This window comes from Mycolicibacillus trivialis (assembly GCF_002102395.1).
Classification (GTDB): Bacteria; Actinomycetota; Actinomycetes; order Mycobacteriales; family Mycobacteriaceae; genus Mycobacterium; species Mycobacterium triviale.
Genome location: NZ_LQPZ01000006.1, coordinates 1 through 110,713 on the forward strand (window position 1 = coordinate 1; position 110,713 = coordinate 110,713).

Annotated in this window: 113 protein-coding genes, 2 tRNA genes, 1 pseudogene and 1 riboswitch; of the genes and pseudogenes, 35 read left to right on the forward strand and 81 right to left on the reverse strand. The window is 71.5% G+C overall.

Annotated elements, in window-relative coordinates:
* Positions 1-171, forward strand: a pseudogene (locus AWC30_RS18340) (HNH endonuclease signature motif containing protein); the annotation flags it as partial.
* 12 nt (positions 172-183) lie between these two features.
* Here AWC30_RS18340 and AWC30_RS00475 read toward each other — a convergent pair.
* The 10 genes from AWC30_RS00475 to dxr all read right to left on the reverse strand — a co-directional run bounded on the left by AWC30_RS00475 (position 184) and on the right by dxr (position 10,986).
* The gene (locus AWC30_RS00475) at positions 184-906 is read right to left on the reverse strand and encodes a gamma-glutamyl-gamma-aminobutyrate hydrolase family protein (protein WP_085107675.1); all 723 of its coding nucleotides are present in this window, start codon (positions 904-906) and stop codon (positions 184-186) included.
* 11 nt (positions 907-917) lie between these two features.
* On the reverse strand, positions 918-1,484 hold the full coding sequence (locus AWC30_RS00480) for an alpha/beta fold hydrolase (RefSeq protein WP_085107331.1): 567 nt from the start codon (positions 1,482-1,484) through the stop codon (positions 918-920).
* Between the two features lie 54 nt (positions 1,485-1,538).
* On the reverse strand, positions 1,539-3,026 hold the full coding sequence (locus AWC30_RS00485) for a cobyric acid synthase (protein ID WP_085107333.1): 1,488 nt from the start codon (positions 3,024-3,026) through the stop codon (positions 1,539-1,541).
* Positions 3,027-3,030: 4 nt separating this feature from the next.
* Positions 3,031-3,888: a type I methionyl aminopeptidase gene (gene map, locus AWC30_RS00490; RefSeq protein WP_085107336.1), complete on the reverse strand. Its 858-nt coding sequence runs from the start codon at positions 3,886-3,888 to the stop codon at positions 3,031-3,033.
* Between the two features lie 13 nt (positions 3,889-3,901).
* Positions 3,902-4,489 (reverse strand): DUF1707 SHOCT-like domain-containing protein, encoded by a 588-nt coding sequence (locus tag AWC30_RS00495; RefSeq protein WP_085107338.1) that lies wholly within the window; start codon positions 4,487-4,489, stop codon positions 3,902-3,904.
* A 99-nt stretch (positions 4,490-4,588) separates the two neighbouring features.
* Positions 4,589-6,394, reverse strand: coding sequence for a penicillin-binding transpeptidase domain-containing protein (locus AWC30_RS00500; protein ID WP_085107341.1), 1,806 nt, complete (start codon positions 6,392-6,394; stop codon positions 4,589-4,591).
* 94 nt (positions 6,395-6,488) lie between these two features.
* On the reverse strand, positions 6,489-7,343 hold the full coding sequence (locus AWC30_RS00505; protein WP_085107343.1) for a GNAT family N-acetyltransferase: 855 nt from the start codon (positions 7,341-7,343) through the stop codon (positions 6,489-6,491).
* Between the two features lie 36 nt (positions 7,344-7,379).
* Positions 7,380-8,558: a flavodoxin-dependent (E)-4-hydroxy-3-methylbut-2-enyl-diphosphate synthase gene (ispG, locus tag AWC30_RS00510; protein ID WP_085107346.1), complete on the reverse strand. Its 1,179-nt coding sequence runs from the start codon at positions 8,556-8,558 to the stop codon at positions 7,380-7,382.
* Between the two features lie 35 nt (positions 8,559-8,593).
* Complete coding sequence (locus tag AWC30_RS00515) at positions 8,594-9,808, reverse strand: M50 family metallopeptidase (RefSeq protein ID WP_085107348.1); 1,215 nt, start codon at positions 9,806-9,808, stop codon at positions 8,594-8,596.
* Positions 9,805-10,986 (reverse strand): 1-deoxy-D-xylulose-5-phosphate reductoisomerase, encoded by a 1,182-nt coding sequence (gene dxr / locus AWC30_RS00520; protein ID WP_085107350.1) that lies wholly within the window; start codon positions 10,984-10,986, stop codon positions 9,805-9,807. The genes AWC30_RS00515 and dxr overlap by 4 nt, the downstream gene beginning before the upstream one ends.
* Positions 10,987-11,161: 175 nt before the next feature.
* On the opposite strand from dxr, the gene AWC30_RS00525 reads away from it, so the two are divergent.
* Both AWC30_RS00525 and AWC30_RS00530 read left to right on the forward strand, forming a co-directional pair.
* On the forward strand, positions 11,162-11,416 hold the full coding sequence (locus AWC30_RS00525; protein ID WP_085107352.1) for a DUF2631 domain-containing protein: 255 nt from the start codon (positions 11,162-11,164) through the stop codon (positions 11,414-11,416).
* A gap of 45 nt (positions 11,417-11,461) precedes the next feature.
* Positions 11,462-13,492, forward strand: a complete 2,031-nt coding sequence (locus tag AWC30_RS00530; RefSeq protein WP_109561866.1) for an MMPL family transporter — start codon at positions 11,462-11,464, stop codon at positions 13,490-13,492.
* Positions 13,493-13,620: 128 nt separating this feature from the next.
* Here the strand turns inward: AWC30_RS00530 and rlmN are convergent, their stop codons facing one another.
* The 5 genes from rlmN to AWC30_RS00555 form a co-directional block, all read right to left on the reverse strand.
* Positions 13,621-14,718: a dual-specificity RNA methyltransferase RlmN gene (gene rlmN, locus AWC30_RS00535; RefSeq protein WP_085107358.1), complete on the reverse strand. Its 1,098-nt coding sequence runs from the start codon at positions 14,716-14,718 to the stop codon at positions 13,621-13,623.
* A 26-nt stretch (positions 14,719-14,744) separates the two neighbouring features.
* Positions 14,745-15,617 (reverse strand): phosphatidate cytidylyltransferase, encoded by an 873-nt coding sequence (locus tag AWC30_RS00540; RefSeq protein ID WP_085107361.1) that lies wholly within the window; start codon positions 15,615-15,617, stop codon positions 14,745-14,747.
* Between the two features lie 21 nt (positions 15,618-15,638).
* Positions 15,639-16,196 (reverse strand): ribosome recycling factor, encoded by a 558-nt coding sequence (gene frr / locus AWC30_RS00545; protein ID WP_085107364.1) that lies wholly within the window; start codon positions 16,194-16,196, stop codon positions 15,639-15,641.
* A gap of 9 nt (positions 16,197-16,205) precedes the next feature.
* The gene (pyrH, locus tag AWC30_RS00550; RefSeq protein ID WP_085107367.1) at positions 16,206-16,964 is read right to left on the reverse strand and encodes a UMP kinase; all 759 of its coding nucleotides are present in this window, start codon (positions 16,962-16,964) and stop codon (positions 16,206-16,208) included.
* Positions 16,965-17,075: 111 nt separating this feature from the next.
* The gene (locus tag AWC30_RS00555; protein ID WP_085107370.1) at positions 17,076-17,768 is read right to left on the reverse strand and encodes a class I SAM-dependent methyltransferase; all 693 of its coding nucleotides are present in this window, start codon (positions 17,766-17,768) and stop codon (positions 17,076-17,078) included.
* A 45-nt stretch (positions 17,769-17,813) separates the two neighbouring features.
* On the opposite strand from AWC30_RS00555, the gene AWC30_RS00560 reads away from it, so the two are divergent.
* Positions 17,814-18,242 carry a MarR family winged helix-turn-helix transcriptional regulator gene (locus tag AWC30_RS00560; protein WP_085107372.1) on the forward strand — a complete coding sequence of 143 codons (429 nt, stop codon included), beginning with the start codon at positions 17,814-17,816 and terminating at the stop codon, positions 18,240-18,242.
* On the opposite strand, the gene AWC30_RS00565 is transcribed toward AWC30_RS00560, so the two are convergent.
* The 3 genes from AWC30_RS00565 to rpsB are packed head-to-tail and all read right to left on the reverse strand — an operon-like array spanning position 18,233 to position 21,351.
* Complete coding sequence (locus tag AWC30_RS00565; protein WP_085107375.1) at positions 18,233-19,639, reverse strand: amidase; 1,407 nt, start codon at positions 19,637-19,639, stop codon at positions 18,233-18,235. The genes AWC30_RS00560 and AWC30_RS00565 overlap by 10 nt on opposite strands.
* A gap of 52 nt (positions 19,640-19,691) precedes the next feature.
* Positions 19,692-20,507, reverse strand: a complete 816-nt coding sequence (gene tsf, locus AWC30_RS00570; protein ID WP_085107378.1) for a translation elongation factor Ts — start codon at positions 20,505-20,507, stop codon at positions 19,692-19,694.
* 1 nt (position 20,508) lies between these two features.
* Positions 20,509-21,351: a 30S ribosomal protein S2 gene (gene rpsB / locus AWC30_RS00575; protein ID WP_085107380.1), complete on the reverse strand. Its 843-nt coding sequence runs from the start codon at positions 21,349-21,351 to the stop codon at positions 20,509-20,511.
* 251 nt (positions 21,352-21,602) lie between these two features.
* Between rpsB and AWC30_RS00580 the strand changes: the two genes are divergently transcribed.
* Complete coding sequence (locus AWC30_RS00580; protein ID WP_109561868.1) at positions 21,603-22,100, forward strand: peptidoglycan DD-metalloendopeptidase family protein; 498 nt, start codon at positions 21,603-21,605, stop codon at positions 22,098-22,100.
* A 319-nt stretch (positions 22,101-22,419) separates the two neighbouring features.
* On the opposite strand, the gene AWC30_RS00585 is transcribed toward AWC30_RS00580, so the two are convergent.
* The 8 genes from AWC30_RS00585 to AWC30_RS00620 form a co-directional block, all read right to left on the reverse strand.
* Positions 22,420-22,950 (reverse strand): hypothetical protein, encoded by a 531-nt coding sequence (locus AWC30_RS00585; protein WP_085107382.1) that lies wholly within the window; start codon positions 22,948-22,950, stop codon positions 22,420-22,422.
* A 67-nt stretch (positions 22,951-23,017) separates the two neighbouring features.
* Entirely contained in the window at positions 23,018-23,893 is an 876-nt protein-coding gene (locus tag AWC30_RS00590) for an alpha/beta fold hydrolase (RefSeq protein ID WP_085107385.1), read from the reverse strand.
* Positions 23,890-24,792, reverse strand: a complete 903-nt coding sequence (locus AWC30_RS00595; RefSeq protein WP_085107387.1) for a tyrosine recombinase XerC — start codon at positions 24,790-24,792, stop codon at positions 23,890-23,892. Before AWC30_RS00595 ends, AWC30_RS00590 begins: the two co-directional genes overlap by 4 nt.
* A gap of 32 nt (positions 24,793-24,824) precedes the next feature.
* Entirely contained in the window at positions 24,825-25,985 is a 1,161-nt protein-coding gene (locus tag AWC30_RS00600) for an alpha-hydroxy-acid oxidizing protein (protein WP_085107390.1), read from the reverse strand.
* Positions 25,986-26,009: 24 nt separating this feature from the next.
* Positions 26,010-26,858, reverse strand: a complete 849-nt coding sequence (locus tag AWC30_RS00605) for a siderophore-interacting protein (protein ID WP_085107393.1) — start codon at positions 26,856-26,858, stop codon at positions 26,010-26,012.
* A gap of 28 nt (positions 26,859-26,886) precedes the next feature.
* Entirely contained in the window at positions 26,887-28,020 is a 1,134-nt protein-coding gene (gene dprA, locus AWC30_RS00610; protein WP_085107396.1) for a DNA-processing protein DprA, read from the reverse strand.
* A complete protein-coding gene (locus tag AWC30_RS00615; RefSeq protein WP_085107400.1) occupies positions 28,017-29,525 on the reverse strand; it encodes a YifB family Mg chelatase-like AAA ATPase in 1,509 nt (502 codons plus the stop codon). Before AWC30_RS00615 ends, dprA begins: the two co-directional genes overlap by 4 nt.
* Entirely contained in the window at positions 29,525-29,893 is a 369-nt protein-coding gene (locus AWC30_RS00620) for a YraN family protein (protein ID WP_085107403.1), read from the reverse strand. The genes AWC30_RS00615 and AWC30_RS00620 overlap by 1 nt, the downstream gene beginning before the upstream one ends.
* Positions 29,894-30,336: 443 nt before the next feature.
* Between AWC30_RS00620 and AWC30_RS17470 the strand changes: the two genes are divergently transcribed.
* Together AWC30_RS17470 and AWC30_RS17475 are read left to right on the forward strand one after the other, a co-directional pair.
* Positions 30,337-30,954, forward strand: coding sequence for a hypothetical protein (locus AWC30_RS17470; RefSeq protein ID WP_133053630.1), 618 nt, complete (start codon positions 30,337-30,339; stop codon positions 30,952-30,954).
* Between the two features lie 18 nt (positions 30,955-30,972).
* Positions 30,973-31,659 carry a hypothetical protein gene (locus AWC30_RS17475; RefSeq protein ID WP_133053631.1) on the forward strand — a complete coding sequence of 229 codons (687 nt, stop codon included), beginning with the start codon at positions 30,973-30,975 and terminating at the stop codon, positions 31,657-31,659.
* 42 nt (positions 31,660-31,701) lie between these two features.
* Here the strand turns inward: AWC30_RS17475 and AWC30_RS00635 are convergent, their stop codons facing one another.
* A complete protein-coding gene (locus tag AWC30_RS00635; protein ID WP_234807884.1) occupies positions 31,702-32,760 on the reverse strand; it encodes a putative PII-like signaling protein in 1,059 nt (352 codons plus the stop codon).
* Positions 32,761-32,846: 86 nt separating this feature from the next.
* A riboswitch (Fluoride riboswitch) is annotated at positions 32,847-32,908 on the forward strand.
* Between the two features lie 151 nt (positions 32,909-33,059).
* On the opposite strand from AWC30_RS00635, the gene AWC30_RS00640 reads away from it, so the two are divergent.
* From AWC30_RS00640 to AWC30_RS17675, 3 genes are read left to right on the forward strand one after another with little or no spacing between them, the layout of a single operon-like run.
* Positions 33,060-33,359, forward strand: a complete 300-nt coding sequence (locus tag AWC30_RS00640; protein WP_085107684.1) for a PE family protein — start codon at positions 33,060-33,062, stop codon at positions 33,357-33,359.
* Positions 33,360-33,371: 12 nt separating this feature from the next.
* Entirely contained in the window at positions 33,372-34,406 is a 1,035-nt protein-coding gene (locus AWC30_RS17670) for a PPE family protein (RefSeq protein ID WP_085107411.1), read from the forward strand.
* 14 nt (positions 34,407-34,420) lie between these two features.
* Positions 34,421-35,473 (forward strand): PPE family protein, encoded by a 1,053-nt coding sequence (locus AWC30_RS17675; RefSeq protein WP_085107414.1) that lies wholly within the window; start codon positions 34,421-34,423, stop codon positions 35,471-35,473.
* Between the two features lie 10 nt (positions 35,474-35,483).
* On the opposite strand, the gene AWC30_RS17940 is transcribed toward AWC30_RS17675, so the two are convergent.
* Positions 35,484-35,723, reverse strand: coding sequence for a hypothetical protein (locus AWC30_RS17940; RefSeq protein ID WP_234807885.1), 240 nt, complete (start codon positions 35,721-35,723; stop codon positions 35,484-35,486).
* A gap of 54 nt (positions 35,724-35,777) precedes the next feature.
* On the opposite strand from AWC30_RS17940, the gene AWC30_RS18260 reads away from it, so the two are divergent.
* Both AWC30_RS18260 and AWC30_RS18265 read left to right on the forward strand, forming a co-directional pair.
* Complete coding sequence (locus tag AWC30_RS18260) at positions 35,778-35,984, forward strand: ArsR/SmtB family transcription factor (RefSeq protein WP_372507267.1); 207 nt, start codon at positions 35,778-35,780, stop codon at positions 35,982-35,984.
* The gene (locus tag AWC30_RS18265) at positions 35,963-36,088 is read left to right on the forward strand and encodes a hypothetical protein (RefSeq protein WP_372507268.1); all 126 of its coding nucleotides are present in this window, start codon (positions 35,963-35,965) and stop codon (positions 36,086-36,088) included. Before AWC30_RS18260 ends, AWC30_RS18265 begins: the two co-directional genes overlap by 22 nt.
* Here AWC30_RS18265 and AWC30_RS00665 read toward each other — a convergent pair.
* Genes AWC30_RS00665 through rplS form a run of 4 tightly spaced genes read right to left on the reverse strand, consistent with a single transcriptional unit; the run spans position 36,085 to position 38,317 of the window.
* A complete protein-coding gene (locus AWC30_RS00665) occupies positions 36,085-36,390 on the reverse strand; it encodes a DUF2469 domain-containing protein (RefSeq protein WP_066854430.1) in 306 nt (101 codons plus the stop codon). The genes AWC30_RS18265 and AWC30_RS00665 overlap by 4 nt on opposite strands.
* A gap of 43 nt (positions 36,391-36,433) precedes the next feature.
* Positions 36,434-37,105, reverse strand: coding sequence for a ribonuclease HII (locus AWC30_RS00670; protein ID WP_085107417.1), 672 nt, complete (start codon positions 37,103-37,105; stop codon positions 36,434-36,436).
* 2 nt (positions 37,106-37,107) lie between these two features.
* The gene (gene lepB, locus AWC30_RS00675) at positions 37,108-38,019 is read right to left on the reverse strand and encodes a signal peptidase I (protein WP_372507269.1); all 912 of its coding nucleotides are present in this window, start codon (positions 38,017-38,019) and stop codon (positions 37,108-37,110) included.
* Positions 37,976-38,317, reverse strand: coding sequence for a 50S ribosomal protein L19 (rplS, locus tag AWC30_RS00680; RefSeq protein ID WP_085107687.1), 342 nt, complete (start codon positions 38,315-38,317; stop codon positions 37,976-37,978). Before rplS ends, lepB begins: the two co-directional genes overlap by 44 nt.
* 303 nt (positions 38,318-38,620) lie before the next feature.
* Here rplS and AWC30_RS00685 point away from each other — a divergent pair, with 303 nt between their 5' ends.
* On the forward strand, positions 38,621-39,541 hold the full coding sequence (locus tag AWC30_RS00685; protein WP_085107422.1) for a serine hydrolase: 921 nt from the start codon (positions 38,621-38,623) through the stop codon (positions 39,539-39,541).
* A 9-nt stretch (positions 39,542-39,550) separates the two neighbouring features.
* On the opposite strand, the gene trmD is transcribed toward AWC30_RS00685, so the two are convergent.
* From trmD to mgtE, 5 genes are all read right to left on the reverse strand, one after another.
* Positions 39,551-40,237, reverse strand: coding sequence for a tRNA (guanosine(37)-N1)-methyltransferase TrmD (gene trmD / locus AWC30_RS00690; RefSeq protein ID WP_085107425.1), 687 nt, complete (start codon positions 40,235-40,237; stop codon positions 39,551-39,553).
* Positions 40,234-40,776, reverse strand: a complete 543-nt coding sequence (gene rimM, locus AWC30_RS00695) for a ribosome maturation factor RimM (RefSeq protein ID WP_085107428.1) — start codon at positions 40,774-40,776, stop codon at positions 40,234-40,236. The genes trmD and rimM overlap by 4 nt, the downstream gene beginning before the upstream one ends.
* 9 nt (positions 40,777-40,785) lie before the next feature.
* Positions 40,786-41,028, reverse strand: a complete 243-nt coding sequence (locus tag AWC30_RS00700; RefSeq protein ID WP_066854419.1) for an RNA-binding protein — start codon at positions 41,026-41,028, stop codon at positions 40,786-40,788.
* A gap of 8 nt (positions 41,029-41,036) precedes the next feature.
* Positions 41,037-41,603 carry a 30S ribosomal protein S16 gene (gene rpsP / locus AWC30_RS00705; RefSeq protein WP_085107431.1) on the reverse strand — a complete coding sequence of 189 codons (567 nt, stop codon included), beginning with the start codon at positions 41,601-41,603 and terminating at the stop codon, positions 41,037-41,039.
* Positions 41,604-41,778: 175 nt separating this feature from the next.
* Entirely contained in the window at positions 41,779-43,128 is a 1,350-nt protein-coding gene (gene mgtE / locus AWC30_RS00710) for a magnesium transporter (protein ID WP_085107433.1), read from the reverse strand.
* Between the two features lie 77 nt (positions 43,129-43,205).
* On the opposite strand from mgtE, the gene AWC30_RS00715 reads away from it, so the two are divergent.
* The gene (locus AWC30_RS00715) at positions 43,206-44,087 is read left to right on the forward strand and encodes a D-alanyl-D-alanine carboxypeptidase family protein (RefSeq protein ID WP_372507270.1); all 882 of its coding nucleotides are present in this window, start codon (positions 43,206-43,208) and stop codon (positions 44,085-44,087) included.
* A 13-nt stretch (positions 44,088-44,100) separates the two neighbouring features.
* On the opposite strand, the gene AWC30_RS00720 is transcribed toward AWC30_RS00715, so the two are convergent.
* The 7 genes from AWC30_RS00720 to AWC30_RS00750 are packed head-to-tail and all read right to left on the reverse strand — an operon-like array spanning position 44,101 to position 52,843.
* Entirely contained in the window at positions 44,101-45,171 is a 1,071-nt protein-coding gene (locus AWC30_RS00720; protein ID WP_085107437.1) for an amidohydrolase family protein, read from the reverse strand.
* A gap of 7 nt (positions 45,172-45,178) precedes the next feature.
* Positions 45,179-46,738 carry a signal recognition particle protein gene (gene ffh, locus AWC30_RS00725; RefSeq protein ID WP_085107439.1) on the reverse strand — a complete coding sequence of 520 codons (1,560 nt, stop codon included), beginning with the start codon at positions 46,736-46,738 and terminating at the stop codon, positions 45,179-45,181.
* A 55-nt stretch (positions 46,739-46,793) separates the two neighbouring features.
* Positions 46,794-47,141, reverse strand: a complete 348-nt coding sequence (locus AWC30_RS00730) for a P-II family nitrogen regulator (protein ID WP_085107442.1) — start codon at positions 47,139-47,141, stop codon at positions 46,794-46,796.
* Positions 47,142-47,187: 46 nt separating this feature from the next.
* Positions 47,188-48,495 (reverse strand): signal recognition particle-docking protein FtsY, encoded by a 1,308-nt coding sequence (ftsY, locus tag AWC30_RS00735; RefSeq protein WP_085107445.1) that lies wholly within the window; start codon positions 48,493-48,495, stop codon positions 47,188-47,190.
* A 57-nt stretch (positions 48,496-48,552) separates the two neighbouring features.
* Positions 48,553-52,140 carry a chromosome segregation protein SMC gene (gene smc, locus AWC30_RS00740; protein ID WP_085107448.1) on the reverse strand — a complete coding sequence of 1,196 codons (3,588 nt, stop codon included), beginning with the start codon at positions 52,138-52,140 and terminating at the stop codon, positions 48,553-48,555.
* A gap of 24 nt (positions 52,141-52,164) precedes the next feature.
* On the reverse strand, positions 52,165-52,440 hold the full coding sequence (locus AWC30_RS00745) for an acylphosphatase (RefSeq protein WP_085107451.1): 276 nt from the start codon (positions 52,438-52,440) through the stop codon (positions 52,165-52,167).
* Positions 52,433-52,843 carry an OsmC family protein gene (locus AWC30_RS00750; protein ID WP_085107454.1) on the reverse strand — a complete coding sequence of 137 codons (411 nt, stop codon included), beginning with the start codon at positions 52,841-52,843 and terminating at the stop codon, positions 52,433-52,435. Before AWC30_RS00750 ends, AWC30_RS00745 begins: the two co-directional genes overlap by 8 nt.
* 57 nt (positions 52,844-52,900) lie before the next feature.
* Here AWC30_RS00750 and AWC30_RS00755 point away from each other — a divergent pair, with 57 nt between their 5' ends.
* Positions 52,901-53,671 carry a PIG-L deacetylase family protein gene (locus tag AWC30_RS00755; RefSeq protein ID WP_085107457.1) on the forward strand — a complete coding sequence of 257 codons (771 nt, stop codon included), beginning with the start codon at positions 52,901-52,903 and terminating at the stop codon, positions 53,669-53,671.
* Between the two features lie 165 nt (positions 53,672-53,836).
* Here AWC30_RS00755 and mutM read toward each other — a convergent pair whose 3' ends face one another.
* The 10 genes from mutM to AWC30_RS00805 form a co-directional block, all read right to left on the reverse strand.
* Complete coding sequence (mutM, locus tag AWC30_RS00760) at positions 53,837-54,691, reverse strand: bifunctional DNA-formamidopyrimidine glycosylase/DNA-(apurinic or apyrimidinic site) lyase (RefSeq protein WP_085107459.1); 855 nt, start codon at positions 54,689-54,691, stop codon at positions 53,837-53,839.
* Positions 54,692-55,396, reverse strand: a complete 705-nt coding sequence (gene rnc, locus AWC30_RS00765; protein WP_085107462.1) for a ribonuclease III — start codon at positions 55,394-55,396, stop codon at positions 54,692-54,694.
* Positions 55,393-55,941: a YceD family protein gene (locus tag AWC30_RS00770; RefSeq protein ID WP_085107465.1), complete on the reverse strand. Its 549-nt coding sequence runs from the start codon at positions 55,939-55,941 to the stop codon at positions 55,393-55,395. The genes rnc and AWC30_RS00770 overlap by 4 nt, the downstream gene beginning before the upstream one ends.
* A gap of 75 nt (positions 55,942-56,016) precedes the next feature.
* Positions 56,017-56,754 (reverse strand): cell division protein SepIVA, encoded by a 738-nt coding sequence (gene sepIVA / locus AWC30_RS00775; protein WP_085107468.1) that lies wholly within the window; start codon positions 56,752-56,754, stop codon positions 56,017-56,019.
* Positions 56,755-56,990: 236 nt separating this feature from the next.
* Positions 56,991-57,470 (reverse strand): pantetheine-phosphate adenylyltransferase, encoded by a 480-nt coding sequence (gene coaD, locus AWC30_RS00780; RefSeq protein ID WP_085107471.1) that lies wholly within the window; start codon positions 57,468-57,470, stop codon positions 56,991-56,993.
* 24 nt (positions 57,471-57,494) lie between these two features.
* The gene (gene rsmD / locus AWC30_RS00785) at positions 57,495-58,049 is read right to left on the reverse strand and encodes a 16S rRNA (guanine(966)-N(2))-methyltransferase RsmD (RefSeq protein WP_085107474.1); all 555 of its coding nucleotides are present in this window, start codon (positions 58,047-58,049) and stop codon (positions 57,495-57,497) included.
* Positions 58,046-61,429, reverse strand: a complete 3,384-nt coding sequence (locus tag AWC30_RS00790) for a pyruvate carboxylase (protein WP_085107477.1) — start codon at positions 61,427-61,429, stop codon at positions 58,046-58,048. Before AWC30_RS00790 ends, rsmD begins: the two co-directional genes overlap by 4 nt.
* 8 nt (positions 61,430-61,437) lie before the next feature.
* Entirely contained in the window at positions 61,438-62,046 is a 609-nt protein-coding gene (locus AWC30_RS00795; RefSeq protein WP_085107479.1) for a vitamin K epoxide reductase family protein, read from the reverse strand.
* Positions 62,043-62,813: a DsbA family protein gene (locus tag AWC30_RS00800; protein ID WP_085107482.1), complete on the reverse strand. Its 771-nt coding sequence runs from the start codon at positions 62,811-62,813 to the stop codon at positions 62,043-62,045. Before AWC30_RS00800 ends, AWC30_RS00795 begins: the two co-directional genes overlap by 4 nt.
* A 62-nt stretch (positions 62,814-62,875) precedes the next feature.
* Positions 62,876-63,958, reverse strand: a complete 1,083-nt coding sequence (locus tag AWC30_RS00805; RefSeq protein WP_085107485.1) for an alpha/beta hydrolase — start codon at positions 63,956-63,958, stop codon at positions 62,876-62,878.
* 111 nt (positions 63,959-64,069) lie between these two features.
* On the opposite strand from AWC30_RS00805, the gene AWC30_RS00810 reads away from it, so the two are divergent.
* Together AWC30_RS00810 and AWC30_RS00815 are read left to right on the forward strand one after the other, a co-directional pair.
* Positions 64,070-64,903, forward strand: coding sequence for an aldo/keto reductase (locus AWC30_RS00810; protein ID WP_109561869.1), 834 nt, complete (start codon positions 64,070-64,072; stop codon positions 64,901-64,903).
* Between the two features lie 7 nt (positions 64,904-64,910).
* Positions 64,911-66,098 (forward strand): trans-sulfuration enzyme family protein, encoded by a 1,188-nt coding sequence (locus AWC30_RS00815; protein ID WP_085107488.1) that lies wholly within the window; start codon positions 64,911-64,913, stop codon positions 66,096-66,098.
* A gap of 4 nt (positions 66,099-66,102) precedes the next feature.
* On the opposite strand, the gene AWC30_RS00820 is transcribed toward AWC30_RS00815, so the two are convergent.
* Genes AWC30_RS00820 through AWC30_RS00830 form a run of 3 tightly spaced genes read right to left on the reverse strand, consistent with a single transcriptional unit; the run spans position 66,103 to position 70,639 of the window.
* A complete protein-coding gene (locus AWC30_RS00820; protein WP_085107491.1) occupies positions 66,103-66,816 on the reverse strand; it encodes an HNH endonuclease family protein in 714 nt (237 codons plus the stop codon).
* Positions 66,813-69,032: an ATP-dependent DNA helicase RecG gene (recG, locus tag AWC30_RS00825; RefSeq protein ID WP_085107494.1), complete on the reverse strand. Its 2,220-nt coding sequence runs from the start codon at positions 69,030-69,032 to the stop codon at positions 66,813-66,815. The genes AWC30_RS00820 and recG overlap by 4 nt, the downstream gene beginning before the upstream one ends.
* Positions 69,032-70,639: a fatty acid kinase ATP-binding subunit FakA gene (locus AWC30_RS00830; RefSeq protein ID WP_085107497.1), complete on the reverse strand. Its 1,608-nt coding sequence runs from the start codon at positions 70,637-70,639 to the stop codon at positions 69,032-69,034. Before AWC30_RS00830 ends, recG begins: the two co-directional genes overlap by 1 nt.
* 221 nt (positions 70,640-70,860) lie before the next feature.
* Here AWC30_RS00830 and rpmB point away from each other — a divergent pair, with 221 nt between their 5' ends.
* The 3 genes from rpmB (at position 70,861) to AWC30_RS00845 (ending at position 72,126) form a co-directional block, all read left to right on the forward strand.
* On the forward strand, positions 70,861-71,055 hold the full coding sequence (gene rpmB / locus AWC30_RS00835; protein ID WP_085107500.1) for a 50S ribosomal protein L28: 195 nt from the start codon (positions 70,861-70,863) through the stop codon (positions 71,053-71,055).
* 100 nt (positions 71,056-71,155) lie between these two features.
* Positions 71,156-71,626, forward strand: a complete 471-nt coding sequence (locus AWC30_RS17945; RefSeq protein ID WP_234807886.1) for a hypothetical protein — start codon at positions 71,156-71,158, stop codon at positions 71,624-71,626.
* A 26-nt stretch (positions 71,627-71,652) separates the two neighbouring features.
* Positions 71,653-72,126 (forward strand): MTB12 C-terminal domain-containing protein, encoded by a 474-nt coding sequence (locus AWC30_RS00845; protein ID WP_085107504.1) that lies wholly within the window; start codon positions 71,653-71,655, stop codon positions 72,124-72,126.
* A gap of 22 nt (positions 72,127-72,148) precedes the next feature.
* Here AWC30_RS00845 and AWC30_RS00850 read toward each other — a convergent pair whose 3' ends face one another.
* The 3 genes from AWC30_RS00850 to AWC30_RS00860 form a co-directional block, all read right to left on the reverse strand.
* Positions 72,149-72,832 carry a uracil-DNA glycosylase gene (locus AWC30_RS00850; RefSeq protein WP_085107507.1) on the reverse strand — a complete coding sequence of 228 codons (684 nt, stop codon included), beginning with the start codon at positions 72,830-72,832 and terminating at the stop codon, positions 72,149-72,151.
* Positions 72,833-72,924: 92 nt separating this feature from the next.
* Positions 72,925-73,353 carry a GNAT family N-acetyltransferase gene (locus AWC30_RS00855; protein WP_207568372.1) on the reverse strand — a complete coding sequence of 143 codons (429 nt, stop codon included), beginning with the start codon at positions 73,351-73,353 and terminating at the stop codon, positions 72,925-72,927.
* Positions 73,354-73,378: 25 nt separating this feature from the next.
* Positions 73,379-74,335, reverse strand: a complete 957-nt coding sequence (locus AWC30_RS00860; protein WP_085107511.1) for a thiamine-phosphate kinase — start codon at positions 74,333-74,335, stop codon at positions 73,379-73,381.
* Between the two features lie 87 nt (positions 74,336-74,422).
* Between AWC30_RS00860 and AWC30_RS00865 the strand changes: the two genes are divergently transcribed.
* Positions 74,423-74,956 carry a DUF3515 domain-containing protein gene (locus AWC30_RS00865; RefSeq protein WP_085107514.1) on the forward strand — a complete coding sequence of 178 codons (534 nt, stop codon included), beginning with the start codon at positions 74,423-74,425 and terminating at the stop codon, positions 74,954-74,956.
* 7 nt (positions 74,957-74,963) lie between these two features.
* Here the strand turns inward: AWC30_RS00865 and AWC30_RS00870 are convergent, their stop codons facing one another.
* Together AWC30_RS00870 and AWC30_RS00875 are read right to left on the reverse strand one after the other, a co-directional pair.
* A complete protein-coding gene (locus tag AWC30_RS00870) occupies positions 74,964-76,067 on the reverse strand; it encodes a D-alanine--D-alanine ligase family protein (protein WP_085107517.1) in 1,104 nt (367 codons plus the stop codon).
* Positions 76,068-76,097: 30 nt separating this feature from the next.
* Positions 76,098-77,075: an NAD(P)H-dependent glycerol-3-phosphate dehydrogenase gene (locus AWC30_RS00875; protein ID WP_085107700.1), complete on the reverse strand. Its 978-nt coding sequence runs from the start codon at positions 77,073-77,075 to the stop codon at positions 76,098-76,100.
* Positions 77,076-77,194: 119 nt separating this feature from the next.
* Between AWC30_RS00875 and cofC the strand changes: the two genes are divergently transcribed.
* From cofC to mutT1, 3 genes are read left to right on the forward strand one after another with little or no spacing between them, the layout of a single operon-like run.
* Positions 77,195-77,857, forward strand: coding sequence for a 2-phospho-L-lactate guanylyltransferase (gene cofC / locus AWC30_RS00880; RefSeq protein WP_085107520.1), 663 nt, complete (start codon positions 77,195-77,197; stop codon positions 77,855-77,857).
* A gap of 12 nt (positions 77,858-77,869) precedes the next feature.
* Positions 77,870-80,038 (forward strand): RNA degradosome polyphosphate kinase, encoded by a 2,169-nt coding sequence (locus tag AWC30_RS00885; RefSeq protein WP_085107523.1) that lies wholly within the window; start codon positions 77,870-77,872, stop codon positions 80,036-80,038.
* Between the two features lie 52 nt (positions 80,039-80,090).
* Positions 80,091-81,023: an 8-oxo-(d)GTP phosphatase MutT1 gene (mutT1, locus tag AWC30_RS00890; protein ID WP_272937742.1), complete on the forward strand. Its 933-nt coding sequence runs from the start codon at positions 80,091-80,093 to the stop codon at positions 81,021-81,023.
* A 68-nt stretch (positions 81,024-81,091) separates the two neighbouring features.
* On the opposite strand, the gene AWC30_RS00895 is transcribed toward mutT1, so the two are convergent.
* The 3 genes from AWC30_RS00895 to leuC all read right to left on the reverse strand — a co-directional run bounded on the left by AWC30_RS00895 (position 81,092) and on the right by leuC (position 84,023).
* Entirely contained in the window at positions 81,092-81,802 is a 711-nt protein-coding gene (locus AWC30_RS00895; protein WP_085107526.1) for an HU family DNA-binding protein, read from the reverse strand.
* A 186-nt stretch (positions 81,803-81,988) separates the two neighbouring features.
* A complete protein-coding gene (gene leuD, locus AWC30_RS00900; RefSeq protein ID WP_085107529.1) occupies positions 81,989-82,585 on the reverse strand; it encodes a 3-isopropylmalate dehydratase small subunit in 597 nt (198 codons plus the stop codon).
* A gap of 25 nt (positions 82,586-82,610) precedes the next feature.
* Positions 82,611-84,023 carry a 3-isopropylmalate dehydratase large subunit gene (leuC, locus tag AWC30_RS00905; protein WP_085107532.1) on the reverse strand — a complete coding sequence of 471 codons (1,413 nt, stop codon included), beginning with the start codon at positions 84,021-84,023 and terminating at the stop codon, positions 82,611-82,613.
* 35 nt (positions 84,024-84,058) lie between these two features.
* Here leuC and AWC30_RS00910 point away from each other — a divergent pair, with 35 nt between their 5' ends.
* Both AWC30_RS00910 and AWC30_RS00915 read left to right on the forward strand, forming a co-directional pair.
* The gene (locus tag AWC30_RS00910) at positions 84,059-84,760 is read left to right on the forward strand and encodes an IclR family transcriptional regulator (protein ID WP_085107535.1); all 702 of its coding nucleotides are present in this window, start codon (positions 84,059-84,061) and stop codon (positions 84,758-84,760) included.
* Positions 84,761-84,780: 20 nt separating this feature from the next.
* A complete protein-coding gene (locus AWC30_RS00915; protein WP_085107537.1) occupies positions 84,781-85,284 on the forward strand; it encodes a pyridoxamine 5'-phosphate oxidase family protein in 504 nt (167 codons plus the stop codon).
* 65 nt (positions 85,285-85,349) lie between these two features.
* Here AWC30_RS00915 and AWC30_RS00920 read toward each other — a convergent pair.
* The 5 genes from AWC30_RS00920 to AWC30_RS00940 all read right to left on the reverse strand — a co-directional run bounded on the left by AWC30_RS00920 (position 85,350) and on the right by AWC30_RS00940 (position 88,588).
* A tRNA-Glu gene (locus AWC30_RS00920) sits at positions 85,350-85,422 on the reverse strand.
* 72 nt (positions 85,423-85,494) lie between these two features.
* Positions 85,495-85,566 (reverse strand) — tRNA-Gln (locus AWC30_RS00925).
* Between the two features lie 106 nt (positions 85,567-85,672).
* Positions 85,673-87,139, reverse strand: a complete 1,467-nt coding sequence (gene gltX / locus AWC30_RS00930) for a glutamate--tRNA ligase (RefSeq protein ID WP_085107540.1) — start codon at positions 87,137-87,139, stop codon at positions 85,673-85,675.
* Complete coding sequence (locus tag AWC30_RS00935) at positions 87,136-87,951, reverse strand: fumarylacetoacetate hydrolase family protein (protein WP_085107543.1); 816 nt, start codon at positions 87,949-87,951, stop codon at positions 87,136-87,138. The genes gltX and AWC30_RS00935 overlap by 4 nt, the downstream gene beginning before the upstream one ends.
* A gap of 19 nt (positions 87,952-87,970) precedes the next feature.
* Positions 87,971-88,588, reverse strand: coding sequence for a TetR/AcrR family transcriptional regulator (locus tag AWC30_RS00940; protein WP_085107706.1), 618 nt, complete (start codon positions 88,586-88,588; stop codon positions 87,971-87,973).
* 84 nt (positions 88,589-88,672) lie between these two features.
* Between AWC30_RS00940 and AWC30_RS00945 the strand changes: the two genes are divergently transcribed.
* Together AWC30_RS00945 and AWC30_RS00950 are read left to right on the forward strand one after the other, a co-directional pair.
* Complete coding sequence (locus tag AWC30_RS00945) at positions 88,673-89,890, forward strand: oxygenase MpaB family protein (protein ID WP_085107545.1); 1,218 nt, start codon at positions 88,673-88,675, stop codon at positions 89,888-89,890.
* A 53-nt stretch (positions 89,891-89,943) separates the two neighbouring features.
* Positions 89,944-91,173, forward strand: coding sequence for an MFS transporter (locus tag AWC30_RS00950; protein ID WP_085107548.1), 1,230 nt, complete (start codon positions 89,944-89,946; stop codon positions 91,171-91,173).
* 10 nt (positions 91,174-91,183) lie between these two features.
* Here the strand turns inward: AWC30_RS00950 and AWC30_RS00955 are convergent, their stop codons facing one another.
* Both AWC30_RS00955 and AWC30_RS17290 read right to left on the reverse strand, forming a co-directional pair.
* On the reverse strand, positions 91,184-91,747 hold the full coding sequence (locus AWC30_RS00955; protein ID WP_085107551.1) for a hypothetical protein: 564 nt from the start codon (positions 91,745-91,747) through the stop codon (positions 91,184-91,186).
* Positions 91,748-91,811: 64 nt separating this feature from the next.
* Positions 91,812-92,513 carry an MmpS family transport accessory protein gene (locus AWC30_RS17290; protein ID WP_109561871.1) on the reverse strand — a complete coding sequence of 234 codons (702 nt, stop codon included), beginning with the start codon at positions 92,511-92,513 and terminating at the stop codon, positions 91,812-91,814.
* 123 nt (positions 92,514-92,636) lie between these two features.
* Here AWC30_RS17290 and AWC30_RS00965 point away from each other — a divergent pair, with 123 nt between their 5' ends.
* Entirely contained in the window at positions 92,637-93,821 is a 1,185-nt protein-coding gene (locus AWC30_RS00965; protein WP_085107556.1) for an MFS transporter, read from the forward strand.
* Positions 93,822-93,903: 82 nt separating this feature from the next.
* Here the strand turns inward: AWC30_RS00965 and AWC30_RS00970 are convergent, their stop codons facing one another.
* The gene (locus tag AWC30_RS00970) at positions 93,904-94,914 is read right to left on the reverse strand and encodes a 3-isopropylmalate dehydrogenase (RefSeq protein WP_085107709.1); all 1,011 of its coding nucleotides are present in this window, start codon (positions 94,912-94,914) and stop codon (positions 93,904-93,906) included.
* 8 nt (positions 94,915-94,922) lie between these two features.
* Positions 94,923-96,509, reverse strand: coding sequence for a phosphoglycerate dehydrogenase (gene serA, locus AWC30_RS00975; protein WP_085107559.1), 1,587 nt, complete (start codon positions 96,507-96,509; stop codon positions 94,923-94,925).
* A gap of 85 nt (positions 96,510-96,594) precedes the next feature.
* On the opposite strand from serA, the gene AWC30_RS00980 reads away from it, so the two are divergent.
* Positions 96,595-98,025, forward strand: a complete 1,431-nt coding sequence (locus tag AWC30_RS00980; RefSeq protein WP_085107561.1) for a phytoene desaturase family protein — start codon at positions 96,595-96,597, stop codon at positions 98,023-98,025.
* Between the two features lie 153 nt (positions 98,026-98,178).
* On the opposite strand, the gene ilvC is transcribed toward AWC30_RS00980, so the two are convergent.
* The 3 genes from ilvC to AWC30_RS00995 are packed head-to-tail and all read right to left on the reverse strand — an operon-like array spanning position 98,179 to position 101,604.
* Positions 98,179-99,180 (reverse strand): ketol-acid reductoisomerase, encoded by a 1,002-nt coding sequence (ilvC, locus tag AWC30_RS00985; protein WP_207568375.1) that lies wholly within the window; start codon positions 99,178-99,180, stop codon positions 98,179-98,181.
* Between the two features lie 49 nt (positions 99,181-99,229).
* Complete coding sequence (gene ilvN / locus AWC30_RS00990; RefSeq protein WP_085107566.1) at positions 99,230-99,754, reverse strand: acetolactate synthase small subunit; 525 nt, start codon at positions 99,752-99,754, stop codon at positions 99,230-99,232.
* Positions 99,754-101,604, reverse strand: coding sequence for an acetolactate synthase large subunit (locus AWC30_RS00995; RefSeq protein ID WP_085107568.1), 1,851 nt, complete (start codon positions 101,602-101,604; stop codon positions 99,754-99,756). Before AWC30_RS00995 ends, ilvN begins: the two co-directional genes overlap by 1 nt.
* 314 nt (positions 101,605-101,918) lie before the next feature.
* On the opposite strand from AWC30_RS00995, the gene AWC30_RS01000 reads away from it, so the two are divergent.
* Positions 101,919-102,257, forward strand: a complete 339-nt coding sequence (locus AWC30_RS01000; protein WP_085107712.1) for a PH domain-containing protein — start codon at positions 101,919-101,921, stop codon at positions 102,255-102,257.
* 1 nt (position 102,258) lies between these two features.
* On the opposite strand, the gene AWC30_RS01005 is transcribed toward AWC30_RS01000, so the two are convergent.
* Positions 102,259-103,104 (reverse strand): DoxX family protein, encoded by an 846-nt coding sequence (locus AWC30_RS01005; RefSeq protein WP_085107571.1) that lies wholly within the window; start codon positions 103,102-103,104, stop codon positions 102,259-102,261.
* Between the two features lie 136 nt (positions 103,105-103,240).
* Between AWC30_RS01005 and AWC30_RS01010 the strand changes: the two genes are divergently transcribed.
* On the forward strand, positions 103,241-104,359 hold the full coding sequence (locus AWC30_RS01010; RefSeq protein ID WP_085107574.1) for a PQQ-dependent sugar dehydrogenase: 1,119 nt from the start codon (positions 103,241-103,243) through the stop codon (positions 104,357-104,359).
* 307 nt (positions 104,360-104,666) lie between these two features.
* Positions 104,667-106,052 carry an HNH endonuclease signature motif containing protein gene (locus AWC30_RS01015; RefSeq protein WP_085107577.1) on the forward strand — a complete coding sequence of 462 codons (1,386 nt, stop codon included), beginning with the start codon at positions 104,667-104,669 and terminating at the stop codon, positions 106,050-106,052.
* 5 nt (positions 106,053-106,057) lie between these two features.
* On the opposite strand, the gene gatB is transcribed toward AWC30_RS01015, so the two are convergent.
* Positions 106,058-107,560, reverse strand: coding sequence for an Asp-tRNA(Asn)/Glu-tRNA(Gln) amidotransferase subunit GatB (gene gatB, locus AWC30_RS01020; RefSeq protein WP_085107580.1), 1,503 nt, complete (start codon positions 107,558-107,560; stop codon positions 106,058-106,060).
* Between the two features lie 78 nt (positions 107,561-107,638).
* Between gatB and AWC30_RS01025 the strand changes: the two genes are divergently transcribed.
* Entirely contained in the window at positions 107,639-108,277 is a 639-nt protein-coding gene (locus tag AWC30_RS01025; RefSeq protein ID WP_085107583.1) for a hypothetical protein, read from the forward strand.
* 7 nt (positions 108,278-108,284) lie between these two features.
* Here AWC30_RS01025 and tenA read toward each other — a convergent pair whose 3' ends face one another.
* The gene (tenA, locus tag AWC30_RS01030) at positions 108,285-108,953 is read right to left on the reverse strand and encodes a thiaminase II (RefSeq protein WP_085107585.1); all 669 of its coding nucleotides are present in this window, start codon (positions 108,951-108,953) and stop codon (positions 108,285-108,287) included.
* A 98-nt stretch (positions 108,954-109,051) separates the two neighbouring features.
* Between tenA and AWC30_RS01035 the strand changes: the two genes are divergently transcribed.
* A complete protein-coding gene (locus AWC30_RS01035) occupies positions 109,052-109,438 on the forward strand; it encodes a DUF2237 family protein (protein WP_085107588.1) in 387 nt (128 codons plus the stop codon).
* Positions 109,439-109,443: 5 nt separating this feature from the next.
* Here AWC30_RS01035 and AWC30_RS01040 read toward each other — a convergent pair whose 3' ends face one another.
* A complete protein-coding gene (locus AWC30_RS01040; RefSeq protein ID WP_085107716.1) occupies positions 109,444-110,475 on the reverse strand; it encodes an ATP-dependent 6-phosphofructokinase in 1,032 nt (343 codons plus the stop codon).
* Between the last annotated feature and the right edge of the window lie 238 nt (positions 110,476-110,713).

A 110,713-nucleotide genomic window follows, 5' to 3' on the forward strand; every position in this document is an offset into this window, starting at 1 on the left:
ACCCGCAAAAACCACCACGGCGAAACCGAAACCATCCCCCCACCCCACCTCGACCACGGCCAACCCCGCACCAACCGCTACCACCACCCCGAAAAACTCCTCCACGAAACCGGCAACACCAACAACGACAACAGCGACGACGACAGCGACGACGACAGCGACGCACCCTGAGCCCGAAGAGCCTCAATGTCCCCGCGCGGCCGCTACCACCGCCGCGAACAGCCGCAAGTCGCCCGGGTCCTCCTCGGGATGCCACTGCACCGCGAGCACGAACCGCTCGCCGGGTGACTCGACCGCCTCGATCACCCCGTCGTCGCCGCGGGCGGCCACCGTCAACCCGGCCCCGAGCTCGGCGATCGCCTGGTGGTGATAGCACGGCACCCGGGCCTGCGGTCCGAGAATCTCGGCCAGTCGGCTGCCGGCGACTGTGGTCACGCTGCGGGTGGTGAACACGGCGTCGCCCGCACAGTGGCCGTCGTGGCCGATCACCTCCGGCAGGTGCTGGTGCAGGGTGCCGCCGCAGGCGACGTTGAGCAGCTGGGCGCCCCGGCAGATGCCCAGCACCGGGCGCTGCAACCGTCGGGCCGCGTCAAGCAGCGCGAACTCCCACCGGTCCCGGTCGGGTTGGAACTCGTCGGTGGCCGGGTGCGCGCGCTGCCGGTAGCCGGCCGGATCCAGATCGCGCCCGCCGGTGAGCACCAACCCGTCCAGGCGGCCCAGCACCGCTTCGGCGACCTCCGCGCCGCCCGGCTGCGGGGGCAGCAGCACCGGCACTCCCCGGGCGGCCACGATCGCGTCGAGATAGGTGGCGGGCAGGAAACCGGCAGGCACATCCCAGATGCCGGCGCGGGCCTGCTCGCGGTAGGTGGTGACGCCCAGCAGCGGGCCGGCAACCGATGCAGCCATGCCGCCCGACGTCACCAGGTGCTGATGCGCAGCACGATCTCGGAGGCCAGTTGTGCGGTGGCCTCCGCCGCGCTGCGTCGGCCGGCCAGATCCACCACCCGAAAGTCGCTGTAGACGTAGGGCTGGCTGGCGTCGGCCACCCGCCGGGTCGCGTTGGTGCTGACCAGCACGGTGGTGTTGATCTCCACCGGCGGGCAGTGTTCGTCGAGCACGACGCCCTCGGTGTTGGGGGCACGGGGGTGACCGCGGTCGATGGCGACCAGGCCGGTGAAGCGGTCCAGTCGGGTCGCGGCCAGTTCCCAGGCGAGTTCCCCGCCGCCGGCGCGGTCGCCGACCACCACACCCCAGCGGATGTCCAGCGAGTCCATGATGCCGACCACCGACTTCGGGCTGAGCCGCGGATCGGGGCCGATGACCACCGTGCGCAGATGCGCAGTGTGCAACCGGCGGCAGACCGCGTCGTAGGCGGCGACCGTGCGCTGCGCCGCGCTGAGCATGACGACCACCGGGCTCCCCTCGGGACCGGCCACGTCGACCGGTATGGGGAACCCGTCGACGGTCGTCATGGTCGAGGGCATTTCCGCAGGCTACCGGCGTCGGGCCCGGTTGGGGGCGTTTTGGTGCGGCTGGGCTTACTCCCGCAATCCTGAGACCAGCGTCGGCCGTGCCGGCGGCCCGTCCGCCAGCAGGCCGACGAGCGCCCCGAGGTCGAGGTGCGCGACGAGCAGGTCGGCGATCCGGTCGAGTTGCGCGTCGCGCCGCGCGGCGACGTCCACATCGTCGGCGACGACGAAGCCGTCCCGGCCCGCGGCCGCCGCGGCCTCGGCTAGCCAGCCCCGGCGGAAGGCGTCGTTGTCGAACAGGCCGTGCCAGTGGGTGCCGTAGACGCCGTCGCGTCGCCAACCCTGCGCGGCGCCGTCGGCGGCGAACCAGGTGTCCGCCGCGCAGCGGCGCAGCCGGCCGTGCCGGATCTCGTAGCCGGTCATCGGGTGCTGCCAGCGGCGCAGCAACTTGACCGGCTCGAACTCGATGTCAGCGTCGAGCAGGCCCAGCCCGGTCATCGCTGTGCCGTCGATGATGGTGCGGGCCAGCATCTGGAATCCGCCGCACAGGCCCAGCACCGGCCGCCCGGCCTCGGCGTGTGCGATCACCGCGTCGGCCAGCCCGCAGGTGCGTAACCAGCCCAGGTCGGCGAGGGTGGACTTGCTGCCCGGCAGCACCAGCACGTCGGTGTCGGCGGCGTCGGCAGGGTCGGTGATCCAACGGACCAACACCCCGGGTTCGCAGGCCAGCGCCTCCACGTCGGTGGAGTTGGAGATCCGCGGCAGCCGGATCGCGCCGATGCGCAGCCACTGGTCACCGCGTGGCGGCCGGGGTGAGCCCAACACCCGGTGCGCCTGCACCGACACCGAGTCCTCGGCGTCGAGCCACAACTCCGGCGCGTAGGGCAGCACCCCGTAGGTCGGCCTTCCGGTGAGCCCGGCGAGTTGGTCCAGCCCCGGTTGCAGCAATCCCGGGTCACCGCGGAACTTGTTGACGACGAACCCGGCGATCAGCGCCTGGTCGGCCGGGTCGAGCACTGCGACGGTGCCGTACAGGTGTGCCAGCAGTCCACCGCGGTCGATGTCGCCGACCACCACGACCGGCAGGCCTGCCGCCCGGGCCAGGCCCATGTTGCTCAGATCTGTTGCGCGTAGGTTGATCTCGGCCGGTGAACCCGCACCTTCACAGATGACCGCGTCGAATTCGGCGCGCAGCCCGGCCAGCTCATCGGCGACCACTCCGGCCAACCGCTCCCGGTGGGTGAAATAGTCTGCGGCGCTGACGGTGTCGACGACGCGGCCACGGACCACCAGCTGTGACGTGGAGTCACTGCCGGGTTTGAGCAGGATCGGGTTGAACCGGACCGACGGCTCCAGCCCGGCGGCGCGGGCCTGCACCGCCTGCGCGCGGCCGATCTCCCCGCCTTCGGCGGTGACCACCGAGTTGTTGGACATGTTCTGTGCCTTGAACGGCGCCACCCGCACGCCGTCGCGGGCCAGCACCCGGCACAGGCCGGCGACCACCAGCGATTTGCCGGCGTCGGAGCTGGTGCCGGCCACCAGCAGCGCGCCGCTCACCGGGTCACGGCAGGGTGAGGATCTCAGCGCCGGTGTCGGTGACCACCAGCGTGTGCTCGAACTGCGCGGTCCACTTGCGGTCCCGGGTCACCACGGTCCAGTCGTCGTCCCAGATCTCGTACTCCAGCGAACCGAGGTTGATCATCGGTTCGATGGTGAAGGTCATGCCGGGTTCGATGACGGTCTGCACGGCCGGCTGGTCATAGTGCAGGACCACCAGACCGTTGTGGAACGTGGTGCCGATGCCGTGGCCGGTGAAGTCGCGGACGACGTTGTAGCCGAACCGGTTCGCGTAGGCCTCGATGACCCGGCCGATCACCGACAACGCCCGACCGGGCTTGACGGCCTTGATGGCGCGCATCATCGCTTCCTCGGTGCGCTCCACCAGCAGCCGGTGCTCCTCGCTGACGTCGCCGGACAGGAAGGTGGCGTTCGTGTCGCCGTGCACACCGTCGATGTAGGCGGTGACGTCGATGTTGACGATGTCGCCGTCGGCGAGCACGGTGGAGTCCGGGATGCCGTGGCAGATCACCTCGTTGACCGAGGTGCAGCAGGATTTCGGGTAGCCCTTGTAACCCAGGGTCGACGGGTAGGCGCCGTGGTCGACCATGTAGTCGTGGGCGATGCGGTCCAGTTCGTCGGTGGTCACCCCGGGCGCGACGGCGGCGCCGGCCTCGGCGAGCGCGCCGGCCGCGATACGCCCGGCGATGCGCATCTTCTCGATCACCTCGGGTGTCTGGACCCAGGGTTCGCTGCCCTCGTCGGCGGTGGGTTTGCCGACGTATTCCGGGCGGGCGATGGACTTGGGCACCGGCAGTGTCGGGGAGACGACGCCGGGGCTCAGTGCGGCACGAACGGACATCAGGCCAGCTTAGTCAGGATCGGTGCCGCCGCAGGAACGACCGTCGCCGCGGCCCGCGGATCTCCACCGAGCCGCAGATCATCCGGCCGGTGAACACCACGTGCGGCACCCCTTCGGCCTGCGGCGCTTTGCGGCGGTCCCGGACGCTGCCGACGAAGGCCTGCACGTCGTCGATCGAGGCGCTCGCGCCTGCGGGCAACCGCACCTGCACCGACCCGAACCGCATGTCGAGCTCGATGATCACCACCGGCCCGGCGAAGCGGGCCCGGGTCAGGTCCAGGTCCACCGAACCCATCCGGCGCACCAGCGCCAGCCGGGTCGGCACCACCCATTCGCCGTGGCGTTTCAGTGAGCCGGCCCAGCCGCGCAGCTCCACCCGGTCGGTGGTGGAGGTGGCGATCGCGCCGGGTCCGGGCAGGTCCTCGACCAGGGCGTCGAGCTCGGGGCGCAGCCGAGCGTGCGACACCGCGACCGAGCGCTGTTCGAATTCGTCGATGTCGATCAGGCCGAGGGCGACCGCGCGGTGCAACCTGCGCAGGGTGCCGTTGCGGTCGGCGTCGGAAATCCGCAGCGCGACGGGGTTCTCACCGATGTCGGTCATGGCTCTTCCTGACGTGCTCGGGGCCGAGCTGGGCGTTCAGCCGCGAGCCTACCCGGACACCACCCCGCGTCGTCCAGACCGGACAGCCGGACCGGCAGGTCAGACCAGGAAGTCGCCGGGTAGGCCCTCGAGCATGGTCTTGGTCATCCGCACCGCGTACTCCGAGCTGCCGCCACCGATGATCAGCGAGGCGAACGCCATGTCGCCGCGGAAACCGGCGAACCAGGAGTGCGAGCCGCCCTGGTACTCCGCTTCCCCGGTCTTGCCGAACACCGGGCCGCAGTCGGCGATCTCGCGGGCGGTGCCGTTGGTGACCGCCAGCCGCATCATCGAGCGCAGCCCCTCGATCATCGCCGGGCTGACCGGGGCGGCCTCGCCGACGGTCTCGGTGGGCCGACCGACGATCAGCTGCGGCACCGGGGTCTTGCCCGCGGCCACGGTGGCGGCCGCCAGCGCCACCCCGAACGGGCTGGCCAGCACCCGGCCCTGACCGAAGCCGTCCTCGGTGCGTTCCACCAGGTCGACGGTGGGCGGCACCGAGCCGGTCACCGTGTTGATCCCGGCGACGTGGTAGTCCAGCCCGATGCCGTAGCGGGCGGCCGCCTGGGTGAGTCCGCGCGGCGGCATCCGGCTGGCCAGTTCGGCGAAGGTGGTGTTGCAGGAGCTGGCGAACGCGCGCGACAGCGGCACCGCGCCGAGGTCGAAGCGGTTGTAGTTCGACACCACCCGATGACCGATGTCGACGGTTCCCGGGCAGCCCAGCAGCGTGTTGGGGGTGGCCAGATCCCGTTCGATCGCCGCGCCCGCGGTGATGATCTTGAACGTCGAACCCGGCGGGTAGAGCCCGGTGGTGGCCACCGGGCCCTCGCGGTCGGCGGCGGCGTTCTGCGCGACGGCCAGGATCTCTCCGGTCGAGGGTTTGATCACCACCATCATCGCCGGCCCGCCGCGCATGTCGACCGCGTTCTGGGCGGCGGTCTGCACGGCGCGGTCCAGGGTGATCGAGACCGACGGGGCCGGGGTCGGCGCCTCCTCGTGCAGCACCGCGACGTCGACGCCGTTCTGGTTGACGGTCACCACCCGCCAGCCCGACTCGCCGTCGAGGTCGTCGACGACGACCTGCTTGACCTGGTTGACCAGGGCGGGCGCGAACTTCTCGTCGGTGGGCATCAGTTCGGCGAGCGGGGTGACGACCACCCCGGGCAGCTCGCCGATGAGCGGGGCGACCCGGTTGTGGTCGTCGCGGCGCAGGGTGATCAGATCCCGCGGCCCGGTCAGCGAGCTGGCCTCCTCGGCCAGCGCCTGCGGGTCGTTGAAGGTCTCGTCGAAGGGGTGCAGCGCGCCGATCACCGCCTGCGCGGTGCGCATCAGCTCGGGTCCGGCGAGCTTGGCGTCCAGGGCGTAGTGGTAGAGGTAGCCGGGCACCAGCACGTTGGTGCCGCTGGCCTCGTTGACCGAGGCGCGCTGCGCCGGGGTGGACTGCAGCGCGAAGGTCTGGTTCTCCCCGAGCTTGGGATGCAGGTCGGTGGCGTTCCAGCGCACCTGCCAACTGCCCTCGTTGCGCACCATCTTCAGCTGCCCGTCGTAGGCCCAGGTGCGGTTCTTCGGCAGGTGCCAGGTGTAGCGGTAGGCGACGGTGCCGGTGTCCTCGGTGTAGCGGGAGCCGAGGATCTGGGCGTCGAGGTGGCTGGCCTGCAGCCCCGCCCAGGCCGTGTTGAGCGCGTCGCGGGCGTCGTCGGGGCTGTCGCTGAGCGCGGCGGCGGCCACCGTGTCGCCGGTGGACAGCGCGGCGAAGAACTGCTCGGCGATCGGCGCCGGGCCGTCGGGGCGCGGGGTGCAGGCGCTGAGCAGTCCGACCGTCAGGGCGACGACCGCCGCCGATGCCAGTGAGGTTTTTGTTGCCATTGAGGCTGATGTTAAAAGCCGGGTGGGGCGAAACGGTGGAGGCGCACCGAAACCGGTCCGTGACCGCGTCGTGTCGCGGCCGTGTCACGACGTGTCAGTCGAGCAGCACGGTCGCGAACGTGCCGACCGTGGCGAACCCCACCCGCTGGTAGGTGGCCAGCGCGACGGTGTTGAAGTCGTTGACGTACAGGCTGGCCACCCGGCCGGTGCCGACGATCACCGCCGCCAGCGCCGCGGTGCCGGCGGCGCCCAGCCCGCGGCCCCGGTGCTCGGGGTGCACCCACACCCCCTGGATCTGGCTGACTGCCGGGGACTGCGCGCCGACCTCGGCCTTGAACACCACCTCGCCGTCCTCGAACCGTGCCCAGGCGCGCCCGGCGGCGATCAACGCGGCCAACCGGCGCCGGTAGCTGCGGCCGCCGTCACCGAGACGCGGGTCGACCCCCACCTCGCCGATGAACATATCGACGGCCGCCACCTGGTAGGCGTCGATCTCCTCGGGGCGCACCTGACGCACCTCGGTGTCCAGCGGACAGCGCGGGAAGGTGTCCAGCGCCATCAGCGGCTGGCACGCCCGCACGTCGCGGGCCGGACCCCAGGTGTGCGACAGCCGTTCCCACATCGGCAGCACCAGCTCGGCGTGACCGACCAGCGAGGAGCAGCGCCGCACGACGCTCATCGCCTTGTCGGCGAAGGCGGCCAGGTCGTCGGGTCCGCCGCGCAGCGGGACGAGGTTGGCCCCGGCGTAACACAGCGATTCGTCCACCCCGCGCCGCGTCCACAGCTCGCCGCCGATGGCGGCCGGGTCCACCCCCTGCTCGGCGACCCGGGCGGCGACCATGCAGGAACCGACCGGGTCCTCGTCGAGCACTCGGCGCACGGCGGCGGCGTCGCGCACCAGTGACACGCGATGCTCGCCGACCAGGCGGAACAGCGGCGGAGCGGACATCGTGACTCTTTTCCGCGGTGGGTTGGGCTCTGGGCTTCAGCCTACGGTGATCGTCGGCGAACCGCTGGTTGTTGCGTCCGGATCCGCGTCCGGGTCGATCTCGTAGCCCTTCTCCGCGGCGATCCGTAGCGCCTCTTCGATCAGGGTCTCGACGATCTGCGCCTCCGGGACGGTCTTGATCACCTCACCCTTGACGAAGATCTGGCCCTTGCCGTTGCCCGACGCCACGCCCAGGTCGGCCTCGCGGGCCTCACCGGGGCCGTTGACCACACAGCCCATCACCGCCACCCGCAGTGGCACGTCGAGGCCCTCCAGCCCGGCGGTGACCTCGTTGGCCAGCGTGTAGACATCGACCTGGGCCCGCCCGCACGACGGGCAGGACACGATCTCCAGACCGCGCGGCCGCAGGTTCAGCGACTCCAGGATCTGGTTGCCGACCTTGACCTCCTCCACCGGCGGCGCCGACAACGACACCCGGATGGTGTCGCCGATGCCCCGGGAGAGCAGCGCACCGAAGGCCACCGCGGATTTGATGGTGCCCTGGAAGGCCGGGCCGGCCTCGGTCACCCCCAGATGCAGCGGGTAGCTGCACTGCTCGGCGAGCTGCTCGTAGGCGGCGACCATCACCACCGGGTCGTTGTGCTTGACGCTGATCTTGAGGTCGGAGAACCCGTGCTCCTCGAAGAGGGAGGCCTCCCACAGGGCCGACTCGACCAGCGCCTCCGGGGTGGCCTTGCCGTACTTGGCCAGCATCCGCGGATCCAGCGAGCCGGCGTTGACCCCGATCCGGATCGGGATGCAGGCGTCACCGGCGGCCTTGGCGACCTCCTTGACCCGGCCGTCGAACTCCTTGATGTTGCCGGGGTTGACCCGCACCGCCGCGCAGCCGGCATCGATCGCGGCGAAGATGTACTTCGGCTGGAAGTGGATGTCGGCGATCACCGGCAGTTGGCTCTTGCGGGCGATCGCGGCCAGCGCGTCGGCGTCCTCCTGGCGCGGGCAGGCCACCCGCACGATGTCACAACCCGCCGCGGTGAGCTCGGCGATCTGCTGCAGGGTGGAGTTGATGTCGTGGGTTTTGGTGGTGCACATCGACTGCACCGAGATCGGGTAGTTGCTGCCCACGCCGACATCGCCGACCATCAGCTGGCGTGTCGGGCGCCGCGGCGCCAGGGTGGGCGCCGGAGTCCCCGGCATCCCCAGGCCGACGGTCATGGCTTCTCTCCTTTGTCGGGTCCTTAGTCGGGTACCTACTGGAATATCTTGATCGGATTGACCACATCGGCGGTCACGGTCAGCAGCATGTAGCCGACCACCAACACCAAGACTACGTAGGTCGCCGGCATCAGCTTGAGGTAGTCGACCGGGGCGCCCGCGACCATCCCGCGCGCCGAGCGGATCATGTTGCGGATCTTCTCGTAGGCGGCGATGGCGATGTGGCCGCCGTCGAACGGCAGCAGCGGCACCAGGTTGATCGCGCCGAGCACGAAGTTCAGCTGGGCCAGGAAGAACCAGAACGCCACCCACAGGCCGCGGTCGACGGTGTCGCCGCCGATGATGCTGGCGCCGACGACGCTGATCGGGGTGTCCAGGCCGCGTTCCCCACCGCCGATGGCGTGCACCAGCGCGCCGACCTTGGTGGGGATCGCGATCAACGCCTTGCCCAGTTCCACGGCCAGCCCGCCGGTGAACGCGAAGGTGCCCGGGACCGCCGAGACCACGTTGTAGTGGGTGGGGCCGGGCACCGCGGCGCCCACCCCGATCGCGCCCACGGTGACCGGGGCGGCCTCGCCGCTGTCGGGGTCGGCGACCCAGCGCTGGGTGGGGGTCACGTCGACGTAGGTGGTCAGGGTTTCGCCGTCGCGTTCGACGACGATCGGGACGATGCCGTGGCTGTCGCGGACCGCGGCGGCCAGCCCGGCGAAGTCCTCGACCGGGGTGTCGCCGACCCGTACGACGGTGTCGCCGGCCCGGATGCCCGCGGCGGCGGCCGGTCCGGGCCCGCTGCACTGGCCCAGTTCGCCCTGGGTGACCTCCGGGGCGACGCAGGCGGTGTCGCCGATGACCGCGGCGGTCGGCGGGTGCAGGCTGGGCAGCCCCCACACGATCGCGATGACGTAGATCAGCACCAGGCCGATGGCGAAGTTCATGGCGGGCCCGGCGGCCAGCACCGCGATCCGCCGCCAGGCGGCCTGCTTGTACATGGCGCGGTCTTCCTCGTCGGGCGCGAGGTCTTCCACGGCGGTCATCCCGGCGATGTCGCAGAACCCGCCGGCCGGGATGGCCTTGAGCCCGTATTCGGTGTCGCCGCGGCGGGTGGACCACAGTGTCGGGCCGAAGCCGACGAAGTAGCGGCGCACCTTCATCCCGGTGGCGCGCGCCACCCACATGTGTCCGCACTCGTGCAGGGCCACCGAGACCAGGATGGCCACGGCGAACAGCACGATGCCCAGGGTGAACATCATCGGGTGGGGACGACCTTCCTGTCCGGGGCGATGGTGGCCTCCACGACGCGCGCGGCCCGGTCCCGGGCCCAGCGCTGCGCGTCGAGCGCCTCCTCCACGGTAGCGGGTTCGGCGCTCCATTGCGCGGCTCCGTCGAGCACCTCGGCGATGGTGTCGACGATCGCGCGGAAGCCGATGCGGCCGGCCAGGAACGCGGCCGCGGCCTCTTCGTTGGCGGCGTTGTAGATCGCCGGCAGGCAGCCGCCGGTCTGCCCGGCCCGTCGGGCCAGTTCCACCGCGGGGAACACCTCGGCGTCCAGTGGTTCGAAATCCCAGCTCGAGGCGGCGGTGAAGTCGCAGGCCGGGGCGGCGGCGGGGATGCGGTCCGGCCAGCCCAGCGCCAGCGCGATCGGCAGCCGCATGTCCGGCGGGCTGGCCTGGGCCAGCGTCGAGCCGTCGGTGAAGGTGACCATCGAGTGCACGATCGACTGCGGGTGCACCACCACGTCGATGTCGTCGTAGGGCACGCCGAAGAGCAGGTGGGTTTCGATCAGCTCCAGGCCCTTGTTGACCAGCGAGGCGGAGTTCAGCGTGTTCATCGGGCCCATCGACCAGGTCGGGTGCGCGGCTGCCTGCTCGGGGGTGACCCCGACGAGGCGGTCGGCCGACCAGCCGCGGAACGGCCCGCCGGAGGCGGTGAGCACGATCTTGGCGACCTCGCCCGCGGCGCCGCCGCGCAGCGCCTGGGCGATCGCGGAGTGCTCGGAGTCCACCGGCACGATCTGGCCGGGCGCGGCGGCCTTGGTGACCAGCGCACCACCGGCGATCAGCGACTCCTTGTTCGCCAGCGCCAGCCGGGCGCCGGTGGCCAGCGCCGCCAGGGTCGGGCGCAGGCCCAGCGCGCCGACCAGCGCGTTGAGCACGATGTCGGCGTCGGTGTCTTCCACCAGTCGGGTGGCGGCGTCCGCGCCGCGGTGGGTCACGTCGCCGACGGCGTCGGCGGCGCGTTCGTCGGCGACGGCCACCGCGCGCACCCCGGTCTCGGCGCGCTGGCGGGCGATCAGGTCGGGATCAGCGCCACCGGCGGCCAGCCCGACCACCTCGAAGCGGTCCGGGTTTGCCGCGATGACCTGTAACGCCTGGGTACCGATCGAGCCGGTGGAGCCCAGGATCAGGACGCGGCGGCGGGTGGTGCTCACCCGCCCATTGTGCCGTCAACGGACCCGAATCGTTAACCGGCCGTCCCTCAGATCGGTGTTCGCGGTGCGGCCATAACGCCACGCTACGGGCCGTGCGGGCGCAGCGGTATGCCACAATATGCATCCGAGCGTTCGTTGCTCGTCATCGTTTCGCGCCCGAGTAGGAGGAGTCGTCGTGGTCAGCACCGAAGTGGAGCGCCACAGCGGCGTCGATACCGCCGATGTACCGTCCGCCGACTGGGGATGGAGCCGTATCAACTACCGCACCTGGTACCTGGTCGGGCTGGGGGTCATCGGGTTCCTGCTGCTCATGCTGCACGGTAACCACGTCGGCCATGTCGAGGACGCGTACCTGATCGTGTTCGCCGTGCTCGGCGTCGCGGTGTTGGTCCGCGACTGGTGGCTGCGCCGGCGCGGCTGGCTGCGGTAGCCGCTGAACACCGGGTCTCAACCCCGTTGGGAGCGGTTCGCCGGTGTGGTCACCGGGCGCCGTTCCTGGCTCGTCGCGCTCGCTCTTGCAGCCCTGTTCGGGGCGCTGACCGTGCTGTGCGGCCCCTCCGGCGGCGCCGACCGCTCCCCCGAGTTGCTGCCGCCGGATTCGGAGTCGGCCCGCGCTGAGGCGCTGCGCGCCGAGTTCCCCGGCGGACAGCCGGCCGTCATCCTGGTGGCCACCCGCGTCGACGGGACCGCGCTGCTCAGCGCCGACATCGGGGAGATCGAACGGGCCCGCGCGCGGATGGCCGCCGTCGTCGACGCCGACGAGGTGAGCACGCCGCCACTGGTCATCGCCGAGGACAGCCGCGCCGCACTGAGCCCGGTGCCGATCGCCGGTGATCTCTCCGGCTTCGCCCTCGACGACACCGTCACCGCGCTGCGCTCGGCGGCCACCGACGGCCTCGCCGACGGGCTGCGCGCCCAGGTCACCGGCGGGCCGGCCTTCGGCGCCGACATCGCCGACGCGTTCACCAGCGCCAACGTCACCCTGCTCGTGGTGACCGCGCTGGTGGTGGCGGTGTTGCTGATCCTGACCTACCGCTCCCCGGTGCTGTGGCTGCTACCGCTGCTGGTGATCGGGCTCGCCGACCGGGTCTCCGCGGCGGTGGGCACCGCCCTGGTGGACACGGCCGGGTTGAGCGTGGACGGGTCGACCGCCGGGATCACCAGCGTGCTGGTGTTCGGCGCCGGCACCAACTATGCGCTGCTGCTGATCTCCCGCTACCGCGAGGAACTCACCCGCACCGCCGAGCACCGGGCGGCGCTGCGCACCGCGGTGGCCCGGGCCGGACCGGCGATCCTGGCCAGCAACGCCACCGTGGTGCTCGCGGTGGCGATGCTGCTGCTGGCCGCCGCGCCGAGCACCCGCAGCCTGGGGCTCGCGGCGGCGATCGGACTGCTGCTGGCGGTGCTGTTCGTGCTGGCGGTGTTGCCGCCGCTGCTCGCGCTGGCCGGGGTGCGGCTGTTCTGGCCGCTGATCCCCCGGCCGGGCGACCCGTCGGTCGCCGAGGCCGGGGTCTGGCATCGGGTGGCGACTCGGGTCGCCGACAACGCCGCGCGGGTCACCGTCGGCTCGCTGGTGGTGCTGGCGGTGCTGACGACCGGGTTGCTGGGCACTTCGCTGGGGCTGACCCAGACCGAGCAGTTCCGGGTGCGCGCCGAGTCGGTGACCGGGTTCGAGACCCTCGCGGCCCACTTCCCCAGCGGCACAGCCGATCCCACCCTGGTGATCGGTTCGGTCGAGCGGGCCGGGGCGATGCGTGAGACGTTGGCGGCCACCCCGGGTGTGGTCTCGGTGCGGCCGATGGGGCCGGCCCGGTCCGGGCTCACCCGGTGGTCGGTGGTGGTCGACGGCGCGCCGGCTTCCGACCGGGCGCTCGACACGATCGCGGAGCTGCGCGGCAGCGCCCACGCGGTGGACCCCGCGGCGCTGGTCGGTGGCTCCGATGCCCAGGCGCTCGACGTGCGCGACGCCGCCGACCGCGACCGGAAGGTGATCATCCCGGCGTTGCTCGCGGTGGTGCTGGTGGTGCTCTACGTGTTGTTGCGGGCGGTGCTGGCGCCGCTGATCCTGGTCGCGATCACCGCGCTCAGTGCACTGGCCGCGCTGGGGCTGGGTAGTTGGGCCGGCGTCCACGTGTTCGGTTTCCCGGCACTCGACCAGGCGACGCCGCTGTTCGCGCTGCTGTTCCTGATCGCACTCGGGGTGGACTACACCATCTTCCTGGTGACCAGGGCACGCGAGGAGACCCCCGGGTTCGGCACGCGCGACGGAATCGTGCGTGCGGTCTCGGCAACCGGCGCGGTGATCACCAGCGCCGGGATCGTGTTGGCCTCGGTGTTCCTGGTGCTCGGCGTGCTGCCGTTGATCGTGCTGACGCAGTTGGGCATCATCGTCGGGCTGGGAATCCTGTTGGACACCTTCGTTGTCCGCACCCTGGTGATCCCCGCGGTGTTCACCTGGATCGGGCCGCGCATCTGGTGGCCGGCGCTGCGGGCTCCCGGGCCCTGAGCGCTCGGCGCTACCCGCCTTCGGCGGCCAGCTGGCCGCAGACCCACCACATCTCGCCCGCGCTCGGCGCTACCCGCCTTCGGCGGCCAGCTGGCCGCAGGCCCACCACATCTCGCCCGCACTCGGCGCTACCCGCCTTCGGCGGCCAGCTGGCCGCAGGCGGCGGCGATCTCGCGGCCGCGGGTGTCGCGCACCGTGCACGACACTCCGTGCGCACGCACCCGCCGGACGAACTCCCGCTCGACCGGTTTGGGACTGGCGTCCCATTCGCTGCCGGGGGTCGGGTTCAGCGGGATGAGGTTGACGTGGACCAGCGGACCCAGCGCGCCGTGCAACCGCTTGCCCAGCAGGTCCGCCCGCCACGGCTGGTCGTTGACGTCCCGGATGAGGGCGTACTCGATCGAGACCCGCCTACCGGTGGTGTCGGCATAATAGCGCGCCGCGTCGAGCACCTCGCTGACCTTCCAGCGGTTGTTGACCGGCACCAGGGTGTCGCGCAGTTCGTCGTCGGGGGTGTGCAGGGAGACCGCCAGGGTCACCCCGAGGCGTTCGTCGGCCAGTCTGCGGATCGCCGGCGCCAGTCCCACGGTCGAGACCGTCACCGACCGCGCGGAGATCCCGAAGCCCTCCGGGGGCGCCGAGATGATGCGCCGCACCGCGGCCAGCACCCGCGCGTAGTTGGCCAGCGGCTCCCCCATGCCCATGAACACGACGTTGGACAGCCGGTCGCCGTGCACGTCGCGCAGGGTGGCCGCCGCGGCGCGGACCTGCTCGAGGATCTCCGCGGTCGACAGGTTGCGTTTCAGCCCGCCCTGCCCGGTCGCGCAGAACGGGCAGGCCATCCCGCAGCCGGCCTGCGAGGAGATACACACGGTGTTGCGCTGCGGGTAGCGCATCAGCACCGATTCGAAGGTGGTCGCGCCGGCCGCCCGCCACAGTGTCTTGCGGGTCTCCCCGGCGTCGCAGGCCAACTCGGTGACCGGGGTCAGCAACGCCGGGAACAGCGCGTCGCCGATCTCACCGCGCAGCCCGGCCGGCAGGTCGGTCATCTGCTGCGGATCACCCAGCAACCGGCCGTAGTACTGGTGCGCCAGCTGTTTGGCGCGGAAACCGGGCAGCCCGAGCTCGGCGACCGCGGCCGCCCGTTCGGCCGCATCCAGGTCGGCCAGGTGCCGCGGCGGGCGGGCGACCTGCCGCGGCGCGGTGAACACCAGCTGTTGCTTCATCGCTTCCAGTATGGGTGGTCGGCGCGTCAGTGCAGCAACGACAGCACGATCCAGGTGGTCGCGGCCGCGGGCATCAGCCCGTCGAGCCGGTCCATCATCCCGCCGTGGCCGGGCAGCGAGCGCCCCATGTCCTTGATGCCCAGTTCCCGTTTGATCTGCGATTCCACCAGGTCACCGAGGGTGCCGGTGACGACCAGCAGCACGCCCAGGGCCAGCCCGACCCACCACTGCCGGCCCGGCAGCAGGAACGTCACCGCCAGCACCGCCCCGGTCACCCCGAACAGCAGCGACCCGGCGAAGCCCTCCCAGGATTTGTTGGGGCTGATCGCAGGCACCATCGGGTGCCTGCCGAACAGCACCCCGACGGCGTAGCCGCCCACGTCGGAGAGCACCACGGCGGCCAGCAGGCAGAACACCCGGGCAGCGCCGTGGTCCTGGAAGATCAGCAGCACACCGAAGCCCATGAACAGCGGCACCCAGGCGGCCAGGAAGACGGTGGCGGACATGTCGCGCAGGTAGTTGACCGGGGTGTGGGAGAACCCGTGGTTGATCAGCCGCCAGATCATCGCGACCACGACGGTGCCGCCGAAGGCGCCCAGCACCCCGGCCGCCCCGTAGGGCCAGGCCAGCCAGACCATCGCCTGGCCGCCGAGGAACAGCGGGATGAACGGCACGTCGAAATCGGCCTCGCGCAGCCGGCGCACCACCTCGTGGGTGGCGATCGGCGTGGCCACCGCCAGGATCAGCAGCCACAGCCACGGCGGCCCGAACAGCAGGGTGCCCACCAGCATTCCGGCCAGCAGTAGGCCCACCGTGATCGCGACCGGCAGGTTACGCCCGGCGCGCGACGTCGTCTTGGCGCCGGCCGCTACGTTGCGGGAGGTGTCGGTGTCTGCCACGGCACTGAGGGCTGCTGGTCGCTAGACCTCCAGCAGTTCGCTTTCCTTGTTCTTGACCAGCTCGTCGATCTGGCCGACGTACTGCTGGGTGGTCTTGTCCAGTTCCTTTTCCGCGCGACCGACCTCGTCCTCCCCGGCGTCGCCGTCCTTGCGGATGCGGTGCAGTTCCTCCATCGCCTTGCGCCGTACGCTGCGCAGCGCGACCTTGGCCTCCTCGCCCTTCTGCTTGGCCTGTTTGACCAGGTCGCGACGACGCTCCTCGGTCAACTGCGGCACCGCCACCCGGATCAGGGTGCCGTCGTTGGTCGGGTTGACGCCGAGGTCGGAGTTGCGGATGGCGTTCTCGATGGCGCCCAGCTGGGAGGCCTCGTAGGGCTTGATCACGACCATCCGGGCCTCGGGCACGTTGATGCTGCTCAGCTGGGTGATCGGGGTGGTCGCGCCGTAGTAGTCGATGACGATCCGGGAGAACATCCCGGGGTTGGCCCGGCCGGTTCGGATCGTCGCCAAATCGTCGCGGGCCACGGTGACGGCCTTCTCCATCTTCTCTTCGGCGTCGAAGAGTGCTTCATCGATCACGACGTCCTCCTAGCTGCTGACCAGTGTCCCGATCTTCTCACCCGCCACTGCGCGGGCGATATTGCCGTCGGTGAGCAGATTGAACACCAGGATCGGCATGCCGTTGTCCATACACAGGCTGAACGCGGTCGCGTCGGCCACCGCCAGGCCGCGGTCGATGACCTCGCGGTGGCTGATCGCGGTGAGCAGTTCGGCGTCCGGGTTGACCCGCGGGTCGTCGGTGAACACCCCGTCGACGGCCTTGGCCATCAGCACGATGTCGGCGCCGATCTCCAGGGCGCGCTGCGCGGCGGTGGTGTCGGTGGAGAAGTACGGCAGCCCCATGCCGGCGCCGAAGATCACCACCCGGCCCTTCTCCAGGTGCCGTTGCGCCCGCAGCGGGATGTAGGGCTCGGCCACCTGGCCCATCGTGATCGCCGTCTGGACCCGGGTGTCGATGCCTTCCTTCTCCAGGAAGTCCTGCAGGGCCAGGCTGTTCATGACCGTGCCGAGCATGCCCATGTAATCCGAGCGCATCCGCTCCATGCCGCGCTGCTGCAGCTGGGCGCCGCGGAAGAAGTTGCCGCCGCCGATCACCACGGCGACCTGCGCGCCGCCGCGGACCACTTCGGCGATCTCGCGGGCGACCTGAGCGACCACGTCCGGGTCGAGGCCGACCTGGCCGCCACCGAACATCTCACCGCCGAGTTTGAGCAGTACTCGACGGTATTTCGGCTGGAGTCCCCCGGGGGGCGGCTGGCCGTGGTCGGCGCGGTGCGGCTCGCCCATCGGGCCTCCTCGGCAGGTGCTGGCATGGAAGCGCCATCCGGGTCACGGCCCCGGACGGCCCCACCCATCCTGCCTCATCGCAGGCCGCGGCCCCTGCCCGGGTCGGCGTCGCTAGCCCATATGCGCCGAGAGCAGCCAGCCGCGCACCGACTTGCGCCCGCCGGGCTCGTCGCGCAGGTCCAGCACCGGGAACTGCTCGGGCATCTGGTCGGGGAAGTTGGCGTGGATGCGGGCGGGTCGGACCGAGTCGATGACCCAGTGGGCACCGACCACCTCACGCAGCTCCTCCTCGGTCACCGGGTTGGCCGGGCTGTCGGGCATGCCGGCCCGGTCGAAGACCAGTACGAAGTAGGACGCGCCGGGCTTGGCGGCGGCCACGATCGACCGCTGGTAGCCCTCGCGCAACTCCACGGGCATCGAGTGGAACAGCGTCGAGTCGATGATGGTGTCGAATCGGTTCTCCGAGCCGGCCGGCCAGGTGTCGAAGTCGGCGATGTCGGCGACCGCGAAGGTGGCGTTGGCCAGCCCGCGCCGGGCGGCCTCGGCCGTGGCCAGTTCGATGGCGGTCGGCGAGTTGTCCAACCCGACGGTGTCATGGCCGCGTTCGGCCAGCGCCAATGAGACGGCGGCCTCCCCGCACCCGGCGTCGAGCACGGTGCCGCGCACCTTGCCCTGCTCGATCAGCGCGGCGATCTCCGGCTGGGGCTCGCCGATGCTCCACGGTGGCCGGGCGCCGGCGCCGAACTCGGCTTCGCCGCGGTAGGCGGGGTCGAAGTCGAAGTCGAATTCCGGTGATTCAGTCATGAACCATCTATATCAACGTGGCTGATATATGTCAATATGATTGATATGAATGAGGCGAAGGACGCGCCGCTGGGCTACCTGCTGCACCGGGTCAGCAACGCGCTGCGTCCGGAGGCGACCGCGGCACTGCGTCCGCTGGAGTTGTCATTGACCGAATTCGTCTGCCTGCGAATACTTTCCGTCTACCCCGGCACGTCGAGCGCCGAACTGGCCCGGCACACCAACGTCACACCGCAGGCGATGAACACCGTGCTGCGCAAGCTGGAGGACGCCGGCGCCGTCGCTCGGCCGGCCACCGTGGCATCGGGCCGGGCGTTACCCGCAACATTGACCCGCCGCGGCGCAGCGCTGCTCAGCCGCGCGGAAGAGGCGGTGCGTCGCGCCGACGCGACGATCCTGTCCCGGCTCAAGCCCGGCGAGCAGCGCGAGTTCAAACGGCTCCTCGCGATGCTGGGCTCCGACGATCAGTCCTGAATCCGCGCCCAGGGCCGGGCCTCTTCGAGTTCGTAGGCCAACCCCAGCAGCGTGGCCTCGTCCCCACGCGCGGCGCTGAACAGCATGCCCAGCGGCAGTCCGGCCGCGGTGACCGTCAACGGCAACGAGATCGACGGATCGCCGGTGGCGTTCTGCAGCGGGGTGAACGCCACCCAGTCCATCAACCGGTCGATGATCTGCTGGTAGTCCGCGGTGGGATCGAAATGGCCTACCGGCGGGGTTTCGGCAGCCACCGTCGGGGTCAGCAGCACGTCGTAGTCGCGGAAGAACCGTGCGCTGCGGCGCCGGGAGGCCGCCAGCCGCGCCGCCGCCAGCGGCAGCCGGTGCAGCCGCCTGATCGCGTAGCGGTCCAGGCCCCGGGTGAGGTTGTCCAGCTTGGTGCGGTCGAAGGTCGGGCCGAACCGCTGCTTGCCGCTGCGCACCAGCGCGGTGGCCAACGCCGCCCAGTAGAGCAGGAAGTCGTCGGCGAACGAGGCCGGCACCGGCGGGTCCTCGAGGTACTCCACCCGGTGGCCGAGGTCGGCCAGCAGGGCCGCGGTGCCCAGGGTCAGTTCGCGCACCTCCGCGCTGGCCTCCCGCCCGATCGAGCGGGTGACCACCACGACCGTGAGCCGGCGGGCGGCCGGTCCGGTGACGTCGCCGATCGGCGCCATCCTGCGGTTGCGGTGCCGCCGTTCGGCCTCCCGGTAGAACGCCGCGGTGTCGCGCACGGTGCGGGTGACCACTCCGTTGTAGACGATGCGCACCGGCATCTGGGCGAAGTCGCGGTCAAGCGGAAGCCGCCCGCGCGAGGGTTTCAGGCCGACCAGGCCGTTGCACGACGCCGGGATGCGGATGGAGCCGCCGCCGTCGTTGGCGTGCGCGATCGGCACCACACCGGCGGCCACGAACGCCGCCGACCCCGACGAGGATGCCCCGGCGGTGTGGTCGGTGTCCCACGGGTTGCGCACCGCCCCCAGCCGGGGATGCTCGGCGGCGGCGCTGAACCCGAACTCGCTGAGCTGGGATTTGCCCAGCGGGTTCAGTCCGAGGGCGCGCAGCAGCGCGGTGGTCGCGCCGTCCGCGGCGGCCGGGCTTGGCCGCCAGGCGTCGGTGCCCTGCATGGTGGGCAGCCCTGCCGCGTCGACGTTGTCCTTGACCAGCGTCGGCACTCCGGCGAAGAAGCCGTCCCCGGCCGGTTCGCGGGCCCGCCGCCGAGCGGCCTCGAACCCCTCGTGGGCCAGGCCGTTGAGCACCGGGTCGACCGCCGCCAGCCGGGCGATGGCCGCCTCGACGGCCGCCGCGCGGGTGACGTCGCCGGATCTGATCGCCGCGGCCAGCCCGACCGCGTCGAGCTCACCGAGCGCGTCGTCGCCGAAAGCATGCACGTGTCGCATGCGTCGACGCTAGGCGACGCGCGCCCGGCCGTGCGGCGTTATCCGGCGGCTCTCAGGCCTGCCCGACCTCGAACCGCACGAACCGGGTCACGGTGACCCCGGCCTCGTCCAGCAGCGCCTTGACGGTCTTCTTGTTGTCGGCGACCGACGGCTGGTCGAGCAGCACGACGTCCTTGAAGAAGCCGCCCAGCCGACCCTCGACGATCTTGGGCAGCGCCTGCTCGGGCTTGCCCTCGGCGCGCGAGGTCTCCTCGGCGATGCGGCGCTCGTGGGCGACGATTTCGGCGGGGACGTCGTCGCGGGTCAGGTACTGCGCCTTGAGCGCGGCGACCTGTAGGGCGGCCGCCCGGGCGGCGTCCTTGTCCGAACCCTCGTACTCGACCAGCACCCCGACCGCCGGCGGCAGGTCGGAGGCCCGCTTGTGCAGGTAGGTCTCGACGGTCCCGTCGAAGTAGGCCACCCGGCGCAGCTCGAGTTTCTCGCCGATCTTGGCCGAGAGCGCCTCGACGGCCTCGGCCACCGTGCGGTCGCCGACCTTCGCGGCCTTGAGCTCCTCGACGTCGTTGGTCTTGGCGGCCGCCGCGGCAGCGACGACCTCCTCGGCCAGCGCCTTGAACTCGTCGTTCTTGGCGACGAAGTCGGTCTCGGAGTTCAGCTCGATCAGCGCGCCGTCCTTGGCGGCGACCAGGCCCTCGGCGGTGGCACGCTCGGCGCGCTTGCCGACGTCCTTGGCGCCCTTGATCCGCAGCGCCTCGACGGCCTTGTCGAAGTCACCGTCGGACTCAGCGAGCGCGTTCTTGCAGTCGAGCATCCCGGAGCCGGTCAGCTCCCGCAGGCGCTTGACGTCGGCGGCGGTGAAGTTCGCCATCTCAGCCTTCCGTGGTCGTAGTGGTGGTTTCGGCGGCGGCGGCAGCGGCGGCCGGCTCGGCGGCCGCGGGGGTGGCCGAGGCCAGCAACTCCTGCTCCCATTCGGCCAGCGGCTCGGCGGCCTCGGCGTCGGGCTTACCGTCGCCGGCGCCCTGGCCGGCCCGGGCCTGCAGGCCCTCGGCGACCGCGGAGGCGATCACCTTGGTCAGCAGCGCCGCGGAGCGGATCGCGTCGTCGTTGCCCGGGATCGGGTAGTCGACCTCGTCGGGGTCGCAGTTGGTGTCCAGGATCGCGATGACCGGGATGCCCAGCTTGCGGGCCTCACCGACGGCGATGTGCTCCTTGTTGGTGTCGACGACCCAGACCGCCGAGGGCACCTTGTTCATGTCGCGGATACCGCCGAGGCTGCGCTCGAGCTTGTTCTTCTCCCGGGTCAGGCCGAGGATCTCCTTTTTGGTGCGGCCCTCGAACCCGCCGGACTGCTCCATCGCCTCGAGCTCCTTGAGCCGCTGCAGCCGCTTGTGCACAGTTTGGAAGTTGGTGAGCATGCCGCCCAGCCAGCGCTGGTTGACGAACGGCATGCCGACCCGGGTCGCCTCCTCGGCGATGGATTCCTGGGCCTGCTTCTTGGTGCCGACGAACATGATCGAGCCGCCGTGAGCGACGGTCTCCTTGACGAATTCGTACGCCTTGTCGATGTAGGTCAGCGTCTGCTGCAGGTCGATGATGTAGATGCCGTTGCGGTCGGTGAAGATGTACCGCTTCATCTTGGGATTCCACCGGCGGGTCTGATGCCCGAAGTGGGTGCCGCTGTCCAGCAGCTGCTTCATGGTGACGACAGCCATTAGTCCATGGCTCCTTATTCGTGTCGGTTTTCCGCCCGGCTTCGGGTGAGGCCGGGCCCTGGTGCCCGCCGGTCCACCGAACCCTTGCTTGCAAGGGACCGCTCGGTGGCGCCGTTGTGGTGCGGGCACGCGAAGTCAGCCCGTTGATACGGACCGCGTTGGGCAGTTTACACCGTCCGAGCTGGTGGTTTGTCCACAGCCGGTGGCGCCGTCGACTGGCGGGACCGTCGGCGTCGCGCTGAACTGGCCCGATGCGCGCGATAGCGGTGATGTTGCTCACGGTGGCACTCGGGTTGGCCGGCGCCGCCCCGGCGCGCGGTGGGGGTCCCCGGCTGGACTGGCCGCTGCGGCCCCCACCTGTGGTGCTGCGGGTGTTCGACGCGCCGCGCCCGGACTGGCAGCGCGGGCATCGTGGCGTGGACCTGGCCGGTGAACCCGGCCAGCCGGTGTACGCCCCGGGTCCTGCGACGGTGGTCTTCGCCGCGATGCTCGCCGGGCGCCCGGTGATGACGCTGGCGCACGCCGGCGGGCTGCACACCAGCTACGAGCCGGTGCGCGCGACGGTGCAGGTGGGCCGGCGGGTGGCGTCGGGCGCGGTGATCGGTGAGCTGGTCGCCGGGCACCCGGGTTGCGGTGCACCGGCCTGCCTGCACTGGGGCGCGATGTGGGGCTCGGCCGCCCGGGCGGACTATGTGGATCCCCTCGGCCTGTTGGCGGCCACGCCGATCCGGTTGAAGCCGGTGCGGTGAGGGTCCGGGGTGCGCGTGGCGCGTGGCTCCCCAAGACCTGCGCTCCTCCCCCTCCCGCGCCCCTCGTCCACCCGCGTGGCTCCCCGCGTGGCTCCCCAAAACCCGCACTTCTCCCCACCCGCGCTCCTCGTCCACCCGCGTGGCTCCCCAAAACCCGCGAGATGGAAGCCATGCAGAGAAAGTTCGAGAAGCCGCCTGCATCACTTCAATCTCGCGGCGAGAGCGTGGGTTTCGCGGCGAGGGCGGGGGTTTCGCGGCGAGAGTGGGGGTTTCGCGGCGAGAGCGGGGGTTTAGTCGGCGGGTTGGCGGGTTGGCGGGCTCAGAACACCTCGGTGTGACCGTCGCGGATGACGAAACCGTGCTGCTCGGTGCCGTTGCTCATCACACAGGCCAACTGCGTGGTCGCGTCGCGCGCGCAGTTCGCCTGATCGAAGGCATAGTCCACGGCGGGGGGCAGCATCCGCAGCGGGTGTCCCTCGAACTCCACCGGTCCGGGGCCCGGCTCCACCTGCGCCGCAACCATTGTGGTCGGTTCGAGTACGTTTCCGGAGCGGCGGACGTGCACGGTGTTGGCGCCATCTGAGGCGCCGGGGAGCGGCACCGTGCTGAAGCAGTCCACCGATGACATGCCTCGATGCGACGACGAGGTGCAGAACACCCCCTCGGGGGTGGTGAAGCCGCGCACCGAATAGGCGACGCCGTCGCGGACGACGTAATCCTTGGCGTCGGCTTTGGGGAACGCACTGAAATCCGGTAGCGCCGGATCGGCGGTCGCGGCGGGTGCGGTGAGGACGGCGGCCGCGACGCCGAGCGCGGCGGCGATGATGGGTGCTGTGCGTAAACCGGCCATGTTCCGAGTATCCGCCCGCCCGAGCATGGCCTCCCACGGTTTTTGCCGCGCGGGAACCGGATGGTTGTCAGAGTCGACCCAGAAACCCCAGCATCGCGGCGATCACCACGTCGGGGGCGTCGCGCTGCACCCAGTGACCGGCCTCCTCGACCACGGTCAGTGTCGCCTGCGGGATCAGCCCGGCCGCCTTCCGGACCCGCGCGAGCGGCACACCGGTGTCTTTGGCGCCGTGGATGATCAGCGCGGGACGGGGAAAGGACGCCAGCTGCGGGGTGTAGTCGGTGCGCAGCCCGTTCCACCGGATCTCGTCGTGCTGCCACTGTTCGAAGGCGGTGAAGCCGCCCGGCTTGCGCGCCGCGGCGGTGATCGCGTCGACCAGTTCGGGGGTGCGTCGCGCCGGGTCGCGGATCAGGGACTTGATGCTCCAGTTCAGAGCGGCTCTGTTGCCCGCCATCCACCGGGTCAGCGCGTCCAGTGCGCCGGTGCGCTGCAACGTCCAGGTCAGCAGCTGTCGGCCGCCGGCCAGCCGCGGCATCAGCCCGTAGCTGCCCAGTGCGATCGCGCCGGCCACGTTGCCGGGCCGGGCCAGCACATGGCCGAGTGTCAAGCCCCCGCCCAGCGACAGCCCGCCGATCGTGTATCGGCGCAGGCCGACGGCGTCGACGAACTGCCCGACGTAGTCGACCAGGCGCTGCTGGGTCACCGGCCAGTCCGGCAGCGGGCTTTCGCCGTGGCCGGGGTGGTCGGGGGCGAGCACCCGGTAGCCCGCAGCGGCGAGCGCGGCGCCCACCTCCGACCAGGACAGCGCGGCGCTGTCCACCCCGCCGCCGTGCAGCAACACCACGGTGGCGGCCTCGGCTGCGCCCGGAGTGAAGTCCAGATAGGAGATCCGGCACCCGTCGAGTTCGACGGTGCGGCGGTGTGCCGGTGCGGGGTCGGTCATGCCCGCGGGTGGGCCTGGTCGTGCACTTTGCGTAGCCGGGCCACGCTGACGTGGGTGTAGAGCTGGGTGGTGGCCAGGCTGGAGTGGCCGAGCAACTCCTGCACGACCCGCAGGTCGGCCCCGCCCTCGAGCAGATGGGTGGCCGCGCTGTGCCGCAGGCCGTGCGGGCCGATGTCGGGTGCGCCGTCGACGGCGGTCATGGTCTGGTGCACGACGGTGCGGGCCTGCCTCGGGTCCAGCCGGCGCCCCCGCGCGCCCAGCAGCAGCGCCGGCCCCGATTCGGTGCCGGCCAGCACGGGCCGGCCCTCGGTCAGCCAGCGCCGCATGGCCTTCGCCGCGGGCTCACCGAACGGGGCGCTGCGCTGCTTGCCGCCCTTGCCCAGTACGCGCAGCACACGTCGGTCGATGTCGATGTCGTCGACGTCGAGGCCGCACAGTTCGCTGACTCGGATCCCGGTGGCGTAGAGCAGCTCGACGATCAGCCGGTCCCGTAATGCCAGCGGGTCACCTTGCTGCGCACCGGATTCGGCTGCCGACATCGCGTCGATCGCCTGGTCCTGCCGCAGCACTGCGGGCAGGGTGCGACGCGCGCGAGGCGCTTGCAGCCGGGCGGCCGGATCGTCGGCCAGCAGCCCGCGTTGGGTGGCCCAGGCGGTGAAGGTCTTGACCGCCGATGCGCGGCGGGCCAGCGTGGTGCGCGCCGCCCCGGCACCGGCCTGCCGGGCCAGCCAGGATCGCAGCACCGGCAAATCCAGGCCGTCGAGCCCGGGCGCGCCGCCGTGCTCGCGCAGGTAGGCCAGCAGTGAGCGCACGTCCCCCAGGTAGGCGCGGCGGGTGTGCGCCGAGCGGCCGCGCTGCAACGCCAGGTATTCGTCGAACTCCTCGAGGATGGGCTCCACGCGTCCACGGTGACAGGCCGGTGAACCGGCTGTCACCCGACGCGCCGCAGCGCCTCGGGAGTGAGATCGCTTAGTGACCGATAGCCGTCGACGGCCATGATGAGGTCGGCTTCGGCGAGCAGTGCGCGCAACACGTGCACCGCGCCGTCGGTGCCGCCGAGCGCCAACCCGTAGGCATAGGGCCGGCCGATGCCGACCGCGGTGGCGCCCAGCGCGAGCGCCTTGACGATGTCGGCGCCGGTGCGGATCCCGGAGTCGAACAGCACCGGCATCCCGTCGGCGGCAGCCACCACGTCGGGCAGGCAGTCGATCGCCGGCAGTCCGCCGTTGGCCTGCCTGCCCCCGTGGTTGGAGCAGTAGATGCCGTCCACCCCGCCGTCCTTGGCTCGCCGGACGTCGTCGGGGTGGCAGATGCCCTTGACGATCAGCGGCAGGTCGGTGAGCGAACGCAACCAGGGCAGGTCGTCCCAGGTCAGTGGGTTGCCGAAGGTCTGTACCCAGGCCAGCACCGTGGCCTGGGGGTTCTCCTCCGGCGGTGCGGGCAGAGCGGCCCGGAACACCGGGTCGCTGGTGTAGTTGGCCAGGCAGTGTCCGCGCAGCTGCGGGAAGTTCGCGGTGGCGAGGTCGCGCGGACGCCAGCCCGGCACCCAGGTGTCCAGGGTGACGATGATGGCGCGGTAGCCGGCGGCCTCGGCGCGGGAGACCAGGCTGGCGGCCAGGTCGCGGTCCTTGGGCGTGTAGAGCTGAAAGAAACCGGGGGTGTCGCCGAACTCGGCGGCGACGTCCTCGAGCGGGTCGGCGGTGAGGGTCGAAACCGCCAGCGGGACACCGGTGGCGGCGGCGGCGCGGGCGGCCGCCAGGTCTCCGTGACCGTCCTGGGTGCAGATGCCTGCCACCCCGATCGGCGCCATGAACACCGGCGACGGCAGCGTCATCGAGAACAGTCGCACCGACAGGTCACGTTCGGTGGCTCCGACGAACATCCGCGGCATCAGACCCCAGCGCTCGAACGCGGTGACGTTGGCCCGTTGGGTGCGTTCGTCGCCGGCGCCGCCGGCGACATACGACCACACCGACGGCGACATCGCGGCGTGAGCGCGCGCCTCCAGTTCGCTGTGGGTCATCGGCAGCGTCGGGGTGACCCCGGACAGGCCCTGCAGGTAGATCTCGAACTGATAGTCGCCGAATGCCATGGCCGTCAGCTTGCCAGGCCCGGATCAGGACCGGGTGGCCTCGGCCGCGGCGAGTTCCTTCTTCCACACCCGAAAGGTCTCCTCGGTGCGGCCGCGTCGCCAGTAACCGGAGATCGACGCCCAGGCCGGGGCCACCCCGCGCTCCTTGCGGATGTAGGGCCGCAGGTTGTGCATGACGGCCTGGGCCTCGCCGTGGATGAACACGTGGACCTGGCCGGGCAGCCACGGAGCGGAGCGGACCGCCTCGATCAACGGGGCGTGGTCGCCGGCCCGGTCGTCGTCGACCAGGTCGGCGCGGCCGCCGCGGTGGATCCACTGCAGGCTCATCCCGGCGGGAACCGGCAGGTCGATCTCGTCGTCGGGGCCGGCGACCTCGACGAAGACCTGGCCGACCGCGTCGGCCGGAAGCGACTCCAGGGCGACCGAGATGGCGGGCAGGGCGCTCTCGTCGCCAGCCAGCAGATGCCAGTCCGCGGCCGGGTTCGGGGCGTACGCACCGCTGGGACCCATCAGGTAGGCCGGCTGGCCGGGCCGGGCCGCCGCGGCCCAGCGCCCGGCGCTGCCCTGATCGCCGTGCACCACGACGTCGATGCTGATCTGACCGGCGGTCGGGTCGGCGTGGCGCACGGTGAGGGTCCGCACGACCGGCTGCTGGTGGGCGGGCAGTTCGTCGAAGCTGTCCCGGGTCAGCGGCTGCGGCAGGGCCGCGACGTCGACGTCGTCGTCGACGAAGATGACCTTCACGTAGGAGTCGGTGTAATCGTTGGGGCGGAAGGTATCGAACCCGTTGCCGCCCAACACGACCCGAACCATGTGTTCGGTCAGGCGTTCCGTGGCGACCACCTCGAACGTGTGCACCGGTCGACCCGCCACCGGCCCTCCTTCACTGTCGTGGACTGCTTCACCGACTATACGGACGCACGATCCCCCAGCGGTCCTCGCGGCGTTCGGCCAGCCCACAGATCTCCAGCATGGCCAGCGGCCCCAGGACCCGTTCGACGGGCAGGCCGGCACCGACCGCGATCTGATCGACGGTGTGGAGCCCGCGACCCGGCAGGGCTTCGTAGACCCGCCGTTCGGTGTCATCGAGGCCGTCCAGTGGGGTGAGCGGGTGCGGCTGCTCGCTCGCCAGCTCACCGATCCGGCCGGCCAGCTCGACGATCTCCTCGGCGCGGGTGACCAGCTCGGCACCGTCGCGCAGCAGCGCGTGGCAGCCCGCCGAGGCGGCGGAGGTGACCGGCCCGGGGACCGCGGCCACGATCCGGCCCAGGGCGCGGGCCCAGGCGGCGGTGTTGGCGGCGCCGCTACGCAGCCCCGCCTCCACCACCACGGTGGCTCCCGCGCAGGCCGCCACCAGCCGGTTTCGGGTCAAGAACCGGTGCCGGTAGGGGCGGGTACCCGGCGGGTACTCGGTCACCAGCAGCCCGGACCGGGCGATCCGGTGCAGCAGGGCGGTGTGCCCGGCCGGGTAGGTGACGTCGATGCCGCAGGCCAGCACCGCCACCGTGGTGCCCTCGGCGGCGAGCGTGGCGCGGTGGGCGGCTCCGTCGATGCCGTACGCCGCCCCGGAGATCACCGCGACGTCGGTCTCGGCGAGGCCGACGGCGAGATCGGCGGCCACGTGCTCGCCGTAGCCGGTGGCGGCGCGGGTGCCGACGATCGCTGCGCAGCGCCCACTGACCTCGTCGATGCGGGCCGGGCCCTGCAGCCACAGCACCAGCGGTGCCCGGCAGTCCGGCCTGCCGGTGGCGCCGTCGAACGCGCTGAACGCGAGGGCGGGCCACTCCTCGTCGTCGGGAGTGAGCAGCCTGCCGCCGCGACGGTCCAGCAGTTCCAGATCGGCGGCCGCGCAGTCGATGTCGCGACGGGCGGCGGTGTTCTGGGCCAGTTCGTCGCCGACCGCGCCGCGGCGGATGCGTTCGGCGGCTTCGACCGGGCCGACCTCGGTGACCAGCGCAGCCAACCGCACGTCGGGCGGTTCGGCGACGCGGGACAGATAGGCCCAGGCCCGCAACGTCGCGGAGTCGCCGGTCATCGGGCGGCCTCGCCCTGCCGGAATCCGAGTGCGGTGGCGACCTCATCGCGACCGGGGGTGGTGCGTCCGGCCAGGTCGGCGAGCGTCCAGGCGACCCGCAGAGTGCGGTCGACGCCGCGGATGGACAGCAGTCCGCGATCGGCCGCGGTACGCAGCGGCGCCATCGCCGCGGTCGCCAGCCGGTACTCGCGGCGCAGCAACACGCCGCTGACCTCCGCGTTCGTGGTCACGCCGTGGCGTCTCCACCGCTCGGCGGCGACCGCGCGGGCGGCGGCCACCCGGGACCGCACCGCGGCACTGGACTCCCCCGCCGCGGCGTGGAACGCCCCGGCGCGCACCGGGTGCAGCGCCACCCGCAGGTCGACCCGGTCCAGCAGCGGACCGGACAGCCGACCCAGGTAGCGGCGTTTCTCCACCGGCCGGCAGGAGCAGTCGCGTGGGTCGGCCGGCGCGCACGGACACGGGTTGGCCGCCAGCACGAGTTGGAAGCGTGCCGGATAGTGCACCACCCCGTTGCGGCGGGCCAGCCGGATCTCACCGTCCTCGAGCGGGGTGCGCAGCGCCTCGAGCGAATGGATGCCGATCTCGGCGCACTCATCGAGAAACAGCACGCCGCGGTGCGCGCGACTGACCGCGCCGGGCCGCGCCAGGCCCGATCCGCCGCCGATCAGCGCGGCGACGCTGGAGCTGTGGTGTGGGGCGACGAACGGTGGTCGGGTGATCAGCGGCGTGGTCTCCGAGAGCAGGCCGGCCACCGAATGGATGGCGGTGACCTCTAGGGACTCGGCCTCGCTCAGTGGTGGCAACAGCCCGGGAAGACGTTGTGCAAGCATCGTTTTCCCGACGCCGGGCGGCCCGGTCAGCATGAGGTGGTGGGCGCCGGCGGCGGCGACCTCCACGGCGAACCTGGCTTGGGACTGCCCGACGACGTCGGCGAGTTCCGAACCGGGCTCCTCGGCGCCGGCCGTCGCGGCGATCCGCTCGGCCAGCGGCGCCTTTCCGGCCAGCCAGGCCTGCAGGTGGCTCAGCGAGGCCACGCCGCCGACCTCGATCCCGTCGACCAGGCTGGCCTCCGCCAGGTTGCCCGCGGGCACCACCACCGTTGGCCATCCCTCGGCCTTGGCGGCCAGCACGGCAGGCAGCACACCGCGCACCGGGCGCACCCGCCCGTCGAGGGCCAGCTCGCCGAGCAGCACGGTCTTCTCCTGGCGCGCCGGTGTGGTGTCCTGTGCGGCCAGCACCGCCGCCGCGAGCGCCAAGTCGTAGACCGAGCCCATCTTCGGCAGCGTCGCCGGCGACAGCGCCAGGGTCAGCCGGGACTGCGGCCAACTGTTGCCGCAGTTGGTGATCGCCGCGCGGACCCGGTCGCGGGATTCCTGCAGCGCGGTGTCGGGCAGCCCGACCAGGTGCACTCCCGGCAACCCCGAGGTGATGTCGGCCTCGATCTCGACGATCGCCCCGGTGAGCCCCCGCACCGCGATCGAGTAGGCCCGCCCCAGCGCCATCAGCCGACTCCGCGCAGATGGAACAGCTGCGGTTCCGGGGCCCGGCCCACGCGCACCCCGATCACGTCGATGCGCACCCGTGCGATGTAGCGGTCCTGTTCTGCCAGCCAGAGCCCGGCAAGGCGGCGCAGCCGGTGCACTTTCGCCGGCGGCACCGAGTAGGCCAGCCCACCGAAACCGTCCCCGGTCCGGGTCTTGACCTCGACGAACACCACCGCCTCGTCGTCCGGATCCTCGGCGATCACATCGAGCTCACCGCGGCGGCACCGCCAGTTCCGCTCCCGGATCCGCCAGCCCAGACCGGCCAGGTGGTCCACCGCGCATTGTTCGCCGAGCGCACCGAGCTCGGCTCGAGTCAACATCGTCATGGCCGCAGAGTGCGCGGCCGGCCCGACAACGCAGCCTGCGCTAAGCGGCGCCACCGTGTGTCGGCACCCGGGTTATCCCCAGTTGCATCCCGCTCCACAGGACTGCGGGGACTCCGGAGCCGCCGGCCAATGCGCCGCGCACCCGTCCTGCGTCGGCGCTCGTCCACTCGTGTGCGCAGGAGGGGTGGAACCCGGTTTCTACGCGCTTTGGCGGATGTTAGCCGCCTCACTGCGTCCCACAATAAAAGGCGCAATGAACCACAGCAGGTGCAGCATGAAGGGAATACGACGCCAATGACCGCCCACGGTCTTCGACATTGTTCCCACGCCGGGCAGTCCGACCCGCGAAAGGGTCCGGTATCGGACCGCGGACAATACCGATTTACACCCAACTACGGTTCGTTATTTCCAGTCGGTCCGCACATCCAACAAAGGAGAACACAATGAATACCAGTCTGGAAGAAAAGTTCGCCGATGCACTGCCAATGCTCAAGTCAGGCGGTGAATTGTTATTCAAGCTCATAACCAATGAGAGCGATGGAATAGCCAGCTATACCACCGGGTTTTTAGCCTACCATCCGACCGAGGCAGGCCAGGGATATCTTCAGGGCGTCGGAGTGCGATTGTACGATCGTTACGCCTACTGGAACAAAGACGCCGCTGCGATCAGCGATTGTGATGACACACCGTTTTCGGTGACGCGCTACAGCGACAAATTGACCCTCAAAGTACCGTTTTTGAAGAAGGGCATTTCTTATCCAGTCACCATCGTCATAAATCATTACCAGTTGATATCTGTGAAGATGCGCCAGGAGGGCGGCCTACTCGTCGGTCACGGTGCGCCGATGGCAATAAACTTTAAAACAGAGGTGATGAAGGACCCTTTGTCCGAGTTGGAACGCAAGTTAGCGTCGGAATCGGCCGGCTATATGCTGACGTTCCCATTTATCAAGCTACCAGAAAAAACCTCCGAAACTCAGGACTATCGCCGCAAGGCGCCCAGAGCGGCATCCGTCTTCCCCCTCGACCACAAAAACCTTCAGCCCGTACACAGCGTGTAGCGACAACAAGGTCAAACCATGACGACAATCGATGCGCCCCTCACCGTCACCGCTTTCTTACGCCACGTGCCGGAGTGGGTGTATGTGCAATCCGATCGGGATGGAACCGTCTACATCTGGCCGGGGCGAGAACATTCTCATGATGCCGGGGCCACTCTTCTCGCCCCGTCCACCGGTCATATCGTGGAATATCCCGCCGAAGGCGAGAACGACCTGGCGGTCGTCACCGATGATCACGGAAATCCCAAACACGTCGATGAGGGGTCCCGACGACTTTTGGTCACGTTACTCACGTCCGAGTCACGGATCCGCGATGAACGATCCTGGCGGGCCATGGTGGAAGCCGACTGGAGGGTTCTACAGGAAAAGTTGACCCATTATGCGATCGATAAACACTGGTGCGTCGACTACGACCGACTGATTCTGGGCTGGAACGACGATTTGACCGTTCTCAAACTGCTCCCCCGCCGGACGGAGACCTACGAGGTCAGCGCGGAGATAACGGCCACCTGGCGGGTGTCCATCAAGGTCCAGGACGCCGAGGACACCGAGCTGGCGCGACAGCGGGTCCTGGACATGCCGTGGGGAGAGATCAGCAACCTCGACGAGGTACACGATCGACCGCCCAACGCCCGGCACATCACCGTGACCGGTGTCGAAGCCGTCGCCCTGGAGCCGATCCCGCCGCACGGGTCCCGGGCGTGAAGCCTGCTGACGGCCCGCGGGGCGGTTGCCCATCCGGTCGGTTCAGGACCGGTGGCTCGCGATCCCCTCACCCGACAGCAGCGCGGGCACCGTCTCGCTGGTCACCAGCCCCTGGCCGGCGGTGACCTCGTCGACCACGGTGAACGCTTCGGCGATGCGGGTCGGGGTGTCCACGATGACGGTCGTCACCGGCACCCGACGGGCAACGGCCCACCATCGGTCGCCGTGCGGGCGGTGGTCGCCGTGGAAGCCCCAGATGCCGCGCAGCACCGTGGCACCGCGCACGCATCGCTGCCGGTAGAGCCGGCTCAGTAGCGCGCGGTGGACGGGTTCGCCGCCGAAACGGCCCGCCGCCGAGGTGTAGACGGTCAGCTTCTGCCACAGCGGCCGGCCGTGCTCGTCGGTGTCGGGCAGAGGGTGCGGACGCCCGAAGAACTCACCGTCGCGCTTGCAGATACGGACCCGCTCGGCTGTGATCACCGGCTCGGCGACCGCTTCAGCGAGTTCGGGCACCACCGCCGCGATCTGCGGGCCGGAGCCGACCGCGACGATCATGATCGGCACGTCGGCGTTGTTGCCGACGAAGCGGGCCCGTTGCCGCTGCCCGAAGCGGGTGCCATCGACCCCCAGGAACACCGACGCGCCAGCGATCCCGCGTCGGTGCAGCAACGCGCAGAGCGCGACGTGGGCGGGCACCGATCCGATCCGCTGCTTGCGGCCCAGATAGACGGTGAGTTTGGCCGCCTCGGTCAGCTCCGGCGGCGGCGCACCCGGCGGGATGCCGGTCAACAGCCGGGCGCGTTCCAGTGTGAGCTGGCCGCGGAAGGGAAGTGACCGCAGCGGATCCAGCAGGTCCTCGATCGCCGCGCGGGTGTCGACCGCGGTGATCGCGACCGGCGGATCCTCGGACAGGCTCAGCGTCCGGTCGCTGCGCAGGATCCGTTGCGGCCCAAAGCCACCCACACCGCGCAACACGATGCTGGTGGCGATCCGGCGGGAGCCGAACAGGTCCAGCAGCTCATCGGCGAGGAAACGACCGGCGCCGCCGCGGAGCCGTTCATTGAGGTAGACGGTGAGCTTGAGGCTGTCGCCCGCTGTCACGTCATGCACCTCACTGCCCTTCCGCCGACCCGAACGCCGCGTCCAGCGAAAACGATACTTTGCACGACCGGCCGGGCTGAGTAACATCACGGTTAGGCGATGAGGCTCGCCTTGAACCGCCATTTCGGCTGATGGCCTCTACCAGAGAACGATGTTGGTAGAGGCAGGTGCACCGTGACAGCGACCAGACGCGGCACCTTTCTCTCCCCACTCGATTCGAATCGGCTGCGCGCACCCGTCGCGCTTTTCGTGATCTCTTGCTGCCCAAATCATTTCGATTCGCCCCTATGGAGGATGCCATGACCTTCGTCACTACTCAGCCGGAACTGTTGACCGCGGCCGCCGCCGACCTGCAAGCCATCGGCGCTTCCCTGTCCTCCGGCAACCAGGCCGCCGCCGCCCCCACCACCGGGGTGATACCCGCCGCGGCGGACGAGGTGTCCGCACTGACAGCGACGCAATTCTGCGCCCAGGCGCAGTGGTATCAGGCGGTGAGCGTCCAGGCGACCGCGCTCCACGAGATGTTCATCGCCACGTTGGCCGCCGGCGCGGGGGCGTACGCCACCACCGAAGCCGCCAACGCGGTCGCCACCGCATAGCCGGGGCACGCGATGATCGACTTCGCCGTGCTGCCGCCCGAGGTCAACTCGGTCCGGATGTACAGCGGACCGGGGCCCGGCCCACTGCTTGCGGCAGCAGCGTCGTGGAACACGATCACCACTGAATTGGAGTTCGCCGCCGCGGGTTTCGCGGCCGTCATCGCCGCCCTGGCGGCGAGTTGGCAAGGCGGCGGAGCCACGGGCATGCTCGCCGCTGCCGCACCGGTGACCGCGTGGCTGCACCGCGCCGCGGCCACCGCGGCAGCCACCGCCGGACAGGCCTCCGCAGCGGCGGGCGCCTTCGAGTCGACGTTCGCGATGACGGTCCCGCCTGCGGTCATCGCGGCCAATCGAGCGTTGTTGGCAGCGCTGGTCGCCACCAATCTACTGGGCCAGAACACCCCGGCGATCGCCGCCACCGAAGCCCACTACCTGCAGATGTGGGTCCAGGACGCGGTCGCGATGTACACCTACGCGGCGACGTCGGCCGCAGCCACCCGGCTGCCGGCCTTCTCCACACCGACACCGCACGCCGACCCGGCCGGCCTCGGCGCCTCGACCACCACCGGCCCGGCGGCAACCGTGCTGCAACAGCTTGCCGCACCCGTGGTGACCACCTCACCGACCCTGGTCGACTACCTCGAGCACGTGCCCAATCTGATCAACACCATGCTGTCCACCAACAACGCGGTGGCCAGTGGCCGCAGCATCGACATCACCAACCAGCGGCTGGCTTTCCAGGAGGCGCGGAAGTCTTCCCCGCCGGTGCTGGTGGCGGCACCCGCGGTGACCGCCGCATTGGGCGTCGCACCGTCGGTCGGGGGTCTGTCGGTCCCGGTGTGTTGGGCCGCGCGGCCGGGTACCGCCCGGCCGGTCGCGGTGGCCCTGGCCTCCGCTGCCGCTCCGGGGTCAGCACCTGCGACGGCGACGCCGATGTCCGGCGGGGTCTTCGCCCAGACCAGCCTGGCCACCCTGGAACGGCGCGACGACAACCACCGTCGTTCCGAAACCGACCCTGTCCTGGTGCGGCCCGCCGCCGCACGATGACGAAAGGAACCCCGATGGACTTCGACCTACTGCCACCCGAGATCAACTCGGCGCGCATGTATTGCGGACCGGGTTCTGCTCCGCTGCTGGCGGCGTCCGGGGCGTGGAGTGGGCTGGCCGGCGAGTTGGCCCTCGCTGCCGTCGGTTTCGCCAGAGTGGTCGCCGCCCTCGTCGCCGACTTCTGGCGGGGTCCGTCGTCGTTGGCGATGAGCGGTGCCGCTGCGGGCTATGTGGCGTGGCTGCACCAGACCGCGGAGCACGCCGAATACACCGCGGCACAAGCCCGATCCGCGGCGGCGGCCTACCAGACCGCGTTCACGATGACCGTTCCCCCGCCGCTGATCGCCGCCAACCGCGCCCTGCTGCTGGCACTGATCGCAGGCAACCTGTTCGGGCAGAACAGTCCCGCGATCGCCGCCACCGAAGCCCACTACGAACAGATGTGGGCCCAGGATGTCACCGCGATGAACGGGTACGCGGCGTCGGCCGCGGCGGTCACCCGGTTGACGCCGTTCGCGAGCCCGCCGCCGGCGCCCGGCGGGCCTGCCTCGCTGGCCGCCGTGGCCGGGCCGGCGGCCAGCACGCCCGGGCTGGCGACCTACCTGCTGCAAATCCCGTCGCTGACCAGCGCCGCGGCCTCCACGTCGAGCTCCACGTTCTCCGGTTTCTCGATCGCCACCACCAATCACGCGCTCGCGGTCAACGCCCGCCGCGACGATGCGCAGGGGATCGGTCCGTTCGAGGTGGGTGCGCCGTGGCCGGTGTCCCCCGGGCCTGCGCCGGCCCCGATGACGCCGGTCGCGCGCCCGCCGGTGTCGGCCGCGCTGGGCGAGGCGAGCCTGGCCGGCCGGCTGTCGGTGCCGCCGTCGTGGACCACCTCGGTGCGCGCGACGCCGGTGGTACCGGCCGCGATCGACACCGCCGCCGCCCCGGCCGGTGCGGCGGCGTTCGCACCGGCGATGTTCGGTGAGGCGCTGCTGGGCACACTGGCCGGCCGCGGAGTCAGCACCGCGGCCGCCGGCCGGCGCCGCCCGGCCACCACATCGCGAACGCCGGCGACCGGGTGAGCGGCCCGGCTCAGCCCGGCTTGGCCGCCCGGACGATCGCCCCGTGCATGCCGTCGGCGATCCGGTGGGTGAACTCGACCGAGACCTCGGTGAACCCGGCGGCGAGCCCGTCGAGGTATTCGCCGCGCGACAGTGCCCCGGCGATGCAGCCGACGTGCGGACCCGTCGGTTCGCCGCCCGCCACCGCGGTGGCAGCGGCCGCATAACTCTGCCGCACCCGCTCGCGCACGCCCCGGTCGTCGTCGATCATGGTCCATAGACGAGCGTCAATATGTATGGCAGGCTGGCGCCATGACGTCCTCGGGTGATCTGGCCACCTGCTGCAACCCGGCGACCCGCGGCGCTGGCGGCGGTCTTCAGGGCACTCGGCGAGCCGACCCGGCTACGGCTGGTCTCACTGATCGCAGCGCAACCGGGCGCCGAAGCGTGCGTGTGCGACCTGACCGGCCCGGTCGGGCTGACCCGACCCACGGTCTCCATCATCTCAAGGTGCTGGTGCAAGCCGGGTTGATCGACCGGGAGCAGCGCGGTCGCTGGGCCTACTACCGGCTGCGCCCGGACCTGTGGGCGGCGTTGGCAGGGCTGCCGATCCGCTCGAACGAACCGGCCGGTTAATCCGGCAGCCGCAGTTCGGGCTTCTCGACCTCTTCGATGTTGACGTCCTTGAAGGTCACCACCCGCACCTGCTTGACGAAGCGGGCCGGCCGGTACATGTCCCACACCCAGGCGTCGGCGAGGCGCAGCTCGAAGTAGACCTCGCCGTCGGCGTTGCGGGGCACCATCTCCACGCTGTTGGCCAGGTAGAACCGCCGTTCAGTCTCCACGACGTAGCTGAACTGCCCCACGATGTCCTTGTATTCGCGGTACAGCGAGAGCTCCATCTCGGTTTCGTATTTTTCGAGATCCTCGGCACTCATCTACTCAGCTGTCCTTCTCCGTCGGGGATGAACCCATTGTTGCTCACCGGTGGCGGTACCCGGCCGTCACGACCCGCCGCACGTTGATGAACGACCGCCGGTGCTGCGGGCAGGGGCCCAGCTCGGTCAGGGCGGCGGTGTGCGCGCTGGTGCTGTAGCCCTTGTGCCCGGCGAACCCGTAGCCGGGGTGTTCGTCGTCCATCGCCACCATCAGCCGGTCCCGGCTGACCTTGGCCAGGATGCTGGCCGCCGCGATGCAGGCCGAGGCGGCGTCCCCGCCGATCACCGGCAGCGACGGTGCGCCCAGCCCCGGCACCGCGAACCCGTCGCTGAGCACGTAGCCGGGCCGCACCGGCAGGCCGGCGACGGCCCGGCGCATCCCCTCGATGTTGGCGGCGTGCACCCCGGTGCGGTCGACGTCGGCGGAATCGATGACCACCACGTGGTAGGCCAGAGCGGATCGCCGGATCAGCGTGAACAGCCGTTCCCGGGTGGCGGGGGTCAGTTTCTTGGAGTCGTCGAGTCCGGCCAGCGCCTCCGAGCGGCGGGCACCGAGCACGCAGGCGGCCACCACCAGCGGCCCGGCGCAGGCGCCGCGGCCGGCTTCGTCGACCCCGGCCACCGGGCCCAGGCCGCTGCGGTACAGCGCCGCCTCCAGGGTACGCAGCCCGCCGGAGCGCCGGATCACCGTCCGTGGTGGCCAGGTGGTCGTCATGCTCAGTGCCCCTGCTGCGGGTTGACCGACGCGACACCACCCCAGCGCGACGGCGGCCAGGCGATGAAGCGTGCTTTGCCGATCACGTTGGCCACCGGCACCGTGCCGGGGATCGGGTCGCCGGTGCAGATCACCCCGTCACGCAGGTCGTCGGGGTCGTTGACGCAGTGCGCGCGGGAGTCCGAGGAGTGGGTGCGGTTGTCCCCCATCACCCACAGCCGGTCCTCGGGCACGGTCACCGGCCCGAACGGGCTGCCCAGGCAGGGGTAGGCGGCCGGGTCGGCCATCAGCACCGACGGGTCCAGGTAGGGCTCATCGAGGCGCTGGCCGTCGACGGTCAGGCCGGTCTCGACCCGGCACTGCACGGTCTGCCCTCCGACCGCGATGACGCGTTTGACCAGGTCGTTCTCATCCGGGGGGACGAAGCCGACCACGCTGAGGGTGTTCTGCAGCCAGCGCAGCGCGGTGTTGTCCGAGCGGATCGACTGGTAGCCGACGTTCCACGCCGGCGGCCCCTTGAACACGACGACGTCGCCGGGTTGCGGGGTGGTGAATCGGTAGGTGACCTTGTCGACCATGATCCGGTCCCCGACACAGCCCGGGCAGCCGTGCAGGGTCGGCTCCATGGACTCCGACGGGATCAGGTAGGGCCGGGCCACGAACGTCAACATGACGTAGTAGATGGCGACCGCGAGGACGACCAGCGTGGTGGTCTCGCGCAGTGTGCTGCGCTTCTTGTCGCGGGGTTCGTCGGGCCGCTCGCCGTCGGAGGGTTCGGATGGACCCGTCCCGGGAGTCTGCTCGGCGTCGGTCACGGGTTCAGCGTAGCCAGCCCGCCGGCGGGCGCCGGAGCGCCCCCGGCGGCCGAGATCAGCGCTTCTCCTTGATCTTGGCCCGCTTGCCGCGACGCTCACGCAGGTAGTACAGCTTGGCGCGCCGCACCGCACCGCGGGTGACGACCTCGATGTGGTCGATGTTGGGCGAGTGCACCGGGAAGGTGCGCTCCACGCCGACGCCGTAGCTCTCCTTGCGGACGGTGAAGGTCTCCCGGACACCCCCACCCTGGCGGCGGATCACCACGCCCTTGAACACCTGGATGCGCTCTTTGGTGCCCTCGATGACCTTCACGTGCACGTTGACGGTGTCGCCGGCACCGAAGGTCGGGATGTCGTCGCGCAGCGACGCCTTGTCGACGAAGTCCAGCGTGTTCATGAGGGGGCACATCCTTGCAGGTCACGGCCGCGGGCAGGTCGGCCACGAGACGTGGCACCAGGCACCGGACCGGTTGGGCGGGCATTTATGGCGTGTCTCCGGCGACCGGCCGGACTCGGCCGGCCCACCGGCGAACTGCCGGGACAACTGCCCAATTGTGCCAGACGAGCGGGGCGCAACGAAATCGCCCGGTCGACCGGGCCGGTAGCACCTGCTGGGCAGGCCACTCATGGTAAATCTTGTCTGCAGATATCGGCACGGCGACGTCTGCCCGACGACATCGGTTCACCCCAAGGAGGGTCCATGCGAGCGCGGCTGCCCAAACCGGTCCCCCGGCTCGCGACCGCGGTCGCGGTGGTCCTCGCGGTGCTCACCGGGTGTGGAGCCAACGCGCACGGGGCGCCCCGGGTCACCGCCGCCGCGCAGTCGCCGATCAACTTCATCACCCCGCTGGCGACCGCGATCGCGCCGGCGCCGCAGGTGCCCTTCGGCCTACCGAACGCCGCGCTCGACGGGATGGGCGAACGGTTGGAGCTGGCCGTCGGGCTGGCCGCGGCGCGCGGTGCCGTCGCGTCGGTGGCGATGCTGGACCGCTCCACCGGTCAGGTGGTCGCCAACGGTGCGACCACCCCGATGGCGATCGCGTCGGTGGCCAAGCTGTTCATCGCCGACGATCTGCTGGTGCGCGGCCCGCTGTCGGACGAGGACCGGGCCAGCCTCGACGCGATGCTGCGGTCCTCCGACGACAACGCCGCCGAGGAGTTCTGGAACCGGGACGGCGGGGACGAGATCGTCACCCGGGTGGCGGCCCGGTACGGGTTGACCGCGACGACCCCGGGCAGCGACGGCCGCTGGTGGAACGTGGTCAGCACCCCGTTGGAGTTGGTGCGCTACTACGACATGTTGCTGGGCGGGCGCGGCGGCCTGGACCCCGAACAGGCGAACATCATCGTCGACAACCTGGTGCAGGCCACCCCGACCGGCATCGACGGCTACCCGCAACGGTTCGGGATCCCCGAGGGCCTCTACGCCGAGCCGGTGGCGGTCAAGCAGGGCTGGATGTGCTGCATCGGGGCGGACTGGATGCACCTGTCGACCGGGGTGATCGGCGCCGACCGCCGCTATGTGCTGGCGGTCGGTTCGCTGCAGCCCGGCGACGACGCCGACGCCCGCACCACCATCACCGATGTGGTGGCCGCGATGTTCCCCGACGGCCGGATCTGACCCCGACGGTCAGTCCAGCAGGTCGGGGCGGCGCTCCCGGGTGCGCCGCAGGGAGGCCTCCCGTCGCCAGGCCTCGATCCGCCCGTGGTCACCGGAGAGCAGCACCGGCGGCACCTCCAGACCCCGCCAGCTGGCCGGCCGGGTGTAGCTGGGTCCCTCGAGCAGCCCGTCGCGCCCCGGAGAGTGCGAATCGTCGTGGTGGGAGGCGGGATTGCCCAGGACGTCGGGCAGCAGCCGCAGCACGGCCTCGACCATGACCAGGGCGGCCGCCTCGCCGCCGGCCAGCACGTAGTCGCCGATCGAGACCTCCTCGACCCGCATCCGCCGGGCGGCGTCCTCGGCCACCCGCTGGTCGATGCCCTCGTAGCGGCCGCAGGCGAACACCAGATGCGATTCGGTGGCCCAGCGCTGCGCGGTGTCCTGGGTGAACAGGGCGCCCGCCGGGCTGGGGATCACCAAAACCGTGTCGGGGCCGCAGATCTCGTCCAGCGCGGCACCCCACACCGGGGCCTTCATCACCATGCCCGGCCCGCCACCGTAGGGGGTGTCGTCCACCGAGCGGTGCACGTCGTGGGTCCAGTTCCGCAGGTCGTGCAAGCGCAGGCCGACCCGGCCGGATTCGATCGCCTTGCCGGGCAGGGACTGCCGCAGCGGCGCGAGGTACTCCGGGAAGATCGTGACGATGTCGATGTTCACGTCGACGGTTTCGGCTGGTTGACCTCGAGCAGCCCGTCCGGCGGGTCGATTTCGATGAGCTCGTCGCGCAGCGACACCGAGGTCACGATCGCGCTGACGAACGGCACCAGCAGCTCATCGCCGTGCGGCCGGCGCACCGACAGCAGTTCGCCTGCGCCGGTGTGCAGCACCTCGCCGACCTCCCCGAGCACCGTGCCGTCGGGGATGCGCACCTGCAGGCCGACCAGCTGGTGGTCGTAGAACTCGTCGGGGTCGTCGATGGGCGGCAGGTCGGCGATGTCGATCAGCAGCAGGTTGCCGCGCAGCGCGTCGGCGCCGTCGCGGTCGCCGACACCGGCCAGCCGCACCAGCAGCCGCGCGCCGTGCGGGCGCACCGTCTCGATGGTGACGTCGCGGCCCGGGCCGCGGTCGCGGGGGGGGCGCGCGCGCAGCCGCGCACCGGGGGCGAACCGCCGGTCGGGGTCGTCGGTGCGGACCTCGACGACCAGTTCCCCGGTGATGCCGTGGGCTTTCACCAGCCGGCCGACCACGACCTCCATGGGTGCCTGCTAGCGGTCGGTGTCCACCACGTCGACGCGGATACCGCGGCCGCCGATGCCGGCCACCAGGGTGCGCAACGCGGTGGCGGTGCGTCCGCCCCGGCCGATGACCTTGCCCAGGTCGTCGGGGTGCACGTGCACCTCGACGGTGCGGCCCCGCCGGTTGGTCAGCAGGTCGACGTGGACGTCGTCGGGGTTGTCGACGATGCCACGGACCAGGTGCTCGACAGCGTCGACGACGACAGCGCTCATCGTCCCGCTCAGCTCTCGGTCTTCGGCTCGGCCGCGTCGCCTGCGTCGGCGGCCGGCTCGGCCGGCGCGTCCGCCTTCTCGTCGGCCTTTTCGTCGACCTTTTCGTCGGCCTTCTTTTCGGCCTTCTTCTCGGCCTTCTTGGCGTCAGCCTTGCCGTCGGCCTTCTCGTCAGCCTTGTCGTCGGCCTTCTTGGCCTTCTTCTTCGGCGTCGTCGCCTCGGTGCTCGGGGCGCCGTCGGCCTCGGCCAACGCGGCGTTGAACAGGTCCAGCTTGCTGGGCTTGGGCTCGGCGACCTTCAGGGTGCCCTCCGCGCCGGGCAGGCCCTTGTGCTTCTGCCAGTCACCGGTGATCTTCAGCAGCTTGAGCACCGGCTCGGTGGGCTGAGCCCCCACCGACAGCCAGTACTGGGCCCGCTCGGAGTCGATCTCGATGAGGCTGGGCTCTTCCTTGGGGTGGTAGCGCCCGATGATCTCGATCGCGCGCCCGTCGCGGCGGGTCCGCGCGTCGGCCACCGCGATGCGGTACTGGGGGTTACGAATCTTGCCAAGCCGGGTCAGCTTGATTTTCACGGCCATGGTTCGGCGACACTCCTGTGGTTGTCACGCTGCAATTCAGCGACGCGGGCGGGATGCCCGGGCCCGGTTTTGCCTCGCGTGTGTGACCGCCGGGCAAGCGCCCTCACCGGGCGGGTCGCGCGGCGGACAGCGGGAAATTCTGCCACACCGGGGCACCGCCCCGGTAATCCGCCGCTCAGATGCCCAGCACCACCTTGGCGATCAGGAAGTACAGCAGCAGCCCGGTGGCGTCGACGAAGGTGGAGATGAACGGGTTGGAGAACACCGCCGGGTCGGCGCGGATCGCCCGGGCGATCAGCGGCATGGTGCCGCCGACGGTGGCGGCCATGGTGCACACGCTCAGCAGCGACAAGCCGATCACCGTACCCAGTGCCGTGTCGTAGACGATGCTGGCCAGCACGAACGCCAGCGACCCCAGCAGCAGCCCCAGCGACAGCCCGACCCGGAACTCCCGGGCCACCACCTTGGTGATGTCACGCGAACCGATGTCGCCGAGCGCCAGCGCACGGGTGACCGTGGTCGCCGCCTGGTTGCCGGTGTTGCCGCCGGTTCCGATCAGCAGCGGCACGAACAGCGCCAACGCGACCACCTGGCTCAGGGTCGCCTCGAACACCGACAGCACCTGCACGGTCAAGGTGGCGCCGACGGCCAGCACCAGCAGCCACACCACCCGGCCGCGCACCAGGTTGCGCACCGGGTTGGTCAGGTACGGCCGGCGCAGCGGTTCGGTACCACCGGCGCGGGCCTGGTCCTCGGTCTCGGCGGTCTCGAGGATGCGCAGCGCGTCGTCGACGGTGAGGATGCCCACCAGCCGCGACTCGTTGTCGACCACCGGCAGCACCAGCGCCTTGAGGTCCGCGCAGCGCCGTGCCGCCTCCTCGGCGTCGTCGCTGGCGCGCACCGGGTAGGCCCGCTCCATCAGGTCGGCGATCCGGGTCTCCGGCGCCGCGCCCATCAGGTCGCGCAGGTTGACCACCCCGACCAGGGTGCGGTGGTTGTCGGTGACCGGCAGCACGTAGACCGTCTCGGCGTCGACCAGGTGCGCCGCCACCCGCTCCAGCGCCGCCGCCGCGGTCGAATCGGTGCGCACCGCAACGAATTCCGGGCTCATGCGCCGGCCGATCGAGCCCTGCGGGTAGCCCAGGATGCTGGCGGTCATCGCCCGCTCGCGCAGCGGCAGACCCTGCAGCAGGCGCCGCGCCACCGAGGCGGGCAGTTCGTCGAGCAGTTCCACACGGTCGTCGGGATCCAGTTCGGCGAACAGCGCGGCGACGTCGTCCTTCTGCAGCCCGCCGACGAGGTCGCTTTGCAGGCTGGGATCGAGGTCCTCGAAGACCTCCAGCGCCTGCTCCTTGGAGAGCAGCCGGTAGATCACCGCCCGCTCGGTGTTGTCGAGGCGCTCCAGCACCTCGACGATCTCGGCCGAGCCGAGCGGGCGGACCGCGGTGGTCACCGCGGCGAGGTCACGATCGTCGAGGGCGCGTTCGACGGTCTTCGTCACCGCCTCGCGGTTCCACTGCTCCATCCGTCCGGTCCCCTGCCTGTCGTCCGCACCCGTCGCCGATTGAACACGATCGCGCCGCCACGTTAGGCTCGGCAGCCGTGCGAAACCTTGCGGTCCTGCTGGCCTGTCTCACCGTCGCGCTGGCCGGTCTGTGCACTGCACCGCCGGCCCGGTCGGATACTGCGATCCAGCCGCCGGGAACCGCCGCGATCCCGGATGGACCGGCGCCGAACTGGATCATCGCCGACCTGGACAGCGGGGCGATCCTGGCTGAGCGTAACGGCTCGGCGGTGACTCCGCCCGCCAGCACCATCAAAGTGCTGTTGGCGCTGGCGGTTCTCGACGAGGTCGACCTGTCGGCGACGGCGGTGGCCACCGACGCCGACGTCGACGTGGAATGCAACTGCGTCGGGGTGCGGCCGGGCCGCAGCTACACCGCCCGCCAGCTACTCGACGGCGCGCTGCTGGCCTCCGGCAACGACGCGGCCAACACGCTCGCCGAGTTGCTGGGCGGCCCGGCGGCCGCGGTGGCCAAGATGAACGCCAAGGCCGCCGCGCTCGGCGCGACCGCCACCCACGCGGCCACTCCGTCCGGGCTCGACGGCGCGGGCGGGTCGGGCTCGACCAGCCCGCACGACCTGGCGGTGATCTTCCGGGCCGCGCTGGGCAACCCGGTGTTCGCCCAGATCGTCGCGCAGCCCTCGGCCACGTTCCCCGCCGCCGACGGCGGCCAGACGGTGCTGACCAACACCAACGAGCTGCTGACCCGCTACCCCGGCGCGCTGGGCGGCAAGACCGGGTTCACCAACGCCGCCCGCAAGACCTACGTCGGCGCCGCGGCCCGCGACCGCCGCCGGCTGGTGGTGGCGATGACCTACGGGCTCATCCACGAGGGCGGCCCCACCTACTGGGATCAGGCGGCGAGCCTGCTGGACTGGGGATTCGCCCAGGGACCGCAGGCGTCGGTCGGATCGCTCTGAGCCGCCGGGCCGGTCAGTACACCCGCCCGCCGAGCATCACCACGTCGGGGCGGCTGAGCACCTCCGGGCCACCGCGCGGATCCGCGGCGTAACACAGCAGGTCGGCCGGGGCGCCGTCGGCCAGACCGGGCGCGCCCAGCCAGTCCCGGGCCGCCCAGCTGGCCGCGCCCAGCGCCTCGGTGGCGTCCATGCCGATCCCGGCCAGCGCCGCCACCTCATCGGCGACCCGGCCGTGGACGATCATGCCGCCGGCGTCGGTGCCGGCGTAGATCGGGATCCCGGCCTCGCGGGCCGCGGCGATGCGCGGGCGGCACCGGTCGAACAGGGCGCGCATGTGCGCGGCGTAGGTCGGGTACCGGGTGGCCGAGTCGGCGATCTCGGGGAAGTTGTCGATGTTGATCAGGGTGGGCACCAGCGCGGTGCCGCGCTCGGCCATCAGGTCGATGACGTCGTCGGTGATGCCGGTGCCGTGCTCGATGCAGTCGATGCCCGCGGTGATCAGGCCGGGCAGCGCATCCTCGCCGAAGACGTGCGCGGTGACCCGGGCACCCTCGGCGTGGGCGGCGGCGATCGCGGTCTCCAGCGCCGCGTCGGACCACAGCGGGGCCAGATCGCCGAGGGACCGGTCGATCCAGTCACCGACCAGTTTCACCCAGCCGTCGCCGCGGCGGGCCTGCTCGGCGACCGCGGCGGGCAGGTCGGCCTCGTCGTCGATGTCGAGGCCCAGGCCCGGGATGTAGCGCTTGGTCTTCGCCAGGTGCCTGCCGGCCCGGATGATCCGCGGCAGGTCGGTGCGCTCGTCGAGGTGGCGGGTGTCCACCGGCACCCCGGCGTCGCGCAGCAGCAGCACCCCGGTGGCGCGTTCGGTCTCGGCCTGACGGATCAGTTCCTCGCCGTCGGCGGGCCCGCCGCCGTAGGCGATGCCGACGTGGCAGTGCGCATCCACCAGGCCCGGGATGATCCAGCCGGCCGTAAAGACCGTCTGCGCGCCGGGCACCTCCTCGGTGCGCAGTACGCCGTCGACCACCCAGTACTCGACCGGCTCCCCGTCGGGCAGGCCGCGGCCCCGGACATGCAATACCACTGCGGGCCTACTTCTTGCCCGGGAACTTCAGCTGGGACAGGTCGAAGTCGGCCAGCCCGGGCGGCAGCTCGTCGAGCCCGGCCGGCATCGCCGACAGGTCGGGGAACCCGGCGGGCATGCCGCCGAGCGGGCCGCGCACCTTCGGCGGGGTGGGCCCGCGCCGCTTGCCCTTCTTGTTTTTGCCGCCCTTGCCCTTGGTCTTGCGGGTGGCCGATTTGCGGCCGCCGACGCCGGGGATGCCCATGCCGCCCATCATCGACGACATCATCTTGCGGGCCTCGAAGAACCGGTCCACCAGCTGGTTGACCTCGCTGACCGCCACCCCGGAGCCGTTGGCGATGCGCAGCCGGCGGGAGGCGTTGATGATCTTGGGGTCGGCCCGTTCGGCCGGGGTCATGCCGCGGATGATGGCCTGCAGCCGGTCGAGCTGCTTGTCGTCGACGGCCGCCAGCGCCTCCTTCATCTGACCCGCGCCGGGCAGCATGCCCAGCAGGTTGCCGATCGGGCCCATCTTGCGCACCGCGAGCATCTGCTCGAGGAAGTCCTCCAGGGTCAGCTCGCCGGTGCCGATCTTGGCGGCGGCGGCCTCGGCCTGCTCGGCGTCGAAGACCTGCTCGGCCTGCTCGATGAGGCTGAGCACGTCGCCCATGCCCAGGATGCGGCTGGCCATCCGGTCGGGGTGGAAGACGTCGAAGTCCTCCAGCTTCTCCCCGGTGGAGGCGAACAGGATGGGCTCGCCGGTGACCTCCCGCACCGACAGTGCAGCGCCGCCGCGGGCGTCGCCGTCGAGCTTGGTCAGCACCACCCCGGTGAAGCCGACGCCCTCCCGGAACGCGTCGGCGGTGGCCACCGCGTCCTGACCGACCATCGCGTCGAGGACGAACAGCACCTCGTCGGGGTCGACGGCGCCGCGGATGGCGGCGGCCTGGGCCATCATCTCCTCGTCGATGCCCAGCCGGCCGGCGGTGTCGACGACGACGACGTCGAAGTGCTTGGCCTTGGCCTCGGCCAGCCCGTCCGCGGCGACCTGCACCGGGTCGCCGGGCCCGGCCGCGTGGTCGCCGTCGGCGGTGGTGCCCGGGTGCGGCGCGAACACGCTCACCCCGGCGCGTTCCCCGACGATCTGCAGCTGGTTGACCGCGCCGGGGCGCTGCAGGTCGCAGGCCACCAGCAGCGGGGTGTGGCCCTGGCCGCGCAGCCAGCGGGCGAGTTTGCCTGCCAGGGTGGTCTTACCCGCGCCCTGCAGGCCGGCGAGCATGATCACCGTCGGCGGGGTCTTGGCGAACGCCAACTGGCGGGTCTGGCCGCCGAGGATGCCGATGAGCTCCTCGTTGACGATCTTGACGACCTGCTGGGCGGGGTTGAGCGCGCCGGAGACCTCCGCGCCCTTGGCGCGCTCCTTGATCCGGGTGATGAAGGCCCGCACCACCGGCAGCGACACGTCGGCTTCCAGCAGCGCCAGCCGGATCTCGCGGGTGGTGGCGTCGATGTCGGCGTCGGTCAGCCGGCCCTTGCCGCGCAGCCCGGTGAGGGCACTGGTCAACCGGTCGGAGAGCGATTCAAACACGCCGCCAGCCTAACCGCCGGCGCCGACGGCCCGGGCGGGGTGATCGTCGCGGGGGCTAGATGGCGTCGGGTCCGCGTTCGCCGGTGCGCACCCGCACCACGGTGTCCACCGGGGTGGCCCAGACCTTGCCGTCGCCGATCTTGCCGGTGCGGGCGGCCTCGACGATCGTGGTGACCGCGTCGTCGGCCAGCGCGCTGTCCACCAGCACCTCCACCCGGATCTTCGGCACGAACTCGCTGCCGGTGTCCTCGGCGAGGGCGGGGCCGTAGTCGTCGAGCTGGCCCTGCTGGCGGCCGAAGCCGCGGGCGTCGCTGACCGTCATCCCGCGCACCCCGATGCGCTCCAGGGCGGTCTTGACGTCGTCCAGCGTGACCGGCTTGATGATCGCGGTCACCAGTTTCATCTCGTCGCTCCCTCTGCGTTCGATCGGGTGGGGTCGGCGCCGCCGGTCAGCCCAGCAGCGCGTCGACGAAGGCGCCCGGCTCGAACGGCGCCAGGTCGTCGGGGCCCTCCCCGAGCCCGACCAGTTTCACCGGCACGCCCAGTTCCTGCTGGACACGGAAGACGATGCCGCCCTTGGCGGTTCCGTCGAGTTTGGTCAGCACCACCCCGGTGATGTCGACGACCTCGGCGAAGACCTTGGCCTGGGCCAGACCGTTCTGCCCGACGGTGGCGTCGAGCACCAGCAGCACCTCGTCGACCGCGGCGCGGCGGGTCACCACCCGCTTGACCTTGCCCAGCTCGTCCATCAGCCCGGCCTTGGTGTGCAGCCGCCCGGCGGTGTCGACCAGGATGACGTCGGCGCCGGCGGCGATGCCGGTGTCGACGGCGTCGAAGGCGACCGAGGCGGGGTCGGCGCCCTCGGCGCCGCGCACCACCTCCGCGCCCACCCGCGCGGCCCAGGCCTGCAGCTGGTCGGCGGCGGCGGCGCGGAAGGTGTCCGCCGCGCCCAGCACCACCCGTCGGCCGTCGGCCACCAGCACCCGGGCGAGTTTGCCGACGGTGGTGGTCTTGCCGGTGCCGTTGACCCCGACGACCAGCAGCACCGCCGGGTGGTCGGGGTGCGGCAGCGCCCGGATCGACCGGTCCAGGTCGGGCTGCAGTTCGGTGATGAGCACCTCGCGCAGCACCGCGCGGGCGTCCGCCTCGGTGCGCACCGCGCCGCCGGCCAACCGGTCGTGCAGCGCGGCGACCACCGATGCGGTGGCGGTGGGCCCCAGGTCGGCGATGAGCAGGGTGTCCTCGACCTCTTCCCAGGAGTCCTGGTCGAGGTCGCCGCCGCCGAGCAGCCCGAGCATGCTGCGGCCCAGGGTGCTCTGCGAGCGGGCCAGCCTGCCGCGCAGCCGTTCCAGCCGGCCCTCGACCGGGACGATGGTCTCGGCGGCCGGGGCGGTCTCGATGACCGGGGCGGTCTCGGTGGCCGGCGGCGTCTCGCCGGCCGGCTCGGGAGCGGGCGGGGCGGGCTCGGGTGTCGGCGGTTGCGGTACGGGCTCGGGTGCCGGCGGTTGCGGGGCGGCCGGTTCCGGTGGGGCCGCCGGGGCGGGCGGCGGCGGTGCGGCGGCGGGCGGTGCGGCGGACTGGCTGAAGGTGATCCCCGCCTCGGCGGTGTAGCCGCCGGAGCGGTCCAACGTGGGCGCCGGGCGGTCGCCGGACAGGCTGATCCGGCGGCGGCGGTAGCGCACCAGCCCGAACGCGAGGACGGCGAGGACGACCAGGACGGCGACGACGGCGAGGGCGATCCAGACGGGTTCGGGCACGCCGCCATTGTTCCAGGGGTCCGCCGGCGACGGCGAACCCGGGACGAGCCGGGCGGCTCAGGACGAGGCGGCGGCCAGCTCCTGACCGCGGATGCGCTGCGAGATCACCGCGGTGATGCCGTCGTCGCGCATGGTGACCCCGTACAGCGCGTCGGCGATCTCCATCGTCGGCTTCTGGTGGGTGATCACGATCAGCTGGGAGCGGGCCCGCAGCATCTCGAACAGGGCCAGCAGCCGCCGCAGGTTGGTGTCGTCGAGCGCGGCCTCGACCTCGTCCATGATGTAGAACGGCGACGGGCGGGCCCGGAAGATCGCCACCAGCATCGCCACTGCCGTCAGCGACTTCTCCCCGCCGGAGAGCAGCGAGAGCCGCTTGACCTTCTTGCCCGGCGGGCGGGCCTCCACCTCCACCCCGGTGGTGAGCATGTCGTGCGGATCGGTGAGCACCAGCCGGCCCTCCCCGCCGGGGAACAGCGCCGCGAACACCTCCCGGAACTCCCGCTCCACGTCGGCGTAGGCGTCGGTGAAGACCTGCAGGATCCGGGCGTCGACGTCGGCGACCACGTCGAGCAGGTCCTTGCGCGCCGCCTTGACGTCCTCGAGCTGGGTGGACAGGAACGTGTAGCGCTCCTCCAGCGCCGCGTACTCCTCCAGCGCCAGCGGGTTGACCCGGCCGAGCTCGGCGAGTTCACGTTCGGCGCGTTTGGCGCGGCGGGCCTGGGTGTCCCGGTCGAACGGCATCGGGGCGGGGGCGGTGACCTGCTCGCCGCGCTCGCGGGCCTGCTCGTATTCGGCCATCTCCAGCTCCGAGGGCGGCAGCGCCACGTCGGGGCCGTACTCGGCGACCAGGTCGTCGGGGGCCAACCCGAACTGGTCGAGCACCATCTCCTCGAGCTGCTGGATGCGCAGCGCCACCTGGGCGCGGGCCACCTCGTCGCGGTGCAGCGACTCGGTCAGCGCGGTGATCCGCGCGCCGAGGGTGTTGACCTCCTCACGCAGCTCACCCAGCGCCGCCGACCGCTGCTGACGCTCGGCGGCCAGCGCGTCGCGGCGCTGCGAGGCGGCGGCGACCACGGTGCGCAGCCGTTCGGCGAGCCGGCGCCCGGAGTCGGCGACCGCGGCGGCCACCGCCGCGGCGTGCTCGCGGGCGGCGCGGGCCTGCTGGGCGCGGATGCGGGCCTGCCGCTCGGCGGCCGCGGCCCGGCGCAGCGAGTCGGCGCGGCCGCGCACCGCGTTGGCGCGTTCCTCGGCGGTGCGCACCGCGAGGCGGGCCTCGACCTCGACGCCGCGGGCGGCCTCGGTGGCGGCGGCGACCGCCGACCGGTCCACCGGCTCCTCGGTGGCGACCGGCTCGTCGGCCTCGGCGTTGCGCAGCCGGGTCTCCAGCGCGCCGAGCTCCTCGACGGTGGCGGCGCGGCCGGTCTCCAACTCCTCGCGGTGCTGCAGCTGCCGCTGCCAGTCCTCCTCGGCGGTGCGGGCCTCCTGCCCGAGCCGGCCCAGCCGGTCGTAGATGGCCGCGATCGCGGCGTCGGACTCGTTCAGCGCGGCCAGCGCCTGCTCGGCGGCGTCGCGGCGGGCGGTCTGCTCGCTGAGTGCCCCGGCCAGCGCGGCCCCGAGCTCGGCGACCTGGGTCTCGGCGGCGGCGAGCTGGGCGCGGGCCCGCTCGATCTCCCCGGTGATCTCCAGGGTGGAGGGCTTGCGGTCCGAGCCGCCGCTGAGCCAGCCGGCCCCCACCACGTCGCCGTCGACGGTGACCGCGGTCAGCTGCGGGTGCCGGCCGACCAGTTGCAGGGCGGCGTCCAGGTCGTCGACCACCGCGACCGCGCCCAGCATCGCGCTCAGCGCGCCACGCAGCCGGTCGGGTGCGGCGACCAGGTCGGTCGCCCAGCGCGCCGAACCGGGCAGGGTCTCGGTGCGCGCGGTCGCCGCAGGCCAGCCGCCCAGCACGATCGCGGCCCGGCCGCCGTCGGCCTCCTTGAGCGCGGCCACCGCGGCGCGGGCGGCCGGGAAGCCCTCGGCGGCCACCGCGTCGGCGGCGGCGCCCAGCACCGCGGCCAGCGCCGCCTCGTAGCCGGATTCGACCCGCACCAGCTCGGCGATCGACCCGAACAGGCCGTCCACCCCGGTGTTCTTCGCCAGCCAGGCGGCGCCGTCCTTGCGGTCCAGCCCGACGGTCAGGGCGTCGATCCTCGCCTGCAGCGACGCCACTTCCCGCTCCGCGCCGCGCTCGGCGGCCTGCAGTTCGGCGACCCGCTCGTCGGCCAAGCGCAGCGCGGTGACGCTGCGTTCGTGCTGCTCGTCGAGGCCCTTCTCGCCGCGGTCGAGTTCGTGGACGCGGCTTTGCACGGTCTCGAACTCGGCGCGCGCCGCCTCGGCACGGGCGGCGGTCTCCTCGATGCGCGGGGCGATCCGGGTCAGTGAGTCGTCGATCGACTCGACGCGGGCGCGCATCGTCTCCACCTGCCCGGCCAGCCGGGCCAGCCCCTCCCGGCGGTCGGCCTCCGCGCGCACCGCCGCCAGGTGGGCCTGTTCGGCCTCCGCGGCGACGCGCTCCTGGGCGGCCAACTCGGTGCGGGCCACCTCCAGGCGTTCGCGGGCCTGCTGCAGGGCGTCGAGCAGTTCCCGCTCGTCGGCGGCGACCCGCTCGGCCTGGGCCTCCAGCTCCTCGGGGTCGGGCCCGCTGTGGCCGGCCGGCTCCTCGTCGAGGTGCTGGGCGCGTTCGCTGGCGATGCGGACGGTGGCGCTGACCCGCTCGGCCAGCGCCGACAGCGAAAACCAGGTCTGCTGGGCGGCCTCGGCGCGTTCGGAGAGCCGGGCCAGGGTCGTCTCGTGGCCGGCCAGTTCGGCGGTGGCCGCCTCCAGCCGGGCGGAGGCCGCGTCGTGCTCGCGGCGCACGGTCGCCTCGGCGTCGGTGTTGCCGGCGAACTCGGCGCGGCGGGCCACCAGGTCGTCGGCGGCCAGCCGCAGCCGGGCGTCACGCAGGTCGGCCTGGATGGTCGCCGCGCGGCGGGCCATCTCGGCCTGCCGGCCCAGCGGTTTGAGCTGGCGGCGCAGTTCGGTGGTGAGGTCGGTGAGCCGGGCCAGGTTGGCCTGCATCGCGTCGAGTTTGCGGACCGCCTTCTCCTTGCGCCTGCGGTGCTTGAGCACCCCGGCGGCCTCCTCGATGAACGCGCGGCGGTCCTCCGGCCGGGATTCGAGGATCTGGGAGAGCCGACCCTGCCCGACGATGACGTGCATCTCGCGGCCGATGCCGGAGTCGCTCAGCAGCTCCTGGACGTCCATCAGCCGGCAGCTGTTGCCGTTGATCTCGTATTCGCTGCCGCCGTCGCGGAACATCCGCCGGGTGATGGCGACCTCGGCGTACTCGATGGGAAGGGCGTTGTCGGAGTTGTCGATGGTGACGGTGACCTCGGCGCGGCCCAGCGGGGCCCGCGAACTGGTGCCGGCGAAGATGACGTCTTCCATCTTCCCGCCGCGCAGGGTTTTGGCGCCCTGCTCCCCCATCACCCAGGCCAGCGCGTCGACGACGTTGGACTTGCCCGAGCCGTTGGGCCCGACCACGCAGGTGATGCCCGGCTCGAAACGCAGAGTCGTCGGCGAGGCGAAGGACTTGAAGCCCTTGAGCGTCAGACTCTTGAGGTGCACGACGTGTGAGACTACCGGGGCGGGTCAGCGCTCGCTGAAGCCGACGATCGTGTCCCCGGCTTCACCCCAATCCGCCACGACGGTGTCGACCCGTCCCGGGGTGGTGCCGCCCTCCAGCAGCGCCAACAGGGTCGCGCAGTCCGCGCGCGGTCCCTGCGCCACCACCTGCACCCGGCCGTCGGGTTTGTTGGCGGCGTAGCCGGTCAGGCCCAGTTCCAGCGCCCGCGACCGGGTCCACCAGCGAAACCCCACGCCCTGCACGTGGCCGTGCACCCAGGCGGTCAGCCGCGCCTCAGCCACCCTCGGTGACCTCGAAGCTGATCGCGGTGCCCGAGGTCAGGGTGCGCCCGACCGTGCAGCTGGCGTCGATGGCGCGCTCCACCACGGTGCGCAGCCGGTCCCGTTCGGCGTCACTCAGCCCGGACAGGTCCAGCTCCAGCTCCTCGGTGAGCCGCGGGTAGCGCTCCTGGTCGCGGTCGGCGGCACCGGCGACGCGCACCGTCGCCGGGTAGTCCTCGCCGAGGCGGCGCGCCAGCGGTGCGTCGCTGGCCATGCCGCTGCACGCGGCCAGCGCGATCTTAAGCAGCTCACCGGGGGTGAACACCCCCTGGACGTCCTCCGAGCCGATCAGCACCTGCGCGCCGCGCGAGCTGTGCCCGGTGTAGCGGCGAGTCCCGGTTCGCTCCACCCACAGTTGCGTCATGGCCTCTTTTCTACCGTGCGCCCGGCCGCGCCGGGGCGGCGGCCGTACTGTCGTGTCATGGCCACCGTGGTCGCATTGCACGCCCACCCCGACGACGAGGTGATCCTGACCGGCGGGACGCTGGCCCGCGCGGCCGCCGCGGGGCACCGGGTGGTGGTGGTCACCGCCACCGACGGGCACCTCGACACCGCCGAGGACCGCTACCGGCTCGACGAACTGCGTTGCGCTACCGATATTCTCGGCGTGCACCGGGTGGAGTGCCTGGGCTACGCCGACAGCGGTTACGGTCCGGTGTTCCCCGCCGACCCACCCGGGCGGGTCCGGTTCGCCCGCGCCGACGTGGCGGTCGCGGCCGAGCGGGTTGCGGAGATCCTGCGCGCCGAGCACGCCGACCTGCTGCTCAGCTATGAGGCCAACGGCGGGTACGGGCATCGCGATCACGTGCAGGTGCACCGGGTGGGGGCGCGGGCGGCGGCGCTGGCCGCCACTCCCCGGGTGCTCGAGGCGACCATGCCGCGCGAGACGTTGCGCCGGGTGGCCACCGCGGCGCGGCTGCTGCGGCTGCCCGAACCGTACGAGGAGCAACTGCTGGCCACCGCCTACGCCCCGCGGGCGATCATCACCCACCGCATCGACGTGCGCCGCTTCGCCCGGCAGAAACGTGCCGCGCTGGCCGAGCACCGCTCGCAGATCGGTGCGGCGCAGGCCCGCGCGCTCGGCGTGCTGCTGCGGCTGCCGCCGGCGGTGTTCGGGCTGCTGTTCGGCCGGGAGTGGTTCGTCGATCCGGCCGCGCGCGGCGCGCCGGTGCGCACCGACATCTTCGGCTAGCACCCACGCCCCTGAGATAGCCCCCGAGATAGCCCCTGAGATAGCCCCTGAGATCGACGCGGATACGGCCGCTCAGGCCCGAAATCGGCCCGTTTCGACGATTTCGGCGTCGATTTCAGGGGTATCGGCGGCGCTCACCGCCCGCGGGGGCGCGGCTGGCGGCGCTCACCGGCGGCGGGGGCGCGGCTGGCAGCGCGGACAGTAGAACGACGACCGGTTCATGAACTTCTCCCGCCGGATCACCGCGCCGCAGCGCCGGCAGCCCAGCCCCTCCCGGCCGTACACGTCCAGCGACCGGTCGAAGTAGCCGGATTCGCCGTTGACGTTGACATACAGCGCATCGAACGAGGTGCCGCCCGCGGCGAGCGCCTCACCCATCACCTCGGCGGCGGCGGCCAGCACCGCGGTCAGCGCCGGGCGGGTCAGCGCGTCGGCACGGCGCGCCCCGTTGACCCGGGCGCGCCACAGCGCCTCGTCGGCGTAGATGTTGCCGATGCCCGACACCACGGTCTGGTCGAGCAGCTGGCGTTTGATCTCGGAGTGCTTGCGGCGCAACACCGCCACCGCCGCGGCCGGGTCGAACCGGTCGTCGAGGGGGTCGCGGGCCAGGTGTGCGACCGGTGCGGGGACCACGTCGCCGTCGACGTCGACCAGGTCGGCCAGTTGCCAGCCGCCGAAGGTGCGCTGGTCGACGAAGTTCAGCGCGGTGCCGTCGTCGAGGAGGGTGGCGATGCGCAGGTGCGCGGTGTTGGGCGCGGGCCCGACCAGCATCTGCCCGCTCATGCCCAGGTGCACCACCAGCGCGGTGTCGGGCTCATCGAGGGTGAGCCACAGGTACTTTCCGCGCCTGCCGGTGCCGGTGATCGCGGTGCCCAGCAACCGGGCGGTCAGGTCGGCGGGGCCGGCCTCGTGGCGGCGCACCGCCCGTGGATGGTGCACGCGGACCGCGGTGATGGTCCGTCCGACCGCGTGGGCGGCCAGGCCGCGGCGCACCACCTCGACTTCGGGCAGTTCGGGCATTCAGGCCGGCTTCTCCTGCGCCTGCCCGTCCAGCGCCTTCCAGGCCGCGGCGGCCGCCTTCTGTTCGGCGTCCTTCTTGGAGCGGCCCACGCCGGGCGGGAACCGCCGCTCGCCGACGACGGCCACCGCGGTGAATTCCTTGTCGTGGTCGGGTCCGGTGGCGGTGACCTGGTAGCCGGGGGCGCCCAGCCCGCGTGCCGCGGCCAGCTCCTGCAGGCTGGTCTTCCAGTCCAGTCCGGCGCCCAGGGTGGGCGCGGTGGTCAGCAGGTCGGCGAACAGCCGCAGGATGACCGTGCGGGCGGTGTCGATGCCGTGCTGCACGTAGATCGCGCCGAGCAGCGACTCCATGCTGTCGGCCAGGATGCTGGACTTGTCGGCCCCGCCGGTGGTGACCTCGCCGCGGCCCAGCAGCAGATGGCCGCCCAGCCCGGTGTCGGTGAGGCCGCGCGCCACGTCGGCCAGGGCGGTGGTGTTGACCACGCTGGCCCGCAGTTTCGCCAGATCCCCCTCGGGGCGGTCGGGGTGGCGGGTGAACAGTTCGTCGGTGATCACCAGGCCGAGCACCGCGTCGCCGAGGAACTCCAGCCGCTCGTTGGTGGGCAGCCCGCCGTGCTCGTAGGCGTAGCTGCGGTGGGTCAACGCCAGGGTGAGCAGCTCATCGGGCAGCTCGACACCGAGCGCGTCGAGCAGCGGCCGGTGGCTCACTGCTGATCTCGCAGCAACCCGGCCAGCTTGGCCCAGCGCGGGTCGATCACCTCGTGGCGGTGGCCGGGCTCGGCGGTGGCCATCGGGATGCCGCAGTGCGGGCACAGCCCGGGGCAGTCGTCGCGGCACAGCGGGGCCAGCGGCAACTCCAGGCCGACCGCGTCGATGATGGCCTGCTCGAGGTCGATGGTGTCGTCGACGACCCGGCCGACCTCGTCGGCATCGGTGGTGGCCTCGGTGGTGCTGTCGGGGTAGGCGAACAGTTCGGTCAGGCTCACCTCGACCCGGTCGGTGAAGCCGGCCAGGCAGCGGGAGCACTCGCCGGTGACCGGGCCGGCGACGGTGCCGGTGACCAGCACGCCTTCGGAGACCGACTGCAGCTGCAGGTCCAGCTCCAGCGGGTCCCCGGCGGCCACGGCCTGCATCTCCAGGCCGATGCGCGACGGGCTGGCCACGGTGTGGCGCAGCGCCATCATGCTGCCGGGCCGGCGGCCCAGCCGGGCGATGTTGACGACGAGCGGCGCGTCCGGATGTGTGGTGGCCATGGCCTCGATCTTACGGGCGCGGCGCGGCGCGTCGAGCCGCCCGCGGGTCGGGCCGGGGCGCGGTCAGCGGGTCACTCAGCGGGTCACGTAGTCGTGGGTGCCCGCCGCGGTGCGCAGCTGGTGGCGGCCCCGGTTGACCGAACGCAGCGTCCCGTTGAGGAACTCCTCGAACTCGGCCAGCTTGGAGTCGACGTAGATGTCGCACTCGCCGCGCAGCCGGTCGGCCTCGGCGTGGGCGGAGTCGATCATCCGGGTGGCCTCGGCGGTGGCCGACGACACCACCTCGGTCTGGGAGACCAGGCGCTGCTGCTCCTTGATGCCTTCCTGCACGGCGTTCTCGTAGGAGATGTTGCCGTTCTCCACCAGCCGGTCGGCTTCGGCCTTGGCGCGGGAGACCGCGGCGTCGTATTCGCGTTTGGCGCTGGAGGTCAGCCGGGCGGATTCCTCCTGGGCCTCGGCGACCATGCGGTCGCTGTGCTGGCGGGCCTCGGCGACCATCCGGTCGGCCTGGGCCTTGGCGTCGGAGAGCACCCGGTCGGCCTCGGCGCGGGCGTGGTTGACCACCGATTCGGCCTCGGCGGAGGCGTTGGCGACCATGCCGTCGGCGTGGCTCTTGGCGTCGTGCAGCAGTGAGTCGCGGGCGTCCAGCACGTCCTGCGCGTCGTCGAGCTCACCGGGGATGGCGTCCTTGATGTCGTCGACCAGTTCCAGCACGTCGCCGCGGGGCACCACGCAACCTGCCGTCATCGGCACGCCGCGGGCTTCTTCGACGATGGCGCTCAGTTCATCCAGCGCTTCAAAAACTCGGTACACGGCAGCACCCTCCAGGCGTAGTTACTTGTGACCAGTGTGCCTGGTGTTACGACTGTGACTTGGTAGCTCGGGCCGGTGTGTCGGAATCACCAGGGGCATTCCGCCAGGATAGGCCGATTGCGCGCCGGTCGGGCCGCCCGCGCGAGGGCCCCGTGGCCGGCCGCGGCCCGGACGGGCGATCCGGCCCGGGCCCCGACGGGGCGAGTGGGGCGAGCCGGCGGGGCGGCCCGAACGGGTCAGCGCGCGGCGAGCTTCGCGGCCAGCCGCCGGTTCACCGGCTCGGGCAGCAGGTCGGAGACGTCCCCGCCCATCGAGGCGACCTCCTTGGCCAGCGAGGAGGACACGAACGAATACCGCGGGGTGGTGGCCACGAAGAAGGTGTCCACCCCGGCGATGTGCTTGTTCATCTGCGCCATCTGCAGCTCGTATTCGAAGTCGGTGCCGGTGCGCAGCCCCTTGACGATCGCGGTCAGGCCGCGGTCGCGCACGAAGTCGACCACCAGCCCCTGCCCGGACTCGGCGCGCACGTTGGGCAGGTGCGCGGTGGCCTCGGCGATCATCTCCAGCCGCTCGTCGAGATCGAACATGCCCTTCTTGGCCGGGTTGACCAGCACCGCCGCCACCACCTCGTCGAACTGCGCGGCGGCGCGCTCCAGGATGTCCACGTGCCCGAAGGTCACCGGGTCGAAGGAGCCCGGGCATACCGCACCACTCATACCCGGTGACGCTAGCAGCCGCGTTCAGCCGTGTTCGCCCAGCTCCAACCGGGTGTCGCCGTAACGCCGCGACGGCCAGGCCGACCAGGGCTCCGGCCAGTCCAGCTCCGCGGAGGCGGCCGCCCGCTCGACCACCGCCAGGGTTCCCGGGCCGGCCCAACCGCCCGCGCTGAGCCCGGCCAGCAGCGCGGTCAGCTCGGGTCCGGCCACGTCGTAGGGCGGGTCGACCAGCACCAGATCCACCGGGGCGGCGGCGCCGGCGGCCACCACCGCGGCCGCCGGCGCGCGCCGCAGGGTCGCGCCGGGCAGCCCGACCGCGGCGATGTTGCGCCCGATCACCGCCGCGGCCCGGGCGTCGGCCTCCACCAGCAGCACCGCGCGGGCACCGCGCGACAGCGCCTCCAGCCCCAACGCACCGGAGCCGGCGTAGAGGTCGAGCACCGCGATCCCGGCCAGCTCGCGGCGGGCGGCCAGCACGTTGAACAGCGATTCGCGCACCCGGTCGCTGGTCGGCCGGGTCCCCCGCGGCGGCACCGCGAGCCGCCGCCCGCGGGCCCGCCCGGCGATGATCCGGGTCAGTCGATCACCACCAGCAGGTCACCGCCCTCCACCTGCGCGGTCTCCGACACCGCGATGCGCTCGACGGTGCCCGCCGCGGGCGCGGTGATCGCGGCCTCCATCTTCATCGCCTCGATGGTGGCGATGGTCTGGCCGGCCTCGACGGCGTCGCCGGCCGCCACCGACACCGTGACCACCCCGGCGAACGGGGCGGCGACGTGGTCGGGGTCGGCGCGGTCGGCCTTCTCGGCCGCCGGGACCTCGCTGGCCACCGAGCGGTCGCGCACCAGCACCGGCCGCAGCTGCCCGTTGATGATGCACATGACCGTGCGCATGCCGCGCTCGTCGGGCTCGGAGACCGCCTCCAGCCCGATCAGCAGCTCCACGCCGCGCTCGAGCTTGACCCGGTGCTCCTCGCCGTGGCGCAGCCCGTAGAAGAACTGGTTGGCCGACAGCTGCGAGGTGTCGCCGTAGGCCTCGCGGTGCGCCTCGAACTCCTCGGCCGGGCCGGGGAACAGCAGCCGGTTGAGGGCCTCCTGGCGTTTGCGGCCGCTCAGGCCCAGCACCGCCTCGTCCTCGGCGGACAGTTCCTCGGTGGGCCGGGCCGGGCCGCGCCCGTCCAGTGCGGTGGTGCGCAGCGGTTCCGGCCAGCCGCCGGGCGGGTCGCCCAATTCCCCGCGCAGGAAACCGATCACCGAGTCGGGGATGTCCACCGCGGCCGGGTCGGCGGCGAACTCCTCGGCGCTGACCCCGGCGCCGACCAGCGCCAGCGCCAGGTCCCCGACCACCTTGGAGGTGGGGGTCACCTTGATCAGCCGGCCCAGCACCGCGTCGGCGGCGGCGTAGTTGGCCTCGATCTCCTCGAAGCGGTCCCCGAAGCCGAGCGCGATCGCCTGCTGGCGCAGGTTGGACAACTGCCCGCCGGGGATCTCGTGGGTGTAGACCCGCCCGGTCGGCGCGGGCAGCCCGGATTCGAACGGGCCGTAGACCTTACGCAGCGCCTCCCAGTACGGCTCGAGTTCGCAGACCGCGGTCAGCGACAGCCCGGTGTCGTGGTCGGTGTGCGCGGCCGCCGCCACGATCGAGCTCAGCGCCGGCTGGCTGGTGGTGCCGGCCAGCGGAGCGGCCGCCCCGTCGACGGCGTCGGCGCCGGCGTTCCAGGCCGCCACATAGCTGGCCAGCTGGCCGCCGGGGGTGTCGTGGGTGTGGACGTGCACCGGCAGCTCGAAGCGGGACCGCAGTTCGGTGACCAGGGTGGTGGCCGCAGGCGGGCGAAGCAGCCCGGCCATGTCCTTGATCGCCAGGACGTGCGCGCCGGCGTCGACGATCTGTTCGGCCAGCCGCAGGTAATAGTCCAGGGTGTAGACGTCCTCGCCGGGATCGGAGAGGTCGCCGGTGTAGCACATCGCGACTTCGGCGACGGCCGTGCCGGTTTCGCGCACCGCGTCGATCGCCGGGCGCATCGAGTCGATGTTGTTCAGCGCGTCGAAGATCCGGAAGATGTCGATGCCGGTGGCGGTGGCTTCGGCGACGAACGCCGAGGTCACCAGTTCCGGGTACGGGGTATAGCCGACCGTGTTGCGGCCGCGCAACAGCATCTGAAGGCAGATGTTGGGCATGTCCTCACGCAGCGCCGCCAGCCGCTCCCACGGGTCTTCCTTCAAAAACCGCAGCGCCACATCGTAAGTCGCCCCGCCCCAGCACTCCACCGACAGCAGCTCGGGCATCATGCGGGCGATGTAGGGCGCCACCCGCGACAGCCCGCTGGTGCGCACCCGAGTGGCCAGCAGCGACTGGTGGGCGTCGCGGAAGGTGGTGTCGGTCACCGCGACCGCGGGACTGCCGCGCAGCCAGCGCGCGAACCCGTCCGGCCCCAGCTCCAGCAGCCGCTGCCGCGAGCCCGACGGCGGCGGCACGCTGAGGTCGATGTCGGGCAGCTTGTCGTGCGGGTACACCGTGGACGGGCGCGCTCCGTGCGGCTGGTTGACGGTGACGTCGGCCAGGTAGTTGAGGATCTTGGTGCCGCGGTCGGCCGAGGTGCGGGCGGTGAGCAGGTGCGGGCGCTCCACGATGAACGCGGTGGTGATGCGGCCGGCCTGGAAGTCCGGGTCGTCGAGAACGGCCTGCAGGAACGGGATGTTGGTCGACACCCCCCGGATCCGGAACTCGGCGACGGCGCGGCGGGCGCGGGCGACCGCGGTGGCGAAGTCGCGTCCGCGGCAGGTCAGTTTGACCAGCATCGAGTCGAAGTGGGCGCTGATCTCGGCGCCCAGGTTGGTGCCGCCGTCCAGCCGGATGCCGGCCCCGCCCGGGCTGCGGTAGGCGGTGACCCGCCCGGTGTCGGGCCGGAAACCGTTGGCCGGGTCCTCGGTGGTGATCCGGCACTGCAGGGCGGCGCCGTGCGGGACGATCGCGTCCTGGGTCAGGCCCAGGTCGGCCAGCGACTCCCCCGCCGCCACCCGCAGCTGCGCGGAGACCAGGTCGACGTCGGTGATCTCCTCGGTGACGGTGTGCTCCACCTGGATGCGCGGGTTCATCTCGATGAACACGTGGTGGCCGCGCTCGTCCAACAGGAACTCCACGGTGCCCGCGCAGCTGTAGTCGACGTGCCGGGCGAACGCGACCGCGTCATCGCAGATCCGTTGCCGCAGTTCCGGATCCAGGTTCGGGGCCGGCGCGAGTTCGACCACCTTCTGGTGGCGGCGCTGCACGCTGCAGTCCCGCTCGTAGAGGTGGATCACCTCACCGTGGGTGTCGGCGAGGATCTGCACCTCGATGTGGCGCGGGTTGATCACCGCCTGCTCGAGGTAGACGGTGGGGTCGCCGAACGCCGACTCCGCCTCCCGGCTGGCCGCCTCGATCGCCTCGGCCAGTCCATCGGCGTCGGCCACTCGGCGCATGCCGCGGCCGCCGCCGCCGGCGACGGCCTTGACGAACAGCGGGAACTCCATCTCCTCGGCCGCGGCGAGCAACTCCTCCACCGAGGCCGACGGCTCCGAGGACGCCAGCACCGGCAGGCCGGCCTCCCGGGCGGCGGCCACCGCCCGGGACTTGTTGCCTGCCAACTCCAGCACGTGCGCCGACGGGCCGACGAAGGTGATGTCGGCGGCCGCGCAGGCGGCGGCCAGTTCGGGGTTCTCCGAGAGGAACCCGTAGCCGGGGTAGATGGCGTCGGCGCCGCAGCGGCGTGCGGTGGCAACGATCTCGTCGACCGACAGGTAGGCGCGGACCGGGTGGCCCTCCTCGCCGATCTGGTAGGACTCGTCGGCCTTGAGCCGGTGCATCGAGTTGCGATCCTCATAGGGGTAGATCGCCACCGTGCCCACACCGAGTTCGTTGGCGGCGCGGAACGCCCTGATGGCGATCTCACCCCGGTTGGCGACCAGCACCTTGGAGATCACGGGTACCCCTAACCGAGCGTCAGCCAGTAATCCTGAAACCGGACAAATATCAACAGGATCAACGCGATGAACCATAACGCAGTCAGCGTCCACCGCCAGCGGTGGAGAACCTGCGAAATCTTGTGTCCGGCATCGCCATCCCAGGCAATAGTTGCGGACACCACCAGCAGCGGAATCGTCACCGCCCAGACCACCATGCAGTACGGGCACAGCGCCCCGATCACATACAGGCTCTGGTAGATCAGCCAGTGCACGAACGCCGCCCCGGCGGCCAGCCCGCCGGTCAGCCCGACCCAGTACCAGTGCGGCAACCGCACTCCGGCGACCGCCAGCACACCGGTGGTGGCGACGACCGCGAACGCGGCGATGCCGACCAACGGGTTGGGGAAACCCAACACCGCCGCCTGCGGGGTGGACATCACCGACCCGCACGACAGCACCGGGTTGAGGCTGCACGACGGCACGTAGCCGGGGTCGGCGAGCAGCCGGATCTTCTCGACGGTCAGCGCCAGGGAGGCGACCAGGCCGATCACCCCGCCGATCAGCACCCACCAGGCGCTCGGCGCCGCCACGGCGCCGGGTTCCCGGCGCTGCCGCGCGGGCGGGGTGTCGGTCACGCCTGCTTGTTGCCGGCCGCCGCCGCGATCGCGGCGGCCTCGTCGATGCCGGGCACATCGCCGACGATGCCGCGGACGTCGTTGACCAGCGACGCCGGGTCCTTCGGGCTGTAGTCCTCGCCGTTGAGCCGGATCGTCGGGGTGCCCTGGATCTTGCCCGCGGCGGCCATGCCGTCGACCAGCTTGAGGTACTTGCCGCTGTTGATGCAGTCGCGCACCGTGCCCGCCGCGCCGGCCTGGCGGGCCAGTTCGATCAGCCGGGTGTTGTCGGGGAAGGTCGCCGCGGTCTCCAGTGGCTGCAGGTCGGGGCTGAACAGCATCGCGTGGAAGCGTTCGAAGGCCTCCATCGACTCGTCGGCCACACAGTAGGCGGCCGCCCCGGCCCGCCCGGAGTAGTTGTCCCGGCCCTGCTTGCTCAGGATGTTCGACGGGTGGTAGTCGACGGCCACCGCGCCGATGTCGACCAGCTTGTCGAGGGTCTTGCCGAAGTTGTGCTCGAAGTTGGCGCACGCCGGGCACAGGAAGTCCTCATAGACGGCGATCACCGCCTTCGGGTCCTCGGAGTCGTCCTGGGTGACCACCTGCGGGGAGGCCACCCGGATCGGCTGGCCGTCGCTGGGTTTGGAGCTGTTGGAGATGACGATGTAGCCGACCAGTGCCACCGCGAACAGCACGACGATCGCGGTCATGCCGATCTGGATCGCCAGGTTGCGGCGCCGGTCGGCGGCCTTGAGGTCGTAACCGGGGCGTTTCGGTTTCTTGGACACGGATCTGCTCAGCTTCCTCGGGAGGTCGGGGGGAGAAACGTCTCCACAGCGTACCGGCGGGTTCAGCCTCGGCTGAGGTGGGCACGCAACGCCGAAACCACCTCGGTCATCGCGTCGGCGCTGCCGCCGCCGAGCGGGAACAGGTTCGCGAAGCCGTGCGCCAGCGATCCCATCCGCCGCAGGTCCACCTCGGTTCCGGCGGCCTCCAGCGCGGCGGCGTAGCTCTCCCCCTCGTCGCGCAGCGGGTCGAAGCCGGCGGTGATCACCAGGGCCGGCGCCAGCCCGGAGTGGTCGACGGCCAGCAGCGGGGAGACCGTCGGGTCGGTGACCGCCACCCCCGAGCCCTCCAGGTACTGCTGTTGGAACCAGTCCATGTCGGCCTTGGTCAGCAGGAAGCCGTCGGCGAACAGGCCCCGCGACCGGGTCCGGGCGGTGAAGTCCACGGCCGGGTAGAGCAGCCACTGCAACACCGGGGGCGGGCCGCCCTCGTCGCGGGCCCGCAGGGCCACCACCGCGGCCAGGTTGCCGCCCGCGCTGTCCCCGCCGACCGCGACCCGGGCCGGGTCGGCGCCGAGTTCGGCGGCGTGGGCCTGCGCCCAGCGGAACGCGGCGTAGGCGTCGTCGGCGGCCGCGGGGGCGGGATGTTCCGGGGCCCGGCGGTAGGCCACCGACAGCACCTGGATGCCGGCGTCGCGGCAGACCAGCCGGCACGGCGCGTCGTGGCTGTCCAGGTCGCCGATCACCCAGCCACCGCCGTGGTAGAAGACCAGCAGCGGGGCTGGCCGCTGCCCGGGCGGGCGGTAGTGCCGGGCGAGCAGTTCTCCGGCCGGGCCGGGCAGGGCCAGCTCGGCGGTGTGGACGTGGATCTCCGGGCCGCCCAGCGCGGCGATCGTCCGGCTCATCTGTACCCGGGAGGCGGCCGGGTCGCCGTCGACGACCAGGCCGTTGACCCCGATGGCCCGCTGGGAGGCGAGCATCAGCTGCAGGGTGCGGTCCAGCGTGTTGCCGTCGATGTTGATCGAACGGCCCCCGGTGAGCAGCCATTTCGCCGCCTCGGGCAGCCGCGGCAGCACCTTGACCCCCACCCCGGTGAGCCGGTCGGCCAGCCGGCCGGAGACCTTCATTCCGGGCACGCTCCGTATCATCGCTGCTCCCTCGTTGACGACCCACGACGGTAACCCGTTATCGTGTTGCGCGACCCGACCGGGCACGGATTCACAGAATCGACCACTTTCGAACATTCACGGGCAGGTGAGATGGCTACGGATATCCCCACGATCGGCCTGAACGACGACAACACCATGCCGGTGTTGGGCGTCGGTGTCGGTGAGCTCTCCGACGAGGAGGCCGAGCGCGCCGTCGCGGTGGCGCTGGAGGCCGGGGCCCGGCTGATCGACACCGCCGCGATCTACGGCAACGAGGCCGGGGTGGGCCGGGCCATCGCCGCGTCCGGCGTCCCGCGCGCCGAACTGTTCGTCACCACCAAGCTGGCCATCGCCGACCAGGGCTTCTCCAACGCCCAGACCGCGGGCAAGGCCAGCCTGGAGCGGCTCGGCCTGGACTACCTGGACCTGTACCTGGTGCACTGGCCGGCCGCCCCGCAGGGCCTCTACGTGGACAGCTTCGGCGGCATGGGCACGCTGCAGGAGGACGGCCTGACCAAGTCGATCGGGGTGTCCAACTTCACCGCCGAGCACCTGGCCAACGTCATCGACCTGACGTTCATGACCCCGGCGGTCAACCAGATCGAGTTGCACCCGCTGCTCAACCAGGCCGAGATGCGCGCCACCAACGCCGAGCACAACGTGGTGACCCAGTCCTACAGCCCGCTGGCCAACGGCGCGGTGCTCGACAATCCCACCGTGGCCGAGGTCGCGGCCCAGTACAACCGCACCCCGGCCCAGGTGCTGCTGCGCTGGAACCTGCAGCTGGGCAACGCGGTGGTCTTCCGCTCCACCGACGCGCAGAACATCGCGGGCAACCTCGACGTGTTCGACTTCGAGCTGGCCGAGGAACACATGAGCGCGATCAACGCCCTGCACGACGGCACCCGGGTGCGCCCGGACCCGGACGCCTACACCGGCCAGTAGGGCGCCGATGAGCGAGGCCGCCGACACGCCGGGGCTGTCCACCCGCAGCGTGCACGCCGGTGATCGCCGCGACCCGCTCGGGGCGATCCACGCCCCGATTTACAACCAGTCGACGTTCGCCTTCGAGCGCACCGCCGACCTGCTCGACGTGATCGAGGGCCGCCGGGACGGGCCGCTGTACACCCGCTACGGCGCCAACCCGACGGTGGCGGCGCTGGAGGCCAAGCTCGCCGACCTGGAGGGCGGCCAGGCGGCGCTGGCGTTCTCGGCCGGGATGGCGGCCGTGTCGGCCACCGTGCTGGGCCATCTGCGCGCCGGTGAGCAGATCCTGTGCGTCGGCGACGTGTACGGCGGCACCTACGAGTTGTTCACCGAGAACCTGCCGCGGCTGGGGATCACCACCACGTTCCTGCGCGCCGACGAGATCGCCCGGCTGGGCGCGTCCAGCACGCCGGCCACCCGGCTGGTGTACTTCGAGTCGCCGTCGAACCCGACGCTGGCGGTGGTGGACATCGCCGCGCTGGCCGCCGCCGCCCGCGCCGCCGGGCTGCTCAGCGTCATCGACAACACCTTCGCCACCCCGGTCAACCAGAACCCGCTGGCCCACGGCGTCGACCTGGTGCTGCATTCGGCGACGAAGTACCTGGGCGGGCATTCCGACCTGGTCGCCGGTGCGCTGATGGGGCCGGCCGACCTGCTGGCGCCGGTGGCCTACTGGCGCAAGAACCTGGGCCAGATGATCGCCCCGGAGGTCGCCGCGCTGCTGGCCCGCTCGCTGCGGTCGCTGCCGGTGCGGGTGGCCCGCCACAACGACAACGCCGCCGCGGTGGCGGAGTTCCTGGCCGGTCACCCACGGGTGGTGCGGGTGCACTACCCGGGCCTGGCGACCGGGCCCGAGCGCGCGGTCATCGACCGGCAGATGCGCGGCCACGGCGGGATGGTGTCGTTGGTGCTGGACGCGACCGCCGAGCAGACCGCCGCGGTCGTCGACCGGTTGCGGCTGTTCGCCATCGCGGGCAGCCTCGGCGGGGTGGAGAGCCTGGCCACCCAGCCGGTCACCACCAGCCACCATGGCATGGCGCCCGCGGAGCGCGCGGCCCGCGGCATCAGCGACGGCATGATCCGGCTCTCGATCGGGCTGGAGGATCCGGCCGACCTCATCGCCGACCTGGCGCAGGCGCTCAAGGCGCACTGAGTCCTCACCCGGCGGGGCAGGTGGCGGCCGCGGCCCGCAGCACCGGCACCGACGGGGCGTCCACCGGCAGCCGGTAGCCGCGCAGCACCGCGGTGAACTGGGTGGCGTATTGGCAGCCGAAGGCGGTGTTGGGCGGCATCCAGTCCGCCGGTGGGGAGTCGCCCTTGTCCTGGTTGGGGGCGCCGGCCACGGCCAGCAGGTTCGCCGGGTCATTGGCGAACCGCAGCCGCAGTTCCGGTGGCCAGGCGTGCGCGCCCATGTCCCAGGCGTAGGCCAGCGGCACCAGGTGGTCGATCTGCACCGCCTCCCCGATGCCCGCGCCGCGGGTGAACGACACCGTGACCCCGGTGTAGGGGTCGCGCAGCGTGCCGGTGGCCACCGCATCGGGGCAGCGGCGGGTGCGCACATGGGTGATGTCGGTGAGGTCACGGTTGAGGATGTCGTTGCGGGTGTCGCAGCCGTTGCGGCCGCCCGGGGCGTCGTTGTCGTCGTCCCAGGCCGCGCCGAAGTCGATGGTCCTGCGGTAGTCGGGCCGGTGCGGCCGGGCGGCCAGCACGGTGATCCCGGCCAGCACGTCGGTGCCCGGCGCCAGCACGGGCGCGCCGGTGGTGCTGCGCTCGGCGCGCGCCGTCACCACCTGGTAGGCGACCAGCACCGCGACCGCGGTCAGCAGGGCCAGCCACAGCAGCCGCCGGCGGCCGGCGTCACCGGCGGTCACGACTTGTCCAGGTAGTCGATGGCGTCGGTGTCGGTGAACCGGGCGGCCAGCCGGGCCAGGCCGGGGTCGGCCGGGTTCACCGCGTGGGCCTGTTCGCAGTACCGGCGGGCCTCCTCGATCAGCTCGCGGTGATCGGCCAGCGACAGCAGCTGCAGGGTGATCGCCCGGCCGGACTGGGTGGCGCCGAGCACGTCGCCCTCCCGGCGTTCGGTCAGGTCCAGTTCGGCGAGGGTGAAACCGTCGACGGTGGCGGCGACGGCGTTGAGCCGCGCCGCCGAGCGGGACAGCGGTGACGCCCAGCTCACCAGCAGGCACAGGCTGGCGTGGGCGCCGCGGCCGATGCGGCCGCGCAGCTGGTGCAGCTGGCTGATCCCGAACCGGTCGGCGTCCATCACCACCATCATCGTGGCGTTGGGGACGTCGACGCCGACCTCGATCACCGTGGTGCAGACCAGCACGTCGAGGTCCCCGGCGCGGAACGCCGCCATCACGGTGTCCTTCTCCTCGGCGCTGAGCCGGCCGTGCATGAGCCCCACCCGCAGCCCGGCCAGCGGGCCGGCGCGCAGCCGGTCGTAGAGGCCGACCGCGGTCGCCGACGGTCGGGGGGCGTCCTCGCTGTCCTGCGCCGGGTCGCTCTCGTCGATGCGTGGCGCCACCACGTAGGCCTGCCTGCCCGCGCCGACTTCCTCGTTGACCCGCGCCCAGGCCCGGTCCAGCCAGGCCGGTTTCTCGGCGGCGAAGACCGCGGTGGTGGCGATCGGCATGCGGCCGCGCGGCAGCTCCCGCAGGGTGGAGGTCTCCAGATCGCCGTAGACGGTCAGAGCGACGGTCCGCGGGATGGGCGTGGCGGTCATCACCAGCAGATGCGGGGTGATCCCGTCGGGGGCCTTGGCGCGCAGTTGGTCGCGCTGCTCCACCCCGAAGCGGTGCTGCTCGTCGACCACCACCATGCCCAGCCGGTGGAAGGCCACCGCGTCCTGCAGCAGCGCGTGGGTTCCCACGACGATTCCGGCTGCGCCCGAGGCGATTTCGGCGCGCACCTGTTTCTTCTGGGCGGCGGTCATCGACCCGGTGAGCAGGACCACCCGGGTGGCGTCCTCCGCGCCGCCGAGCTGTCCGGCCATCGCCAACGGGCCCAGCACGTCGGTGATCGACCGGAGGTGTTGGGCGGCAAGCACTTCGGTGGGCGCGAGCAGCGCGCACTGGTAGCCTGCGTCGACCAGTTGCAGCATGGCCAGCACCGCGACGATGGTTTTGCCGGACCCGACTTCGCCCTGCAGCAGCCGGTTCATCGGTCGGGGGCCGGCCAGCTCCGCCGCGAAGGTCTCGAGTACGGCGCGCTGCCCGGCGGTCAGGTCGAACGGCAGCCGGTCCCGCAGGGCGGCGGCCAGGCCGGCATCGGCGGGGTGCGCGGCCGGACCGGACTGGGCGAGCTCGCCGTGGCGACGGCTCACCAGCGCCCACTGCAGCCCGACCGCCTCGTCGAAGGCCAGCCGGTCGCGGGCGCGGGCGCGGGTGGCCTCGTCCTCGGCGAGGTGCACCGCCCGCAGCGCCTCGTCCTCGCCGATCAGGCCGTGCTCGGCCCGCAGCGCCTGCGGCAGCGGATCGGGCACCGGGTCGAGCACCTCGAGCACCTGACGGACGCAGGAGAAGATGTCCCAGCTCTGCATCTTGGCGCTGGCCGGGTAGATCGGGTAGCAGGACCGCTCGAATTCGGCCTGGACCACCCGGCCGCTGACGGCCTCGGAGGCCTCGGCGATGCGCCGCATGGAGCGGCTGGCGGCGCTGGGGTCGCCCAGCACCAGGAAATCCGGGTGGGTGAGCTGCATGGCGCCCCGGAAGTAGCTGACCTCACCGGAGAGCATCACCCGGGTGCCCTTGGTGAGCCGGCCGGCGAGCCATTTGCGGGCGTGGAAGAAGGTGGCGCTCACCTTCCCCCGGCCGGTTCCGAGTGCGACGCGCAGGTATTTGTCCTTGGGGTCGTTGCTGTTTCGCGGGGAGCGCCAGTCGGCGTGGGTGATGGTGTCGACGATCGTGATGTGCTGCCCGGCGGGTGGGCGCCCGTCGTCGGGGCCGCGGACCGGGCCGCCGCCGGTGTAGGTGCGCGGGTAGTGGCGCAGCAGGTCTTCGACGGTGCGGATGCCGAACGTGTCGGCGAGTTGGGCGGCGGCCTTGCCTCCGATGACGAAGTCGAGCCGGTCGCCGAGCCCGGCCATCACTCGACCCCGATCAGCAGTGCGTCACCGCCGTGCCCGGTGCGGTAGACGGCCAGCTCGATGCCCGGATGGGCGTCGTGGACATGGGCTTTGAGTGTGGCTTCCACCGCGGCCGCACCGTCGCCGACCGCTGCGCCGATGAGCACGGTCACCAGCTCGCCGCCCGCGGCCAGCAGCAGGTCGATGAGCCCGGTCGCGGCGGTGGCGACGTCCGGGCCGACGATCAGCACCTCTCCCCCGGCGATGCCCAGCCCGTCCCCGGGGTCGCAGGGCCCGGCCCAGGTCAAGGCGGCCTCGCTGGCCAGCGCCACCGAGCCGTAGCGGGTGGCGGCGGCAGCCCGGGTCATGGTGAAGCCGTCGTCGACGATCTGGCGGGCCGGGTCGTGCACGGCCAGCGCGGCCAGCCCCTGCACCATCGAGGCGGTCGGCAGCGGGACCACGTCGATGCCCCAGCCGGTGGCGGCGGTGCAGCCGGCCACCAGCTCCTCGGCGGGCAGGTGCCCGTTGGGCAGCACCAGCACCTGCGCGGCGCCGGTGTCGACCATGGCCCGCAGCAGTTGCGCCGCGCTGATCGGCTCGGCCTGCTCCACCGGCAGGATGCAGGCGCCCTCGCCGCCGAACAGCTCCGCGGCACCGGCCCCGTCGACGACGGCCAGCACGGCGCGCTCGCGGGCCCAGCTGCCCTGCGGGCGCCGGGTGACCAGCCCCGAGATGTGGATGCCGGACAGCCGGCCGGCCGCCAGCCCGGCTTCCACGGCCGCGCCGGCGTCGTCGGTGTGCACGTGGACGGAGTGGCCGTCGGCGCCCGCCGCGATCGCCACCGATTCGCCCAGCCGGCCCAGCCGGCGGCGCAGCGCGGTGACGCCGGCGGCGTCGGTGTCGTGCAGCAGGTACATCACCTCGAACTGCGGGCCCGGCGGCGCGACCTCGGGTTCGGTCTGCGGGGGCGGGGCGGGCCGGTAGGCGGGCCGGTCGGGCACCCGGCCGGTGACGGTGGCGGTCAGGGCGTCCAGCAGCACCAGCAGGCCGCGCCCGCCGGCGTCGACCACCCCGGCCTCGGCGAGGGCGTCGAGTTGGCCGGTCGTCTCGTCCAGGGCGATCGCGGCCGCGTCGCCTGCGGCCGCCAGGGCGGCGGCCAGCCCGGACCCGGTGCGGCGCACCGCGGCAGCGGCGGCGGCCAGCACCGACACGATGGTGCCGGGCACCTCGCGGCCGCCCATCGAGGCGATCGACAGCTCCACCCCGCGCTGCAGCGCGGCCCCGAGCAGGTCCGGGCCGACCACCGCGGGCGCCGGGTCGGCCTCGCTGAGCACGTCGGCCAGACCGCGCAGGATCTGGGAGAGGATCACCCCGGAGTTGCCGCGCGCGCCGTGCAGCGCACCGACCGACAGGGCGGTGGCGACCCGGGTGAGCTCACCGGAGCCGGCGGCGGTGTTGGCCTCGGCCAGCGCCGAGCGCATGGTGAACAGCATGTTGGTGCCGGTGTCGGAGTCGGCGATCGGGAAGACGTTGATCCGGTTGATCTCGTCGGTGTGGGTGATCAGGTCGCCGACGGCGGTGTGGGCCCAGTCCCGCAGCGTCACCGCGTCGAGTACGCGTTCGGCCATGACCGGTCCACCTCCTCGCGCCGTCGGTGGGCGCCAGCCTAGCCAGCGCCGCCGACAGAACCGCCCGGCAGGGCCGGTCCGGTGTGGATGGTTTTGGCAGTTGCGGCCGCGACGGCTATTCTGGTCGGGTTGTCGGGCCACCCTTCGGGTCGATTGGCCCCGCGACGCAGGAGAAGGGCAACGCACCACCGCCCCCAAGCAGACGTTTCGAGGAGTTCACCATGGCTGCCGTGTGCGATATCTGTAGCAAGGGCCCCGGCTTCGGCAAGTCGGTGTCGCACTCGCACCGGCGGCACAGCCGGCGCTGGAACCCCAACATCCAGACCGTGCGGGCGGTGACCCGCCCGGGCGGCAACAAGCAGCGGATCAACGTCTGCACGTCCTGCCTCAAGGCCGGCAAGGTCTCCCGCGGCTGACCCGCCGACGCGGGCCTCGGCGGCGTGCCGGTGCCGTAAATCGCGTGCCCCGGGGTCACTGACCTGCCCTACCGTACGGGGATGATGACCCCGCGCCGCGGTGCCTGACACCGTCGACCCGCCGTGGAGCCTGCCGTTCGCGCCGGTGGCGGTCTTCGGTCCCGTTAACGGCGACTGGGTGTTGCCGGTGGCGACGACGGTGCACGAGCGACCCGTGCCGACACGCACGGTGCGCCACGCCGACGAGGTGGAACACAGTGGCGCGACCGCGACCTGGACGAGTTCGTTCGGCACGACCGTGACCGGACACATCCTGGATCCGGCGACCACCCCGGAGTTGGCGTCCATGCCGGCGACCGTGCAACGGGTCGTCATCGCCGCCGACGACCCGACTGCCGATCCACCCCCGTTCTACAACCTGATCTTGGGGTCGCCGGTCACCGTCGAGATCGACGGCGTCACCGCGAATCTGGGCATGGCGACCGGCGTCGATCCGGACCGGCACTGGGTGGTCGTCGATCTGCTCGGCCCGATGCTGAGCGAGCGCGGCCTCACCGTAGCGCCGGCCTGACTCCGCAGCGTTAGTAGGCTGGGCTGATGTCGATGAGAGCGCTGGGGCTCGCCGTCGTCGGCGCGCTGATCCTGGCGGCGGCACCGGCGGTGCACGCCGATCCCCCGCCGGTCGGCCCGGTGCCCAGCAGCGACCAGGTGGCCGCCGTTATGCACCAACTCAGCGACCCGCACGCTCCCGACGAGGTTAAATCCGGGCTGGTCGACGGTGGACTGTCACCCGCCGAACTCGGTGAACTCGGTGGACTGGTCAACGATTTGGCGTTTCGCGCCGAACTCCCCCTCAATTTCGCCGTCACCGACATCGTGGCGGCACCCGGTGACGTGGCCGGGATGACCGTGAGTGCCACCACCTGGCTCATGACCCGTGCGGTCGTGGAACCGATGGTCCTGATCCACGACGATGGGACGTGGCGGCTGACCCACGACAGCTTCACCCCGACGTTCCTGGGTGTTCTGCGCAGCGTCATATTTCGGATTCAGCTAACCCACTATTGGTGACCCGCTCGGGGGGCAGCGCCCGTTAGGGCAGTCGCCAGTCGATCGGGTCGGCGCCCAACTGGCCCAACAGCGTGTTGGCGCGGCTGAACGGGCGCGACCCGAAGAACCCCCGCGACGCCGACAGCGGCGAGGGATGCGCCGATTCGATCGCCACGCAGTGCGCACCGGAGAGCACCGGCTTCACCGTCGCTGCGTCGCGACCCCACAGGATCGCCACCAGCGGGCGCTCCCGGTCGGCCAGCGCCCGGATCGCGCAGTCGGTGACCTCCTCCCAGCCCTTGCCGCGGTGCGATGCGGGGCTGCCCGGCGCCACGGTCAGCACCCGGTTGAGCAGCAGCACCCCGCGTTCGGTCCACGGGGTCAGATCCCCGCACGACGGCGGCGGATGGCCCAGGTCGGCGCTGTATTCGGTGAAGATGTTGGCCAGACTGCGGGGCAGGGGCCGCACCTGTGGGGCCACCGAGAAACTCAGGCCCACCGCGTGCCCGGGGGTCGGGTACGGGTCCTGGCCGACGATGAGGACCCGCACCGAGTCGAACGGCGTGGTGAACGCGCGCAGCACGTTTCCGCCGGCCGGCAGGTAGCCGCGGCCGGCGGCGTTCTCCTCCCGCAGAAACTGCCCCATCGCGGCGACCCGGTCGGCGACCGGGGCCAGGGCGGCAGCCCAGCCCGGCTCGACGAGCTCACCGAGCGGACGGGCGCTCACCGGCGGTCCGCCTCGTTGTCGTGCAGTGAAGTCATGCGGGCACCAATCGGTGTGGGGGTACAGGCGTCGAGCAGAGGGTACTGGGTCGCCGGTCACCGGACGTGGGGCAGCCGCGGCGCGCGCTCCATGAACGTGTCGTCGGGGGCGGTGAAACCCAGCGGCGCGTACAGGGTGTGGGCGTCGGCGGTGTGCAGCATCCAGCGGAAGTCCCGGCCCGGCCCGTCATCGATCATGGTGCCCACCAGCCCGCGGCCGATACCGCGCCCCCGCTGGTCGCGGCGGACGTAGACGTCGGCCAGATAGGCCATCGCCACCTCGTCGGAGAAGGCCCGGCAGAATCCCACCATCCGCCCGTCGGCGAGGCGGTAGGCGCCGACGATCCGCCAGGCGGCGTCGAGTTGCCGGTCGAACATCGCCCGGGTGCGATACCGCGCCCAGTAGGTGTGCTCGGTCAGTTCCTGCCACAGCCAGTCCCGGTCGACCCGGTCCACGGCGGTGGCGAACTCGACGTCATCGGCCACCACGGTCCTCCTTTCCGCGCCTCGGTCAGTGCGGCGCGTCGAACGACTGCCAGCCGCCGCCCGCCGGGGCGGCGCCGTCGATCAGGACGCGGCCGGATCCGGCTCGCACCCGCCCGATCTCGCGCCAGCCGGCCGGGATCGGGCCGTCGAAGACCGCCACCAGGGCGTGGTCCTCTCCCCCGCCGGCCACCCAGTCGCCGGGGTCGGCGCCGACGGCCGCCGCGGCAGCGCGCAGGGCGTCACGGTCGGCGGCCAGCGTGGCCCCGGCGACGTCGATGTCCACCCCGGAGGCGGTGGCCAGATGGCCGAGGTCGGCGATCAGCCCGTCGGAAACGTCGGTCATCGCCAGCGCCCCGGCCGCCGCAGCGATCCGCCCCTGTCCGTAGGGCGGCCGCGGCACCAGGTGGTCGCGGCGGAGCCCGTCGAACCCGTCGATACCGTTGCGCCACAGCGCATATCCCGCGGCGGAGCGGCCCAGATCGCCGATCACTGCGACCGCCGCGCCGGGCCGCGCGCCGGAACGCAACACCGGCGGGCGGCCGTCCAGTTCCCCCAGCGCCGCCACCGAGATCACCCAGGTGTCGGCCTGCACCAGGTCGCCGCCGACGATCCCGGCGCCCATCGCCTGCGCCTCGGCCCACATCCCGTCGGCCAGCGCCACCGCCTGATCGGCCGGCGTGTCGGCCGGGGCGGCGAAGGCCACGACGAACGCGGTGGGCCGCGCGCCCATCGCCTCGATGTCGGCGGCGTTCTGCGCGATCGCCTTGCGGCCCACGTCGTGCGGGCTCGACCAGTCCAGCCGGAAATGCCGCCCGGCGACCAGCATGTCGGTGCTGACCACGGTGCGCCCGTCGGTCGCGGCCACCACCGCCGCGTCGTCGCCGGGGCCGAGCACGGTGGTGTCGGGCTGGTGACGTCCGGCCACCAGCCGGTCGATCATGGGAAACTCTCCCAGTCGGCCCAGCGTGGGCTGCTCGCTCACGTCGGCTCCTCCCGCGGGCGGTAGGTTCGGTGCCGCCGCCGGGGGCGGACAGTTGTGCAGTGTAGGCCCGAACGGAAGGTGCGCCGGATGGACGAGGGCGACGGCCCGCCGCGCTGGTCGCTGATCGCCGCGCTGACGGTGGCGGTCGTGGCGGTGATCGCGGTGCTGGTGCTGGCCAAGACCCGGGACGCCCCGGCGACGCCGGTGGTGCTGGCCACCGTGCCCGCACCGCAGGCCGACGGGCCGCAGTGCACCGCACTGCTGGACGCGCTGCCCGAGCACCTCGGTGACTTCACCCGCTCCGAGCTGGCCGAACCGGCCCCGGCCGGAGCCGCCGCCTGGCGCCGCGACGGCGGCGGGTCCGGCGACCCGGTGGTGTTGCGCTGTGGGCTGGAGCGCCCCCCGGAGTTCGTGGTCGGCTCCCCGCTGCAGCAGGTCGACGCGGTGCAGTGGTTCGCGGTCCGCGCCGAGGACCGCACCACCTGGTATGCGGTGGACCGGCCGGTGTACGTGGCGTTGACGTTGCCCGCCGGTTCCGGGCCCGACCCCATCCAGCAGGTGTCGGCGGCGCTCAGCGCCGCGGTGGGCGCCACCCCGATCCATCCGGCGCCGGTGGGCTGACCGGCGTTCAGCGCAGCCCGGTGCCGCGGGCCAGGGCGGTCTGCACCATGGTGGCCAGCAGGGTCGGGTAGTCCACCCCGCTGGCCGCCCACATCTGCGGATACATCGAGATCGTGGTGAAGCCGGGCATCGTGTTGATCTCGTTGATCAGCGGGCCGTCCTCGGTGAGGAAGAAGTCCACCCGGGCCAGTCCCTGGCAGTCGATGGCGGCGAACGCCCGCACCGCCAGTTCGCGCAGCGCCTCGGCGTCGGCGGCGGGCACCGTGGCGGGCACGTCGAGTTCGGCGGCGTTGTCGAGGTATTTGGTGGCGAAGTCGTAGAAGGCGTCGCGGTCGCCGCTGACCTCGGTGACCCGGATCTCGCCGAGCTCGCTGGCCCGCACCGTGCCGTCGGGGAACTCCAGCACGCCGCACTCCACCTCGCGACCGACGATCGCGGCCTCGACGATGACCTTGGGGTCGTGGCGGCGGGCCTCGGCGATCGCGGCGGGCAGCGCGGCCCAGCTCGCCACCCGGCTGACCCCGATCGAGGATCCGCCGCGGGCCGGTTTGACGAACACCGGCAGTCCGAGCCGGTCCCGGTCGGCGTCGGCCAGGTCGTCCTGGCCGGGGCGCAGCACCGCGTAGGCGCCGATCGGCAGTCCGTCGGCGGCGAGCAGCTTCTTGGTGAACTCCTTGTCCATGCCCGACGCGCTGGCCAGCACGCCGGCCCCGACGTAGGGCACCCCGGCCAGCTCCAGCAGGCCCTGGATGGTGCCGTCCTCGCCGTACGGGCCGTGCAGCACCGGGAAGACCACGTCGACGCTGGCGAGCACCTCCCCGGCGCCGCTGTTGAGCGCCACCAGCTGCCCGGCCCGCCCCGGGTCGGCGGGCAGCGCCAGCTCCGCACCCGCCGCGGTGGTCACCGCGGGCAGCCGGCGGTCGGTGATGGCCAGTGCGGCGGGGTCGCCGTCGGTGAGCACCCAGGTGCCGTCGCGGGTGATGCCGACCGCGATCGCCTCGAACCGGTCCGGGTCGAGGTTGCGCAGGATGCTGCCCGCCGACACACAGGAGATGGCGTGTTCGCTGCTGCGGCCGCCGAACACCACGGCGACCCGGACCCGGTCGTTCACAACCTAGAGAGGCTACCCGGGGCCGTCGGCCTACTCCGGTTTGGTGCGTCGCCCCAGCAGCAGCGCCATCGCGTCGTCGACGGAGAGCCCCTGGTGGCAGACCCGGTACACGGCGTCGGTCAGGGGCATCTCGACGTCGTAGCTGGCGGCCAGGGCGAGCACCGACTCGCACGACATCACCCCTTCGACCAGGGTGCCGGTCTGGGCCCGCGCCTCGTCGATGCCGGTGCCCCGGCCCAACCGCTCCCCGAACGAACGGTTGCGGGACTGCGGCGAGGTGCAGGTGGCCACCAGGTCGCCCACCCCGGCCAGCCCGGCCAGGGTTTCGGCCTTGGCGCCCAACGCCACCCCCAGCCGGGTGATCTCGGCCAGCCCGCGGGTGATGATCGCCGCGGCGGTGTTCTCGCCCATGCCCGCACCGGCGGACATGCCGCAGGCCAGCGCGATGACGTTCTTGCAGGCGCCGCCGATCTCGGTGCCGGTGACGTCGGTGTTGGTGTAGGGCCGGAAGTAGCCGGTGGCCAGCATGCGCTGCAGCGCCACCGCGCGCGCCGAGTCGCTGCAGGCGATGACCGTGGCGGCCATCTGCCGGTGAGCGATCTCGTTGGCCAGGTTCGGTCCGGACAGCACCGCGACCTGTTCGGCGGCCACCCCGGTCACCGAGGTGATGACCTGGCTCATCCGCATCAGCGTGCCCAGTTCGATTCCCTTGGCCAGGCTCACCATCGTGACGTCGGGCGCCAGCAGCGGCGTCCAGCGCTGCACGTTGTCGCGCAGCGCCTGGGCGGGCACCCCCAGCAGCACGGTGGTGGCGCCGGTCAGGGCCTCGGCGGGATCACCGGTGGCGCGCACCCCGGCGGGCAGCGGCACGCCGGGCAGGTAGCGGCTGTTGCACCGGGTGGTGTTGATCTCGTCGGCGAGGCGCGGGTCGCGCGCCCACAGCACCGCCTCGGCGCCGGCCTCCGCCAGCACCTTGGCCAGCGCGGTGCCCCAGGCGCCCGCCCCCATCACCGCGACGGCGCCGTCGGTTTCGGCCATCGGTCCTCCCTCACCTCGGATCCGTCTCGGGATTCCTCACCTTAGCGAGCGCCCGGCGCGACCCCGCCGGCCCGACCGGTGCTGGCAGGATGTGGCGCGTGGGCAGCCAGACCGGGACCGGGATCGGTCTGATCATCGCCGTCAAGCGGCTGACGGTCGCCAAGACCCGGTTGGCCTCGGCGCTGCCCGATCGCACCCGGGAGGCGCTGGTGCTGGCGATGCTGGCCGACACGCTGGCCGCCGCGACGGCGGTGCCCGGCCTGGGTCCGGTGCTGGTGGTCACCCCCGACGAGGCGGCGGCCGACACCGCCCGGCGCCACGGCGCCCGGGTGTTGGCCGATCCCACCCCGGCCGGCCACCCCGACCCGCTCAATCAGGCGATCGGTCACGGCGAGACGGCGCTGGCCGACCGGAGCGCGGGTGTGGCGGTGCTGCAGGGGGATCTTCCCGCGCTGCGCACCGAGGAGCTCGCCGCGGCCCTGGCGGCCGCCCGCGACCACGCCCGCAGCTTCGTCGCCGACCGGCAGACCACCGGCACCGCGGCGCTGTTCGCGTTCGGGGCCGCGCTGTCCCCGCGGTTCGGGCCGGATTCGGCGGCCGGGCATCGCCGGTCCGGGGCGGTGGAGCTGGCCGGGCGATGGCCCGGGCTGCGCTGCGACATCGACACCCCGGAGGATCTGGCCGTCGCGCGCGGGCTGGGCCTGGGCGCCGAGACCGCCAGGGTGCTGGCCCGCGACGGTGCGCAGCGGTAGCACCGCGGCCCGGTGTTGGGGGATGATCGCAGGGTGACCGACACCGAACCGCGCACCGACCCGCGCGCCCCCGCCCCCGGGGCGCCGCCGGCGGCCACGATCCCGACGGTCGTCGATGCCCTGCCGGAGGACCGCTACCTCAACCGCGAGCTGAGCTGGCTGGATTTCAACCAGCGGGTGCTGGCGCTGGCCGCCGACACCTCGCTGCCGCTGCTGGAGCGGTTGAAGTTCCTGGCCATCTTCGCCTCCAACCTCGACGAGTTCTACATGGTGCGGGTGGCCGGGCTCAAACGCCGCCACGAGATGGGCCTGTCGGTGCGTTCGGCCGACGGGCTGACCCCGCGCGAGCAGCTGCGTCGGATCGCTGAACGGTCCCAGCAGAACGCCACCCAGCACGCCCGGGTGTTCCTGGACTCGGTGCGACCGGCGCTGGCCGAGCAGAACATCCACGTGGTCACCTGGACCGATCTGGGTAAGGCCGAACGCAAACGGCTGTCGACCTATTTTCAGGAGCAGGTCTTCCCGGTGCTGACCCCGCTCGCGGTGGACCCGGCGCACCCGTTCCCGTTCGTCAGCGGGCTGAGCCTGAACCTGGCGGTCACCGTCCGGATGCCCGACGACGGCGGCCAGCACTTCGCCCGGATCAAGGTGCCCGACAACGTCGACCGGTTCATCGAACTCAGCGAGCCCGAGGGTGAGCCGGAGAGCCCGCCCGCGGTGCGGTTTCTGCCGATGGAGGAGTTGATCGCGGCGTTCCTTCCGGAGTTGTTCCCGGGCATGGAGATCGTCGAGCACCACGTCTTCCGCATCACCCGCAACGCCGATTTCGAGGTCGAGGAGGACCGCGACGAGGATCTGCTTCAGGCGTTGGAGCGCGAGCTGGCCCGCCGCCGGTTCGGTTCGCCGGTGCGCCTTGAGGTCTCCGACGACATGACCGACAACATGCTGGAGCTGCTGTTGCGGGAACTGTCGGTGGATCCCGGCGACGTGATCAATGTGCCGGGGCTGCTGGACCTCTCGGCGCTGTGGCAGATCTACGCGGTGGACCGCCCCGATCTGAAGGATCCCGCGTTCGTCCCGGCGACCCATCCGGCGTTCGCGGAGCGGGAGACCCCCAAGAGCATCTTCGCGACGTTGCGCGAGGGCGACGTGCTGGTACACCACCCCTACGATTCGTTCTCCACCAGCGTGCAGCGGTTCATCGAGCAGGCCGCCGCCGACCCGAACGTGCTGGCGATCAAGCAGACTCTCTACCGCACGTCCGGGGATTCGCCGCTGGTGCGGGCGCTGATCGACGCCGCCGAGGCGGGCAAGCAGGTGGTGACCCTGGTGGAGATCAAGGCGCGCTTCGACGAGCAGGCCAACATCAAGTGGGCGCGTGCGCTCGAACAGGCCGGGGTGCACGTGGTGTACGGCCTGGTGGGTTTGAAGACGCATTGCAAGACCGCGCTCGTGGTGCGTCGGGAGGGCCCGACGATCCGGCGCTACTGCCACATCGGGACCGGCAACTACAACAGCAAGACCGCCCGGCTGTACGAGGACGTCGGCCTGCTGACCGCCGACCCCGACATCGGCGCCGACCTGACCGACCTGTTCAATTCGCTGACCGGTTACTCCCGCAACGTGGCCTACCGCAACCTGCTGGTGGCGCCCAGCGGGATCCGGGTCGGCATCGTCGAGCGGATCGCCGCGGAGGTCGCCGCCCATCTGGAGCACGGTGGCGGCCGGATCCGTATCAAGGCCAACGCGCTGGTCGACGAGCAGGTCATCGATGCGCTCTACCGCGCCTCGCAGGCCGGGGTGCCGGTCGAGATCGTGGTGCGCGGGATCTGCGCCCTGCGTCCCGGGGTGGCGGGGTTCTCCGAGAACATCGTCGCCCGTTCGATTCTGGGGCGTTTCCTGGAGCATTCCCGGATGTTCCACTTCCAGGCCATCGACGAGTTCTGGATCGGCAGTGCCGACATGATGCACCGCAACCTCGACCGCCGGGTGGAGGTGATGGTCCAGGTCAAGGATCCGCGGCTGGTGGACCAGCTCTGCGGGGTGCTCGATTCGGCGCTGGATCCGGCGACCCGGTGCTGGGAGCTGGATTCCGACGGCCGGTGGACGGCTCACCCGCGCGACGGGCGCAGCGTCCGCGACCACCAGGTGGCGTTGATGGAGAGCCGGCGCACCCCCTGACCGCGCCCGCCGGATCCGTTCCGACCGACCCGCAACCCAGGAGACACTCACGGTGCCCAAGCAGACCCGGCCGGACCGACTCGTGTGCGCCGCCGGCGCTGTGCTGTGGCGCGACCGCGCCAGTGCGACGGAGGTCGCGCTGGTCCACCGGCCCCGCTACGACGACTGGTCGCTGCCCAAGGGCAAGGTCGACCCTGGTGAGGTGGAGCCGGTCACCGCGGTGCGGGAGCTGTTGGAGGAGACCGGCCATCACGCCGAGCTGGGTCGGTTCCTGATCACGGTGACCTACCCGCTGACGCGCGCGACCAAACGGGTGCGGTACTGGGCGGCACGGGAGACCGGCGGGCGCTTCTCGCCCAATGACGAGGTCGACGAGCTGGCGTGGCTGCCGGCGCCCGATGCGCTGGACCGGCTCGGCTACACCACCGATCGGAAGGTGTTGCGTGCCTTCCTCAAACAGCCCGCGCATACCCGCACCGTGCTGATCGTCCGGCACGGCACCGCAGGCAGCCGGCGGCGCTTCACCGGGGACGACACCCTGCGGCCCCTGGACAAGAAGGGCCGGGCGCAGGCGGCGGCGCTGGTGGAGTTGTTGTGCGCCTTCGGCGCCACCGAGGTGCACGCCGCCGATCGGGTGCGCTGTCATCAGACCGTCGCGCCGCTGGCCGAGCGGCTCGGGGTGCCGGTCGGCAATGAGCCCTCGCTGACCGAGGAGGCCTACGCACGCGATCCCCGTCAGGCGCGCCGCCGGGTGTTGCAGATCGCCGGGGTGCGCGACGGTGCCGCGGCGCCGTCGACGCCGGTGATCTGCACCCAGGGCAAGGTGATTCCGGACCTGATCGCCTGGTGGTGCGAACGGGACGGCGTGAAGGTCAGCACGAGCGGGAACCGCAAGGGCAGCACCTGGGTGCTGTCGCTGGCCGGTGACCGGTTGATCGCCGCCGATCACCTGCCCAGCCCGCTGGCGGCCGACGCGTCGGGCTAGCAGCGCAGAAACGGTGATGCGCCGCCGGCGAGTCCGCCGGCGGCGCATCAGCGCTCGCTGGAAATGGCCTACTTGCGGCCGCGACGCGCGGTGGTCTTCTTGGCCGCCGTCTTCTTCGCGGTGGTCTTCTTCGCCGCGGTCTTGGCCGGCGCCCGCTTGGCGGCGGCGGTCTTCTTCGCCGCGGTCTTGGCCGGCGCCTTCTTCGTCGCCGCCTTGGTGGCGGTGGCCTTCTTGGTCGCGGTCTTCTTCGCCGCGGTGGTCTTCTTGGCCGCGGTGGTCTTCTTCGCCGCGGTCTTGGCCGGCGCCTTCTTCGCCGCCGCCTTGGTGGCCGTCGACTTCGTGGCGGTCGCCTTCTTGGCCGCCGTCTTCTTCGCCGCAGTCTTCTTGGCCGCGGTGGTCTTCTTCGCGGCGGTCTTCTTGGCCGCGGTCTTCTTCGCGGGCTTGGCCGTCGTCGCCGCGGCCGCACCGCGTTTCACCGCCGGACCGGACGCCGGAAGCTTCTGCGAACCCGAGACGACCGCCTTGAACTGGGCCCCGGGCCGGAACGCCGGAACCGAAGTCGGCCTCACCTTCACCGTCTCGCCGGTGCGCGGGTTACGGGCGACCCGGGCTGCGCGACGGCGCTTCTCGAACACGCCGAAGCCGGTGATCGTGACGCTCTCGCCCTTGTGCACGGCGCGCACGATGGTGTCGACCACGTGCTCCACCGCCGCGGTCGCCTGCTTGCGATCGGTGCCCATCTTCTCGGTCAGGGCGTCGATCAGCTCTGCTTTGTTCATTCAGTCCTCCGAAATCAGTGGCCCGGTTTGGACCGACTGGGGACACGGTAAACCCTGTGCTGGTTGATTTCCAAGAGCCACGCGCAGTTTCAGCAAAGAATGTCGCGCCCTCGGGCAGCGGGGGTGCCGCGGTTTACCGGAGGTACAGCCGGAGACAGCAAAGCCGCACAGCGGCTCGCGAAGCGGTCAGCCGGTGGGCAGGGTCCGCGGTTTCCATTCCGGCCGGCTCGCCTCGAATTCCTCGATTTCGCTGAGTTTCCGCAGCGTAAGGCCGATATCGTCGAGTCCTTCGAGCAGCCGCCAGGCGGTGTAGTCGTCAATTGCGAACGGCAGCACGGCGGTATCGGCGCTGACGGTCCGATCCTTAAGGTTGACAGTGATTTCCAGTCCGGGCTGCTGCTCGATCAGTTTCCACAGCAGTTCGACACCGTCCTGGTCTACTTCGGCGGCCAGCAGCCCGGCCTTGCCGGCGTTGCCGCGGAAGATGTCGGCGAAGCGAGACGAGATGACGGCCCGGAAGCCGTAGTCCATCAGCGCCCAAACCGCGTGCTCGCGTGAGGAGCCGGTGCCGAAGTCGGGCCCGGCCACCAGCACCGACCCCCTGTCGAAGGGGCTCAGGTTGAGCACGAACGACGGATCGTTGCGCCAGGATGCGAACAGGCCGTCCTCGAAACCGGTGCGGGTCACCCGTTTCAGGTACTCCGCCGGGATGATCTGGTCGGTGTCGACATTGGACCGGCGCAGCGGGACGCCGATGCCGGTGTGGGTGTGGAAGGCTTCCATCGTGTTCTCCTGCGTGACGGGTGGGTCAGTCCAGATCGGCCGGGGAGGACAGCGTGCCGCGCACCGCGGTGGCGGCGGCGACCGCCGGTGACACCAGGTGGGTTCGGCCGCCGCGGCCCTGCCGGCCTTCGAAGTTGCGGTTCGAGGTTGAGGCGCAACGCTCCCCCGCGGCCAGTTGGTCGGGGTTCATGCCCAGGCACATCGAGCAACCGGCCTGGCGCCACTGTGCGCCGGCGGCGGTGAAGATGTCGCCGAGGCCCTCCTGTTCGGCCTGGGCCCGCACCCGCATCGAGCCGGGGACGATCAGCATCCGCACCCCGTCGGCCACGGTGCGGTCGCGCAGCACGTCAGCGACCACCCGCAGGTCCTCGATACGGCCGTTGGTGCACGAGCCGACGAAAACGACGTCCACGCCGATGTCGCGCATCGGGGTGCCGGGCTGAAGGTCCATGTAAGTCAGGGCTTTCTCGGCCGCGCGACGGGCGACGTCGTCGACCATCATCTCCGGGTCCGGGACGGCCTGGCCCAGCGGGACGCCCTGGCCGGGGTTGGTCCCCCAGGTCACGAACGGGCTGAGTTCGGCGGCGTCGAGGTAGACCTCGGTGTCGAATTCCGCACCCTCGTCGGTGCGCAACTCGTCCCAGGCGGCGACCGCCTCGTCCCACAGTGCCCCGGTCGGCGCGTGCGGGCGACCGCGCAGGAACTCGTAGGTGGTGGCGTCCGGGGCGATCATCCCGGCGCGGGCACCGGCTTCGATGCTCATGTTGCACACCGTCATCCGGGCCTCCATCGACAGGGCCTCGATGGCGCTGCCGCGGTACTCGATGACGTGGCCCTGGCCGCCGCCGGTGCCGATCTTGGCGATGACCGCCAGGATCAGGTCCTTGGCGCTGACCCCGGGCGGCAGTTCGCCGTCGACGTTGACCGCCATCGTCTTGAACGGGCGCAGCGAGAGTGTCTGGGTGGCCAGGACATGCTCGACCTCGGAGGTGCCGATGCCCATCGCCAGCGCGCCGAACGCGCCGTGGGTGGAGGTGTGCGAGTCCCCGCACACGACGGTGGTGCCGGGCTGGGTCAGCCCGAGCTGCGGGCCGATGATGTGGACGATGCCCTGGTCGATGTCGCCCATCGGGTGCAGGCGGATGCCGAATTCCTCACAGTTGCGGCGCAACGTCTCGACCTGGGTGCGCGACACCGGGTCGGCGATCGGCCGGTCGATGTCGGTGGTCGGGACGTTGTGGTCCTCGGTGGCGATGGTCAGGTCGGGGCGGCGCACCGGCCGGCCGGCCAGCCGCAGGCCGTCGAAGGCCTGCGGGCTGGTCACCTCGTGGACCAGGTGCAGGTCGATGTAGATGAGGTCGGGTTCGGTCCCGCCGCCGGAGACCACCACGTGCTGGTCCCACACCTTCTGCGCCATCGTGCGCGGCTGCTGGTTCATGAGGTTCTCACATTCTGAGACGTTAGTATCGCTCTATGAGACAGGATAGCGGCATCGGCGTACTCGACAAAGCCGCCGGGGTGCTCTGGGCCGTCGCGCAGTCCCCCTGCGGGCTGGCCGAGCTGTGCGAACGCACCGGGTTGCCCCGGGCCACCGCCCATCGGCTGGCCGCCGGGCTGGAGACCCACCGGCTGCTGGCCCGCGACAACGACGGCCGTTGGCAACTGGGTCATGCGATCACCGAACTGGCCACCCACGTCAGCGACCCGCTGCTGGCCGCCGGCGCGGCGATCCTGCCGCAACTGCGCGAAACCACCGGCGAGAGCGTCCAGCTGTATCGCCGCGACGGCACCTGGCGGGTCTGCGTCGCCGCCCTGGAACCGGCAACCGGGCTGCGCGACACCGTGCCGGTGGGCGCTCGGCTGCCGATGACCGCCGGCTCCGGGGCGCGGGTGCTGCTTGCCTACGCCGATTCGGAGACCCGACGCGCGGTGCTGCCGCAGGCCCGGTTCGGCGACCGGACCCTCGCCGAGGTCCGCAGGCGCGGCTGGGCGCAGAGTGCCGCCGAGCGCGAGCCGGGCGTGGCCAGCGTCTCGGCGCCGGTGCGCGACGGCCGCGGTGCGGTGATCGCCGCGGTGTCGGTCTCCGGCCCGATCGACCGGATGGGCCGCCGGCCCGGGGAGCGCTGGGCCGACGACCTGCTCGGCGCCGCGGACGCGCTGACTCAGCGGCTCTGAGCGCCTGCCAGACTTGGCCCATGGGAACCAATCAGCGCGCACAGATCGTCATGTCCGATGCCGAGGTCGCCGACTTCGTCACCACCAGCCGCACCGGGACACTGGCCACCGTCGGCCGGGACGGCCAGCCGCATCTGACCGCGATGTGGTACGCGGTGCTCGACGGCGAGATCTGGCTGGAGACCAAGGCGAAGTCGCAGAAGGCGGTGAACCTGCGCCGCGACCCGCGGGTCAGCTTCCTGATCGAGGGCGGCCACACTTACGACACGCTGCGCGGGGTCTCCTTCGAGGGCGTCGCCGAACTCGTCGAGGACGACGCCGACACGCTGTTCCGGGTCGGGGTGAGCGTCTTCGAGCGCTACACCGGTCCGTACACCGACGAGATGAAACCCGCGGTCGACATGATGATGAACAAGCGGATCGCGGTGCGTATCGTGCCGCGGCGCACCCGGTCCTGGGACCACCGCAAACTGGGCCTGCCGGCGATGCCGCTGGGCGGGTCCACCGCGCCGGCGGCCGGCTGAGCCACGGTCGGCCCCCGACAGACGAAAGTCCCCCATTCCGACGGGAATGGGGGACTTTTGCGCTGTAGCCCCGATGGGATTCGAACCCACGCTACCGCCGTGAGAGGGCGGCGTCCTAGGCCGCTAGACGACGGGGCCAGAACCGATCCGGGCTGCCAGCATAGCCCACATCGGGGCGCCCACCTAATCGTGCCGGATGAGCGCACTTCGCTGGGGTACCAGGACTCGAACCTAGAATGGCTGAACCAGAATCAGCTGTGTTGCCAATTACACCATACCCCATTGGCTCCCAAAACCGCTGGTCGCAGCGGATTAGCCCGTTTTCTCAGCGAGCTGGGGTCCACCGTGACCGGCCGTTGCGGGCCGTGGTGCAGACTACCAAAGTTTTTCAGTCCGCTTCGTCCGGGATGCCCGCGGCGGCGTCGCGTAGCCGCGCCAGGCTGCGTTCGCGGCCGAGCAACTCCAACGATTCGAACAGCGGCGGGCTGACCACCGAGCCGGTGGCGGCCACCCGCACCGGCCCGAACGCCTTACGCGGTTTGAGTTCCAGGCCCTCGATCAGCGCGGCCTTCAGCGCCGCCTCGATCTCGGCGGCCGTCCAGTGCGCGACACCGTCGAGCGCGTCGACCGCGGCGGCGAGCACCGGGCGTGCCGCCGGACGCAGTTCCTTGGCCGCGGCCTTGGGGTCCAGCGCGTAGGAGTCGTCGTCGAGGAAGGCGAGCAGGTCCCAGGCGTCGCCGAGCACGACGATGCGGGTCTGCACCAGCTCCGCGGCGGTGCGGAACTGCTCGTCGGTGAGCCCGGTGTCGTGGCCGTGGCCGGCGAGGTGGGCGGCCAGCCGGGCGGCGAAGTCGGCCGGTTCCAGCCGGCGGATGTGTTCGGCGTTGATCGCGTCGGCCTTCTTCTGGTCGAACCGCGCCGGGTTGGAGTTGACGTCGGCGACGTCGAAGGCCGCGACCATCTCGGCCATGTCGAACACGTCGCGGTCGTCGGCGATCGACCAGCCGAGCAGCGCCAGATAGTTCAGCAGGCCCTCCGGGATGAACCCGCGGTCGCGGTGGGCGAACAGGCTGGACTGCGGGTCGCGTTTGGACAGCTTCTTGTTGCCCTCCCCCAAAACGCTGGGCAGGTGCCCGAATTCGGGGACCCGGTCGGCCACCCCGATCCGGATCAGCGCGCGGTAGAGCGCGATCTGGCGCGGCGTGGAGGACAGCAGGTCTTCACCGCGCAGCACGTGGGTGATCTTCATCAACGCGTCGTCGACCGGGTTGACCAGGGTGTAGAGCGGGTCCCCGCTGGCCCGGGTCAGTGCGAAGTCCGGCACCGAGCCGGCCGGGAAGACCGTCTCGCCGCGCACCAGGTCGGGCCAGGCCAGGTCGTCGTCGGGCATCCGCAGCCGCACCACCGGCCGGCGCCCCTCGGCCAGGAACGCGGCGCGCTGCTGCTCACTGAGGTCGCGGTCGTGGTTGTCATAGCCCAGTTTCGGGTTGCGTCCGGCGGCGCGGTGGCGCTCCTCGACCTCCTCGGCGGTGGAGAACGCCTCGTAGGCCTCGCCGGCGGCCAGGAGCCGGTCGACCACGTCGCGGTGGATGTCCTTGCGCTCGGATTGCCGGTAGGGGCCGTACGGCCCGCCGACCTCCGGGCCCTCGTCGTAGTCGAGGTTCAGCCAGCGCAGCGCGTCCAGCAGTGCCAGGTAGCTGTCCTCGCTGTCGCGTTCGGCGTCGGTGTCCTCCAGCCGGAACACCAGTGTGCCGCCGGTGTGGCGGGCGTAGGCCCAGTTGAACAGGGCCGTGCGGATCAGCCCGACGTGCGGGGTGCCGGTGGGCGACGGACAGAACCTGACCCGGACCGTCATTCCTCTCCTCTGCTTTCTGCTCCGCCTGCGCGGGCCCCCCTGGGGTTTCCTTTGCGGACAACGGGATTGGACAGGGTGCCGATCCCCTCGACGGTGATCGCGACGGTGTCGCCGTGCTCGATCGGGCCGACGCCCTCGGGCGTGCCGGTGAGGATCAGGTCGCCGGGCAGCAGGGTCATCACCGCCGAGACCCATTCCACGATCGCGCCGATGTCGTGCAGCATCATCGACGTTCGGCTCCGCTGCTTGACCTCGCCGTTGACCTCGGTGCGCAGTTCGAGGTCGGCGGGGTCGACGTCGGTGACGATCCACGGGCCGACCGGACAGAACGTGTCGTGGCCCTTCGCCCGGGTCCACTGGCCGTCGGCCTGCTGCTGATCGCGCGCGGAGACGTCGTTGGCGATGGTGTAGCCCAGGATGTGTTCGGCGGCGCGCGCGGCGGGCACGTCCTTGCACGGCCGCCCGATCACCGCGGCCAACTCCCCTTCGTAGTGCACCGGTGCGGCGTTGGCGGGCAACTGAATCGGCACGTTGGGGCCGACGATGGCGGTGTTGGGCTTGAGGAAGATCACCGGGTCCGCCGGGGCGTCACCGCCCATCTCCGCGGCATGCGCGGCGTAGTTCTTGCCGACGCAGATCACCTTGGTGGCCAAGATCGGCGCGAGCAGCCGGACGTCGGCGAGCGGCCAGGACCGGCCGGTGAATGTCGGAGTGCCGAACGGGTGTTCGGCGATTTCTCGAGCCACCTGCGGGTCACCGTCGATGCTGACGAAAGCGACGCCGTCGGGGCTGGCGATTCGACCCAGGTGCATTCGTGACAGCCTAGCGAGGTCACCGCGCGGGCTGGCGGGCGGTGACCATGGTGACCAGGAAGTCCTCCAGGTGGGCGCGGCTGACGTCGAGTTCGCCGCGTAGCCACAGCGTCACCACCTCGAACCCGCCGGCGACCAGGGTCAGCGCGGCCAAGTCGATGTCGGGGTCCACCGGCTGCTGGCCGGCCAGCAGCACCCGGCCCTGCTCGGCCATCACGGTGGCGAGCATCTTGACCAGATCGCGCCAGCGGGACCGCAGTCCCTCGGTGGTCTGCGCCTCGATGAGCAGCTGCCCGCGCCTGGCGTCGGCGCACAGGAAGTCCAGCCCACTGCTCATCGCCGCGCGGGCGCGCTGTACCGGGTCGGGCGGCGCGGACTCGATCGCGGGCAGCATCGCCGCGAAGGCGCGGGCGTTCTGCCCGTCGTAGACGGCCAGCACCAGGTCGTCGACGGTGCGGAAGCTCTCGTAGAAGTACCGGTCGTTGAGCCGGGCGCGCAGGCACACCCCACGCACCGTGACGGCGGCGACCCCGTCGGCGGCGATGGTGTCCAACGCCGCGTCGAGCAGCGCCGCCCGCCGCCGGGACTGCCGCTCGCTTCCGGTGGCGCCGCCGTAGGTTCGCGCCCGCTCCGCCATGACGACCATTGTCACATCCTTGACCACCCGCGATATCTGGTGAAGACTGTCACCAGATGCCCATGAACGGGAGGTAGCGCCACGATGACCACCGCCGACCAGAAACTCCCCACCCCGCCCTTCCTGCAGAATTTCCCCTTCAACGTGTTCCTGCGGGTGCTGGCACCGCGCGACCTGGCCGCCACCGAGACGCAGCGGGAATCGTTTCGGCAGTGGTCCCGGATCGGCGACCCGCTCGCCGACGGCGTGGTGGCGATGATCCAGCGGATGCCCACCGGTGAGGGGCGCAAGCTGTTCGAGATCGCGGTGGAGCGCGGCATCGACGCCGTGCCGGATCCGCCGGAGGAGCTGGTGGCCTTCTTCGCCCAGGTCGACGAGCGCCCGTACTGGCTCGACGACGACAAGCTGGCGCTGGCCGCCCGGGTGTCCATGCGCACCGGGCTGTGGGGCATCGGGTTCGCCCTGCCCGGCCTGGCGCTGACCGGCGGATACCTGGCCTCCAAGGCCGACAAGCCGCTGGTGGGCACCGGCGACCTGCGCCGGATGGCGCCGCGCCGGCTCAACGAGACCGCCACCTGGTACATCGACGCCACCTCCCCCGGCGGTCTGGAGCGGTTCGCGCCCGGCTTCACCGGCACGCTGCGGGTGCGGCTGATGCACGCGATCGTCCGCTCGGCGATGTGCCGCCGCCCGGACTGGGACTTCGAGAACTGGGACCATCCGCTCAACCAGGCCCAGATGGCCGGCACCGTGATGCTGTTCTCGCTGGCCAACCTGGTCGGGTGCCAGGCGATGGGGCTGCGGTTCTCCGAACGGGAGCGGGAGGCGGTGTTCCACCTGTGGCGCTACGTCGGCCAGCTGATGGGGGTGGATCGCGAGCTCATGCCGGTCGACGAGGCCGACACCTGGCGGATGTTCTGGCTGCAGGCCGACACCGAGTTCCTACCCGACGAGGACTCCAAGGCGCTGGCCGAGGCGCTGCACGGCTCCCAGCCCGACGACGACGTGCCGATGTCGATCGCCCGGGCGGTGCTGTCCTCCTACAGCAGGCTGGTGCTGGGCAAGACCAACGCCGACCAGCTCGGCCTGCTGGACAGCAAGCCGCTGCAGGCCGCGGTGCTGGGCATCTCGGCGGTCAACCGGGTGATGGAGTTCCAGCGGGTGATCCCGGGGATGACCCGGCTCAACGAGGAGATCGGCCACTGGACCCGACGGCGGTTCGTCGGCCGCGGGTTCGCCGAGACCGGCGGTGACCGCAGCTACCGCCGCCACGACAAGCTGGTGATGGCCAAGACCGGCTGATCCGGCTGATCACGGACCCGGCGCGCCCGGGCCCGGTGTGGCACCATCGATCGGTGGCCGCCGATTCGATCAGCACCGCGACGCGGTGGTGGATCCTGATCGTCTCGCTGGCGGCGACGCTGTGCGCCTTCACGTTCATCAACGGGATCGCGTTCGTCATCCCGATGCTGGAGAGCAAACGCGACACAAACCTCGCCCAGGCCGGCCTGCTCGCCTCGATGCCCAGCGCCGGGATGGTGCTCACCCTCTACGGGTGGGGCTATCTGCTGGACCGCATCGGCGAGCGGGTGGTGCTCAGCTTCGGGATGGCGCTGACCGGCGCGGCGTGTTTCGCCGCGGCGTCGATGGATTCGCTGACGCTGGTGGGGGTTTTCCTGTTCCTCGGCGGGATGGCCGCGGCCTGCGCCAACACCGCCAGTGGACGGTTGGTGGCTGGCTGGTTCCCGGCGCACCAGCGCGGGCTGGTGATGGGGATACGGCAGACCGCCCAGCCGTTGGGGATCGCGTTGGGCGCCATGGTGATCCCCCGCTTCGCCCAGCACGGGCTGGAGCCGGCGCTGAAGTTCCCGGCGATGATCTGCACGCTGGCCGCGGTGGCGTGTGCGCTGGGTGTGCTCGACCCGCCGCGGGCCCCACTGGCGGCAGCCCCGCCCGAGGAACTCGCCAGCCCCTACCGCGGGTCCTCGGTCCTGTGGCGCATCCACGCCGCCTCGGCGGTGATGATGGTTCCGCAGGCGGTGATCTCGACGTTCATGCTGGTCTGGCTGATCCGCGAACAGCACCTGTCGATCACCACCGCCGGGGCGATGGTCACGGTGGCCCAGTTGCTCGGGGCGGCGTTCCGGGTCGCGGCCGGCCGTTGGTCGGACCGGGTCGGGTCGCGGCTGCGTCCGGTGCGCACGCTGGCGCTGGCCGGGGCGATGACCATGGTGTTACTCGGAGTGACCGCCTCCCTCGGTTCGCCGGCGGCGACGGCGGCGATCGTCGTCGCCGCGGTGATCACGGTGCTCGACAACGGTTTGTCGTCCACCGCGATCGCCGAGGTGGCCGGCCCGTACTGGAGCGGGCGGGCGCTGGGTGCGCAGAACACCAGCCAGCGGCTGACCGCGGCGGCCGCTCCCCCGGTCTTCGGTGCCGTCATCGGGGCGATCGGCTATCCGATGGCGTTCGCGGCGTGCGGGGTGATCGTGCTCACCGCCTGGCCGCTGGTGCCGGTCAAGGCCCGGCTGACTCGCGGCGAATCAGACGCGGCGGCAACCGATGCCGAGCGCGTCGACCGTTGAGTCGAGGCGGTCAGGTGGCCGAGTAATCGCAGACGCCGACGCCCTCACAGGTCTTGAGCACGGTGGAGCCGCGCTTGATCCGTAACGTGATGTCCACGGGTTCTTCGTCGTTGAGGTCCAGCGGCCGGGCCAGGAAGCTCAGAAACCGCGGTTCGGGCGCCAGCGTGATCGTCCAGGGCAGTTGCGCGACGGTGTCGTTGAACTGCAGGCCGTCGAAGTCGGTGTACAGCACCGCCAGTGGTGCGTCGAGAATGCCGGTGATCTCATAGGTGATCTCGTCGATCGGGACCACGCTGGTGGTCGGCCCGGCCGGCCCCGCCGCCGTCGAGCGGTCCTTACCGTCCCACGACCGGCTGGCCAGGGCGACCGCCGCGGCGATCACCAGCACGACGACCACGGCGACGGCGGCGCCGATGAGCCACGGCTTCGCGCTGCGCCGGGCCGGGGTGACGGCAGGCTGCTGCGGGTGGGCGATCTCCTGGGTCACGGCGTCGTCCTGGGTTTGCGCGCCGCTCCCCTGCCACACCGGGGGCTGCTGACCGTGGTCGGGCCCGCTGTGCTCCGGGTTCGTCATTGCGGCAGCCTAACACCGGATTCTCCGCGTGCCGGGCGAACCGGTGGGCGCGGCCGTCGGGCGGTCAGGTGGTGGTCACGCAGGGGTCCATGATCTTGCATTCGCGCAGGACGGTGTCGCCGCGCTTGATCTTCAACGTCACGTCGGGATCGTCGCCGAGGATGTCCATGCTGATCGCGAAGATGCTGGCGACGCTCGGTGCGGGCGAGATCGTGACCGACCACGGCAGGTCGCTGACCGTGGCGGTGACCGTCGCGTCGTTGTCGCCCATGTAGCCCACCGACAGCGAGGATTTCATGCTGCCGGTGATCTCGTAGGTGATGCTGTCGGCCGGCGCCTGGCTCGCGCTGGTGCTCGCGCCCGGTGACCCCGGGGTCGAGGCGGGTTTGTCGTCGGACTTGTCCGAGCCGCCGGCCAGGATCAGCACCGCGCCCACCAGGATCACCAGGACGAGCAGGATCGCACCGATGATCCAGGGCAGCTTGTTCTTCGGCGGCGGCCCGCCGGGAGGCATCCCCAGCTCGCCGTAGGGCGAAGCGCCGTAAGGCTGCGCACCGTACGGGGCGCCGTAGGGCTGACCGCCATAGGGCTGACCGCCGTAGGGCGGAGCGCCGTACTGCCCGTAGGGATCGGCGCCGTACGGCTGGCCACCATAGGGCTGCCCACCATAGGGCTGCTGCCCGCCGTAGGGCTGAGCGCCGTAGGGCTGACCGCCGGGCGGCGGCTGCTGGCCATACGGCGACCCGCCGTACTCCTGATGAGGCATTGCGGCGGCTTAACACCGCATTCCGGCGCCCCATCGCGGCAAAGTCGCGGCAAAGTCGCACCCGCTCACTGCCGCCCGAACTCGCAACCGGCGCCGAGCGGCCGCTATGGCACCATCGGTCGGATGCCCTCGCGGAGCGCCGGTCCAGCCCGCCGTTGGGTCATGCTCACCCTGGCGCTGACCGCGACGATGTGCGCCAACGTGTTCATCAACGGCGTCGCGTTCCTCATCCCCACCCTGCACAGCGACCGCGGCCTGGATCTGGCCCGCGCCGGCCTGGTCTCGGCCCTGCCGAGCCTCGGCATGGTGTTCACCCTGGTCGCCTGGGGCTATCTGGTCGACCGGGCCGGGGAACGCCGGGTGCTGTGGGCCGGATCCGCGCTGACCGCGGCGGCCGCGTTCGGCGCCGCGGCGACCGATTCGCTGACCGGCACCGGCGTCTTCCTGCTGCTGGGCGGGATGGCCGCCGCCTCCAGCAACACCGCCAGCGGCCGGCTGGTGGTCGGCTGGTTCCCCGCCCACCAGCGCGGCCTGGCGATGGGCATCCGCCAGACCGCCCAGCCGCTGGGGGTGGCCCTGGGCGCGCTGGTGATCCCCAACCTGGCCCACCACGGCATCGGCGTGGCGCTGCTGTTCCCGGCGACGGTCTGCGCGGTCTCCGCGTTGGCCTGCGCCGTCAGCGTCCTCGACCCGCCCCGCCCGCCGCGCGCCGAGGCGCCGGCCGAGCACCTGGCCAACCCCTACCGCGGGTCGGCGCTGCTGTGGCGCATCCACGTCATGTCGGTGCTGCTGGTGGTGCCCCAGGTGCTGGTGTGGACATTCATGCTGGTCTGGCTGATGAGTTCGAAGGGCTGGTCCGCGCCCGCCGCCGGCGCCCTGGTCACCGTCAGCCAGCTGCTCGGCGCTGCGGGCCGCATCGCCGCAGGCCGCTGGTCGGACCGGGTGGGCTCGCGGCTGCGCCCGGTCCGCAGCATCGCCGCCACCGCCGCACTGACCATGGCCGTCCTGGCGCTCTGTGACCTGCTGGACTCGCCGGTGGCGATCGCGGCGATCGTGCTCGCCTCGGTGATCACCGTCTCCGACAACGGGTTGGCCTTCACCGCGATCGCCGAGATCGCCGGACCGTTCTGGAGCGGACGCGCACTGGGCGCCCAGAACACCAGCCAACTGTTCGCCGCCGCGGTCGCCCCGCCGCTGTTCGGTGGGCTGATCGGCGTGTTCGGCTACCCGGTCGCCTTCGCGGTGTGCGCGCTGTTCCCGCTGGCCGCGATGCCGGCGGTGCCGGCCGACCCACCGCGGGCGCGTTGACTCTGCGCTCACCACGCAGAACGTCGAGTGACCCGCGTGGTAGGCGCAGAGTCGACGCGCCATGGCGCGGGCGCGAGGCGACCTAGAGCAGGCCCGCGATCCGGTCGCCGACCTCGCGGGTCGAGCGCGCGGTGTCGCCGCGGGTGGCCAGGTGCTGCTCGACGGCCTTGTCCACCCGGGCGGACGCGTCGTCGTGGCCCAAGTGCCCGAGCATCAGCGCGACCGACATGATCGCCGCGGTCGGGTCGGCCACCCCCTGCCCGGCGATGTCGGGCGCGCTGCCGTGCACCGGCTCGAACATCGACGGGTTGGCGCCGGTGGCGTCGATGTTGCCCGACGCGGCCAGCCCGATCCCGCCGCTGACCGCACCGGCCAGGTCGGTGATGATGTCGCCGAACAGGTTGTCGGTGACGATGACGTCGAACCGGCCCGGATCGGTGACCAGGTAGATGGTGGCGGCGTCGACGTGGCAGTAGGCGGTCTCCACGTCGGGGTACTGCGCGCCGACCTCGGCCACGATGCGCGACCACAGCGACCCGGCGAAGGCCAGCACATTGTTCTTGTGCACCAGGGTCAGGTGCTTGCGTCGCTGCCGCGCCCGCTCGAAGGCGTAGCGCACCACCCGCTCGACCCCGTAGGCGGTGTTGACGCTGACCTCGGTGGCCACCTCGTGCACGGTGCCGGCCCGGATCGCGCCCCCGTTGCCGGTGTAGGGCCCCTCGGTGCCCTCTCGCACCACCTGGAAGTCGATCCGCGGGTTCCCGGCCAGCGGGCTGGTCACCCCCGGGTACAGCCGGCTGGGCCGCAGGTTGACGTGATGGTCCAAGGCGAACCGGGCGGTCAGCAGCAGGCCCCGCTCGAGCACCCCGGACGGCACCGACGGATCGCCGATCGCACCCAGCAGGATCGCGTCGTGCCCGCGCAACTCGTCGAGGACACCGTCGGGCAGCACCTCACCGGTGGCGTGGTAGCGCCGGGCGCCCAGGTCGTAGTCGGTGGTCTGCACGCCGGGCAGCACCACGTCGAGCACCTTGAGCGCCTCCGCGGTGACCTCGGGCCCGATCCCGTCGCCGCCGATGACGGCCAGTTTCAGCGATGCGGTCACGACAGGTCCACCACCTCGAGCTTGCTGGCCCCGACCGCCGCGCCGATCGCCGAGCGCACGTCGGCGGGCACACCGCGGTCCAGCCGCAGCAGGATCGTGGAGTTGGGACCGGCCACGTCCTCGGAGAGTTGGGCGGCGGCGATGTTGATCCCGGCCTCGCCGAGCAGGGTGCCGATCTTGCCCAGTGCGCCGGGCTGGTCGTCGTAGTTGATGATCAGGTTGACCCCCTCGGCGCGCAGGTCGAAGTTGCGGCCGTTGATGCTGACGATCTTCTCGACCTGCTCCGCGCCGGCCAGGGTGCCTGCCACCGAGACCACCGTGCCGTCGGCGCCGACCGCGTCGACCTCCACCACGCTGCGGAACTTCGGGCTCTCACTGGCCACCGTCAGCTCGGCGGTCACGCCGCGCTCCTCGGCCAGCGCCGGCGCGTTGACGAACGTGACCGGGTCCTCGATCACCGCCGAGAACAGCCCACGCACCGCCGAAAGCTTCAGCACCTCAACCTCTTCGGAGCCCAGCTCACCGCGGACCTGCACACCGAGGGAGGCGGGCAGCCCGGCGGAGAGCACCCCGGCGAGCACCCCGAGCTTGCGCACCAGGTCCAGCCACGGCACGACGGCCTCGCCGACCGCGCCGCCGGCGACGTTGACCGCGTCCGGCACGAAATCACCGGCCAGCGCCAGCTTCACGCTCTCGGCCACGTCGGTGCCCGCGCGGTCCTGGGCCTCGGCGGTCGACGCGCCCAGGTGTGGGGTCACCACCACCTGCGGCAGGTCGAACAGCGGTGAGTCGGTGCACGGCTCGGTGGCGAACACGTCCAGGCCGGCGGCGCGGACGTGGCCGCTGCGCACCGCGTCGGCCAGCGCGGCCTCATCGATCAGCCCACCGCGGGCCGCGTTGACGATGATCACCCCCGGCTTGGTCTTGGCCAGCGACTCCCGACCGATCAGCCCGGCGGTCTCCGGCGTCTTGGGCAGGTGCATGGAGATGAAATCGGCGCGGGCCAGCAGCGCGTCGAGGTCGAGCAGTTCGATGCCCAGCTGGGCGGCCAGCGCCGGCGAGACGTACGGGTCGTAGGCGACGATGTGTGCCCCGAACGCCGCCAGCCGGGACGCCACCAGCTGCCCGATGCGGCCCAGTCCGACCACCCCGACGGTGTGGTCGTAGATCTCGGTGCCGGAGAACGAGGAGCGCTTCCAGGTGCGCTCGCGCAGGGTGGCGTCGGCCGGCGGGATCTGCCGGGCCGCGGCCAGCATCAGCGCGATCGCGTGCTCGGCGGCGCTGTGGATGTTGGAGGTGGGCGCGTTGACCACCAGGACCCCGCGGGCGGTGGCGGCGTCGACGTCGACGTTGTCCAGCCCCACCCCGGCGCGGGCGACGATCTTGAGTTTCGGCGCGGCGGCCAGTACCTCGGCGTCCACGGTCGTCGCCGAGCGCACCAGCAGCGCATCGGCCTCGGGGACCGCGGCGAGCAGTTTGGGCCGGTCGGGGCCGTCCACCCAGCGCACCTCGACCTGGTCGCCGAGCGCGGCGACGGTGGATTCGGCGAGTTTGTCGGCGATCAGAACAATGGGCAAGCTCACCCGGCCAGCCTAATGGGCGCGTCGACGCGCACCGGCCTGGGGCGGGCCAGCCCGGCGCCCCGGCATCAGGCCCTAGCATCACGGTATGGACGTCACCGTGGTCGGCAGCGGCCCCAACGGGCTGGCCGCCGCCGTGACCTGTGCGCGGGCCGGGTTGCGGGTGCAGGTCCTCGAGGCCCAGCCCACCGCCGGCGGTGGCGCCCGCACCGCCGCCGACCCCGAGTTCCCCGGTGTCCGGCACGACATCTGCTCGGCGGTGCACCCGCTGGCGCTGGGCTCGCCGTTCTTCGCCGCCTTCGACCTGCCCGCCCGCGGGGTGGAGCTGGTCAGCCCGCCGGTCTCCTACGCCAACCCGTTGACGGACCGGCCCGCCGCGGTCGCCTACCGCGACCTGGAGCGCACCTGCACCGAGTTGGAGCACGGCAAGTCCTGGCGACGGCTGCTCGGCCCGATGGCCAGCCGCGACGACACGGTGGTCGCCTTCCTGCTCGGCGACAAGCGCTCACTGCCGCCCCGCCCGGTGACCGTGGCCCGGCTGGGGCTGCGGATGCTCGAACAGGGCACCCCGGCGTGGCGGCTGCTGCGCGGGGAGGATGCCAGGGCGCTGTTCACCGGCGTGGCGGCCCACACGATCTCACCGATGCCGTCGCTGACCGCGGCCGGGGCGGGCATGATGCTGGGCACGCTGGCCCACACCGTCGGCTGGCCGGTCCCGGTCGGCGGCAGCCAGGCCATCGTCGACGCGCTGATCGCCGACCTGCGCGCGCACGGCGGGGAGCTGACCACCGGAGCCGAGGTCACCCAACCGCCCGCGGGGGTGGTGCTCTACGACACCGCCCCGACCGCGCTGCTCGACATCTACCGGGACGCGCTGCCGCCTCGCTACGCGCGCGCGCTGGGCCGCTACAGCTTCGGCGCCGGGGTGACCAAGGTCGATTTCGTGCTGTCCGGCGAGATCCCGTGGACCGACCCGCGGCTGGCCGACGCGCCCACCCTGCACCTGGGCGGCAGCCGCACCCAGATGGCCCGCGCCGAGGCCGACGTCGCCGCAGGCCGGCACGCGCAGTGGCCGATGGTGCTGGCCGCACTGCCGCACCTGGCCGACCCGGACCGCGTCGACGCCGCCGGTCGTCGGCCGCTGTGGACCTATGCGCACGTGCCGGCCGGTTCGCCGCTGGACCAGACCGAGACGGTCACCGCGCTCTTCGAACGGTTCGCACCGGGTTTTCGCGACATCGTGCTGGCCGCCCGCTGCGTGCCCGCCGACCGGATGGCCGAGCACAACGCCAACTACGTCGGCGGGGACATCGGTGTGGGTGGCAACTCGGTGTGGCGGGCGTTGGCCGGCCCCACCCCGCGGGTCAACCCCTGGGCGACCCCGATCCCGAAGGCGTACCTGTGCTCCGCGGCGACCCCGCCGGGCGGCGGCGTGCACGGCATGGCCGGCCTCTACGCCGCCCGCACGGTGCTGCGCCGCGAGTTCGGCATCACCGAGTTGCCTGACCTGGCGCCGTAAGCGCCGCCCCCGGCTCGCGAATACCCCGCGCGAAGTCCGCGATTACCCAGCGCCGAGCCCACGCAATACCCGCGAAAGTGAAGCCACGCAGGTGTGCTCTCGCACTTTTCCTGCGTGGCTTCAACCTCGGCGAAGCGCCGAACGTGCAGCGCGTCAGGCGGTCTCGGTGATCGGCCGGTCCACCCAGCTCATCAGGTCGCGCAGCTTCTTGCCGGTGACCTCGATGGGGTGCTCGGCGTTCTGCTTGCGCAGCGTCTCGAGCTCCTTGTTGCCGCCCTCGACGTTGGCGACCAGCCGCTTGACGAAGCTGCCGTTCTGGATGTCGCGCAGGATCTCCCGCATCCGCTCCTTGGTGCCCGCGTCGATCACCCGCGGCCCGGACAGGTATCCGCCGAACTCCGCGGTGTCGGACACCGAGTAGTTCATCCGCGCGATCCCGCCCTCGTACATCAGGTCGACGATCAGCTTGAGCTCGTGCAGCACCTCGAAGTAGGCCATCTCCGGGGCGTAGCCGGCCTCGACCATCACCTCGAACCCGGTCTTGACCAGTTCCTCGGTGCCGCCGCACAACACGGCCTGCTCACCGAAGAGGTCGGTCTCGGTCTCCTCCTTGAAGGTGGTCTTGATGACACCGGCGCGGGCGCCACCGATCGCCTTGGCGTAGGACAGCGCCAGCGCCTCACCGTTTCCGGTCGGGTCCTGGTCGATGGCGATCAGGCACGGCACACCCTTGCCGTCGACGAACTGGCGGCGCACCAGGTGCCCCGGCCCTTTGGGGGCCACCATGCCGACGGTGATGTTGTCGGCCGGCTGGATCAGGTCGAAGTGGATGTTCAGACCGTGGCCGAAGAACAGCGCGTCGCCGTCGTTGAGGTGCGGCTCGATGTCGTTTGTGAAGATCTCGGCCTGCGCGGTGTCCGGCGCCAGCAACATGATCACGTCGGCCCACTGCGCCACCTCGGCCGGGGTGCCGACCTCCAGGCCCTGTTCCTCGACCTTGGGCCGGGACTTGGAGCCCTCCTTCAGGCCGACCTTCACCGGCACACCGGAATCGCGCAGGCTCAGCGAGTGCGCGTGCCCCTGGCTGCCGTACCCGATCACACCGACCTTGCGGCCCTGGATGATCGACAGATCCGCATCGTCGTCGTAGAACATCTGCACTGCCACGTGTTTCTTCTCCTTCGGTTTTTCAGCGTGAAAACTCTTACTTGCCCGACCCCATGCCGCGCGGACCGCGCGCCAGGGTGACCAGACCGGACTGGGCGATCTCCTTGATGCCGAACGGTTCGAGCACCCGCAGCAGCGCCTCGAGCTTCTCCGGTGTGCCGGTGGTCTCGACGGTCAGCGACTCGGTGGAGACGTCAACAACCTTGGCGCGGAACAGGTTCACCGCCTCGACCACCTGCCCGCGGGTGGCGACGTCGGCGCGGACCTTGATCAGGGCGAGCTCGCGGGAGACCGAGTTCTCCTCGACCTGCTCGACGATCTTGATGACGTTGATCAGCTTGTTGAGCTGTTTGGTCATCTGCTCCAGCGGGGTGTTCTCCACCGAGACGACGATCGTCATCCGCGAGATGCCCTTGGTCTCGGTGGCGCCGACGGCCAGCGACTCGATGTTGAAGCCGCGGCGGGAGAACAGCGATGACACCCGGGCCAGCACGCCGGGGGTGTCCTCGACGAGCACCGACAGGGTGTGGGTGGTGATCGAGTTGATGTCGGTGGTGGTCATCAGGCGTGGCCCTCGTTGTCCTCGTCGTCGAAGAGCGGCCGGATGCCGAACGCGGCCTGGATCTCATCGTTGCTGGTGCCCGCTGCCACCATCGGCCAGACCTGCGCGTCGGCGCCGACGATGAAATCGATCACCACCGGCCGGTCGGTGATCTCGCGTGCCGCGTTGATCACGTCCTCGACGTCTTCGGCACGCTCACAACGCATTCCGACGCAACCGAGCGCCTCCGCGAGCTTGACGAAGTCCGGGATCCGGTGCGAGTGGGTGGCCAGGTCGGTCTGCGAGTACCGCTCGCCGTAGAACAGGGTCTGCCACTGGCGGACCATGCCCAGGTTGCCGTTGTTGATCAGCGCGACCTTGATCGGCATCCCCTCGACCGCGCAGGTCGCCAGCTCCTGGTTGGTCATCTGGAAACAGCCGTCGCCGTCGATGGCCCACACCTCGGCGTCCGGCGCGCCGATCTGGGCGCCCATCGCCGCCGGGATCGCGAAGCCCATGGTGCCCAGCCCGCCGGAGTTCAGCCAGGTGCGCGGCTTCTCGTAGGAGATGAACTGCGCCGCCCACATCTGGTGCTGACCCACCCCGGCCGCGTAGATCGCGTCGGGGCCGGCGATGCGGCCCAGCGTCTCGATGACGTACTCGGGGCTCAGGCTGCCGTCGCTCTGCGGACCGTAGCTCAGCGGGTAGGTCGACCGGATGCCGTCGAGGTAGCGCCACCACTCGGTCATCTCCAGCGGCTCGTCGAGCTCCCGGCGCAGGGCGGCGATCAGGTCGGTGATGACGGCCTTGACGTCGCCGACGATCGGCACGTCGGCGTGCCGGTTCTTGCCGATCTCCGCCGGGTCGATGTCGGCGTGGATCACCTTGGCGTCGGGCGCGAAGGAGTCCAGCTGGCCGGTGACCCGGTCGTCGAAGCGGGCGCCGAGGGTGATCAGCAGGTCACTGCGCTGCAGCCCGGCCACCGCCGCGACGGTGCCGTGCATGCCGGGCATACCCAGGTGCTGACGGTGGCTGTCGGGGAACGCGCCGCGCGCCATCAGCGTGGTGACCACCGGGATGCCGGTGAGCTCGGCCAGCTCGGCGAGTTCGGCGGTGGCGTCGCCGCGGATCACTCCGCCGCCGACGTAGAGCACCGGCCGGCTGGCTGCGGTGATCAGCTTGGCGGCCTCCCGGATCTGCCGGTTGTGCGGTTTGGTGTTCGGCTTGTAGCCGGGCAGCTGCATCGTCGGCGGCCAGGCGAAGGTGCACTGGCCCTGCAGGATGTCCCTGGGGATGTCGACCAGCACCACGCCGGGGCGTCCGGACGCGGCGATGTGGAACGCCTCGGCCAGCACCCGCGGGATGTCGTCGCCGTTGCGCACCAGGTAGTTGTGCTTGGTGATCGGCATGGTGACCCCGGAGATGTCCGCCTCCTGGAAGGCGTCGGTGCCGATCAGTTGCCTGCCCACCTGCCCGGTGATCGCGACCACCGGGATGGAGTCCATCTGCGCGTCGGCCAGCGGGGTGACCAGGTTGGTCGCGCCCGGCCCGGAGGTGGCCATGCACACCCCGACCCGGCCGGTGGCGTGGGCGTAGCCGCTGGCGGCGTGCCCGGCGCCCTGTTCGTGGCGGACCAGGACGTGGCGCAGTTTTTTGGAGTCGAACAGCGGGTCGTAGACCGGCAGCACTGCGCCGCCGGGGATGCCGAAGATGACGTCGACGTCGAGTTCCTCAAGTGACCGGACCACCGACTCGGCGCCGGTCAACTGCTCGGGTTCGACACGGCGCGGCGACGGGGGCGCCGGCTGCGGTTTCTGCTGCTCCCGGGTCGCCGCGGACCGGGAGGATGGTCGCGTGGTGGGTGCGCTCACGATGTCCTCTTCAGATGGTGCCAATCGGGGGTCAAAGACAAACAAAAACCCCCGCCAGCCAGCTGCTGTACGAGGGTTGCGCGTTGGTGCTCGAGTAACCGGGGTGGGCTAGTCAGCCGCCAACGCGCCGACCGAGTACTACGAGCATGCCGCGGTTGTTCATGCCCCAACGCTAGCTTCCGCACAGGTCAACCGTCAAATAGCGGAACCCGGCGCCGGCGGCCCGAGCCACCGCCGACCGGCCAGGTCGACGACGGTGCGATGATGCCCGGGTGAACGCCCCCACCCCACCCGTCGTGATCAAGATCTCCCCGATGGCCCACCTCGCGGTCGGCTTCTTCGCCCTCGGGCTGATGATCCCGGTGCTGAGCTGGTCGTTCAGCCTGCCGTTGCTGCTTATCCCGGCCGCGGTCTCGGTGTGGATCATCCGGTTGCGCACGGTGGCCGACACCCACGGGGTCACCGCACGCGAACTGTTCGGCAGCCGGCGGATCCCCTGGACACAGATCGACGGTCTGCGGTTCACCAAGGGGTCGTGGGCGCGCGCCCACCTCACCGACGGCGCCGAGGTGCGGTTGCCCGCGGTGACGTTCGGGACGCTACCGCGGCTCACCGAGGTCAGCGGCGGACGGGTGCCCAACCCGTATCGCTGACTCAGGCCAGCGGGTTGGCCCCGTTGAGCAGCACCCACATCGCGATACCGCCGCCGATGCCGAGCAACAGCGCCAGGAACGAGCCGATGAACGGCCGCCGCGACCAGCCGCGCCCGGCGTCCAGCCCGTAGCGACCGGGCCCGACGAGGATGATCGCCACCGCCAGCGCGATCAGGGTGAGCTGGTATTCGTGGCCGTCGGGCAGGAAGAAGCCGAACCGGCCCGAGTCGGCGCTGACCGCCGCGAGCATGCCGTTGATCAGGTAGGCCAGCACCCCGGCCGCGGCCAGCGGAGTGAACAGACCCAGCACCAGCAGCAGCCCCGCGGTGATCTGCCCGCCGGCGGCGACGTAGGTGAGGATGTCGGCGTGCTGGTAGCCGGCGTCGGACAGCGAGTTCTTCAGCCCGCTGAGTCCGCTGCCGCCCCACCAGCCGAACAGGTTCTGCAGCCCGTGGGCGATCAGCAGCCCGCCGAGCGCGACGCGCAGGATCAGCAGACCCAAGTCCTGGGTGCCGCGGCGGCCGGCCGCGCGGACCCGCTCCTCGTGGTGGGCGTCCCAGTCGTCGGGGGCGGCGTGACGCCCGCCCGGGTGGACCCCGCCGGGCTGGACGTACGGCAGCGGTTCGGGCTCGTGCAGCAGGTTGTAGCCGGAGTTCGACGGGTTGCCGGCCGGGTCGGCGGAGCTGTACGACGGGATCGCGGTGGTCTCGAAGTCACCGGCGTAACCGGCCGACGGCAGATCGTCCTCGGGGTCCACCAGGCGCGGCGAACCGGGTGCCTGCGGAGGGTTAGGGGTCACGGCATCCTCCGGTCGCTGCCAGGGCAAATCTTCGGATTGACGGGGCACGCCTGACAGGGTAAGGGCAGAACAGGCCGAATTGGCGATTTGAGATCCCTCTTTTCCAGGGCGTATCCACACCGTTATCTTCACCGGCCCAATGTCGCGTGGCGGGTGTCGTCACGCGGTCCGTAATCTGGCGGGCATGCGTGAACGCCGGAGACGTCAGCAGATGTTCGCCCTCGGGTGCGCGGCGCTGCTGACCCTGGCCGGCTGCGCCCACTTCGACGACGCCCAATCCGAGCCGTTCACCGAGGTCCCGCGGCTGGAGCCGCCACCGCCGTCGACGCCTAAGCCGCCACCGCCGCTGCCGGCCGAACCGTTTCCCAAGGAATGCCCGGCGCCCGGGGTGATGCAGGGCTGCCTGGACAGCACCAGCGGGCTGATCATGGGCCCGACTGGCAAGACCGCGCTGGTCGCCGAGCGCACCACCGGGCTGATCAAGAACATCGCGGTCGACGCGGAACCGACGGTCAAGACCACCCTGGACGTCGATCCCACCGGCGACGGCGGGCTGATGGACATCGTGCTGTCACCCACCTACGAGCAGGACCGGCTGATGTACGCCTACATCACCACCCCCACCGACAACCGGGTGATCCGGATCGCCGACGGCGACGTGCCCAAGGACATCCTCACCGGCATCCCGAAGGGGCCGACCGGCAACAGTGGGGCGCTGGCGTTCACCAGCCCGACCACCCTGATCGTGTTGACCGGCGACGCCGGCGACCCGGCGGCCGCCGCGGATCCCGCGTCGCTGGCCGGCAAGGTGCTGCGCATCGAGCAGCCGACCACGGTCGGTCAGGCGCCGCCGACGACGGCGCTGAGCGGGATGGGCGCCGGCGGCGGGCTCTGCCTCGACCCGGCCGACCAGTCGCTCTACATCACCGACCGCACCCCCACTGGGGACCGGCTGCAGCGCATCACCAAGGATTCGGAGTCCTCGGTGGTGTGGACCTGGCCGGACAAGCCGGGCATCGCCGGTTGCGCCGCGCTGGACGGGATGGTGCTGGTCAACCTCGTCAACACCAAGCAGACCGTGGTGGTGCAGGTCTCCGACAGCGGTTCGGTGACCAGCGACCCCGACGTGGTGCGCCAGGACGAGCACGGTCACGCCTGGGCGCTGCGGCTCTCCCCCGACGGCAACATCTGGGGCGCGACGGTCAACCGCACCGCCGGTGACGCCGGCAAGCTCGACGACGTGGTCTTCCCGCTGTTCAAGACCGGTGGCGGGTTCCCGCGGCCGAACGAGGAAAAGTCCTAGGCGGTCGACGCCGCGGGCGGTCGGGGCCCTGTTCCGAGGCGCTGCGGTGGCCTGCTGGCCCTTCCGGCCCTACTGACCCGACGGCCTCAGTTGTCTCTGCGGTACTTCCCGTCCTTCCCGTCCCATGCGTCCCTGATGTTTCCTTGCGTCCCTGACGTTTCCTTGCGTCCCTGGCGCCCGCGGCATCCCTGGCGCCCCTGTTACCCCTACCGTCTCGGTCTGTGGATAACCACCGAACTGTGGATAACCCCAGCTCACGGCCGTATCGGTCGGCCTTCTTGTCGGACCCTCGCGTTATCTTTGGAACATGCGTTCGATCAGTTCGCGCGAGGAGATCGTCGAAGCCTTCGACGGCCTCGACGCCGCGCTGGACCGGGTGCTGACGCTGGACTGCGCCACGCTGAGCACCCGCGAACGCCTCGCGCTGCTGCAGCGCTGCGAGCGGGTGCGTCGCCGTCTCCCGGCCGTCGAGCACCCGTTGATCAACGAGGTGGTCCGAGGCGGCGAGCCCAGCGAACTCGGCGGCAGCGTGGCCCACGCGCTGGCCGATCAGTGCTCCCTCTCCCGCACCGACGCGACCCGCCGCATCCACGAGGCCGCCGACCTCGGACCGCGGCGCTCGCTGACCGGTGACCCGCTGCCGCCGCTGCTGGAGCACACGGCCGCCGGACAGCGCGCCGGGGACATCGGCCCCGCTCACATCAATGTCATCCGCGGCTTCCTGCACCAGCTGCCCGGCTTCGTCGACGCGGCCGCCCGGACCAAAGCCGAACAGGAACTGGCCCGCCACGCCCGCGACTTCCGGCCCGACCAGCTCGCCAAGCTCGCCCAGCGGCTGTCCGACTGCCTCAACCCCGACGGGAATTTCACCGACGAGGACCGGTCCCGGCGGCGCGGCCTGGTGCTGGGCAGGCAACAGGCCGACGGGATGAGCGAACTGCGCGGCTACCTCAGCCCGGAGCTGCGCGCCACCCTGGAGGCCGCCTGGGCGAAGCTGGCCGCGCCCGGCATGTGCGACCCCGGGCAGGAGACGCCCACCGTCGACGGCACGCCCAGCGCGGAGGCCGTCGAGGCCGACACCCGCAGCGCCGCCCAGCGCAACCACGACGGGCTGCTGGCCGGGCTGCGGGCTCTGCTGGCCTCCGGCAAGCTCGGCGCCCACAACGGGCTGCCCGCCACCGTCGTCATCACCACCACGTTGGCCGAGCTGGAATCGACGACCGGTCACGCGCTGACCGGCGGCGGCAGCCTGCTGCCGATGCGCGATGTGATCCGGATGGCCCGGCACGCCCACCACTACCTGGCGATCTTCGACAAGGGCAAGGCGGTGGCGCTCTACCACACCAAGCGGCTGGCTTCCGCGGGGCAGCGAATCGTCTTGTACGCCAAGGATCGTGGCTGCTCACACCCCGGCTGCGACGTATCGGGGTACTACTGCGAGGTCCACCATGTGGAGGAATACTCGCGCAACCCCGAAACCGCGATGGAGAACCTGACCTTCGCTTGCGGGCCGCATCACACGCTGCTGACGCCCGGCGGCTGGCGCACCCGGGTGAACAGTCGCGGCGAGACCGAGTGGATCCCTCCATTGCATATGCAGCGCGACCGGCCGCGCACAAACACTTTCCATCACCCGGAGAAACTGCTGGGCGCCGACACCGACACCGACACCGAGGCCGACGACACCGGGTGACCGGCTCAGCTACAGGCCGCCAGCACCAACTCGCGGACCCGCGCGGCGTCGGCCTGTCCCTTGGTCGCCTTCATCACCGCACCGACGATGGCACCCGCGGCCTGCACCTTGCCGCCGCGGATCTTCTCCACCACGTCGGGCTGGGCGGCCAGCGCCTCGTCGACGGCGGCCTGGATCACCGAGTCGTCGCGCACCACCTCGAGTCCGCGGTCGGCCATCACCTGCTCGGGTTCGCCCTCACCGGCGAGCACCCCCTCGACCACCTGCCGCGCCAGCTTGTTGGAGAGCTTGCCGCCGTCGACCAGCGCCACCACCGCAGCCACCTGCTTGGGGGTGATGGCCAGCGCGTCCAACTCGACGCCGGCTTCGTTGGCCTTCTGCACCAGAAAGTTTCCCCACCAGGCGCGGGCGGCCTCGCTGGGGGCGCCGTGCTCGACGGTCGCGGCGACCAACTCGACAGCCCCGTTGTTGACCAGGTCGCGCATCACCTCGTCGGAGACGCCCCACTGCTCCTGGACGCGCTTACGCGCCAGCCACGGCAGCTCCGGGATGGCGGCCCGCAACCCCTCGACCAGTTCCGCGTCCGGCGCCACCGGCTCCAGGTCGGGTTCGGGGAAATAGCGGTAATCCTCGGCGGTCTCCTTGGCGCGGCCCGGGCTGGTGTAACCCGCCTCGTGGAAGTGCCGGGTCTCCTGGGTCACGGTCCCGCCCGCGGTCAGCACCGCCCCCTGCCTGCGCATCTCGTAGGCGACGGCCACCTCCACGCTCTTGAGTGAGTTGACGTTCTTGGTTTCGGTGCGGGTGCCGAACTCCTCGGCGCCCGTGGGTTTGAGCGAGACGTTGGCGTCGCAGCGCATCGAGCCCTGATCCATCCGCACGTCGGAGACGCCGAGCGCGCGAAGCAGGTCACGCAGCGCGGTGACGTAGGCGCGCGCGATCTGCGGGGCCCGCTCCCCCGCCCCGACGATCGGGCGGGTGACGATCTCGATCAGCGGCACCCCGGAGCGGTTGTAGTCGATCAGCGACGCGGTGGCGCCCTCGATGCGGCCGGTCTCGCTGCCCAGGTGGGTCAACTTGCCGGTGTCCTCCTCCATGTGGGCGCGTTCGATCTCCACCCGCCAGGTCGAGCCGTCCTCCAGCGGCACGTCCAGGTAGCCGTCGATCGCGATCGGTTCGTCGTACTGGGAGATCTGGTAGTTCTTCGGCATGTCCGGGTAGAAGTAGTTCTTCCGGGCGAACCGGCACCACGGCACGATCTCGCAGTTGAGCGCCAGCCCGATCCGGATCGCCGATTCCACCGCGGCCTCGTTGACCACCGGCAGCGAACCCGGCAGCCCCAGGCACACCGGGCAGACCTGGGTGTTGGGTTCGGCGCCGAACGTGGTGGCGCACCCGCAGAACATCTTGGTCGCCGTGGACAGTTCGACGTGGACCTCCAGGCCCAGCACGGGATCGAAACGCGCGATGACGTCGTCGTAGTCGAGCAGTTCGGTGGTGGCGGCGGTCATGGCTCCTGAGTCTATTCGGCTCCACGATCCCTCCGGCGCCACCCGGCCCGGCATCGGTAGGCTCGCCCCGTGTTAGGCGTGGGAACAAGGACTGCCGCGGCGCTCGGCGCCCTGATCGGCCTGATCACCGGGTGCCAGACCGCCGCCACCGGCACCGGCACCGGCACCGAGGTCATCCACGTCGTACCGGTGGACGGCGACGGGCATCCGGCCGACGGCTACCGGGTGACCACCGAGGGCGGCGTCGTCGACGACTGCACCACCCCGTCGCCGTCGGCGGTGGCCGACGACATCTATCTCTGCTTCCCCTACGCGGCCGGCGCCTACCAGTGCTGGCCGTCGCCGCCGGAGTCGATGCTGTGCCTCTACGACCCGACCGAACGGCAACTGCGCCGGGTCACCTACACCGGCGACCTGCCGGAGGTCCACCCGATCGACACACCCGAACCGCTCGCGTTGCGTCTCGACGACGGCACGCTGTGCTTCCTGCGCCACGGCGGCGCGTGGGGGGTGCGCACCGACGGCTACGAGGCCGCCTACGGCTGCTCGGGTGAGGACACGGTGTTGCGCCGGATGGAACCCGATGCCCCGCCCGCGGTCGACCGCAGCGAGTCGGAGTGGACGGTGCAGGTCGGCCCGGTAGGACGCGACGCCGACCCGGGACCGCCGCAGACCCGCACCGTGGCGACGGCCTGGTTCGCCGGTGACCCGGACTGAGCCGGGCTCACACCGGCCACTGCTCCATCCGGTGGGCGCTGTCCCAGAACATCCACTCGTAGCGGGCGGTGGTGTGGAAATGTCCGCGCATCGCGGCCAGCTCGTCGGCCGAGGCGCGCGCCCCGATCCGGTCGGTGACCGACAGCGCCGCCTCGACGACGTCCTGGAACCCGGCGTCGGCATAGGTGTCGATCCAGCGGCGGTACAGCGGGTCGGTGGAGCCGGTGGCCTGCAGGTGCTCGCCGACGCGCGCGTAGATCCAGTAGCACGGCAGCACGGCGGCGACCGCCTCGGCGTAGGAGCCGGCGTAGGCGGTGGCCAGCAGGTAGCTGACGTAGGCCTGGGTGGTCGGCGCGATAGGCGACGCGGCGGCTCGCTGCGCGTCCATCCCGAGGGCGTCGAGCAGTTCGTCGTGCATCTCCCGCTCGGCGGCCACCGCCTCACCGGCGTGTCGGGCGAACATCATCAGGTCGGCCTCGTCGGGCGCTTTGGCCGCGCACACCGCCAGCGCCTTGGCGTAGCCGCGCAGGTAGTGCGAGTCCTGCACGATGTAGTGCCGGAACCGGTCGCGGTCCAGCGATCCGTCGGTCAGTCCAGTGATGAACGGGTGTACGCAGATACCGCGGTAGATCTCCTCGGCGTCGGTCCACAGCAGGTCACGGGTGCGGGAAGCCATGGAGCCCACCGTATCCGACTCGCCACAGCGAGTCCGTCTGCCTGCGAACGCCATTCGTGGCTCGCTAGAATCGGGCACCGAGACCTCCGGGAGGATCGATGAGCGAACGCAATGTGCTCGGCGGCGAGCTGCAGCCGTGCGGCACCGATCCGGTCACCGGTTTCTACCGCGACGGCTGCTGTTCGAGCGGCCCGGAGGACGTCGGGCTGCACACCATCTGCGCGGTGGTCAGCGCGGAGTTCCTCGACCATCAGCGCTCGATCGGCAACGACCTGTCCACACCGGTACCGCAGTACCGGTTTCCGGGTCTGGTGCCGGGCGATCGCTGGTGCGTGACGGCCCGCAACTGGCTGCGCGCCCACCGCGACGGCCGGGCCGCGCCGGTGGTGCTGGCGGCCACCCACGAACGCACACTGGACGCGGTGCCGCTGGAGGTGTTGCGCGGCTACGCCGTCGACGTGCCCGACGACCTCGGCGACCTGTAGAACGGCTAGCCGAAGAACGCGGCGGCGTCGTCGTAGCGGCTCTGCGGCACCAGCTTGAGCTGGCGCACCGCGTCGGCCAGCGGGACCCGGCCGATGTCCGGGCCGCGCAGCGACACCATCATCCCGTACTCGCCGGCGTGGGCGGCGTCGGCCGCGTTGACCCCGAACCGGGTGGCCAGCACCCGGTCGAACGGGGTGGGGGTGCCTCCGCGCTGCACGTGGCCCAGCACGGTGACCCGCACCTCCTTTTTGACCCGCTGCTCGAGTTCGATCGCCAGCTGGGCGGCCACGCCGGTGAACCGCTCGTGACCGAACTCGTCGGTGCCTCCGGCACGTAGCTCCATCGAGCCGGCGGCGGGCTTGGCGCCCTCGGCGACCACGCAGATGAAGTGCGAGGAACCGTGCTGGAACCGCTTTTTGACCAGCCGGCACACGTCGTCGATGTCGAACGGCTGCTCGGGGATGAGGATGGCGTGGGCGCCGGCGGCCAGCCCGGAGTTCAGCGCGATCCACCCCGCGTGGCGTCCCATCACCTCCACCAGCATCACCCGCTGGTGGGATTCGGCGGTGGAATGCAGCCGGTCGATGGCGTCGGTGGCGACGGTCAGCGCGGTGTCGTGGCCGAATGTGACGTCGGTGCAGTCGATGTCGTTGTCGATGGTCTTGGGCACCCCGACCACCGGGACGTTCTCTTCGGACAGCCAGTGCGCGGCGGTCAGCGTTCCCTCTCCACCGATCGGGATCAACACGTCGATCCCGTTGTCGTCGAGGGTCTGTTTGATCTGGCTCAGTCCGGCCCGCAGCTTGTCCGGGTGCACCCGCGCGGTGCCCAGCACGGTGCCGCCCTTGGTGAGCAGCCGGTCGTTGCGGTCGTCGTTGTAGAGCTGGATGCGCCGGTTCTCCAGCAGGCCGCGCCAGCCGTCCTCGAACCCGACCACGCTGGAGTTGTAGCGCGCGTCGCAGGTCCGCACGATCGCTCGGATGACGGCATTGAGGCCCGGGCAGTCACCACCGCCGGTGAGGATTCCGATTCGCATGTCACCCATCTTGCCGGGTCGGCGCCGCGGGTGCGCGACGATGCCGGTCCCGGCGGAGGTGTGTGCCCCGTGCCCGCCCTCGTCGCCGTGAGTCTGCGCGTGGTGATGTGTCGTGCGCGTTGCGCTGTCACCGGTGCACGCTGCGGGGCTGCGGTGTGAACGAGGGAGTCGAACCCTCTGCACTGCCCTTCGTGCGCCGTAGAGACCGGACTTGGCCCGCCGGTCGGGGCTCGCGCAC

Coding starts and splice junctions, on each gene's coding strand:
- tenA (WP_085107585.1), bottom strand. CDS start 108,953: ATGGCTTCCCGCACCCGTGACCTGCTGTGGACCGACGCCGAGGAGATC.
- AWC30_RS00565 (WP_085107375.1), bottom strand. CDS start 19,639: ATGCGACACGTGCATGCTTTCGGCGACGACGCGCTCGGTGAGCTCGAC.
- AWC30_RS17670 (WP_085107411.1), top strand. CDS start 33,372: ATGATCGACTTCGCCGTGCTGCCGCCCGAGGTCAACTCGGTCCGGATG.
- rimM (WP_085107428.1), bottom strand. CDS start 40,776: ATGGAGGTCGTGGTCGGCCGGCTGGTGAAAGCCCACGGCATCACCGGG.
- AWC30_RS00560 (WP_085107372.1), top strand. CDS start 17,814: ATGAATGAGGCGAAGGACGCGCCGCTGGGCTACCTGCTGCACCGGGTC.
- AWC30_RS00750 (WP_085107454.1), bottom strand. CDS start 52,843: ATGACGCAACTGTGGGTGGAGCGAACCGGGACTCGCCGCTACACCGGG.
- AWC30_RS00730 (WP_085107442.1), bottom strand. CDS start 47,141: ATGAAACTGGTGACCGCGATCATCAAGCCGGTCACGCTGGACGACGTC.
- pyrH (WP_085107367.1), bottom strand. CDS start 16,964: ATGGGCGAGCCGCACCGCGCCGACCACGGCCAGCCGCCCCCCGGGGGA.
- AWC30_RS00940 (WP_085107706.1), bottom strand. CDS start 88,588: ATGGCGGAGCGGGCGCGAACCTACGGCGGCGCCACCGGAAGCGAGCGG.
- AWC30_RS00965 (WP_085107556.1), top strand. CDS start 92,637: ATGCCCTCGCGGAGCGCCGGTCCAGCCCGCCGTTGGGTCATGCTCACC.
- AWC30_RS00865 (WP_085107514.1), top strand. CDS start 74,423: ATGGACGAGGGCGACGGCCCGCCGCGCTGGTCGCTGATCGCCGCGCTG.
- AWC30_RS00480 (WP_085107331.1), bottom strand. CDS start 1,484: ATGCCCTCGACCATGACGACCGTCGACGGGTTCCCCATACCGGTCGAC.
- AWC30_RS00770 (WP_085107465.1), bottom strand. CDS start 55,941: ATGGCCACCACACATCCGGACGCGCCGCTCGTCGTCAACATCGCCCGG.
- rplS (WP_085107687.1), bottom strand. CDS start 38,317: ATGAACACGCTGGACTTCGTCGACAAGGCGTCGCTGCGCGACGACATC.
- AWC30_RS00845 (WP_085107504.1), top strand. CDS start 71,653: ATGTCGATGAGAGCGCTGGGGCTCGCCGTCGTCGGCGCGCTGATCCTG.
- AWC30_RS00500 (WP_085107341.1), bottom strand. CDS start 6,394: ATGGCAACAAAAACCTCACTGGCATCGGCGGCGGTCGTCGCCCTGACG.
- AWC30_RS00640 (WP_085107684.1), top strand. CDS start 33,060: ATGACCTTCGTCACTACTCAGCCGGAACTGTTGACCGCGGCCGCCGCC.
- map (WP_085107336.1), bottom strand. CDS start 3,888: ATGTCCGTTCGTGCCGCACTGAGCCCCGGCGTCGTCTCCCCGACACTG.
- coaD (WP_085107471.1), bottom strand. CDS start 57,470: ATGAGTGGTGCGGTATGCCCGGGCTCCTTCGACCCGGTGACCTTCGGG.
- AWC30_RS00515 (WP_085107348.1), bottom strand. CDS start 9,808: ATGATGTTCACCCTGGGCATCGTGCTGTTCGCCGTGGCCATCCTGGTC.
- AWC30_RS17940 (WP_234807885.1), bottom strand. CDS start 35,723: ATGATCGACGACGACCGGGGCGTGCGCGAGCGGGTGCGGCAGAGTTAT.
- gatB (WP_085107580.1), bottom strand. CDS start 107,560: ATGACCGCCGCCACCACCGAACTGCTCGACTACGACGACGTCATCGCG.
- AWC30_RS00895 (WP_085107526.1), bottom strand. CDS start 81,802: ATGAACAAAGCAGAGCTGATCGACGCCCTGACCGAGAAGATGGGCACC.
- AWC30_RS00935 (WP_085107543.1), bottom strand. CDS start 87,951: ATGCACCTGGGTCGAATCGCCAGCCCCGACGGCGTCGCTTTCGTCAGC.
- leuC (WP_085107532.1), bottom strand. CDS start 84,023: ATGAACCAGCAGCCGCGCACGATGGCGCAGAAGGTGTGGGACCAGCAC.
- AWC30_RS00910 (WP_085107535.1), top strand. CDS start 84,059: ATGAGACAGGATAGCGGCATCGGCGTACTCGACAAAGCCGCCGGGGTG.
- AWC30_RS00620 (WP_085107403.1), bottom strand. CDS start 29,893: ATGACGATGTTGACTCGAGCCGAGCTCGGTGCGCTCGGCGAACAATGC.
- rpsP (WP_085107431.1), bottom strand. CDS start 41,603: ATGGCCGTGAAAATCAAGCTGACCCGGCTTGGCAAGATTCGTAACCCC.
- AWC30_RS17290 (WP_109561871.1), bottom strand. CDS start 92,513: ATGCCTCATCAGGAGTACGGCGGGTCGCCGTATGGCCAGCAGCCGCCG.
- cofC (WP_085107520.1), top strand. CDS start 77,195: ATGTGGCGCGTGGGCAGCCAGACCGGGACCGGGATCGGTCTGATCATC.
- recG (WP_085107494.1), bottom strand. CDS start 69,032: ATGGCCGGGCTCGGCGACCGGCTCGACTTCGTCATCGGAGGCAAGGCC.
- AWC30_RS17470 (WP_133053630.1), top strand. CDS start 30,337: ATGAATACCAGTCTGGAAGAAAAGTTCGCCGATGCACTGCCAATGCTC.
- AWC30_RS00670 (WP_085107417.1), bottom strand. CDS start 37,105: ATGACGACCACCTGGCCACCACGGACGGTGATCCGGCGCTCCGGCGGG.
- tsf (WP_085107378.1), bottom strand. CDS start 20,507: ATGGCGAACTTCACCGCCGCCGACGTCAAGCGCCTGCGGGAGCTGACC.
- AWC30_RS01015 (WP_085107577.1), top strand. CDS start 104,667: ATGCGTTCGATCAGTTCGCGCGAGGAGATCGTCGAAGCCTTCGACGGC.
- mgtE (WP_085107433.1), bottom strand. CDS start 43,128: ATGGAGCAGTGGAACCGCGAGGCGGTGACGAAGACCGTCGAACGCGCC.
- AWC30_RS00875 (WP_085107700.1), bottom strand. CDS start 77,075: ATGGGGGCGGGCGCCTGGGGCACCGCGCTGGCCAAGGTGCTGGCGGAG.
- AWC30_RS00955 (WP_085107551.1), bottom strand. CDS start 91,747: ATGACGAACCCGGAGCACAGCGGGCCCGACCACGGTCAGCAGCCCCCG.
- ispG (WP_085107346.1), bottom strand. CDS start 8,558: ATGACCGTCGGCCTGGGGATGCCGGGGACTCCGGCGCCCACCCTGGCG.
- AWC30_RS00945 (WP_085107545.1), top strand. CDS start 88,673: ATGACCACCGCCGACCAGAAACTCCCCACCCCGCCCTTCCTGCAGAAT.
- AWC30_RS00700 (WP_066854419.1), bottom strand. CDS start 41,028: ATGAGCGCTGTCGTCGTCGACGCTGTCGAGCACCTGGTCCGTGGCATC.
- rpmB (WP_085107500.1), top strand. CDS start 70,861: ATGGCTGCCGTGTGCGATATCTGTAGCAAGGGCCCCGGCTTCGGCAAG.
- AWC30_RS00600 (WP_085107390.1), bottom strand. CDS start 25,985: ATGGCATTCGGCGACTATCAGTTCGAGATCTACCTGCAGGGCCTGTCC.
- AWC30_RS00685 (WP_085107422.1), top strand. CDS start 38,621: ATGCGAGCGCGGCTGCCCAAACCGGTCCCCCGGCTCGCGACCGCGGTC.
- AWC30_RS00810 (WP_109561869.1), top strand. CDS start 64,070: ATGGCTACGGATATCCCCACGATCGGCCTGAACGACGACAACACCATG.
- AWC30_RS00585 (WP_085107382.1), bottom strand. CDS start 22,950: ATGGCCGGTTTACGCACAGCACCCATCATCGCCGCCGCGCTCGGCGTC.
- AWC30_RS17475 (WP_133053631.1), top strand. CDS start 30,973: ATGACGACAATCGATGCGCCCCTCACCGTCACCGCTTTCTTACGCCAC.
- AWC30_RS00815 (WP_085107488.1), top strand. CDS start 64,911: ATGAGCGAGGCCGCCGACACGCCGGGGCTGTCCACCCGCAGCGTGCAC.
- ilvN (WP_085107566.1), bottom strand. CDS start 99,754: ATGACCACCACCGACATCAACTCGATCACCACCCACACCCTGTCGGTG.
- mutM (WP_085107459.1), bottom strand. CDS start 54,691: ATGCCCGAACTGCCCGAAGTCGAGGTGGTGCGCCGCGGCCTGGCCGCC.
- AWC30_RS01040 (WP_085107716.1), bottom strand. CDS start 110,475: ATGCGAATCGGAATCCTCACCGGCGGTGGTGACTGCCCGGGCCTCAAT.
- AWC30_RS01010 (WP_085107574.1), top strand. CDS start 103,241: ATGCGTGAACGCCGGAGACGTCAGCAGATGTTCGCCCTCGGGTGCGCG.
- AWC30_RS00805 (WP_085107485.1), bottom strand. CDS start 63,958: ATGATACGGAGCGTGCCCGGAATGAAGGTCTCCGGCCGGCTGGCCGAC.
- rpsB (WP_085107380.1), bottom strand. CDS start 21,351: ATGGCTGTCGTCACCATGAAGCAGCTGCTGGACAGCGGCACCCACTTC.
- AWC30_RS00830 (WP_085107497.1), bottom strand. CDS start 70,639: ATGGCCGAACGCGTACTCGACGCGGTGACGCTGCGGGACTGGGCCCAC.
- AWC30_RS00495 (WP_085107338.1), bottom strand. CDS start 4,489: ATGACCGACATCGGTGAGAACCCCGTCGCGCTGCGGATTTCCGACGCC.
- AWC30_RS00505 (WP_085107343.1), bottom strand. CDS start 7,343: ATGTCCGCTCCGCCGCTGTTCCGCCTGGTCGGCGAGCATCGCGTGTCA.
- AWC30_RS00980 (WP_085107561.1), top strand. CDS start 96,595: ATGGACGTCACCGTGGTCGGCAGCGGCCCCAACGGGCTGGCCGCCGCC.
- AWC30_RS01000 (WP_085107712.1), top strand. CDS start 101,919: ATGGCCCACCTCGCGGTCGGCTTCTTCGCCCTCGGGCTGATGATCCCG.
- AWC30_RS01035 (WP_085107588.1), top strand. CDS start 109,052: ATGAGCGAACGCAATGTGCTCGGCGGCGAGCTGCAGCCGTGCGGCACC.
- AWC30_RS00615 (WP_085107400.1), bottom strand. CDS start 29,525: ATGGCGCTGGGGCGGGCCTACTCGATCGCGGTGCGGGGGCTCACCGGG.
- gltX (WP_085107540.1), bottom strand. CDS start 87,139: ATGACGGTCCGGGTCAGGTTCTGTCCGTCGCCCACCGGCACCCCGCAC.
- AWC30_RS00755 (WP_085107457.1), top strand. CDS start 52,901: ATGGCCACCGTGGTCGCATTGCACGCCCACCCCGACGACGAGGTGATC.
- AWC30_RS00580 (WP_109561868.1), top strand. CDS start 21,603: ATGCGCGCGATAGCGGTGATGTTGCTCACGGTGGCACTCGGGTTGGCC.
- AWC30_RS00665 (WP_066854430.1), bottom strand. CDS start 36,390: ATGAGTGCCGAGGATCTCGAAAAATACGAAACCGAGATGGAGCTCTCG.
- AWC30_RS00590 (WP_085107385.1), bottom strand. CDS start 23,893: ATGACCGACCCCGCACCGGCACACCGCCGCACCGTCGAACTCGACGGG.
- ilvC (WP_207568375.1), bottom strand. CDS start 99,180: ATGTTCTACGACGACGATGCGGATCTGTCGATCATCCAGGGCCGCAAG.
- dprA (WP_085107396.1), bottom strand. CDS start 28,020: ATGACCGGCGACTCCGCGACGTTGCGGGCCTGGGCCTATCTGTCCCGC.
- AWC30_RS00915 (WP_085107537.1), top strand. CDS start 84,781: ATGGGAACCAATCAGCGCGCACAGATCGTCATGTCCGATGCCGAGGTC.
- AWC30_RS00475 (WP_085107675.1), bottom strand. CDS start 906: ATGGCTGCATCGGTTGCCGGCCCGCTGCTGGGCGTCACCACCTACCGC.
- leuD (WP_085107529.1), bottom strand. CDS start 82,585: ATGGAAGCCTTCCACACCCACACCGGCATCGGCGTCCCGCTGCGCCGG.
- AWC30_RS00555 (WP_085107370.1), bottom strand. CDS start 17,768: ATGACTGAATCACCGGAATTCGACTTCGACTTCGACCCCGCCTACCGC.
- AWC30_RS17675 (WP_085107414.1), top strand. CDS start 34,421: ATGGACTTCGACCTACTGCCACCCGAGATCAACTCGGCGCGCATGTAT.
- rlmN (WP_085107358.1), bottom strand. CDS start 14,718: ATGAAGCAACAGCTGGTGTTCACCGCGCCGCGGCAGGTCGCCCGCCCG.